Source organism: Streptomyces sp. NPDC003035, assembly GCF_042888285.1.
Taxonomy (GTDB): Bacteria; Actinomycetota; Actinomycetes; order Streptomycetales; family Streptomycetaceae; genus Streptomyces.
The window spans coordinates 340,614-452,841 of the sequence record NZ_JBIAPJ010000007.1 but is presented as its reverse complement, the minus strand read 5'-3'; the positions used below and the strand labels follow the sequence as shown (position 1 = coordinate 452,841).

104 protein-coding genes (2 of these 104 only partly in view) are annotated in these 112,228 nt (G+C 72.3%); 63 read left to right on the top strand and 41 right to left on the bottom strand.

Annotated features, from left to right (window positions below; genetic code table 11):
• Both ACFYV5_RS24600 and ACFYV5_RS24595 read right to left on the bottom strand, forming a co-directional pair.
• Window positions 1–920, bottom strand: partial view of an FAD-binding oxidoreductase gene (locus ACFYV5_RS24600; RefSeq protein WP_389171888.1) — the 5' portion only. The gene continues 469 nt to the left of window position 1, outside the view; 920 of the gene's 1,389 nt are visible here — the first part of the coding sequence; its start codon is at window positions 918–920; its stop codon lies beyond the left edge, outside the window.
• A 68-nt stretch (window positions 921–988) separates the two neighbouring features.
• Window positions 989–2,791 carry a glycoside hydrolase family 15 protein gene (locus tag ACFYV5_RS24595; protein WP_389171885.1) on the bottom strand — a complete coding sequence of 601 codons (1,803 nt, stop codon included), beginning with the start codon at window positions 2,789–2,791 and terminating at the stop codon, window positions 989–991.
• 451 nt (window positions 2,792–3,242) lie between these two features.
• Between ACFYV5_RS24595 and ACFYV5_RS24590 the strand changes: the two genes are divergently transcribed.
• From ACFYV5_RS24590 to ACFYV5_RS24525, 14 genes are all read left to right on the top strand, one after another.
• Entirely contained in the window at window positions 3,243–4,907 is a 1,665-nt protein-coding gene (locus ACFYV5_RS24590) for a CTP synthase (RefSeq protein WP_389171882.1), read from the top strand.
• A gap of 75 nt (window positions 4,908–4,982) precedes the next feature.
• Window positions 4,983–5,609 (top strand): NUDIX domain-containing protein, encoded by a 627-nt coding sequence (locus ACFYV5_RS24585; RefSeq protein WP_389171879.1) that lies wholly within the window; start codon window positions 4,983–4,985, stop codon window positions 5,607–5,609.
• 206 nt (window positions 5,610–5,815) lie between these two features.
• Entirely contained in the window at window positions 5,816–7,801 is a 1,986-nt protein-coding gene (locus ACFYV5_RS24580) for an NB-ARC domain-containing protein (protein WP_389171876.1), read from the top strand.
• Window positions 7,802–7,951: 150 nt separating this feature from the next.
• Window positions 7,952–9,067, top strand: coding sequence for an alanine dehydrogenase (ald, locus tag ACFYV5_RS24575; RefSeq protein WP_355115543.1), 1,116 nt, complete (start codon window positions 7,952–7,954; stop codon window positions 9,065–9,067).
• A gap of 440 nt (window positions 9,068–9,507) precedes the next feature.
• On the top strand, window positions 9,508–10,551 hold the full coding sequence (locus tag ACFYV5_RS24570) for a ParA family protein (protein ID WP_229818740.1): 1,044 nt from the start codon (window positions 9,508–9,510) through the stop codon (window positions 10,549–10,551).
• Window positions 10,536–11,021 carry a hypothetical protein gene (locus ACFYV5_RS24565; RefSeq protein WP_389171872.1) on the top strand — a complete coding sequence of 162 codons (486 nt, stop codon included), beginning with the start codon at window positions 10,536–10,538 and terminating at the stop codon, window positions 11,019–11,021. The genes ACFYV5_RS24570 and ACFYV5_RS24565 overlap by 16 nt, the downstream gene beginning before the upstream one ends.
• 45 nt (window positions 11,022–11,066) lie before the next feature.
• Window positions 11,067–12,479 (top strand): segregation/condensation protein A, encoded by a 1,413-nt coding sequence (locus tag ACFYV5_RS24560; RefSeq protein WP_389171869.1) that lies wholly within the window; start codon window positions 11,067–11,069, stop codon window positions 12,477–12,479.
• A gap of 32 nt (window positions 12,480–12,511) precedes the next feature.
• Window positions 12,512–13,090 carry an SMC-Scp complex subunit ScpB gene (gene scpB, locus ACFYV5_RS24555; protein WP_389171982.1) on the top strand — a complete coding sequence of 193 codons (579 nt, stop codon included), beginning with the start codon at window positions 12,512–12,514 and terminating at the stop codon, window positions 13,088–13,090.
• Window positions 13,090–14,385: a pseudouridine synthase gene (locus ACFYV5_RS24550; RefSeq protein WP_389171866.1), complete on the top strand. Its 1,296-nt coding sequence runs from the start codon at window positions 13,090–13,092 to the stop codon at window positions 14,383–14,385. Before scpB ends, ACFYV5_RS24550 begins: the two co-directional genes overlap by 1 nt.
• A gap of 133 nt (window positions 14,386–14,518) precedes the next feature.
• Window positions 14,519–15,163: a nicotinamide riboside transporter PnuC gene (gene pnuC / locus ACFYV5_RS24545; RefSeq protein WP_389171864.1), complete on the top strand. Its 645-nt coding sequence runs from the start codon at window positions 14,519–14,521 to the stop codon at window positions 15,161–15,163.
• On the top strand, window positions 15,160–16,239 hold the full coding sequence (locus ACFYV5_RS24540; RefSeq protein WP_389171861.1) for an AAA family ATPase: 1,080 nt from the start codon (window positions 15,160–15,162) through the stop codon (window positions 16,237–16,239). Before pnuC ends, ACFYV5_RS24540 begins: the two co-directional genes overlap by 4 nt.
• The gene (locus ACFYV5_RS24535) at window positions 16,236–16,988 is read left to right on the top strand and encodes an NUDIX domain-containing protein (RefSeq protein WP_389171858.1); all 753 of its coding nucleotides are present in this window, start codon (window positions 16,236–16,238) and stop codon (window positions 16,986–16,988) included. Before ACFYV5_RS24540 ends, ACFYV5_RS24535 begins: the two co-directional genes overlap by 4 nt.
• Entirely contained in the window at window positions 16,985–17,998 is a 1,014-nt protein-coding gene (locus ACFYV5_RS24530; RefSeq protein WP_355115558.1) for an ADP-ribosylglycohydrolase family protein, read from the top strand. The genes ACFYV5_RS24535 and ACFYV5_RS24530 overlap by 4 nt, the downstream gene beginning before the upstream one ends.
• A 3-nt stretch (window positions 17,999–18,001) precedes the next feature.
• Window positions 18,002–18,784: a DNA polymerase beta superfamily protein gene (locus ACFYV5_RS24525; protein ID WP_389171854.1), complete on the top strand. Its 783-nt coding sequence runs from the start codon at window positions 18,002–18,004 to the stop codon at window positions 18,782–18,784.
• On the opposite strand, the gene ACFYV5_RS24520 is transcribed toward ACFYV5_RS24525, so the two are convergent.
• From ACFYV5_RS24520 to ACFYV5_RS24510, 3 genes are read right to left on the bottom strand one after another with little or no spacing between them, the layout of a single operon-like run.
• Entirely contained in the window at window positions 18,781–19,470 is a 690-nt protein-coding gene (locus tag ACFYV5_RS24520) for a DNA polymerase beta superfamily protein (protein ID WP_355115562.1), read from the bottom strand. The genes ACFYV5_RS24525 and ACFYV5_RS24520 overlap by 4 nt on opposite strands.
• Window positions 19,445–19,960, bottom strand: coding sequence for a Rieske (2Fe-2S) protein (locus ACFYV5_RS24515; protein ID WP_389171850.1), 516 nt, complete (start codon window positions 19,958–19,960; stop codon window positions 19,445–19,447). Before ACFYV5_RS24515 ends, ACFYV5_RS24520 begins: the two co-directional genes overlap by 26 nt.
• Before the next feature lie 45 nt (window positions 19,961–20,005).
• A complete protein-coding gene (locus ACFYV5_RS24510) occupies window positions 20,006–20,341 on the bottom strand; it encodes a DUF952 domain-containing protein (RefSeq protein ID WP_355115565.1) in 336 nt (111 codons plus the stop codon).
• A 67-nt stretch (window positions 20,342–20,408) separates the two neighbouring features.
• Here ACFYV5_RS24510 and ACFYV5_RS24505 point away from each other — a divergent pair, with 67 nt between their 5' ends.
• From ACFYV5_RS24505 to der, 5 genes are all read left to right on the top strand, one after another.
• Window positions 20,409–20,567, top strand: coding sequence for a YidB family protein (locus tag ACFYV5_RS24505; protein ID WP_389171846.1), 159 nt, complete (start codon window positions 20,409–20,411; stop codon window positions 20,565–20,567).
• Between the two features lie 176 nt (window positions 20,568–20,743).
• On the top strand, window positions 20,744–21,832 hold the full coding sequence (locus tag ACFYV5_RS24500) for a prephenate dehydrogenase (RefSeq protein ID WP_355115568.1): 1,089 nt from the start codon (window positions 20,744–20,746) through the stop codon (window positions 21,830–21,832).
• A gap of 159 nt (window positions 21,833–21,991) precedes the next feature.
• Complete coding sequence (gene cmk / locus ACFYV5_RS24495) at window positions 21,992–22,690, top strand: (d)CMP kinase (RefSeq protein WP_389171842.1); 699 nt, start codon at window positions 21,992–21,994, stop codon at window positions 22,688–22,690.
• Entirely contained in the window at window positions 22,633–23,331 is a 699-nt protein-coding gene (locus ACFYV5_RS24490) for a lysophospholipid acyltransferase family protein (RefSeq protein WP_389171839.1), read from the top strand. Before cmk ends, ACFYV5_RS24490 begins: the two co-directional genes overlap by 58 nt.
• A 60-nt stretch (window positions 23,332–23,391) precedes the next feature.
• Entirely contained in the window at window positions 23,392–24,840 is a 1,449-nt protein-coding gene (der, locus tag ACFYV5_RS24485) for a ribosome biogenesis GTPase Der (RefSeq protein WP_355115574.1), read from the top strand.
• Window positions 24,841–24,915: 75 nt separating this feature from the next.
• Here the strand turns inward: der and ACFYV5_RS24480 are convergent, their stop codons facing one another.
• Window positions 24,916–25,188: a hypothetical protein gene (locus ACFYV5_RS24480; RefSeq protein ID WP_389171835.1), complete on the bottom strand. Its 273-nt coding sequence runs from the start codon at window positions 25,186–25,188 to the stop codon at window positions 24,916–24,918.
• Between the two features lie 182 nt (window positions 25,189–25,370).
• The gene (locus tag ACFYV5_RS24475; protein WP_389171832.1) at window positions 25,371–26,153 is read right to left on the bottom strand and encodes a hypothetical protein; all 783 of its coding nucleotides are present in this window, start codon (window positions 26,151–26,153) and stop codon (window positions 25,371–25,373) included.
• A gap of 194 nt (window positions 26,154–26,347) precedes the next feature.
• On the opposite strand from ACFYV5_RS24475, the gene ACFYV5_RS24470 reads away from it, so the two are divergent.
• Window positions 26,348–26,935 (top strand): transglycosylase family protein, encoded by a 588-nt coding sequence (locus ACFYV5_RS24470; RefSeq protein ID WP_389171829.1) that lies wholly within the window; start codon window positions 26,348–26,350, stop codon window positions 26,933–26,935.
• Here ACFYV5_RS24470 and ACFYV5_RS24465 read toward each other — a convergent pair.
• The 3 genes from ACFYV5_RS24465 to ACFYV5_RS24455 are packed head-to-tail and all read right to left on the bottom strand — an operon-like array spanning window position 26,919 to window position 30,825.
• Window positions 26,919–27,578, bottom strand: a complete 660-nt coding sequence (locus tag ACFYV5_RS24465) for an ATP-binding cassette domain-containing protein (protein WP_389171826.1) — start codon at window positions 27,576–27,578, stop codon at window positions 26,919–26,921. The two genes, ACFYV5_RS24470 and ACFYV5_RS24465, sit on opposite strands and share 17 nt — an antisense overlap.
• Window positions 27,575–30,439, bottom strand: a complete 2,865-nt coding sequence (locus tag ACFYV5_RS24460; protein WP_389171823.1) for an ATP-binding cassette domain-containing protein — start codon at window positions 30,437–30,439, stop codon at window positions 27,575–27,577. Before ACFYV5_RS24460 ends, ACFYV5_RS24465 begins: the two co-directional genes overlap by 4 nt.
• A complete protein-coding gene (locus tag ACFYV5_RS24455; RefSeq protein ID WP_389171820.1) occupies window positions 30,427–30,825 on the bottom strand; it encodes a hypothetical protein in 399 nt (132 codons plus the stop codon). Before ACFYV5_RS24455 ends, ACFYV5_RS24460 begins: the two co-directional genes overlap by 13 nt.
• Window positions 30,826–30,927: 102 nt before the next feature.
• Here ACFYV5_RS24455 and ACFYV5_RS24450 point away from each other — a divergent pair, with 102 nt between their 5' ends.
• From ACFYV5_RS24450 to ACFYV5_RS24440, 3 genes are all read left to right on the top strand, one after another.
• A complete protein-coding gene (locus tag ACFYV5_RS24450; RefSeq protein ID WP_389171817.1) occupies window positions 30,928–31,512 on the top strand; it encodes a hypothetical protein in 585 nt (194 codons plus the stop codon).
• On the top strand, window positions 31,490–32,779 hold the full coding sequence (locus ACFYV5_RS24445; RefSeq protein WP_389171814.1) for an ABC transporter substrate-binding protein: 1,290 nt from the start codon (window positions 31,490–31,492) through the stop codon (window positions 32,777–32,779). Before ACFYV5_RS24450 ends, ACFYV5_RS24445 begins: the two co-directional genes overlap by 23 nt.
• A 118-nt stretch (window positions 32,780–32,897) precedes the next feature.
• Window positions 32,898–34,172, top strand: a complete 1,275-nt coding sequence (locus ACFYV5_RS24440) for a glycosyltransferase (RefSeq protein ID WP_389171811.1) — start codon at window positions 32,898–32,900, stop codon at window positions 34,170–34,172.
• 76 nt (window positions 34,173–34,248) lie between these two features.
• Here ACFYV5_RS24440 and ctaD read toward each other — a convergent pair whose 3' ends face one another.
• Entirely contained in the window at window positions 34,249–35,952 is a 1,704-nt protein-coding gene (gene ctaD / locus ACFYV5_RS24435; RefSeq protein WP_355115659.1) for a cytochrome c oxidase subunit I, read from the bottom strand.
• A 331-nt stretch (window positions 35,953–36,283) separates the two neighbouring features.
• Here ctaD and ACFYV5_RS24430 point away from each other — a divergent pair, with 331 nt between their 5' ends.
• Entirely contained in the window at window positions 36,284–36,487 is a 204-nt protein-coding gene (locus ACFYV5_RS24430) for an I78 family peptidase inhibitor (RefSeq protein WP_355115590.1), read from the top strand.
• A 95-nt stretch (window positions 36,488–36,582) separates the two neighbouring features.
• Here ACFYV5_RS24430 and ACFYV5_RS24425 read toward each other — a convergent pair whose 3' ends face one another.
• On the bottom strand, window positions 36,583–37,599 hold the full coding sequence (locus tag ACFYV5_RS24425; protein WP_355115592.1) for a phosphatase PAP2 family protein: 1,017 nt from the start codon (window positions 37,597–37,599) through the stop codon (window positions 36,583–36,585).
• Window positions 37,600–38,004: 405 nt separating this feature from the next.
• Here ACFYV5_RS24425 and ACFYV5_RS24420 point away from each other — a divergent pair, with 405 nt between their 5' ends.
• A complete protein-coding gene (locus tag ACFYV5_RS24420) occupies window positions 38,005–39,705 on the top strand; it encodes an MFS transporter (protein WP_355115593.1) in 1,701 nt (566 codons plus the stop codon).
• A 29-nt stretch (window positions 39,706–39,734) separates the two neighbouring features.
• On the opposite strand, the gene ACFYV5_RS24415 is transcribed toward ACFYV5_RS24420, so the two are convergent.
• Window positions 39,735–40,169, bottom strand: a complete 435-nt coding sequence (locus ACFYV5_RS24415) for a cell division protein SepF (RefSeq protein WP_355115594.1) — start codon at window positions 40,167–40,169, stop codon at window positions 39,735–39,737.
• A 321-nt stretch (window positions 40,170–40,490) separates the two neighbouring features.
• Here ACFYV5_RS24415 and ACFYV5_RS24410 point away from each other — a divergent pair, with 321 nt between their 5' ends.
• From ACFYV5_RS24410 to ACFYV5_RS24390, 5 genes are all read left to right on the top strand, one after another.
• A complete protein-coding gene (locus ACFYV5_RS24410; RefSeq protein WP_389171806.1) occupies window positions 40,491–41,750 on the top strand; it encodes a DUF5685 family protein in 1,260 nt (419 codons plus the stop codon).
• Between the two features lie 99 nt (window positions 41,751–41,849).
• Window positions 41,850–42,650, top strand: a complete 801-nt coding sequence (locus ACFYV5_RS24405) for a DUF1684 domain-containing protein (RefSeq protein WP_355115598.1) — start codon at window positions 41,850–41,852, stop codon at window positions 42,648–42,650.
• Window positions 42,651–42,847: 197 nt separating this feature from the next.
• Entirely contained in the window at window positions 42,848–43,702 is an 855-nt protein-coding gene (locus ACFYV5_RS24400) for a S1 family peptidase (RefSeq protein ID WP_355115600.1), read from the top strand.
• Between the two features lie 173 nt (window positions 43,703–43,875).
• Window positions 43,876–44,766: a S1 family peptidase gene (locus tag ACFYV5_RS24395; RefSeq protein ID WP_355115602.1), complete on the top strand. Its 891-nt coding sequence runs from the start codon at window positions 43,876–43,878 to the stop codon at window positions 44,764–44,766.
• Window positions 44,767–44,865: 99 nt separating this feature from the next.
• Window positions 44,866–45,573 carry a hypothetical protein gene (locus ACFYV5_RS24390; protein WP_389171801.1) on the top strand — a complete coding sequence of 236 codons (708 nt, stop codon included), beginning with the start codon at window positions 44,866–44,868 and terminating at the stop codon, window positions 45,571–45,573.
• A gap of 105 nt (window positions 45,574–45,678) precedes the next feature.
• Here ACFYV5_RS24390 and ACFYV5_RS24385 read toward each other — a convergent pair whose 3' ends face one another.
• Window positions 45,679–46,650 carry a GNAT family N-acetyltransferase gene (locus tag ACFYV5_RS24385; protein WP_389171798.1) on the bottom strand — a complete coding sequence of 324 codons (972 nt, stop codon included), beginning with the start codon at window positions 46,648–46,650 and terminating at the stop codon, window positions 45,679–45,681.
• An 82-nt stretch (window positions 46,651–46,732) separates the two neighbouring features.
• Window positions 46,733–47,770: a DUF3533 domain-containing protein gene (locus tag ACFYV5_RS24380; protein WP_389171795.1), complete on the bottom strand. Its 1,038-nt coding sequence runs from the start codon at window positions 47,768–47,770 to the stop codon at window positions 46,733–46,735.
• Window positions 47,771–47,919: 149 nt separating this feature from the next.
• Between ACFYV5_RS24380 and ACFYV5_RS24375 the strand changes: the two genes are divergently transcribed.
• From ACFYV5_RS24375 to ACFYV5_RS24365, 3 genes are all read left to right on the top strand, one after another.
• Window positions 47,920–51,423, top strand: a complete 3,504-nt coding sequence (locus tag ACFYV5_RS24375) for a DNA polymerase III subunit alpha (protein ID WP_389171792.1) — start codon at window positions 47,920–47,922, stop codon at window positions 51,421–51,423.
• Entirely contained in the window at window positions 51,420–52,379 is a 960-nt protein-coding gene (locus ACFYV5_RS24370) for a hypothetical protein (protein WP_389171789.1), read from the top strand. Before ACFYV5_RS24375 ends, ACFYV5_RS24370 begins: the two co-directional genes overlap by 4 nt.
• 247 nt (window positions 52,380–52,626) lie before the next feature.
• A complete protein-coding gene (locus tag ACFYV5_RS24365) occupies window positions 52,627–53,487 on the top strand; it encodes an esterase/lipase family protein (RefSeq protein ID WP_389171786.1) in 861 nt (286 codons plus the stop codon).
• A gap of 15 nt (window positions 53,488–53,502) precedes the next feature.
• Here the strand turns inward: ACFYV5_RS24365 and ACFYV5_RS24360 are convergent, their stop codons facing one another.
• The gene (locus ACFYV5_RS24360) at window positions 53,503–54,534 is read right to left on the bottom strand and encodes a lytic polysaccharide monooxygenase (protein WP_389171783.1); all 1,032 of its coding nucleotides are present in this window, start codon (window positions 54,532–54,534) and stop codon (window positions 53,503–53,505) included.
• Between the two features lie 1,060 nt (window positions 54,535–55,594).
• On the opposite strand from ACFYV5_RS24360, the gene ACFYV5_RS24355 reads away from it, so the two are divergent.
• The 3 genes from ACFYV5_RS24355 (at window position 55,595) to ACFYV5_RS24345 (ending at window position 58,524) form a co-directional block, all read left to right on the top strand.
• Window positions 55,595–57,331, top strand: coding sequence for a hypothetical protein (locus ACFYV5_RS24355; protein WP_355115614.1), 1,737 nt, complete (start codon window positions 55,595–55,597; stop codon window positions 57,329–57,331).
• Window positions 57,328–57,870 (top strand): hypothetical protein, encoded by a 543-nt coding sequence (locus ACFYV5_RS24350; protein WP_389171780.1) that lies wholly within the window; start codon window positions 57,328–57,330, stop codon window positions 57,868–57,870. The genes ACFYV5_RS24355 and ACFYV5_RS24350 overlap by 4 nt, the downstream gene beginning before the upstream one ends.
• 165 nt (window positions 57,871–58,035) lie before the next feature.
• Window positions 58,036–58,524 carry a tyrosine-type recombinase/integrase gene (locus ACFYV5_RS24345; RefSeq protein ID WP_389171778.1) on the top strand — a complete coding sequence of 163 codons (489 nt, stop codon included), beginning with the start codon at window positions 58,036–58,038 and terminating at the stop codon, window positions 58,522–58,524.
• A 244-nt stretch (window positions 58,525–58,768) separates the two neighbouring features.
• On the opposite strand, the gene ACFYV5_RS24340 is transcribed toward ACFYV5_RS24345, so the two are convergent.
• Window positions 58,769–60,718, bottom strand: a complete 1,950-nt coding sequence (locus tag ACFYV5_RS24340) for a protein kinase (protein WP_389171775.1) — start codon at window positions 60,716–60,718, stop codon at window positions 58,769–58,771.
• Window positions 60,719–60,781: 63 nt separating this feature from the next.
• Here ACFYV5_RS24340 and ACFYV5_RS24335 point away from each other — a divergent pair, with 63 nt between their 5' ends.
• The gene (locus ACFYV5_RS24335; RefSeq protein WP_389171772.1) at window positions 60,782–61,375 is read left to right on the top strand and encodes a TetR/AcrR family transcriptional regulator; all 594 of its coding nucleotides are present in this window, start codon (window positions 60,782–60,784) and stop codon (window positions 61,373–61,375) included.
• A 23-nt stretch (window positions 61,376–61,398) separates the two neighbouring features.
• Here the strand turns inward: ACFYV5_RS24335 and ACFYV5_RS24330 are convergent, their stop codons facing one another.
• Complete coding sequence (locus ACFYV5_RS24330) at window positions 61,399–62,067, bottom strand: response regulator (protein WP_389171769.1); 669 nt, start codon at window positions 62,065–62,067, stop codon at window positions 61,399–61,401.
• Between the two features lie 122 nt (window positions 62,068–62,189).
• On the opposite strand from ACFYV5_RS24330, the gene ACFYV5_RS24325 reads away from it, so the two are divergent.
• The 5 genes from ACFYV5_RS24325 (at window position 62,190) to ACFYV5_RS24305 (ending at window position 66,153) form a co-directional block, all read left to right on the top strand.
• Window positions 62,190–63,173 carry a Bug family tripartite tricarboxylate transporter substrate binding protein gene (locus tag ACFYV5_RS24325; RefSeq protein ID WP_389171766.1) on the top strand — a complete coding sequence of 328 codons (984 nt, stop codon included), beginning with the start codon at window positions 62,190–62,192 and terminating at the stop codon, window positions 63,171–63,173.
• Window positions 63,170–63,685: a tripartite tricarboxylate transporter TctB family protein gene (locus tag ACFYV5_RS24320; protein ID WP_355115626.1), complete on the top strand. Its 516-nt coding sequence runs from the start codon at window positions 63,170–63,172 to the stop codon at window positions 63,683–63,685. Before ACFYV5_RS24325 ends, ACFYV5_RS24320 begins: the two co-directional genes overlap by 4 nt.
• A gap of 3 nt (window positions 63,686–63,688) precedes the next feature.
• Entirely contained in the window at window positions 63,689–65,185 is a 1,497-nt protein-coding gene (locus tag ACFYV5_RS24315) for a tripartite tricarboxylate transporter permease (protein ID WP_355115627.1), read from the top strand.
• Window positions 65,182–65,646: a GNAT family N-acetyltransferase gene (locus ACFYV5_RS24310; protein WP_355115629.1), complete on the top strand. Its 465-nt coding sequence runs from the start codon at window positions 65,182–65,184 to the stop codon at window positions 65,644–65,646. Before ACFYV5_RS24315 ends, ACFYV5_RS24310 begins: the two co-directional genes overlap by 4 nt.
• A 78-nt stretch (window positions 65,647–65,724) precedes the next feature.
• Window positions 65,725–66,153, top strand: coding sequence for a DUF6299 family protein (locus tag ACFYV5_RS24305; protein WP_355115631.1), 429 nt, complete (start codon window positions 65,725–65,727; stop codon window positions 66,151–66,153).
• Here the strand turns inward: ACFYV5_RS24305 and ACFYV5_RS24300 are convergent.
• On the bottom strand, window positions 66,140–66,625 hold the full coding sequence (locus ACFYV5_RS24300; protein WP_355115632.1) for a DUF402 domain-containing protein: 486 nt from the start codon (window positions 66,623–66,625) through the stop codon (window positions 66,140–66,142). The genes ACFYV5_RS24305 and ACFYV5_RS24300 overlap by 14 nt on opposite strands.
• A complete protein-coding gene (locus tag ACFYV5_RS24295; RefSeq protein WP_389171760.1) occupies window positions 66,606–67,526 on the bottom strand; it encodes a GNAT family N-acetyltransferase in 921 nt (306 codons plus the stop codon). Before ACFYV5_RS24295 ends, ACFYV5_RS24300 begins: the two co-directional genes overlap by 20 nt.
• A gap of 73 nt (window positions 67,527–67,599) precedes the next feature.
• Between ACFYV5_RS24295 and ACFYV5_RS24290 the strand changes: the two genes are divergently transcribed.
• Window positions 67,600–67,974 carry a GntR family transcriptional regulator gene (locus ACFYV5_RS24290; protein ID WP_355115636.1) on the top strand — a complete coding sequence of 125 codons (375 nt, stop codon included), beginning with the start codon at window positions 67,600–67,602 and terminating at the stop codon, window positions 67,972–67,974.
• Between the two features lie 265 nt (window positions 67,975–68,239).
• Here the strand turns inward: ACFYV5_RS24290 and ACFYV5_RS24285 are convergent, their stop codons facing one another.
• On the bottom strand, window positions 68,240–69,358 hold the full coding sequence (locus tag ACFYV5_RS24285; RefSeq protein ID WP_355115638.1) for a DUF5925 domain-containing protein: 1,119 nt from the start codon (window positions 69,356–69,358) through the stop codon (window positions 68,240–68,242).
• Window positions 69,359–69,586: 228 nt separating this feature from the next.
• Between ACFYV5_RS24285 and ACFYV5_RS24280 the strand changes: the two genes are divergently transcribed.
• Window positions 69,587–70,393, top strand: coding sequence for an SGNH/GDSL hydrolase family protein (locus tag ACFYV5_RS24280; protein ID WP_389171755.1), 807 nt, complete (start codon window positions 69,587–69,589; stop codon window positions 70,391–70,393).
• On the opposite strand, the gene ACFYV5_RS24275 is transcribed toward ACFYV5_RS24280, so the two are convergent.
• Window positions 70,377–71,975 (bottom strand): serine/threonine-protein kinase, encoded by a 1,599-nt coding sequence (locus tag ACFYV5_RS24275; RefSeq protein WP_355115640.1) that lies wholly within the window; start codon window positions 71,973–71,975, stop codon window positions 70,377–70,379. The genes ACFYV5_RS24280 and ACFYV5_RS24275 overlap by 17 nt on opposite strands.
• A 334-nt stretch (window positions 71,976–72,309) precedes the next feature.
• Between ACFYV5_RS24275 and ACFYV5_RS24270 the strand changes: the two genes are divergently transcribed.
• Window positions 72,310–72,573 carry a hypothetical protein gene (locus tag ACFYV5_RS24270; protein WP_355115642.1) on the top strand — a complete coding sequence of 88 codons (264 nt, stop codon included), beginning with the start codon at window positions 72,310–72,312 and terminating at the stop codon, window positions 72,571–72,573.
• 58 nt (window positions 72,574–72,631) lie between these two features.
• Here the strand turns inward: ACFYV5_RS24270 and ACFYV5_RS24265 are convergent, their stop codons facing one another.
• Genes ACFYV5_RS24265 through ACFYV5_RS24255 form a run of 3 tightly spaced genes read right to left on the bottom strand, consistent with a single transcriptional unit; the run spans window position 72,632 to window position 75,589 of the window.
• A complete protein-coding gene (locus tag ACFYV5_RS24265) occupies window positions 72,632–73,828 on the bottom strand; it encodes a CaiB/BaiF CoA transferase family protein (protein WP_389171750.1) in 1,197 nt (398 codons plus the stop codon).
• 49 nt (window positions 73,829–73,877) lie between these two features.
• A complete protein-coding gene (locus tag ACFYV5_RS24260; protein WP_389171747.1) occupies window positions 73,878–74,654 on the bottom strand; it encodes an ABC transporter permease in 777 nt (258 codons plus the stop codon).
• Window positions 74,651–75,589, bottom strand: a complete 939-nt coding sequence (locus ACFYV5_RS24255; protein WP_389171744.1) for an ATP-binding cassette domain-containing protein — start codon at window positions 75,587–75,589, stop codon at window positions 74,651–74,653. The genes ACFYV5_RS24260 and ACFYV5_RS24255 overlap by 4 nt, the downstream gene beginning before the upstream one ends.
• A gap of 62 nt (window positions 75,590–75,651) precedes the next feature.
• On the opposite strand from ACFYV5_RS24255, the gene ACFYV5_RS24250 reads away from it, so the two are divergent.
• Window positions 75,652–76,368, top strand: a complete 717-nt coding sequence (locus ACFYV5_RS24250; RefSeq protein ID WP_389171741.1) for a TetR/AcrR family transcriptional regulator — start codon at window positions 75,652–75,654, stop codon at window positions 76,366–76,368.
• Here the strand turns inward: ACFYV5_RS24250 and ACFYV5_RS24245 are convergent.
• The 3 genes from ACFYV5_RS24245 to hmgA all read right to left on the bottom strand — a co-directional run bounded on the left by ACFYV5_RS24245 (window position 76,365) and on the right by hmgA (window position 79,877).
• Window positions 76,365–77,606: a type ISP restriction/modification enzyme gene (locus ACFYV5_RS24245; protein ID WP_389171977.1), complete on the bottom strand. Its 1,242-nt coding sequence runs from the start codon at window positions 77,604–77,606 to the stop codon at window positions 76,365–76,367. The two genes, ACFYV5_RS24250 and ACFYV5_RS24245, sit on opposite strands and share 4 nt — an antisense overlap.
• Window positions 77,607–77,692: 86 nt before the next feature.
• Window positions 77,693–78,442 carry a GntR family transcriptional regulator gene (locus ACFYV5_RS24240; protein WP_355116263.1) on the bottom strand — a complete coding sequence of 250 codons (750 nt, stop codon included), beginning with the start codon at window positions 78,440–78,442 and terminating at the stop codon, window positions 77,693–77,695.
• Window positions 78,443–78,527: 85 nt separating this feature from the next.
• On the bottom strand, window positions 78,528–79,877 hold the full coding sequence (gene hmgA, locus ACFYV5_RS24235; RefSeq protein WP_389171736.1) for a homogentisate 1,2-dioxygenase: 1,350 nt from the start codon (window positions 79,875–79,877) through the stop codon (window positions 78,528–78,530).
• Window positions 79,878–80,020: 143 nt separating this feature from the next.
• On the opposite strand from hmgA, the gene ACFYV5_RS24230 reads away from it, so the two are divergent.
• The 11 genes from ACFYV5_RS24230 (at window position 80,021) to ACFYV5_RS24180 (ending at window position 93,422) form a co-directional block, all read left to right on the top strand.
• Window positions 80,021–82,081: a right-handed parallel beta-helix repeat-containing protein gene (locus ACFYV5_RS24230; RefSeq protein ID WP_389171733.1), complete on the top strand. Its 2,061-nt coding sequence runs from the start codon at window positions 80,021–80,023 to the stop codon at window positions 82,079–82,081.
• Between the two features lie 98 nt (window positions 82,082–82,179).
• Entirely contained in the window at window positions 82,180–82,905 is a 726-nt protein-coding gene (locus tag ACFYV5_RS24225; protein ID WP_389171730.1) for a hypothetical protein, read from the top strand.
• The gene (locus ACFYV5_RS24220; protein WP_389171727.1) at window positions 82,902–84,179 is read left to right on the top strand and encodes a hypothetical protein; all 1,278 of its coding nucleotides are present in this window, start codon (window positions 82,902–82,904) and stop codon (window positions 84,177–84,179) included. The genes ACFYV5_RS24225 and ACFYV5_RS24220 overlap by 4 nt, the downstream gene beginning before the upstream one ends.
• A gap of 73 nt (window positions 84,180–84,252) precedes the next feature.
• Window positions 84,253–84,873: a TetR/AcrR family transcriptional regulator gene (locus ACFYV5_RS24215; protein WP_355116255.1), complete on the top strand. Its 621-nt coding sequence runs from the start codon at window positions 84,253–84,255 to the stop codon at window positions 84,871–84,873.
• A 79-nt stretch (window positions 84,874–84,952) separates the two neighbouring features.
• Window positions 84,953–87,148, top strand: a complete 2,196-nt coding sequence (locus ACFYV5_RS24210) for a molybdopterin-dependent oxidoreductase (RefSeq protein ID WP_389171724.1) — start codon at window positions 84,953–84,955, stop codon at window positions 87,146–87,148.
• Between the two features lie 135 nt (window positions 87,149–87,283).
• Entirely contained in the window at window positions 87,284–88,693 is a 1,410-nt protein-coding gene (locus ACFYV5_RS24205) for a CitMHS family transporter (protein ID WP_389171721.1), read from the top strand.
• A 155-nt stretch (window positions 88,694–88,848) separates the two neighbouring features.
• Window positions 88,849–89,499 carry a hypothetical protein gene (locus ACFYV5_RS24200; RefSeq protein WP_389171719.1) on the top strand — a complete coding sequence of 217 codons (651 nt, stop codon included), beginning with the start codon at window positions 88,849–88,851 and terminating at the stop codon, window positions 89,497–89,499.
• The gene (locus tag ACFYV5_RS24195) at window positions 89,486–90,265 is read left to right on the top strand and encodes a class F sortase (RefSeq protein WP_389171716.1); all 780 of its coding nucleotides are present in this window, start codon (window positions 89,486–89,488) and stop codon (window positions 90,263–90,265) included. The genes ACFYV5_RS24200 and ACFYV5_RS24195 overlap by 14 nt, the downstream gene beginning before the upstream one ends.
• A gap of 86 nt (window positions 90,266–90,351) precedes the next feature.
• On the top strand, window positions 90,352–90,837 hold the full coding sequence (locus ACFYV5_RS24190; protein ID WP_389171712.1) for a DUF3574 domain-containing protein: 486 nt from the start codon (window positions 90,352–90,354) through the stop codon (window positions 90,835–90,837).
• 93 nt (window positions 90,838–90,930) lie between these two features.
• Window positions 90,931–92,322, top strand: a complete 1,392-nt coding sequence (locus tag ACFYV5_RS24185) for an aldehyde dehydrogenase family protein (protein ID WP_389171709.1) — start codon at window positions 90,931–90,933, stop codon at window positions 92,320–92,322.
• A gap of 20 nt (window positions 92,323–92,342) precedes the next feature.
• Window positions 92,343–93,422 (top strand): Zn-dependent alcohol dehydrogenase, encoded by a 1,080-nt coding sequence (locus tag ACFYV5_RS24180; protein WP_389171974.1) that lies wholly within the window; start codon window positions 92,343–92,345, stop codon window positions 93,420–93,422.
• A 10-nt stretch (window positions 93,423–93,432) separates the two neighbouring features.
• Here the strand turns inward: ACFYV5_RS24180 and ACFYV5_RS24175 are convergent, their stop codons facing one another.
• Genes ACFYV5_RS24175 through ACFYV5_RS24160 form a run of 4 tightly spaced genes read right to left on the bottom strand, consistent with a single transcriptional unit; the run spans window position 93,433 to window position 97,120 of the window.
• Window positions 93,433–94,359 carry a DMT family transporter gene (locus ACFYV5_RS24175; RefSeq protein ID WP_355116244.1) on the bottom strand — a complete coding sequence of 309 codons (927 nt, stop codon included), beginning with the start codon at window positions 94,357–94,359 and terminating at the stop codon, window positions 93,433–93,435.
• A 32-nt stretch (window positions 94,360–94,391) separates the two neighbouring features.
• Window positions 94,392–95,087 (bottom strand): ArsR/SmtB family transcription factor, encoded by a 696-nt coding sequence (locus ACFYV5_RS24170; protein WP_389171705.1) that lies wholly within the window; start codon window positions 95,085–95,087, stop codon window positions 94,392–94,394.
• Window positions 95,088–95,105: 18 nt separating this feature from the next.
• On the bottom strand, window positions 95,106–96,476 hold the full coding sequence (locus ACFYV5_RS24165) for a HEAT repeat domain-containing protein (RefSeq protein ID WP_389171702.1): 1,371 nt from the start codon (window positions 96,474–96,476) through the stop codon (window positions 95,106–95,108).
• Window positions 96,443–97,120 (bottom strand): TetR/AcrR family transcriptional regulator, encoded by a 678-nt coding sequence (locus tag ACFYV5_RS24160; protein WP_355116239.1) that lies wholly within the window; start codon window positions 97,118–97,120, stop codon window positions 96,443–96,445. Before ACFYV5_RS24160 ends, ACFYV5_RS24165 begins: the two co-directional genes overlap by 34 nt.
• Window positions 97,121–97,193: 73 nt before the next feature.
• Here ACFYV5_RS24160 and ACFYV5_RS24155 point away from each other — a divergent pair, with 73 nt between their 5' ends.
• Together ACFYV5_RS24155 and ACFYV5_RS24150 are read left to right on the top strand one after the other, a co-directional pair.
• Window positions 97,194–98,345, top strand: a complete 1,152-nt coding sequence (locus ACFYV5_RS24155) for an acyl-CoA dehydrogenase family protein (RefSeq protein WP_355116265.1) — start codon at window positions 97,194–97,196, stop codon at window positions 98,343–98,345.
• 123 nt (window positions 98,346–98,468) lie between these two features.
• The gene (locus tag ACFYV5_RS24150) at window positions 98,469–99,104 is read left to right on the top strand and encodes a TetR/AcrR family transcriptional regulator (protein WP_355116237.1); all 636 of its coding nucleotides are present in this window, start codon (window positions 98,469–98,471) and stop codon (window positions 99,102–99,104) included.
• On the opposite strand, the gene ACFYV5_RS24145 is transcribed toward ACFYV5_RS24150, so the two are convergent.
• Window positions 99,095–99,556: a MaoC family dehydratase gene (locus tag ACFYV5_RS24145; protein WP_355116235.1), complete on the bottom strand. Its 462-nt coding sequence runs from the start codon at window positions 99,554–99,556 to the stop codon at window positions 99,095–99,097. The genes ACFYV5_RS24150 and ACFYV5_RS24145 overlap by 10 nt on opposite strands.
• A gap of 109 nt (window positions 99,557–99,665) precedes the next feature.
• Between ACFYV5_RS24145 and soxR the strand changes: the two genes are divergently transcribed.
• Entirely contained in the window at window positions 99,666–100,133 is a 468-nt protein-coding gene (soxR, locus tag ACFYV5_RS24140; protein WP_355116233.1) for a redox-sensitive transcriptional activator SoxR, read from the top strand.
• Between the two features lie 70 nt (window positions 100,134–100,203).
• Here soxR and ACFYV5_RS24135 read toward each other — a convergent pair whose 3' ends face one another.
• From ACFYV5_RS24135 to ACFYV5_RS24110, 6 genes are all read right to left on the bottom strand, one after another.
• Window positions 100,204–101,274 (bottom strand): RNA ligase (ATP), encoded by a 1,071-nt coding sequence (locus ACFYV5_RS24135; protein ID WP_389171696.1) that lies wholly within the window; start codon window positions 101,272–101,274, stop codon window positions 100,204–100,206.
• 104 nt (window positions 101,275–101,378) lie between these two features.
• Window positions 101,379–102,095 (bottom strand): 3-keto-5-aminohexanoate cleavage protein, encoded by a 717-nt coding sequence (locus ACFYV5_RS24130; RefSeq protein ID WP_389171693.1) that lies wholly within the window; start codon window positions 102,093–102,095, stop codon window positions 101,379–101,381.
• Complete coding sequence (locus tag ACFYV5_RS24125) at window positions 102,092–102,709, bottom strand: hypothetical protein (protein ID WP_355116229.1); 618 nt, start codon at window positions 102,707–102,709, stop codon at window positions 102,092–102,094. Before ACFYV5_RS24125 ends, ACFYV5_RS24130 begins: the two co-directional genes overlap by 4 nt.
• A gap of 210 nt (window positions 102,710–102,919) precedes the next feature.
• Window positions 102,920–104,176, bottom strand: coding sequence for an alpha/beta hydrolase (locus ACFYV5_RS24120; protein WP_389171689.1), 1,257 nt, complete (start codon window positions 104,174–104,176; stop codon window positions 102,920–102,922).
• An 88-nt stretch (window positions 104,177–104,264) separates the two neighbouring features.
• Window positions 104,265–105,587: an erythromycin esterase family protein gene (locus tag ACFYV5_RS24115; protein ID WP_355116225.1), complete on the bottom strand. Its 1,323-nt coding sequence runs from the start codon at window positions 105,585–105,587 to the stop codon at window positions 104,265–104,267.
• Window positions 105,588–105,695: 108 nt separating this feature from the next.
• Complete coding sequence (locus tag ACFYV5_RS24110) at window positions 105,696–106,946, bottom strand: DUF1343 domain-containing protein (RefSeq protein WP_355116223.1); 1,251 nt, start codon at window positions 106,944–106,946, stop codon at window positions 105,696–105,698.
• 175 nt (window positions 106,947–107,121) lie between these two features.
• Between ACFYV5_RS24110 and ACFYV5_RS24105 the strand changes: the two genes are divergently transcribed.
• The 3 genes from ACFYV5_RS24105 to ACFYV5_RS24095 are packed head-to-tail and all read left to right on the top strand — an operon-like array spanning window position 107,122 to window position 110,197.
• Window positions 107,122–107,886 (top strand): SDR family oxidoreductase, encoded by a 765-nt coding sequence (locus ACFYV5_RS24105; protein ID WP_355116222.1) that lies wholly within the window; start codon window positions 107,122–107,124, stop codon window positions 107,884–107,886.
• Window positions 107,883–109,577, top strand: a complete 1,695-nt coding sequence (locus ACFYV5_RS24100; RefSeq protein WP_389171685.1) for an AMP-binding protein — start codon at window positions 107,883–107,885, stop codon at window positions 109,575–109,577. The genes ACFYV5_RS24105 and ACFYV5_RS24100 overlap by 4 nt, the downstream gene beginning before the upstream one ends.
• Before the next feature lie 26 nt (window positions 109,578–109,603).
• Window positions 109,604–110,197: a TetR/AcrR family transcriptional regulator gene (locus ACFYV5_RS24095; RefSeq protein ID WP_355116219.1), complete on the top strand. Its 594-nt coding sequence runs from the start codon at window positions 109,604–109,606 to the stop codon at window positions 110,195–110,197.
• Window positions 110,198–110,203: 6 nt separating this feature from the next.
• Here the strand turns inward: ACFYV5_RS24095 and ACFYV5_RS24090 are convergent, their stop codons facing one another.
• Together ACFYV5_RS24090 and ACFYV5_RS24085 are read right to left on the bottom strand one after the other, a co-directional pair.
• Window positions 110,204–110,944 carry a class I SAM-dependent methyltransferase gene (locus tag ACFYV5_RS24090; RefSeq protein WP_389171682.1) on the bottom strand — a complete coding sequence of 247 codons (741 nt, stop codon included), beginning with the start codon at window positions 110,942–110,944 and terminating at the stop codon, window positions 110,204–110,206.
• Between the two features lie 221 nt (window positions 110,945–111,165).
• On the bottom strand, window positions 111,166–112,228 hold the 3' portion of the coding sequence (locus tag ACFYV5_RS24085; RefSeq protein WP_389171679.1) for an acyl-CoA dehydrogenase family protein. It continues 152 nt past the right edge of the window; 1,063 of the gene's 1,215 nt are visible here — the last part of the coding sequence; its start codon lies off the right edge, out of view; the stop codon is at window positions 111,166–111,168.

Here is a 112,228-nt window from a genome sequence, read left to right as displayed (position 1 = left end):
TCCGCGTACGGAACGTCCGTGACGATCTGGACCTCGGGCTTCAGTGCCAGCAGCGGCGCCGCGAACTCGTGGACCCCGTCGACCGGGCCCGCGTACGTGACCATCACGCCGCAGACCAGCTCGCCGACGAGATGCTCGGGGACGAAGGGTTCGGGCGGCGCGGGGAAGTAGATGACGCCGCCGCCCACCTCGTCCGGGGCGGTCGCGCCGAGGTCGCGGAAGGTGCGCATCACCTCGGGCGCGGACTCGGGGAGGAAGAGGAGCAACGCGAAGCTCATGACCGGCAGTTCGTGCACCCGCAGGGTGAGCGAGGTCGCCACCCCGAAGTTGCCTCCGCCGCCGTGCAGCGCCCAGAACAGCTCCGGGTGCTCCTCCGCGTCCGTGTGGACGTGTTTCCCCTCCGCCGTGATCAGGTCGGCGGCGAGCAGGTTGTCGCAGGCCAGCCCGAACTTCCGCTCCAGCCAGCCCGATCCGCCGCCCAGGGTGAAGCCGCCCACGCCCGTGGTGGACACCCGCCCACCGGTGGTCGCCACATGGAAGGGCCCGCAGGCGCGGTCCAGATGGCTCATGGCCGCGCCGCCCTCGACCCGTACGGTCATGCCCTCCGGATCGACGACCACCGCGTGCATCCGGCGCAGGTCGACGACGAGACCGCCCTCGACGACCGAGGTCCCCGCGACGCTGTGACCGCCGCCGCGCACCGCGATCGGCAGCTCCGTCTCCCGGGCGAAGAGGACCGCGTTGGAGACGTCCGCCTGGGTGGCGCACTGGGCGATCACCGCGGGCCGGCGGTCGATCATGCCGTTGTGGACGATCCGGGCCTCGTCGTAGCCCGGATCACCGGGTACGTACACCTCACCGGCCAGATCCTCGCGCAGTCCGGTGAGCGCGGCTTCCGGGACGCCGTACTGGGGAGCCATCGGACGCCCCCCTTTCCTCGGGGGGACAGGACCCTCTCAGCGTATTCCGGCGCGCCGCGCCCCGCGCCTCAGCCTCCGTACGCCCCGCTCGCCGTCAGCCGCAGCGCCGTGTCGATCAGCGGGACGTGGCTGAACGCCTGCGGGAAGTTGCCCACCTGCCGCTGCAGCCGCGGGTCCCACTCCTCCGCGAGGAGCCCGAGGTCGTTGCGGAGCGCGAGCAGCCTCTCGAAGAGCTTGCGGGCCTCGTCCACCCGCCCGATCATCGCCAGGTCGTCGGCGAGCCAGAACGAGCAGGCCAGGAAGGCGCCCTCGTCGCCCTCCAGGCCGTCCACCCCGGCCTCCTCGCCCGCGGTCGGATAGCGCAGCACGAAGCCGTCCTCCGTGGACAGCTCCCGCTGGATCGCCTCGATCGTGCCGATGACCCGCTTGTCGTCCGGCGGCAGGAAGCCCATCTGCGGAATCAGCAGCAGCGAGGCGTCCAGCTCCTTGGAGCCGTACGACTGCGTGAAGGTGTTCCGCTCCTGGTCGTAGCCCTTCTCGCAGACGTCCCGGTGGATCTCGTCGCGCAGCTCGCGCCAGCGCTCCAGCGGGCCGTCGGCGTCCCCGGACTCGATGAGCTTGATCGTGCGGTCGACCGCCACCCAGGCCATGACCTTGGAGTGCACGAAGTGCCGGCGCGGGCCGCGCACCTCCCAGATGCCCTCGTCGGGCTGGTCCCAGTGCGTCTCCAGGTACCGGATGAGCTTCAGCTGGAGGAGGGAGGCGTAGTCGTTGCGGGACAGGCCCGTCATGTGCGCCAGGTGCAGCGCCTCGGTGACCTCGCCGTAGACGTCCAGCTGGAGCTGGTTGGCGGCCCCGTTGCCCACCCGGACCGGCCCGGAGTTCTCGTACCCGGGCAGCCAGTCCAGTTCGGCCTCGCCGAGCTCGCGCTCGCCCGCGATCCCGTACATGATCTGCAGGTTCTCCGGGTCGCCCGCGACCGCGCGGAGCAGCCAGTCCCGCCAGGCACGGGCCTCCTCGCGGTAGCCGGTGCGCAGCATCGAGGACAGGGTGATCGCCGCGTCGCGCAGCCAGGTGTAGCGGTAGTCCCAGTTCCGGACGCCGCCGATCTCCTCCGGCAGGGAGGTGGTCGGCGCGGCGACGATGCCGCCCGTGGGCGCGTACGTCAGCGCCTTCAACGTGATCAGGGAGCGGACCACGGCCTCCCGGTAGGGGCCGTGGTACGTGCAGTGCTCGACCCACTCGCGCCAGAAGTCGACCGTCGCCTCCAGCGAACCCTCCGGGTCCGGCAGGGCGGGCGGCTCCTTGTGCGAGGGCTGCCAGCTGATCGTGAAGGTGATCCGCTCCCCGGCCGTGACGGTGAAGTCGGAGTACGTGGTCAGATCCTTGCCGTGGGTCTCGATATCGGTGTCCAGCCACACCGAGTCGGGCCCCGCGACGGCGACCGTACGGTCCCCGACCTTGTGCACCCACGGCACCACACGTCCGTAGCTGAACCGCATCCGCAGCGCCGAGTGCATCGGCACGCGACCCGTGACGCCCTCCACGATCCGGATCAGCTGGGGCGCCCCGTCGCGCGGGGGCATGAAATCGGTCACCCTGACCGTGCCGCGCGGCGTGTCCCACTCGGATTCGAGGATGAGCGAGTCACCGCGGTAGCGGCGCCGGTCGGCGTGCGGCGGGGTGGCGCCGTCCGCCACGGCGGGGGCGACCCGCCAGAATCCGTGTTCCTCCGTGCCGAGAAGTCCGGCGAAGACGGCGTGGGAATCGAAGCGGGGCAGGCACAGCCAGTCGACGCTGCCGTCCCGGCAGACCAGTGCGGCGGTCTGCATGTCTCCGATGAGTGCGTAATCCTCGATGCGCCCGGCCACGTGCTATCTCCAGTCGAACGGCCAACGTCCGCCCCGCGGGGCGCTTCCTACAGATGGTGCCAGCAGTCAAGGGATCGTTGACGAGCTCTTGCTTCCGGTTGACTGGCGGGGGTGGTGCCGATGGCCGGTCCGGCTCGGCTAGGGAGTGTCCGAGCAGGATACGTCGCACCCTAGGCACGGGCAGCAACGTACTAGTAACGGCGCTGAGCCGAACGAGTGAGGCTCCTGTGACCTGTCCCGTGACCTGTGATGTCGCGGTGCGTGTGCACTCGACTGCCCCGTGTGGCCGGAAGCGGTCTCCCGTTGTCGCTGATACCCTGGTACCCCGTGGACCGGTGGGAAACGGCGACAGCCGAGCCCCCGCAACCGCAGCGACGGCACCCCCCGATTCTTCCGGAGGGCACGCCGGAACGCACCTCCAGAACGCGACCACGGGAGCCCCCTCTTGGCGATGCCGCCCAAAACCACGACGACCAAGCACATCTTCGTCACCGGGGGTGTCGCCTCCTCCCTCGGCAAGGGCCTGACCGCCTCCAGCCTGGGTGCGCTCCTCAAGGCACGGGGCCTGCGGGTCACGATGCAGAAGCTCGACCCGTACCTGAACGTCGACCCCGGCACGATGAACCCCTTCCAGCACGGTGAGGTGTTCGTCACCAACGACGGCGCCGAGACCGACCTGGACATCGGCCACTACGAGCGTTTCCTCGACGTCGACCTCGACGGCTCGGCCAACGTCACCACCGGCCAGGTCTACTCGCAGGTCATCGCCAAGGAGCGGCGCGGCGAGTACCTCGGCGACACCGTCCAGGTCATCCCGCACATCACCAACGAGATCAAGTCCCGGATCCGCCGCATGGCGACCGACGACGTCGACGTGGTCATCACCGAGGTCGGCGGCACGGTCGGCGACATCGAGTCGCTGCCCTTCCTGGAGACCGTCCGCCAGGTCCGCCACGAGGTCGGCCGCGACAACGTCTTCGTCGTCCACATCTCGCTGCTGCCCTACATCGGCCCCTCCGGCGAGCTGAAGACCAAGCCGACCCAGCACTCGGTCGCCGCGCTGCGCAACATCGGTATCCAGCCGGACGCGATCGTCCTGCGCGCCGACCGTGACGTCCCCACCGCCATCAAGCGCAAGATCTCGCTGATGTGCGACGTGGACGAGGCCGCCGTCGTCGCCGCCATCGACGCCAAGTCGATCTACGACATCCCGAAGGTGCTGCACACCGAGGGCCTGGACGCCTACGTCGTGCGCAAGCTCGACCTGCCGTTCCGCGACGTGGACTGGTCGACCTGGGACGACCTGCTCGACCGGGTCCACAACCCGGAGCACGAGGTCACCGTCGCCCTCGTCGGCAAGTACATCGACCTGCCCGACGCGTACCTCTCGATCACCGAGGCCATGCGCGCCGGCGGCTTCGCCAACAAGGCGCGGGTCACGGTCAAGTGGGTCACCTCCGACGACTGCAAGACGCAGGCCGGCGCCCAGAAGCAGCTCGGTGACGTCGACGCGATCCTGATCCCCGGCGGCTTCGGCGACCGCGGTGTCAACGGCAAGATCGGCGCGATCCAGTACGCCCGTGAGAACAAGGTGCCGCTGCTCGGCATCTGCCTGGGCCTGCAGTGCATCGTGATCGAGGCCGCCCGGAACCTGGCCGACATCCCCGAGGCGAACTCCACCGAGTTCGACGCCGCGACCGCGCACCCCGTTGTCTCGACGATGGAGGAGCAGCTCGCGTTCGTCGAGGGCGCCGGCGACCTGGGCGGAACGATGCGCCTGGGCCTGTATCCGGCGAAGCTCGCCGAGGGCTCGATCGTGCGCGAGGTCTACGACGACCAGCCGTACGTCGAGGAGCGCCACCGCCACCGCTACGAGGTGAACAACGCCTACCGCGGCGAGCTGGAGAAGAAGGCCGGCCTGGTCTTCTCGGGCACCTCGCCCGACAACAAGCTCGTCGAGTACGTCGAGTACCCGCGCGAGGTGCACCCCTACCTGGTCGCCACGCAGGCCCACCCGGAGCTGCGCTCGCGTCCGACGCGTCCGCACCCGCTCTTCGCCGGTCTGGTGAAGGCAGCCGTCGAACGACAGCAGGATGCGCGGAAGACCGGCAAGTAGTACCTGGCGTTACCGTTGCCGGGGTACGGGTCCTTCGTGACGCGTACCCCGGTTTTCGCATGTGGGAGGCTTCAGATGCAGGTGCAGGACACCCCGGAGGAGTGGCAGGTCGTCGCCACGACGACCCCCTTCAAGGGAGCGAAGACGAGTGTCCGTACGGACGACGTGGTCATGCCCGACGGCACGGTCGCGCGCCGCGACTACCAGGTCCACCCCGGCTCGGTGGCGGTCCTCGCCCTCGACGACCAGGACCAGGTGCTGCTGCTCAAGCAGTACCGGCACCCCGTGCGGCAGAAGCTGTGGGAGATCCCGGCCGGGCTCCTCGACGTGCCGGGGGAGAACCCGCTGCACGCGGCGCAGCGCGAGCTGTACGAGGAAGCGCACGTCAAGGCCGAAGACTGGCGGGTCCTCGCCGACGTGTACACGACGCCCGGCGGCTGCGACGAAGCGGTACGGATCTTCCTGGCGCGGGATCTGTCGGACATGGAGGGCGAGCGCTTCGAGGTCGCGGACGAAGAGGCCGACATGGAGCTGGCCCGGGTTCCGCTGGCGGAACTGGCGCGGGGCGTCCTGGCGGGTGAGCTGCACAACAACTGCCTGGTCGTGGGCGTCCTTTCGGTGCTGGCCGCCCGCGCGGGCGACGGCCTCGACGCCCTCCGCCCCGCCGAGGCCCCTTGGCCGGCCCGCCCCTTCGAGGCGTAGCCCCCCCCACCGGTTGTGGGCACCCGGGTCCGGCCGGTGCGCCCACAACGGAGCGGAGAGGCGGTCTGAAGATCTGCTGATCCGATCGGGGGATCTGTCCGCCCTGCTCCGCCGGGTCCGGCACATGCCCTGAACTACGCTCGGGATCGCCCGTGCGGAGCCCCCCGCGGGATCGGCTCGTGCGCAGGTGGACGGGAGCGTGGCCCGTGACGGATCAGGCGGTGGCAGCGGGCGCAGTACGGAACTTCTTCGGGCGGCAGCGGGAGCTGAAAGCCCTGCGCGCCGACATCGAACGGACCGGACTCGACACCCTCGCCGGCCGCAAGGCCCCCCGCGCCCGCGTCCTGCTGATCGCGGGCCGTCCCGGCTCGGGGCGGACCGCGCTCGCCGAGGAACTCGTCGCCGGGCTCGCGGCCACCTATCCCGACGGGGTCTTCCGCGCCCGGCTGACCGAGCCGGGCGGCGACCCCGTTCCCACCGGCCGCGTCGCACAGGGTCTGCTCCAGGACCTGGGCGTCGCCGAACCCCCCGGCGCCGCCGAGGACGAGCTGACCGAGCTGGTTCGCGAGGCCCTCGCCGTACGCCGTACCGTCCTCGTCCTCGACGACGCCGTCGACGCCGAGCAGGTCGACCCGGTCATCCCCGACAACCCCGACGCGCTCGTCGTCGCCGTGGCCAGGGGCCCCCTGACCGGGATCCCCGACGTCCGCCCGTGCACCCTCGGCGGCCTCGACCCCAAGTCCTCGATCGAGCTGCTCACCACCTATACCGGTTCCGTGCGGGTGACCGTCGACCCGCAGGCCGCCGAGACCCTCGCCGAGGAGTGCGGCGGCCAGCCCGCCGCCCTCGTCCTCGCCGGCGGCTGGCTCGCCGCCCGCCCCAAAGCCTCCGTCGCCGACCTGGCCAAGCGGCTGCGCGCCCTCTCCGGCGACCCGCTCTCCCGGGCGTTCCAGCTGGTCCACGACTCGCTGGCCCAGCCGGCCGCCCGGATACTGCGATTCCTCTCCCTCGCCCCCCTCGGCCGCGCCGACGCGCACACCGCCTCCGCCCTGGCCGGCTGCTCCGTCTCGGCGGCCGGGAACACCCTGGCCGGCTTGGTCGCGCTGGGTCTCGTCACGGACCGCGGGGACGGGCAGTACGAGGTCCCGGGCCATCTCGTCCCCCTTCTCCGCACGCAGATGGAGGAGCGCGACCGGCCCGCCGAGGTGCAGCTCGCCCGGGCCCGGATGCTGGAACGGACCGTACGGCTCCTCCAGTCCTGCCGGGCGGTCACCGAGCCCGAGGGGTCCTCCGCCCGCAAGAAGCTCGCCGGGCTGCCCCGCGCCCTCCGCTTCCCGAACGTGCCCGCCGCCGCCGAGTGGCTGACCGGCCGGCGGCCGGTGCTGCTCGCCTCGGCCCGGCTCGCCGTCGCCGACGGCGAGCTCGACACCCTGGCCCGCCGGCTCGTCGCCGCCCTGGTCAGGGCCGAGACGGCGCACCGGGGCGCGGAGGCGGCGGCGCCGGATCTGTACGGACTGCACCGGCTGGTCCTGGACGTGGCCGAGCGGCGCGGGCTGCACCGGGAACGGGCCGCCGCCCTGCTGAACCTCGCCGATCTCGACGCCCGCACCGGCCGCACCCAGGACGCCCTCGCCCGCTACCGGACCGCTCTCGACGCCGGACGGGCCGCGAACGACCCGTACGCGATCGGCCGGGCGATGGAATCCGTAGGCGGTTCCTACCAGGAGCTGGGGGACTGGCAGCGGGCCGGTGACTGGTACGGCCGGGCCCTCGCCCAGCGCCTCGCCCGCGACGAGCGGGCCGACCAGGCCCGGCTGTACGCACGGCTCGGCGCGGTGCAGACCTACGCGGGCCGTTACGGCGAGGCCCTGCGGAACTGGCGCGCCGCCGCCGCGGGCTACCGGCGGCTCGGTGATCTCCCGGGCTACGCACGGGCGTTGAGCGAGTCGGCCCGGGTCCAGGAGTACGCCGGCCGGCCCGAGGAATCCCTGCGGACCTGCGAGGAGGCGGTGGAGTGGGCCCGGCGGGCCCAGGACGTACGGCTCCAGGCGGCGCTCCAGCTCAGGCTGGCCGACACGCTCGACCGGCTCGGCGACCCCGCCGCGGCCCGTTTGCATCGGTCCGCGGCCGAAAGACTTCTGGGAACCGAAGCTTCCGCCTACGAAATCCGCAGTGCTTCTCTGGAAGATTAATGCTTTGCAAGGCTAGACAGGGAGAACTCCTTCATTAGACTGGGTGCGCCGCGTTCGATCGCGGTCTGTCCCGGTGCGTCGCAGCGCATGCGGGTATGTATCGCATTGCCCCCAGTTATCCCCCCCCTGATTCAAGGACCGTGATCGACGATGAAGGTCGGCATCCCCCGCGAGGTCAAGAACAACGAGTTCCGCGTGGCCATCACCCCCGCCGGTGTCCACGAGCTCGTCCGCAACGGCCACCAGGTCTTCGTCGAGCAGAACGCCGGTGTGGGCTCCTCGATCACGGACGAGGAGTACGTCTCCGCCGGTGCCGAGATCCTGGCCACCGCCGACGAGGTCTGGGCCACCGCCGACCTCCTGCTGAAGGTCAAGGAGCCCATCGCGGAGGAGTACCACCGCCTTCGCAAGGACCAGACGCTCTTCACCTACCTGCACCTCGCCGCCTCCCGCGAGTGCACGGACGCCCTGCTGGAGTCCGGCACCACCGCCATCGCGTACGAGACCGTCGAGACCGCGAACCGCGCGCTGCCGCTGCTCGCCCCGATGTCCGAGGTCGCGGGCCGCCTGGCCCCGCAGGTCGGCGCCTACCACCTGATGCGCTCGGTCGGCGGCCGCGGCGTGCTCCCCGGCGGCGTCCCCGGCACCCACGCCGGCGAGTGCGTCGTCATCGGCGGCGGCGTCTCCGGCTGGAACGCCACCCAGATCGCCGTCGGCATGGGCTTCCACGTGACCCTGCTCGACCGTGACATCAACAAGCTGCGCGAGGCCGACAAGATCTTCGGCACCAAGGTGAAGACGATCGTCTCCAACGCCTTCGAGCTGGAGAAGGCCGTCATCGAGGCAGACCTCGTCATCGGCGCCGTCCTCATCCCGGGCGCCAAGGCCCCGAAGCTGGTCACCAACGAGCTCGTCGCCAAGATGAAGCCCGGAAGTGTCCTTGTCGACATTGCGATCGACCAGGGCGGCTGCTTCGAGGACTCGCACCCGACCACCCACGCCGAGCCGACCTTCCAGGTCCACAACTCGGTCTTCTACTGCGTCGCCAACATGCCGGGCGCGGTGCCGAACACCTCCACGTACGCCCTCACCAACGCCACGCTGCCCTACATCGTGTCGCTGGCGAACAACGGCTGGGTCGAGGCGCTGCGCCGCGACTCCGCGCTCGCCCTGGGCCTCAACACCCATGACGGCAAGGTCGTTTACAAGGAGGTCGCCGAGGCGCACGGCCTCGAGCACGTCGAGCTGAACAGCCTCCTGGGCTGACCCTCTTGGACGGCGCGTCAACGCGCGCCGTCAACCTCACACATCCGGCCGGACCTTGTGCACCAAGGTCCGGCCGGATGTGCTTCCGGCCACGTGGAGCGCCTTGTTCAACTCGCCTCGAACGTAACCCTTTAACCGTTTCGCACACCCCTGAAACGTACGGATGCGTGGCTGCGCACCCTTGACAGAGGGGTGTTCGGTTGCCGACACATCGGGCCGGGTCCGGCGGATTGTGTTGCTGCGGACCGGTGACACGCCATAGAGTCGCCAACCGTCGGCATGGTGCCACGCTGACCTATCGATAAATGTTCCTGGTGACATCCAAGGAGGTAAGACGACTTGTGAATGAGTCGACATTTACTCCCGGGGGCGGACAGCCAGGAATCCCTGTCGGCTCCGTCGCTGTCCGCACCTTCGCGACCCACGCGACGCCTCAGCCCATGACGACAGCCCACACGATGAAGATGATGGACGGCCTACACGTGAACGCCACGGCCGGCAACGAGAGTGGCCGAGAGTCCACCCACTTCGCCGCCTACGACGAGGTGCCCGAGGGGCACTTCTACGACCCCGATGCCGAGTACGAGCCCGACCCGGAGTACGCGGCCACCCTCGCACCCGACGCTGCCCGGCAGCGCCGCGAGCGGATCGGCCCCACCGGACGGCCCCTGCCGTACTTCCCGATCCCGGGCCCGCTGACCGATCACGGACCCGCGAAGATCATCGCGATGTGCAACCAGAAGGGCGGCGTCGGCAAGACCACGTCGACCATCAACCTGGGTGCCGCGCTCGCGGAGTACGGGCGACGGGTGCTGCTCGTCGACTTCGACCCGCAGGGAGCCCTGTCGGTCGGTCTCGGCGTGAACCCGATGGAGCTCGACCTCACCGTCTACAACCTGCTCATGGAGCGGGGCATGTCGGCGGACGAGGTACTGCTCAAGACCGCCGTGCCCAACATGGACCTGCTGCCCAGCAATATCGATTTGTCAGCGGCCGAGGTGCAGTTGGTCAGCGAGGTCGCGCGCGAGTCCACGCTCCAGCGCGCCCTGAAGCCGCTGATGAACGACTACGACTACATCGTGATCGACTGTCAGCCCTCGCTGGGCCTACTGACCGTGAACGCCCTGACGGCGGCTCACAAGGTCATCGTGCCGCTGGAGTGCGAGTTCTTCGCGCTGCGCGGTGTGGCTCTGCTGACCGAGACGATCGAGAAGGTCCAGGAGCGGCTCAACCCCGAGCTGGAGCTCGACGGCATCCTCGCCACGATGTACGACTCGCGGACGGTGCACAGCCGTGAGGTGCTCGCGCGGGTGGTCGAGGCCTTCGACGATCACGTCTACCACACGGTGATCGGCCGGACCGTGCGCTTCCCGGAGACCACGGTCGCCGGCGAGCCCATCACGACGTACGCCTCCAACTCCGTGGGCGCCGCCGCCTACCGCCAGCTCGCCAGGGAGGTGCTCGCCCGGTGTCACGCCGAGTGAGTCTGCCCGGCGCCGACGAACTGTTCCGTACGACCGGGGGGATGGCGCTGCAGTCCTCCTCGCCCCGCAGGGGCGAGGCGCCCGCCGCCCGCGTCCCGGCTCCGGCGGGCGAGAGCGACACGGAGGCGGCGGAGGGATCCGGCTCGGCCTCCGCGGAGCACTCGGCGGCGGAGCCCGCGGAGCAGGGCGAGCCCCGGGCCCGCACGGCGGAGCCCGCGCCGCAGCGCCGACGCGGCAGGTCCCCGAACCGGCGCCCGAGCGGACGTGAGCGGCACGACGAGAAGATCACGGTCTACGTCTCCGCCGAGGAGCTGATGGACCTGGAGCACGCGCGCCTCGTGCTCCGTGGCGAGCACGGGCTCGCCGTGGACCGCGGGCGGATCGTCCGCGAGGCGGTCGCGGTGGTTCTCGCGGACCTGGAGTCCCGCGGCGACGCGAGCATCCTCGTGCGCCGCCTGCGCGGCCGCTGACGATAGCCTGCGGGCTGCCGCGTCCCCGCTCTTCCCTGGACCCCGATGCCCCCGCCCCCCGACGAAACGTCCCGCCCGGCCCGCCGCCGCGCCCTGGGCCGCGGCCCGGGCACGTCCCACCCGGCACCCCCGCCCGGGAACCCCGGGGCCACTGACGGCGCGACGACTCCGCAGCCCCCGCCCACCGCGCCGGCCTCGCCCGGCGGCCCGGCGGAAGAGGCCCTGGGGCCGGCTCCGGAGACTCCGTTCACGTCGGACGTCGGCCTTGTGCCCGGGCTCGACCCCGTCGGCGGCGAGGCAGGGGAGGCCCCCGGACCGGCCCCGCTGACTCCGTTCACGTCGGACGTCGACCATGTGCCCGGGCTCAATCCCGTCGCCGGCGAGGCAGGGGAAGCCCCCGGACCGGGCCCCGCGACTCGGCGCGGCCGGGAGCCGGCCCCGGAGACCCCGTCCGTGCCGGACGGGACACAGCCGGGCGGCGGCCGCCATGCCGCTCCGTCGGGCGGTGACGCCGCCGCTGACGTACCCCTGCCCGCCGGAAGCGGGCCGGAGGCGCACGCGGGCCCCGAGCGGGCCGTCGGTTCGGCCGGTGACCCGCCCGGCCGCGAGGGTGCCCCCAGGCCGGGTATCGCCGATGCGGTCGTCACGGCCCCCGCCGGGCCCGGTGGGGACGACGGGCGGTTCACCGTGCGGCTGGCGAACTTCGAGGGGCCCTTCGACCTGCTGCTGCAGCTCATCTCGAAGCACAAGCTCGACGTCACCGAGGTCGCCCTCTCCAAGGTCACCGACGAGTTCATGGCGCACATCCGCGCCATGGGGCCCGACTGGGACCTCGACCAGACCACCGAGTTCCTCGTCGTCGCCGCCACGCTGCTCGACCTCAAGGCCGCCCGGCTGCTGCCCGCCGCCGAGGTGGAGGACGAGGCCGATCTCGCGCTCCTGGAGGCCCGCGACCTGCTCTTCGCGCGGCTCCTGCAGTACCGCGCGTACAAACAGATCGCCGAGATCCTCGCCGAGCGGTGGGACACCGAGGGGCGGCGGTACCCCCGGACCGTCGGCCTCGAGGCCCACCACGCCGAGCTGCTCCCCGAGGTCGTCATCAGCATCGGCGCCGAAGGCTTCGCCAAGCTCGCCGTCAAGGCCATGCAGCCCAAGGCCAAGCCGCAGGTGTACGTCGACCACATCCACGCCCCCCTCGTCAGCGTCCGGGAACAGGCCCTGCTCGTCGTCGCCCTGCTCAAGGAGCGGGGGACCGTCAGCTTCCGTGAGCTCGCGGAGGACGCCCCCGACACCCTGACCGTCGTCGCCCGCTTCCTCGCCCTCCTGGAGCTGTACCGCGAGAAGGCCGTCGCCCTCGACCAGGAGGACGCCCTGGGCGACCTCACCGTCACTTGGTCCGGCGCCGCCGACGTCCACGTCACCGACGAGTTCGATCAAGAAACGGAGGCCCCGGCGTGAGCGACCTGAAGCCCGCCCTCGAAGCCGTCCTCATGGTCGTCGACGAGCCGGCCACCGAGGCCCATCTCGCCAAGGTCCTGGAGCGGACCCCGCGCGAGGTCGGCGACGCCCTGCGCGAGCTCGCCGACGAGTACACCGCCCAGGGCCGCGGTTTCGAGCTGCGGCTCGTGGCCGGTGGCTGGCGTTTCTACAGCCGCGCGGAGTTCGCCCCGGCCGTCGAGGCGTTCGTCCTCGACGGGCAGCAGGCCCGCCTCACCCAGGCGGCCCTGGAGACCCTCGCCGTCGTCGCGTACCGCCAGCCGGTCAGCCGGTCCAGGGTCTCCGCGGTCCGCGGAGTGAACTGCGACGGGGTCATGCGCACCCTCCTCCAGCGGGGTCTCGTGGAGGAGGCGGGCGCGGAACCCGAAACAGGTGCGATCCTGTACAGGACGACGAACTACTTCCTGGAGCGAATGGGCCTGCGCGGCCTGGACGAGCTCCCGGAGCTCGCGCCCTTCCTCCCCGAGGCGGACGCGATCGAGGCGGAGACGCTGGAAGGGGTCCCGTCGTTCGACCCGGACGCACCAGATGCGCCGGGTTCCGAGGACGCAGACGACAAGACGGAACTTTGATGCGAAGCAGCAGCGGCAGGAACAGCAGCGGAAACAACGGCGGGAGCCGTGGTGGCAACAGCGGCGGCCGCGGAAGCGGCAGCAGCAGCGGCGGCCGCGGTGGCAGCGCGGGCGGTGGTGGCTACCGGGGCTCCGGTGGCAGCAGCGGTGGCGGTGGTGGCTACCGCGGCTCCGGTGGCGGCAGCGCGGGCGGTGGTGGCTACCGCGGCTCCGGTGGCAGCAGCGGTGGTGGCGGCGGCTACCGCGGCTCCGGTGGCAGCGGCGGTGGCGGTGGCCGTGACGACAGGCAGGGTGGCGGCGACCGGCCGCGCAACCCGCGCCCGGAGGAGCGTCGCTACGACGTCGGCGGCACGCCCGAGGCCCCGAAGAAGGGCCGCGGCGCCGCGGCCCGCGGTGGCGCCAAGGGCGGCCCCAAGGCGCCCCAGGGCATGCCGCCCCGTCGTGGCCCGCACGGGCAGCGGCAGGCCCCGGCCCGGTCGCGCGAGCTCGACGCCAAGATCGAGCAGCGCAACCGCGACCGGTACGCGGACCGGCCGGAGATCAAGACCCCCAAGACCTTCCCCGGCGCCGAGCAGGAGGGCGAGCGGCTCCAGAAGGTGCTCGCCCGCGCCGGCATGGGCTCGCGCCGCGCGTGCGAGGAGCTGATCGAGCAGGCCCGTGTCGAGGTCAACGGCGAGATCGTCCTGGAGCAGGGCAAGCGCGTCGACCCGGAGAAGGACGAGATCAAGGTCGACGGCCTGACCGTCGCGACCCAGTCGTACCTCTTCTTCGCGCTGAACAAGCCGGCCGGCGTCGTCTCCACGATGGAGGACCCCGACGGCCGCCAGTGCCTCGGTGACTACGTCACCAACCGCGAGACCCGGCTCTTCCACGTCGGCCGCCTCGACACCGAGACCGAGGGCATCATCCTCCTCACCAACCACGGTGAGCTGGCCCATCGCCTCACGCACCCGAAGTACGGCGTGAAGAAGACCTACCTGGCCGCCATCACCGGCCCGCTGCCGCGCGAGGTCGGGAAGCTGCTCAAGGAGGGCATCCAGCTGGAGGACGGCTACGCCCGCGCCGACCACTTCCGGGTCGTCGAGCAGGTCGGCAAGAACTACCTGGTCGAGGTCACGCTGCACGAGGGCCGCAAGCACATCGTGCGCCGGATGCTCTCCGAGGCGGGTTTCCCGGTCGAGAAGCTGGTCCGCACCGCCTTCGGCCCGATCGGGCTCGGCGACCAGAAGTCGGGCTGGCTGCGCCGGCTGACCAACACCGAGGTCGGCATGCTGATGAAGGAAGTCGGCATGTAGACCCGCCGGGTTCGTACGACGAAGAGGCCCGTGACCGCCCGACAGCGGTCATGGGCCTCTTCGCGTGCGGGTTCGTACTTGTGGCCGAAGCCCGCCGCACTTTATAGTCATCATGACTCTTAAGGAGGCGGGCGTGAGCCTCGCGAACATCCTCGAACCCCTGCAGCGGCCGCTCTTCACGATCCTGGACACCCCGGTCAGCTGGACCGAGGTGCTCGGATTCGGCAGCGGAGCGCTCTGCGTCTGGCTCGTCGCCCGCCAGCACCTCGCCAACTGGCCGATCGGTATCGCGAACAACCTCTTCTTCATCCTGCTGTTCACGCAGGCGGGGCTGTACGCCGACGCCGGACTCCAGATCGTCTTCATCACCCTCGCCGTGTACGGCTGGTGGACCTGGACCCACGGGGGTGGACCAGGCTCCGACACCCTCCCGGTGCGCCGCACCTCGCGCACCGAGTGGACATGGCTGCTCACGGCGGGGGTGGTGGGGACCCTCGGGCTCACCCTGCTGCTCGACCGCGCCACCGACTCGACCGTCCCCTTCTGGGACGCCCTGACGACCGCGCTCTCCCTGATGGCGACCTACGGCCAGTGCCGGAAGCGGCTGGAGTCCTGGTGGCTCTGGATCGCCGCCGATGTCGTGTACGTGCCCCTGTACGCGTACAAGGAGCTGTACCTGACCTCCCTGCTGTACATCGGCTTCATGACGCTCTGCGTCCTCGGCCTGCGTAACTGGAACCTCTCCGTACGACAGCGCCCGGTGGAGGCGACGGCATGAAGCGCTACGGACACGGCCTGGTCCTCGGCAAGTTCTATCCGCCGCACGCCGGCCACCACCACCTCGTGCGCACGGCCCGCGACCGCTGCGAGCGCCTCACCGTGCTCGTCTGCGCCTCCTCCGTGGAATCGCTGTCCCTGGAGGACCGCGTCGACTGGATGCGCGAGATCCACCCCGACGTCCTCGTCGTCGGCGCCGTCGACGACATCCCCGTCGATCTCCACGACCCCGATGTGTGGGCCGCCCACATGGCCGTCTTCCGGGCCGCGGTCCCCGAACGCGTCGACGCCGTCTTCACATCGGAGCCGTACGGCGAGGAGCTCGGCCGCCGCTTCGGCGCCGAGTCCGTGTGCGTCGACCCGGACCGTACGCTCTTCCCCGTCTCCGGCACCGCCGTCCGCAAGGACCCCGTCGGCTGCTGGGACTTCCTGGAGCCGCCGGTACGGGCCGCGCTCACCCGGCGCGTGGTCGTCCTCGGCGCCGAGTCCACCGGCACCACCACCATGGCCCGCGCCCTGGCCGACCACTACCGGAACCGGGGCGGCGTCTGGGCCCGCACCCGCTGCGTACCGGAGTACGGGCGGGAGTTCAGCGAACTCAAGCTCGCCGAACTCCGCGCCGAGCGCCCCGGTGCCTCCTGGGAGGACGTCACCTTCCGCTCGGAGGACTTCCCGCTCATCGCCCTGCGCCAGGCCGAGCTGGAGGAGGAGGCCGCGCGCGCCGGCTCGCCCGTGCTCTTCTGCGACACCGACGCCTTCGCCACCACCATCTGGCACGAGCGGTACATGGGCACCACCAGCCCCGCCACCGGAGAGGTCGCCGCCCGCGGCCGGCAGCATCTGTGGCTGCTCACCGACCACCACGGCGTCCCGTTCGAGGACGACGGGCTGCGCGACGGGGAGCACCTGCGGCCCTGGATGACGGCCCGCTTCGTCGCCCAGCTCTCCCACAGCGGGCGGCGCACCGCCGTCCTCACCGGCCCGCACGAGGAGCGGCTCGCGGCCGCCGTCGCCGCCGTGGACGCGCTGCTCGCCGAGGGCTGGGACCTCGCCGACCCCCTCCCGGAGCGCCGATGACCTCTCCCCGCGCCCCCGAGGGCTACGACCCCCACGCCTTCGAGCCGTTCGCCGTCACCGTCGACCTCGCCGTCTTCACCCTCCGCGCGGAGCGGCTGCACGTCCTGCTCGTCGAGCGCGGCCACGAGCCGTACGCGGGGGCGTGGGCGCTGCCCGGCGGCTTCGTGCTGCCCCGGGAGTCCGGCGAACGGGCCGCCCGCCGCGAACTGGCCGAGGAGACCGGCCTGTCCGAGGACACCGTCTCCGGACTGCATCTCGAACAGCTGCGGACGTACAGCGAACCGGACCGCGACCCGAGGATGCGGGTCGTCTCGATCGCGTACACCGCCCTCGTCCCCGACCCTCCCGAACCGCGCGTCGGCGGCGACGCGGCGCGGGCACGGTGGATGCCGTACGGGAGCCAGGAGACGGGGACGTACGGGCCCCTGGCCTTCGACCACGACCGGATCCTCGCCGACGCGCACGAACGGGTCGGCGCCAAACTCGAGTACACCTGTCTCGCCACCGCCTTCTGCCCGCCCGAGTTCACGCTGGGCGAGCTGCGGCAGGTGTACGAGACGGTCTGGGGCGTCGAGCTCGACCGCCCCAATTTCCGGCGCAAGGTCCTCGCCACACCCGGCTTCGTCCGGCCCGTGGAAGGACCGCCGCGCCTCACCGGCGGACGGGGGAAACCGGCCGCTCTCTACCGGGCGGGGGAGGCCACGGCCCTCCACCCGCCGCTGCTGCGACCGGAAGGACGATCCACATGACGAAGCAGGCTGCCACGGGGGCGATGGTCGGGCTCGCGCTCGGTGACGCGCTGGGCTTCCCGACCGAGTTCAACGACGTGCCGTCGATCCTGGCGAAGTGCGGCCCGTGGCGGGGGATGGAGCTGCCGGGGAAGGGCGGCATCGCGCACATCACGGACGACACGCAGATGACGCTGGCCCTCGCGAGGGGCATCAGGACCGCCATGGACCGGGGCGTGCTCGCTCCGCTGCGGCTGGCGCGGCCGGTCCGGGAGGAGTACGTCGACTGGTACCACTCCCCGGAGAACAACCGGGCGCCGGGCAACACGTGTCTGCGCGCGTGCATGCTCCTCGACAGCGAGCGCGCCTGGCAGGACGCCAGCCAGATCGGCTCCAAGGGCTGCGGCGCCAACATGCGTGTCGCGCCGCTCGGGCTCGTGCCCGGCCTGAGCGAGGAGCAGCGGTCCGGCGCGGCGCAGTTGCAGTCGGCCCTCACCCACGGGCACCCGACGGCGCTGGCCGCCTCCGACCTGACGGCCCGCGCCGTGTACCTGCTCGCCCAGGGCGTCGACCCGACGGGGCTGGTGGGCCACCTGCGCTCGTACGCGTACGAGAACCGCTCCGTCTACCGCGACGACTGGCTCGGCGACCTCTGGACCCGCTCCCAGGACCCCTCGGCCCGGCACTTCATCGAGCGCGGGTGGGACGAGTGCCTGGCCGTGCTCGAGCGCCTGGACGCCGTCCAGCGCACCGCCGATCCCGAGCTGGACCCGTGCGAGTACACCGGCGACGGCTGGATCGCCGAAGAGGCCCTGGCCACCGGCCTCCTCAGCTTCCTGCTCTTCCCCGAGGACCCCCTCACCGCCCTCCGCCGCGCCGCCTGCACCCGCGGCGACTCGGACTCGATCGCCTGCCTGGCGGGCGCCTTCGCGGGGGCACATCTGGGCGCCGGCGCCTGGCCGAAGGAGTGGGTCGAGCGGATCGAGCACCGCGACGAGCTGTTGGCGTTCGGGGCGCTCTGGGACGCTTGATCCATGACCGTCGCTCTCGTACCCGAAGTCGACCTCTCCGCCGTGGTGGCGGAACAGCCCGATCCCCTGGTCTTCGCCACCGTCTCCGGGGCGCACCTGTACGGATTCCCGTCCCGAGACTCGGACGTGGACCTGCGCGGGGTGCACCTCCTGCCGGTGGAGGGGCTGATCGGGCTGCGCGAGCCCGAGGAGACCCGGTCCCGGATGTGGGACCGGGACGGCGTGGAGATGGACCTCGTCACGCACGATCTGCGGAAGTTCGTCCGGCTGATGCTGCGCCGCAACGGATACGTACTGGAGCAGCTGCTGTCCCCGTTGGTGGCGCACACCTCCGAAGCCCATGCCGGGCTGGTCTCGTTGGCGCCGCATGTGCTCACCGCCCACCACGCGCATCACTACCGTGGGTTCGCCGCGACGCAGTGGCGGCTGTTCGAGAAGTCCGAGGAGCTGAAGCCGCTGCTCTACACCTTCCGCGCGCTGCTCACCGGGATCCACCTGATGCGCGCGGGTGAGGTCCAGGCGCATCTGCCCACCCTGGTGGGGGAGGTGGCCGAGGCGCCCGCGTACGTGCCGGAGCTGATCGCCGCGAAGGAGACGGCCGAGCACGGGCCCGCGGAGGTCGACCTCGCGCGCGTCCGCCGTGATGTGGAGGCGCTGCACGGCGTGCTGGACGCGGCGCAGGCCGCCTCGGGGCTCGGCGACGCCCCGGGGGCCCACGACGCCCTGCACGACTTCGTCGTACGGACCCGGCTGGAGAGGACGCCCAGGACGGCCAGGACGTCCTAGAGCGCGCGCAGGGCCGAGGCGCGGCGGGCGCGGAGCAGGAAGTCCTCGACGCGGGCGTGGTCCGGGGTCGCGGGCAGGGGGCTCGTGGTGGAGGCGTGGTCGGCCTCCTCCGTGAGGCGGGTCATCCAGGACTCGACCTCCGGCCACGGCACCTCGCCGCGCTTCACGGCGAGCAGGCGGTCGCGCTCGTCGCCCACGTGGATGGTCAGTTCGCCGGTGCGCAGCAGGTCGCGGCAGCTCATCAGCAGGCGCAGCAGGTGCATGGCGTGCTTCCAGCGGGGCTCCCCGTACTGGCGTACGTCCGCGTCGAGCTTCCTGCGCTGGCCGCCCGCGTAGCGGACGAAGGTCTGGTGCGCCTGCCGGGAGAGGAACGCCTCGCGCAGCGCGACGAGTTCGCGGCCGGTGTCGTCGATGTGCTCGACCTCGGGGGAGTGCAGACACTCCAGGACGTTGGGGTTGGCACGCAGGGCCAGCTCGCAGAAGCGTTCCAGCTCCCAGCTGAACTGCTCCTCGCCCGGCCCCTCGACCTGCGCGGGCGGCTTGTCGAAGCGCCAGAAGAGCGGGGTCGGGGCGAGGAAGACGCCCCGTCGGTCGGTGTCGCTGCTCTCGGTGGCCAGACCGAAAGCGCGCGACCCCATGACGCAGGAGTAGATCGTGTGGTCACGCACCAGGTCCTTCGGAGTCATGCGCGACAGGGTACGCGAGGGTGATGGTGTCTCCGGACACGGTGATCTGCTCGGCCGGGAGCGGCCGCGCGGCCGGGCCTCGGGCCACCGAGCCGTTGGCGATACGGAACTTGGAGCCGTGGCAGAGACAGTCGATGGTGCCGTTCTCGACCTTGGCGACCGTGCAGCCCTGGTGGGTGCAGATCGCGGAGAACGCCTTGAACTCGCCGGCCGTGGGCTGGGTGACGACGACCTTCTCCTCCTTGAAGATCGTGCCCCCGCCGACCGGGATCACCGAGGTCTTGGCGAGAGCCTTCCCGGCGGGCGCGGAGGAGGCCGGCCCGGACGTCGGCCCGGACGTCGGCCCGGTCGTCGGGCTGGACGTCGGATCGGGCGTCGGAGAGGTCGAGCCGCCGTCGTCGCCGTCCGATCCGCAGCCGGTGGCCAGGGCGGCGGCGGAACCCGCACCGGCCAGCAGCACGGTACGACGGGGCGTGGCTTCAGGTGTCATGCCGTACAGCTTGCTGGCGCACCCCGCCAGGGGTCCGCAACACGCCTAGACCCAGGGGGTCAGCTCCCTCGCACGGCCGTCGGCGTCCCGGCGCACCTCCAGGAGAGCCGTGACGGCCGCCCGCTCGATCGGCCCGTACACATGCGGGAACAGCGTGTCCTCCGACCCTTCCCAGCGGACCTCGGCGCTCAGCCGGGTCTCGTCCAGGACGAGGACCAGGAGCGGTCCGTGGACGCCCCGGTAGTGCGCGTCGGCGACGGTGAGCGCGGACGTCTCGTCCGGTGAGCAGTGGACGAAGCCCTCGGAGGTCAACGACGGTGGCGCGTAGGGGAGTTCGGGATCGGCGGACCATTCGTCCAGCGGTACGACGTGCAGCAGCATGCCGACAGTTGTACCGCGACCGCAGCGCACGCCGGGTGACCGTGAGTGGCGGCATGGTCGGGTTCAGGTGACATTGTCCCTGCAGAAGGTCGCGGCCGACACCGGCCTCAGCCGCGAAGAGGTCGCCACCGAGGTCGCCCGGTCCCTGCCGCAGCTGACGCCGGACGGCTCGCTGCCGCAGGGCGACACGTCGCTGGAGGAGCTCATCCGCCGACAACGCCTCTGACGCCGGCTCGGTGCACCGGCGGCCGCCCCTCCCGTCTCGGAGGGCGGTCGCCGCGGTGGCGTGTCCGTGCGGCTGACTAGGCTGGTCGGAGCAGAGGTCGGGTCAGGCAGGGAGCACCACGTGGTGGTACGGGACGAGGTCGGTCACATGCACGAGCAGGTCAAGGAGTCCGCCCGATGAGAACCGCGCTCGTCATCGGCACCGGCCTCATCGGCACCTCGGCGGCGCTCGCCCTCGCGGGACGGGGCATCGCCGTCCACCTCCGCGACCACGACCCCGCCCGCGCCCGTACGGCGGCGGCGCTCGGCGCCGGTACGGACGAGGCTCCCGAGGGGCCCGTCGACCTCGCGATCATCGCCGTACCCCCGGCCCACGTGGCGACCACGCTCGCCGCGGCGATGCGCGACGGGCTCGCGCGCGGCTACCTCGACGTGGCGAGCGTCAAGGGCGGCCCGAAGCGCGAGCTGGAGGAGCTGGGGCTCGACCTCACCGCGTACATCGGCACCCACCCCATGTCGGGCAAGGAGCGCTCCGGCCCGCTGGCGGCGACGGCGGACCTCTTCGAGGGGCGGCCGTGGGTGCTCACGCCCGGCCGCGACACCGACACCGAGGTCCTGAACCTGGCCCTGGAACTGGTCGCGCTCTGCCGCGCCGTCCCGGTCGTCATGGACGCGGACGCCCACGACCGCGCGGTCGCGCTCGTCTCGCACACCCCGCAGTTGGTGTCGTCCATGGTCGCCGCGCGCCTGGAGGAGGCGGACGAGACGGCCGTACGGCTGTGTGGACAGGGCATCCGCGACGTCACCCGGATCGCGGCCTCCGACCCCCGCATGTGGGTCGAGATCCTCACGGCGAACCCCGGGCCGGTCGCGGACGTCCTCGCCGGCGTCGCCGCCGACCTCGACGAGACCGTCCGGGCCCTGCGCTCCCTGCAGTCCACGGACGAGGAGAAGCGGCGGGAGGGCACGAGCGGCGTCGAGGACGTCCTGCGCCGCGGCAACGCGGGGCGCGCCCGGGTTCCGGGCAAGCACGGCGCGGCACCGGCGCAGTACGAGACCGTCGCCGTCCTCATCAGCGACCAGCCCGGCGAGCTCGCCCGCATCTTCGCGGACACGGGCCGCGCGGGGGTCAACATCGAGGACGTCCGCATCGAGCACGCGACGGGCCAGCAGGCGGGTCTGGTCCAGCTGATGGTGGAGCCCTCGGCCGCCCCGGGGCTGGCGGCGGCGTTGAAGGAACGGGGCTGGGCGCTCAGGGCGGGGTGAGCGGGCGGCTCCGCCGAGCCGTGGGAACGGGTGGGCACGCGTCGCGAGGGCGTGCCGTTCGGGAGCGGTGAGCCCCGCTCGGCCAGATGGGTGGCCGGGACTCGGTAACCTTGTGTAGGCCGCGCACGTCCGCGAGGCCGCACCGCTCACCCCAGGAAGGTGTTCCCCACCGTGGAAACCGTGATCGTCGCCATCGACGGGCCCTCCGGCACGGGCAAGTCGAGCACCTCGAAGGCGGTTGCCGCCAAGCTGGGGCTGAGCTACCTGGACACCGGCGCGCAGTACCGGGCGATCACCTGGTGGATGATCAGCAACGGCGTGGACGTCGACGACGCCGAGGCCGTCGCCAACGCGGCCGCCAAGCCCGTCCTCGTCTCCGGCACCGACCCGGCCCGCCCGACGATCACCGTCGACGGGGCGGACGCCGCCGGGCCCATCCGTACCGAAGAGGTCACCTCCAAGGTCAGCGCCGTCAGCGCCGTCCCCGAGGTGCGGACCCTGATCACCGAGCTCCAGCGGACCATCGCCAAGAGCGCCGAGGGCGGCATCGTCGTCGAGGGGCGCGACATCGGCACCACGGTCCTGCCGGACGCCGACCTCAAGATCTTCCTCACCGCGTCCCCCGAGGCCCGCGCCGCCCGCCGCTCGGGCGAGCTCAAGGGCGCCGACGTGGCCGCCACCCAGCAGGCCCTGATCAAGCGGGACGCGGCCGACTCCAGCCGTAAGACGTCCCCGCTCGCCAAGGCCGACGACGCCGTCGAGGTCGACACCACGGACCTCACCCTTGACCAGGTCATCGAGTGCGTCGTGACCCTGGTCGAGGAGCTGCGGACCACGAAGAGGGCGGCCGCCCAGTGACCCAGCCCTCCGCGAAGGGCGCCGCCGTCGGGCGTGGCATCGGCATCGGGCTGATGTACGGCCTGTGGAAGCCGCGCGTCCTCGGCGCCTGGCGGGTGCCGGCCGCCGGCCCCGTCATCCTCGCCGTCAACCACGCGCACAACATCGACGGCCCCATGCTCATGGGCACCGCACCCCGCCCCGTGCACTTCCTGATCAAGAAGGAAGCCTTCGTCGGGCCCCTCGGGCCCTTCCTGGAGGGCATCGGGCAGGTCAAGGTGGACCGTGACAGCACGGACCGGAACGCCATAGGCAACGCCCTCGCGGTCCTGGAGCACGGCGGCGTCCTCGGGATCTTCCCCGAGGGCACGCGGGGCGAGGGCGACTTCGCCTCCCTGCGTGCCGGCCTCGCCTACTTCGCCGTCCGCAGCGGGGCGCCGATCGTGCCTGTGGCGGTTCTGGGAAGTTCCGAGCGTCCTGGACGGTTGATCAAGGCACTGCCCCCGCTGCGCAGCCGCGTCGACGTCGTCTTCGGCGACGCCTTCGACGCCGGCGACGGCAGCGGCCGGCGCACCCGCAAGGCGCTCGACGACGCCACCGTACGGATTCAGGAGCGGCTCACCGCCCACCTGAAGAACGCCAGGCGCCTCACCGGGCGCTGAGTGAGACTCTGAGTAGTGGGTTCGCACCCACCGACCACGAATGATCAAGGAACGGACTTCATGAACGACCAGCACGACCACGGGGCACTTGGCGACGCCGAGTACGCGGAGTTCATGGAGCTCGCCGCGGAAGAGGGCTTCGACGTCGAGGAGGTCGAGGGCGCGATCGAGGAGGCCGGGCACGGCCCGCTCCCCGTCCTCGCTGTCGTCGGCCGCCCGAACGTCGGCAAGTCGACCCTGGTGAACCGGATCATCGGCCGTCGCGAGGCCGTCGTCGAGGACAAGCCCGGCGTCACCCGCGACCGCGTCACGTACGAGGCCGAATGGGCCGGCCGCCGCTTCAAGGTCGTCGACACCGGCGGCTGGGAGCAGGACGTCCTCGGCATCGACGCCTCCGTCGCCGCCCAGGCCGAGTACGCCATCGAGGCCGCCGACGCCTGTGTCTTCGTCGTGGACGCCACCGTCGGCGCCACCGACACCGACGAGGCCGTCGTCAAGCTGCTGCGCCGCGCCGGCAAGCCCGTCGTGCTCTGCGCCAACAAGGTCGACGGCCCCTCCGGCGAGGCCGACGCCACCGCCCTGTGGTCGCTCGGCCTCGGCGAGCCCTACCCCGTCTCCTCGCTGCACGGCCGCGGTACGGGCGACATGCTCGACGCCGTCCTGGAGGCCCTGCCCGAGGCCCCCGCGCAGACCTTCGGCAACGCGATCGGCGGCCCCCGCCGCATCGCCCTCATCGGCCGCCCGAACGTCGGCAAGTCCTCGCTCCTGAACAAGGTCGCCAACGAGGACCGCGTGGTCGTCAACGAGATGGCCGGCACCACCCGCGACCCGGTCGACGAGCTGATCGAGCTCGGGGGCAAGGTCTGGAAGTTCGTGGACACCGCCGGTATCCGCAAGAAGGTCCACCTCCAGGAGGGCGCGGACTACTACGCCTCCCTGCGCACCGCCGCCGCGGTCGAGAAGGCCGAGGTCGCGGTCGTCCTGATCGACACCACCGACAACATCTCGGTCCAGGACCAGCGCATCATCACCATGGCGGTCGAGTCGGGCCGCGCGCTCGTCATCGCGTACAACAAGTGGGACGAGCTCGACGAGGAGCGGCGCTACTACCTCGAGCGCGAGATCGAGACCGAGATGCAGCAGGTCGCCTGGGCGCCCCGGGTCAACGTCTCCGCCAAGACCGGCCGCCACATGGACAAGCTCGTCCCGGCCATCGAGACCGCGCTCGCCGGCTGGGAGACCCGCGTCCCCACCGGCCGTCTGAACGCCTTCCTCGGCGAGCTGGTCGCCGCCCACCCGCACCCGATCCGCGGCGGCAAGCAGCCCCGCATCCTCTTCGGTACGCAGGCGGGCACCAAGCCGCCGCGCTTCGTGCTCTTCGCCTCCGGCTTCCTGGAGGCCGGCTACCGTCGCTTCGTCGAGCGCCGGCTGCGCGAGGAGTTCGGCTTCGAGGGCACCCCGATCCACATCTCGGTCCGTGTCCGCGAGAAGCGCGGCCGCAAGAAGTAGTCGCGGGACGAGAACGGCGGTACGGCGGAGGGCCGGGGCGATGTGCCCCGGCCCTCCGCCGTACCTGCGCCAGTCCTACAGCCCTCTGCGGGGCCCCGGCGGCAGCGCCGCCTGGGTGTGGTGCTGCGCCGACCACGCCGTCGGATACGTTCCGTACCGGCTGCCCTGCCCGGACCCCGAGCCGTAGAGCCCGGAGCCCACCGGCGTACCGAAGGACCGGAAGCCCAGATCGTCCTCGCCGCTGCGGTCACCCGGCAGCGCCCGGAACGACCGGCGGAACTCCGAGTACAGGGCGTCGTAGATCGGCGTGGCCGACTGGCCCGACGTGACGTCCTGCGCGGGGCGCATGGAAGGGATCTGACTCGGATACTGCTGGCGGAGTGGGTCGTAAGTGTGCACGTATGTGCCAACGACCTCGTGGTCCGTCGGATGCGGGCGGCTCTCGGAAACCGGCGCCCGCCGGGGGCGGGGAACGGTCGGCACCCAGGGACCGGCCCCGTACGGCCCTAAGCCGGTGCGCCCGTGTTCCGTCACGTGCCGGCCAGCGGCATCGCGGCGGCGACGAGCCGGCCGTTGGCCGCCGCCTTCTCCAGGGCGTCGCGCAGCAGGTCCTCGCGCGGCTGCTGACCGATCGAGCCGACCGGGGCGGCGAAGACCAGGACCGTGTGCGACCTGTTGGCCGCGGCACGCCAGCCCTCGGTGACCTGGAGCGGCTGGTGCGCCTGCCACCAGGCGACCTGGCCGCTGCCGCCCGTACCCGGCTGGAGCACGGAGTGCAGCTGGCCCATGGCGACGAGCACGGACCAGCCGGGCAGGATGCCCGGCTTCTGGTTCAGATCGGCCACGGTCCTGAAGCCCTGCTCGATCAGGAGCGGCAGGAACTCGTCGCTCAGCCCGTCCGAGCCCGGGCGGGCGACCGGCGCGGTCGGTTCGACGACCAGGGCCGGGTGCAGCTCGCCCTCGATCAGTACGAGTCCGCTGGTCACCCCGAGGACGGCCTGCTCGGGGTGGGCGGCACCGAGCGCGTCCGCCGCGTCCGTCGCGGCGATGGAACGGACGGCGCCCTGGAGCTGCTCCTCGGCGACCTGGACCACCTGGGAGGGAATGCAGCTGGCGTGGGCGAACGCCAGGACGGCGGTCTCCTCGCCGACGAACAGGACGGTGCTCGTCCGCTCCTGCTCGGAGTCGCCCGGCGTGCGGCAGGAGGTGCAGTCGTAGCTGCCCGGTGCATTGTCGCCGGCCAGCAGCCGGTCCGCTTCTTCGTCGCCGATCTCGGCGCGTACGTCCTCGCTGACGTCGAGCATGCGCGGCACGGGGGGCTCCCTGGACTCGGTACGTGCGACGCCGGGCGGTTCCCGGCTCGTCTCATGACGAGTTCAACGGGGAAGGATCGGCCGGGGTCACGCGTCCCGGTGCGGCAACTTGTGTGACTCCGACCGGGTGGGGGATGGGGGCCGCCCCGCGCGGCACGGCGCCGGAGCGCGGGTGCCGCGCCTAGCCTGCCGCGATGTCGAAGATCAGATTGTGGACAGCCGGGGCGTCCGCCGCCGCGCTGATGGCCCTCGTCCCGTCACCGGCCCAGGCCGAGCCGGTGGCGCGGGCTCAGTCGGCGGCGCAGGCGTCGCATACGTCCGCCGCTTCCGCTTCCGCTCCCGCCTACGCCTGCGCGAAGGACCAGTGGCCGTGGGGCTGCGTCGCCGAGTGCGAGAGCAGCGGCCGCTGGCACATCAACACCGGCAACGGCTTCTACGGCGGACTCCAGTTCTGGCAGCCGACCTGGGAGGAGCACGGCGGCCTGCGCTACGCCCGGCGCGCCGACCTGGCGACCCGTCAGCAGCAGATCACCATCGCGGAGGAGGTCCTGCGCACCCAGGGGTGGGCGGCCTGGCCGGCCTGCTCGAAGCGGTACGGGCTGAGCGGGCGGGCCCATGTGGTGCAGCCGGGCGACACGCTCAGCTCGGTCGCCCGGCGCTTCGGGATCGCCGGCGGCTGGCAGGCGCTGTACGCGGCGAACCGCGCCCTGGTCGGGCCGGACCCGAACCGGCTCATGACCGGGACGATGCTGCGCATCTCGCCCCTCACCGTCCTGCGGTGAACTCGGCGGCCTCCCCGCTGAACGCGAGGGAGCCGCGCCGCAGTCCGTGCAGCAGCGTGCCGGGCGGCAGCCCGGGCGGGGGCCGCTGCTCCGCGAGCACCACGGCGGCCCCGCCCGGTCGGGCGAGGGCGGCGAGCAGCCGGTACGTACGGGAGGAGACCGCGGGCGACATGCCGAGGGACGGCTCGTCCACCAGGACCACCCGGGCGGGCGTCAGCAGGGCCCGGGAGAGGGCGAGCATCCGGCGCTCGCCGCCGGACAGGGTGCCGGCGGGGCGGGCGAGGAGGGGCGCGAGCTCGGGGTACGCCGCGAGTGCCCGGGCCGGGTCGCCGGGGGAGAGGTCCAGGTTCTCGGCGACGGTGAGCGTCGCGTACGCCGCACGCAGATCCGGTACGAAGCACAGGCCGCGCCGGGCCCGGTCGTGGGCGTGGAGACGGGTGACGTCCGCGCCGCGCCAGAGGACGGTGCCGGATGTCAGGGGCACGGTCCCGGCGAGCGCGCGCAGGGCGGTGGTGCGGCCGGAGCCGTTGCGGCCGACGAGGACGGTGACCGTGGCGGCCGGGACGGGCAGGTCGAGGCCGTGCAGGGCCTCCAAGGGGCCGTAGCGGACGTGGGCGGACCGCAGGGCGATCTCGACGCTCATGACACGATCCGGCCTCCCTCCATGGTGTGCACGGTGTGGGCGAGGCCGGCGACGAGCTCCGGGTCGTGCTCGACGACGAGGAGGGTGAGGCCGTCGGCGGCGAGGGCGGCGAGGACCCGGGCGAGGGCGGCGGTCTCCGCGGCGTCCAGACCGGCGGTGGGCTCGTCCAGGAGGAGGGTGTGCGGGCCCCCGGCGAGCGCGCGGGCCAGCTCGACCCGGCGCAGGGTCCCGGTGGGGAGGCCGGCGGCCGGGCGGTGTCGGACGGCGCCGGAGAGGCCGAGGAGGCGGAGCGCCTGTTCGGTGCCGGCGGGGGAGCGGTGGTGGCCCTGCTCGGCGCCGAGGCGGACGTTGTCCTCGACGGTGAGGGAGGGGAAGACGGCGAGCTGCTGGAAGGAGCGGGCGACGCCGAGCCGGGTGCGGGCGTGGGCGGGGCGGGCCGTGATGTCGGTGCCGTCGAGGGTGACGCGGCCGTGGGTGGGGCGGAGGGTGCCGGCGAGACAGTCGAAGAGGGTGCTCTTGCCGGCGCCGTTGGGGCCGACAAGGGCGGTGACGCGGCCGGGGACGAGGTCGATGCTGACGTCGGCGAGGGCGGTGAGGCCGCCGGGGTAGGTGAGGCTGAGATGACGGGCGCGGAGCCGCGCGGGGGGAGGTGGGGGCCGGCGGGGGTGGCGGTGTTCCCCACCCCGCCCGTCCGCGCGACCGGCAGAGGCGTCCCCGGGCCCACCCGCGGCCGGAGCAGTCCCGCGGCCGTCGGCCGGGGCCGGTGTCGGGGCCCCGGCTGGCATCGGGCGCGGCGCCGCGGGTTCACCCGCGGCAGGCACAGTCCCGTCGGCGGCTGCCGCGTCGCGGCTGTCGGCCGGGACCCCGGCTGTCATGGGGCCCGGCCCAGCGGGTCCGCCTGCGGCTGGCACAGTGCCGTCGGCGGCCGGGCCGCGGCCGTCGGCCGGGGCGGGTGTCGGGGCCCCGGCTGGCATCGGGCGCGGCGCCGGGGGTCCGCCTGTGAGCGGCACCGTGCCGTCGGCGGTGGGCAGGAGGCGCGAGGGTGTCGGCTCCTCGGCCGGCCGGGGCGCGGCGCTCGGTCCCTTCGCGGTCGGCCGGCTGCGCGTCGGCAGCCAGGACGTCAGCGGGGGCAGCCGGCCCACCAGCGCCGCGAGGACGCCCACCGCGGCCGCCGCCACGCCGCCCCGCGTGCCCGCGTCCAGGCCGACCAGGAGCGCCGCGGCGGCCAGCGGGGAGAGGAGGCTGTCGGCGCCCAGGACGATGATCGCGGCGAACCAGAGGAGGCCGCGGACCGGATCGTACGCCTCCGGGTCGAAGGCCCGCAGGCCCATGCCCAGCAGGCCGCCGCCCAGGGCGGCCAGGGCCGCGCCCAGGACGAAGGCCAGGAGCTTGAGGACGCTCACCCGGACCCCGGCCGCCTCCGCGCCCGCCTCGTGGTCGCGCAGGGCGGCGAGCGCCCTGCCCGTGCGGCCCCGGCGCAGCGCCGCGACCAGGAGGAGACAGCCGGCCAGGACCACGAGTTCGAGAGCGTAGTAGCGGCGGTCGTCGGAGAAGCCCGCCGGGCGGCCGAGCTCCAGGCCGGCCGTCGCGTACGGCTGCGCGAAGACGAACCGGCTCACCGCCACCCCGACCGCCAGCGTCGCCAGCGCCAGCGCCAGCCCGTGGCGGCGGATCGCCGGCCACCCGGTGACCAGGCCCAGCGGGGCCACGAGCAGCACCGCGAGCCCCAGTGCCACCAGCTCCGGCAGGCCCCCCGCCGCCAGGAGCGCCGTGAACAGCGCGCCCAGACCCGCGTACGCCGCCTGCCCCAGCGCGATCTGCCCGCCCCGCCCCGTCACCACGACCAGCGACAGCAGCACGATCGCGAGCGCCGGTACCTGGACCGAGGTGTGCAGGTCCGAGCCCGCGAAGCCCAGGGGGAGCAGGAAGAGCACACCGGCCGTGAGCCACGCCCCGGCCGGGACCCGGGGCAGCCCCGCGGGCGGCGGGGGCAGCGCGTCCCGCCCGCGGCCCCCGACCCCCGGCAGGACGAGCGCCGCCACCAGCAGCGCCACCACGAACAGGTTCGCCCCGACCGCCTGCACCAGCGGCCCCGCGAAGCCCTCCGGGTGAAGGCGGGTCAGCTGCGCCTGGGCCACGCCGATCGCGAGCGCGGTCACGATCGCGACCGGCAGGCTCCGCATCCGCGCCACCACCGCGACCGCGATCACCTCGACGACGAGGAGCGGCATCCCGTACGGATCGAGGCGTACGTGAGGCGCGAGCAGCACCCCCGTCAGGCCCGCGGTGAACGCGCCGAAGGCCCACCCCACGGCCGACACCCGGTCCGCGTCGATCCCGGCAAGCATCGCCAGCAGCCGGTTGTCGACGACGGCCCGCAGCTCCCGCCCGAACCGGGTCCACCGCGTCACGGCCCCCACCGCCACGGCCAGCAGCACGACCACCGCGAGCTGGACCCACGGATCGTCGCCGAGCAGTACCGGCGCGTCCGCCCGCGCTCCGCCGCCCCACACCAGCGCCGCCCCGCCCACGAGCAGCACGAAGACCCCGATGGAGGCCACCAGGGTCTGCGCGGGCCCGGAGCCGAGGAGCGCCAGCGGCCGGAAGACGGCCCGGTCGAGGACCAGACCGATCCCGGGAGCGACCACCAGCAGGGTCAGGAGGGCGCCGAGCGGCAGCGGCCAGCCCCACTCCACCACCAGCTGCCGCACGAAGTACGCGCAGACCATGGCGATCGCGCCGTGCGCCAGGTTGAGCACGCCGGTCGCGCGGTACGTGACGATCAGCCCGATGCCGGTGAGTGCGGCCGCGCTGCCGACCGCCAGACCGGCGAGCGTGAGGTCGTACGTCAGCGAGGCCACGGCTCACACACCGGACAGGGGTCGAGCTCCGCGTCCCCGGCCGGTCCGGCATCCTCCCGGCCGGCCACCAGCGGGCAGTCCGGCCGGTGCGCGAGCGTCCCGCCCGGCACCCGTACCGGAGGCTCGTCCGAGGAGGGCGGAGGCGTGTCCTCCGGTGCCTCGGCGGGAGGCACGGGCCCGCGCACCGGAGTCCGGCCCGCCGCCCCGATCAGGACCGCCCCGGCCACGATCAGCGCGGCCCCCGGCGCCGTGCACGAGGCGAGATAGGGCAGCTGCCGCTCCGCGAAACGTTCACCGGAGATGCCGTACCACCCGAGGACGCAGAGCACGGCGCCCCCGGCGGCCGTCGCGAGGCCGCTCCACAGCAGTACCCGGGACGTCGGCACGGGACCTCCCTCGGCTCTGTCCCCGATGCCCTCTTCCTTGCACTATGCCCGGAACCGGCACACCCTGGAATCATCAGGCCGTCCGGCCTCGACGGACACCCGGTGGTGAGCCAGATGGTTCTCGAGAGACACGGTGGACGCCCTCGCCCACATCCTCGTGCCCGCCCACGCTCGCGTCTCGCGGCTCTGGCGGCCGCGTCGGTGCTGGTGCTCGGGCCCGTACTCGCCGGCTGCGGGGACGACGGCAACGGCTCCCCGTCGAGCGAGACGACCCCCGTCGTACCGCCCGCGCCGACACAGACGACACCGACCGAGCCGGCGGGTGACCAGCCGTCCGACCCGGCCGCCGCCAAGGCGGAGATCACCAAGAACTGGACGGCGTTCTTCGACCCGAAGACGCCCGTGGCCGAGAAGGAGAAGCTGCTCGAGAACGGCGAGGAGATGCGGCCCGTCCTCGGCGCCTTCGCGGGCGACAAGAACGCGGCGATGTCCTCCGCGAAGGTCAAGGGCATCGCGTTCACCTCGCCGAACGACGCGGACGTGACCTGGGACCTGCTGGTCGGCGGTTCGCCCGCCCTGCCCGACTCCAAGGGCACGGCCGTCCTCCAGGACGACACCTGGAAGGTGTCCGTGAAGACCCTCTGCGGCCTGGTCCAGCTCAGCGGTGCGAACGTTCCGGGCTGCTGAGGCCGGCACGGCGCTGCTCCTCGCCGCACTGCTCGCCCTCGCCACTGCCTGCGGCAGCCGGCTCCCGGAGCGCGCGTTCGAGACGCGGCCCACCGTCACTGTCCCCTCCGGCGGTGAGCCGCTCCGGGTCGGTGTCATCACCAGCGCCACCAGCCCCGTCGGCGGCGACACCTTCACCGGTCCTCGCGACGGGGCCCGCGCCTGGTTCGACGCCCTCAACGCCCGCGGGGGCCTGAACGGGCGCCGGGTCGAGGTCGTCACCTGCGACGACGGCGGCAGCGGCGTCGGCAACAACGCGTGCGTGCACCGGCTGCTCGACGAACGGAAGGTGTTCGCCCTGGTCGCCACCACCGCACTCGACTACGCCGGAGCCCCGCTTGTCGCCAAGGCCGGCGTCCCCGACATCGGGGGCCAGCCGCTCACCCCCGCGTACGACACCTATCCGCATCTGTACGGGATCTACGGCAGCTCCGCCCCGCGCACCGGCGAGGCGCCCGGCTGGGACGGGGTGCTGTACGGCGGCACCGAGGTCTACCGCTGGTTCAAGCGCGAGCACGGCGCCCGTACCGCCGCGGTCGTCGCCTACAACCAGGCCGCCTCGACGTCCTACGCCCGGCTGATCTCCGAGGGACTGCGGGCCGAGGGGTACCGGGTCGTCGACGAACAGGTCGACTTCGCCCTGCCCAACTTCCGCGCCGTGGCGGCGGATCTGCGGGCGCAGGGCGCCGACCTCGTCTTCGACGCCCTGGACACGCACGGCAACGCCCGGCTCTGCGAGGCGATGGACGCACTGGGCGTCCGCGTCACCGCCAAGGTGACCAATGTGCAGAACTGGTCCTCGACCGTCCCCCGTGACTACGCCGCGTCCCCCGCCTGCCGCGAGGCGCTCTTCGTGACCGGCGCCAGCCGCAACTACGAGGACACCGGCCATCCCGCGGTACGGGAGTTCCGGGCCGCGATGGGGGACCGGCCGCTCTCCCAGTGGCAACTGGAGGGCTGGGCCGCCGCCATGTGGTTCACGGACGCGGCGCTGTCCTGCGGGGACCGGCTCACCCGCGGCTGCGTCGAGGAGTTCGTCAACCGGCCGGAGCCGTACACCGCCCGCGGTCTGCTGCTCCCCGTCCGCTTCGAGAAGCTCGCCGAACCGCCGAAGAACCGTCACACCTGCCTGTCCGTGGCCCGTTGGCAGGACGGGCGGGGCTGGATCACGCAGGGAGACATGTCCACGAACTGCGCCACCGTCCCCCAACTCGGCTACCGACCGTGAGGCGGCGCCGGAGCGGGCGCCGGGGCGGGCGGTGCGGCGGGCAGTGCGGGCGGCGGTACCGGGAGAGCAGTACAGTCGCCACCGACCGACCACTTGACCGGGGGGAACCGGCAGCCCGATGCGCATCTCATTTCTGCTCCACAACGCCTACCACATCGGCGGAACCATCCGGACGACGTTCACCCTCGCCCAGGTCCTCGCGGAGCGCCACGAGGTGGAGATCGTCTCCGTCTTCCGCCACCGCGACGAGCCGATCCTGGGCGTCCCCCCGGGGGTGACCCTGCGTCACCTCGTCGACCTGCGGAAGGACAACCCCGGCTACGACGGCGAGCACCCCGACTTCTCCCGGCCGGCCAAGGTCTTCCCGCGCGGCGACGGCCGGTGGAAGCAGTACAGCGCGCTCACCGACGCCCGCATCGGCGCGCACCTGGCGGGCGTCGAGGCCGACGTGCTCGTCGCCACCCGCCCCGGACTCAACGTCCACCTCGCCGAGCAGGCCCGGCGCGGGCCGGTCCTGGTCGGCCAGGAGCATCTCGTCCTGACCGGTCACACCTTCCGGCTCCGCCGTGAGATCAGCCACCAGTACGCGCTCCTGGACGCCGTCACGACGGTCACCGAGGCCGACGCCCGGTCGTACCGCTCCCGGCTGAAGCTGCCGGGCGTACGGATCGACGCGGTGCCCAACAGCGTGCCCGCGCCGAGCGTGCCGCCCGCCGATCCCGCCGCGAAGATCGTCGTCGCGGCCGGCCGGCTGACCCGGATCAAGCGGTACGACGTGCTGATCGACGCGTTCGCCGAGGTGGCCGCGGCCCGCCCGGACTGGAAGCTGCGGATCTACGGCACCGGGGACGCGGTCGACAACATGAAGCCCGCGCTCGCCCGGCGCATCAAGGACCGCGGCCTGGAGGAGAACGTCTCCCTCATGGGCTGGGCCAACCCGATGGAGCCGGAGTGGGTGAAGGGGTCGATCGCCGCCGTGACCTCTCTGCGCGAGTCCTTCGGCATGACCATCGTCGAGGCGATGCGGTGCGGCCTCCCGGTCGTCTCCACCGACTGCCACGGGCCTCGCGAGATCATCGAGGACGGGGTCGACGGCCGCCTGGTGCCGGTCGACGACGTGGCCGCCGTCGCGCGGGCCCTGCTCGAACTCATCGAGGACGACGAACGGCGCGCCAAGGCCGCGCGCGCCGCGCTGACGGCGTCCGAACGCTTCGACCCGGTGCGCATCGCCGCCCGCCACGAGGAGATCTGGACGGAGCTCGTCGCCCGGGGCGCGAGCCGCCGCACCCATGGCGGTGTCGGCGACGGCGTCCACCGGGCCGTCGGCGCTGCGATCGACGCCGTGTACGAGCTGAAGCGCCGGGTCGGGGTCCTCGTCCGCCGGTTCCGCTGAGCGGCCGCCGGGTCACCAGGCCGCTAGGCCGCCGGGTGCCCGGCCGTCAGGTCGCGGTCGCCGGGGCACCGTACGGTCAGGGACCGGTTTTCCCGGGCCCTGGAGCGCTCGGCTCGCTGAGTTCCCTGAGCTGTTGCTCCTCGATGGCCGCGAACTCCGGGTGATGCAGGTCGAAGGCCGGGGACTCGGAGCGGATCTTGGGGACGGCCTCGAAGTTGTGGCGGGGCGGCGGGCAGGACGTCGCCCACTCCAGCGAGCGGCTGTACCCCCAGGGGTCGTCCACCTCGACCTTCGTCCCGTACCGGGCGGTCCGCCAGACGTTGTAGAGGAACGGCAGCGTGGAGATGCCGAGCAGGAACGCGCCGATGGAGGAGGCGGTGTTCAGCGCGGTGAAGCCGTCGGCGTCCAGATAGTCGGAGTACCGCCGGGGCATGCCCTCCGCGCCGAGCCAGTGCTGCACCAGGAACGTCAGGTGGAAGCCCATGAAGAGGGTCCAGAAGTGAACCTTGCCCAGGCGCTCGTCGAGCATCCTGCCGGTGAACTTGGGCCACCAGAAGTAGAAGCCGGCGAACATGGCGAAGACGACCGTGCCGAAGACCGTGTAGTGGAAATGGGCCACGACGAAGTACGTGTCGGTGACGTGGAAGTCCATCGGCGGCGAGGCGAGGACGATGCCGGTGAGACCGCCGAAGAGGAACGACACGAGGAAGCCCACCGACCACAGCATCGGGGTCTCGAAGGACAGTGAGCCCTTGAGCATCGTGCCCGTCCAGTTGAAGAACTTCACGCCGGTCGGCACGGCGATGAGGAACGACAGCATGGAGAAGAAGGGCAGGAGCACCGCACCGGTGACGAACATGTGGTGGGCCCACACCACCACCGAGAGACCGGTGATCGACATCGTCGCGGCGATCAGCGTCGTGTAGCCGAAGAGCGGCTTGCGGGCGAAGACGGGGATGATCTCGCTGATGATGCCGAAGAACGGCAGGGCGATGATGTAGACCTCGGGATGGCCGAAGAACCAGAAGAGGTGCTGCCACAGCAGCGTCCCGCCGCTCTCGGGCTGGAAGACCATCGAGCCGAACCGCCGGTCCGCCTCCAGGACGAGCAGGGCGGCGGCGAGCACGGGGAAGGCCATCAGCACCAGGACCGCGGTGAAGAGGATGTTCCAGGTGAAGATCGGCATCCGGAACATGGTCATGCCCGGCGCCCGCATCCCGATGATCGTCGTGAGGAAGTTCACCGAGGTGAGGATCGTGCCGAAGCCGGAGAGCGCGAGCCCCGTGATCCACAGGTCGGCGCCGATGCCGGGCATCCGCTCCAGGCTGTTGAGCGGGGCGTAGGCGGTCCAGCCGAAGGCGGGCGGCCCGCTCGGTACGGCGAGGGAGGCGACCACCATCAGGCCGCCGAAGAGGAACAGCCAGTACGAGAACATGTTCAGCCGCGGGAAGGCGACGTCGGGGGCGCCGATCTGGAGCGGCACCAGCTCGTTGGCGAAGCCGGCGAAGGTCGGTGTCGCGAAGAGCAGCAGCATGATCGTGCCGTGCAGGGTGAACGCCTGGTTGAACTGCTGGTTGTCGATCAGCTGCAGTCCGGGACGCGCCAGCTCGGCCCGCATCAGCATCGCCATGAGCCCGGCGACCAGGAAGAAGAGGAACGAGGTGCCCAGGTAGAGGTGCCCGATCTTCTTGTGGTCCGTGGTGGTGAGCCAGTCGATCAGGACCCGTCCATGCCGTTTCGGCGCTGATTCGACGGCCGCGCGCGCGGTCTCGGTGCCCATCGCTGCCTTCCGGTGGTCCGGTCGTCCGGACATGATGCGCGCCCCCGGCGCGGGAGCGCGGGAGGCGGCAGGCGGCGCTGCTCCGGTCGGCGGAACGTGTGTGCGTCGTGCGGGGAAACCGTGAATGCCCGGCGGCCGTGCCGGATCACTCAATTCCCTTGTGCGGTGCGCGCGAAGGAATTCCGGAAGCTCTTGTGGGAAGGCCCGGAGAGGGCCTGCAATTGCTGGAGATTCGGCCGGAAACAGCCCTCGCGGGTGACGGCGCTCGTGTCAAACATATGTCGAGAAGCTGTGACACAAGCGTGACCGGTAAGGGACTAACGTGAGTTGCATGACATCGAAGCAGAGCTCTCCCGTACCGCCGGAAGACTATGTGGGGCTCGCCCGGGAGCAGGCCGAACGGCTCGCCCGGGACCACGGCTGGAGCGTGGTGCGGTCCCTGCCGCCCGGCTCGATCATCACCATGGAGTACCTGGAGGGGCGCATCAACTTCGAGGTGAAGGAAGGCACCGTCACCCGCTGCTGGGTGGGCTAGAGCCTGTCTCCTGCCCGATCCCCGGAGCGGGAACGGGGAAGGGCCCCGGCCGTGAGGCCGGGGCCCTTCCCCGTACGTACGGTCGTGACGGGGGCTCAGCCGCCGGTGAGCGGCCGCGAGTGCCCCGGGCGGCGGCTGCCGGCCGGGGAGACCGGTGTCCGCTCGGAGCGCACGACGTGCGCCGCGTGCGCGGTGTGCGCGCGGGAGGCGGTGAGCGGCGGGGCCAGCCGGCCGTCGCCACGAGCGGCGGGCCGCCCGCTCCTGGCGCCGACGGTCTCCCGTACCGGCTCCTCGGCCTCCACCGGACGCGGCGGAAACATCGCGGGGCGCGGTCCACCGGTCGCGACGGGCAGCGACGGCACCAGCCGACGGCGGGCCCGCAGCTGCTCGCGCAGCCGGTCGCGCAGGCTCAGGATCAGCGTCTCCGCCCGGCCGATCGGCGGCTCGCACCACGGCAGGGCCAGCAGGATGAGCAGACCCGCGGCCCAGCCGAGCAGGACATCGCTCAGCCAGTGCGTACCGATGTAGACGGTGGTGAGGCCGACGCCGAGCGCGACCACGGCCGAGAGAGCCGACAGATAACGCCGGGCCCGCGGAGTGGTGGCCAGATAGGCCAGGATGCCCCAGGTCACGACCGCGTTGGCGGTGTGTCCGGACGGAAATATATCGCCGCCCGCGAAGAGCTCGGCGGAGCCGATCTGCGTCGCGTAGTGGGGGCCGAGACGGCCGAGGCCGATCTTGACCGCGCCGACCGTGACGTTCAGCAGGAGCAGCGCGGCGCCGAGCGTCAGGAGCGGTCGCAGCGTGTGCTGGCGCCAGGAGCGCCAGCCCAGCCAGGCCGCCACCATCACGGCGGTCGGACCGCGCTGGCCGAGGACGACGTAGTAGTCGAGGAAGGCGTGCAGGTCCGGCCACTGCTGATAGGGCCGGAAGAGCATGATCTTCCAGTCGAGGGTCACCAGCCAGGTCGACAGGAGCACGGCCACGACGATGGCGAGATAGAACGCCAGCGTCCCGCCGAAGAGGGCGAGACGCGTGCGGGTCATCCGCGGGACCTCTATCTTCGGCGGTTCCGGCTCCCGGTCCAGCCGGGCAAAGATGTCGGTTCGCACCCAATCGACGTTACAGGGAGTGAGTAGCGACCTTGGTCGTTCCGGTCTCTTCGTGATGACGATGTGATGTGGAGTAGGTCTCGGCCGGTGCCTATTCCTGGCGTACGTCTGAGAATCCGATGACCTTCTGCCCTATTGCCGCCGGGTGACTTTCCGGAAGTCTGTTTGTACGCCGCGGAAATGCCTCAAACGCTTGTGCGCGTGGAATTCCATGCGACGCGCGGCGCGGGCGGAGTGGCGTACGCCACACTCCGCGGCCCACCGGGGTGAGAGCTGCACCACGCACCCAGGCCGTGAACTCGCGTACGCTGACGGCTCACTCGCCCGTCGATGCCGGGCCGCCCCGAGGCCCGCGCCCCGGTCAGGCGCCCACCGAGCGCGAGGGATCCACTGGGAGGTACGTACATGCAGCGGACGATCACGGCCGGAGCACGGCTCCGCGCCGCCGCCGGCGGAGCCAACCGCTGGGTCGTCCTCGTCGTCCTCTGCGTCAGCCTGCTGCTGGTCGCGCTGGACGCGACCGTGCTCCATGTCGCCGTCCCCTCCCTCACCGAGGACCTGCGCCCCAGCTCCACCGCGCTGCTGTGGATCGTCGACGCCTACCCGCTGATCTGTGCCTCGCTGCTGATCCTCTTCGGCACGCTCGGCGACCGGGTCGGACGGCGGCGGGTGCTGCTCCTCGGTTACGCGCTGTTCGGCCTCGCCTCCGCGGTCGCCGCCCTCGCCACCGCGCCGGAGGTCCTGATCGCTGCCCGCGCCCTGCTCGGCGTCGGCGGCGCGATGATCATGCCGGCCACCCTCTCGATCCTCCGGGCGGTCTTCCCCGACCGACGCGAGCGGGCCACCGCCATCGGCATCTGGACGGCGGTCGCCGCCGTCGGCGCCGCCACCGGGCCCGTGCTCGGCGGCTTCCTGGTCGAGCACTACTGGTGGGGCTCGGTCTTCCTGATCAACATCCCGCTGATGGCGCTGATCCTGCCGCTCGGCCGCTGGCTGCTCCCCGAGTCCAAGGGCCGGGCCGACGGACCCTGGGACGTGCTCGGCGCGCTGATGGCCGCGGCCGGCGTGCTCGGCATGGTCCTCGGGGTGAAGCGGGTCGGCGCCGGCGAGAACCTCTTCGCGTACCCGACGGCCGGGCCGCTGCTCATCGGGGCGGCTCTCCTGACCCTCTTCGTCCGGAGGCAGAGGCGCCGGGCGCACCCGCTGATCGACATGCGGCTCTTCTCCCGGGCCGCGTTCACCACCTCCGTCGGCTGCATCGTGCTCGCCATGCTGGCCCTGGTCGGTCTGGAGCTGATCGCCGTCCAGTACCTCCAGCTGGTCCTCGGGCTCAGCCCGCTGGAGACCGGACTCCGGCTGCTGCCGCTCACCTTCGCCGCCATGGCGGCCGGCGCCACCGGCTCGTACACCCTGCGCCGGATCGGACCGCGCCGGATGGTCGGCTGGGGCTTCGTGCTCACCGCCGCCGCCGTACTGCTCCTGGTCCTCATGGGTCAGCACGACCGGCCGCTCCTGCTGACCTGCGGCTTCGTTCTGCTCGGCTTCGGGCTCCAGACGACGCTCTTCTCCGCCTACGAATCGATGCTCAGCGAGGCCCCGCCGGAGAGCGCCGGCGGCGCCGCGGCCATCGGCGAGACCTCGTACCAGCTCGGCGCGGGCATGGGCATCGCGCTGCTCGGCAGCGTGATGAACGCGGCGTACGCCCCCGGGCTCTCCGCCGTCCCCGGTGTGCCGGACGCCGCGAGCCGGGCCGCGGCGAACTCGCTGGGGGAGGCGTACCAGGTGGCCGACCAGCTCGGCGGTGCGGCCGGCACGGCGCTGCACCACGCCGCCCGGCACGCCTTCGTGGACGGACTGCATGTGACGCTGTTCGTCAGCGCGGGCCTGTTGCTCCTCGGTGCGCTGATGGCACTGCGGCTGCCGCGGGTGATGGAGTGCCCGGTGGATCCGGAGGACTTGGTGGACGCGGTGGGTCCGGTGGAGTCGGAGGGCCCGGTGGCCCTGGTGAAGCCGGAGGGTCCGGTGGCCGTGGCTCCCGAGAAGGTGCGGGTGCCCGCCTCCCGTGAGCCGATCGAGCCGGCCGGTTCCGGACGCTCGGCGCACTGAGCCGCGCACACTGAGCCGGCGCCGCGGTTTCAGCTCTGGTTGAAGAAACCGTCCTGCGAGCGGCCCGCGGGCTCTCCGCTGATGATCTGGGTGTCGGCCGGGGTCAGCAGGAAGACCCGCGTCGCCACCCGCTCGATCGAGCCGCGCAGACCGAAGGCGAGACCGGCGGCGAAGTCCACCACGCGCTTGGCGTCGGAGGGCTCCATGGCGGTGAGGTTCACGATGACCGGGACGCCGTCCCGGAAGAGCTCGCCGATGCCCCGGGCGTCGCGGAACCCGTCCGGGGAGACGGTCGCGATCCGGCGGCCCTGCTCCTGCGCCGAGTCGGACGCGACCCGGACCCGGGGGTCCGTCACCCAGGCGTCGCCGCTCTCGGCACCCTCGGCGTACTCGTCGTCGTAGTAACGCTCGTCGCTGTCCTCGACGAGTCCCAGCCAGGCACTGGCCTTGCGCACCGATCCCATGGACGCCTCCTTTCAACGCGGTCACTTGTGGTTCCGCATGTCCCTATCGTCGTCCATGATGCGGATCGCGCGCCAAGTGGATAGTCGGCGCGCGCGGGTTTCGTGACGGTACTGGTGCAGAACGTGAGGCCGGTTTTCTGGCGATTCGTCAGGAAACTTGCGGTATACGGGGCCTGACGGAGGTTCCGCAGGGGGTGTGCAACTTAAAATATGAAAGTCGGGCCAGAAGGGTGACGGCCGGAGCGTCCGGGTGAACGGGTGGCTCGATACGATGCCTGACATTGCGCCGCAGCCCACGCGCGCGACTCACGGGGGAGTCTCTTGTTCGGAATCGTCAGGCCCTGCACGCACCGGCTCACGGACGGCCTCAAGGCCGAGTGGATGGCGCATCTCTGCGGCCTCTGTCTGGCACTTCGGGCCGATCACGGGCAGTTCGCCAGGGTGGTCACCAACTACGACGGCCTGATCGTCTCGGTCCTGACGGAGGCTCAGACGGGCGCGGTGTCCGGCGGGCGTCGTACCGCGGGCCCCTGCCCGCTGCGCCAGATGAAGAGCGCGCCGGTCGCGCAGGGCGAGGGCGCCCGCCTCGCGGCCGCCGTCTCCCTGGTCCTCGCCTCGGCGAAGGTGCGGGACCACGTGGCCGACGGGGACGGGCTGTTGGCCCGCAGGCCGGTCGCCGCGGCGGCCCGCCGGGTCGCCAGATCCTGGGACCGGGCGGGCGCGCGGACCGGGCGCGAGCTCGGCTTCGACACCGCGGTCCTGGTGGACGCCGTCGACCGGCAGACCGGGATCGAGGCGCTCGCGGGGCCCGGCACCCCGCTCCTGGTCGTGACCGAGCCGACGGAGACGGCGACGGCGGCGGCCTTCGCGCACACGGCGGTCCTGGCGGGCCGGCCGCGGAACGTGGAGCCGCTGGCCGAGGCGGGCCGGCTCTTCGGCCGCCTCGCGCACCTGCTGGACGCCGTCGAGGACCAGCGGGCCGACGCCGCGTCGGGCGCGTGGAACCCGCTCACCGCGACGGGCACCTCGCTGGAGGAGGCGCGCCGGCTCGCGGACGACGCGCTGCACGGGATCCGGCTGGCGCTGCGGGACGCGGAGTTCGTGAACGGCAGGCTGGCGCACGTGCTGCTCGCGCACGAACTGCGTCGGTCGGTGGACCGGGCGTTCGGGGCGACGAACTGCGCGCACGGGGCGGGCGCACCCGAAGGGGCGCACCAGCCGGGGCCGTACGGGCCGGGTCCGTACCAGCCCGGGCCGTACGCCCCCGGTCCGGTGCCGGGCAACCCGTACGCCCCCGGCCCGGGCGGACCCGGGGGTCCGGGCGGCCCGCTGCCGCCCGAGCCGCCGGACCGGCGCCGCGGCCTGATCGCCGGGTGCGCGGTCTGGGCGGGCCTGGCCTGTACGTGCCAGCTGTGCTGCGGCACGTACGAGGACCCGTGGAGCCGGGAGCGCCGCGAGGGCGCGTGCAGCAACTGCGACTGCAGCGGCTGCTGCGATTGCTGCAACTGCTGCAACTGCGGGGGCGGGGAAGGGGAGGGCGACGGGGGTTGCTGCGACTGCGGGTGTGACTGCGGCTGCTGAGCCGGGTCACCCGCTCGCGTGACGTCGTCGCACGCCGGAGGCCGACCGCCCGGCCTGCCCCGTACCGACAGCTCACGCCCTGTGGAAGGGTGGAACGCCATGAGCACGGATCCCCAGCAGGGCGCCCAGCAGGACTGGCAGCACTGGCACGAGCAGCGCACGGCGGCGGTCTCCTCGTCGTACGGTCCGCTCTCCCTCACCGGCACGTACTGGCTCTCCGACCACCCGGAGGGTCGAATTCCGGCCGTTCCCGGCCAGTGGCGCGAAGACAGCGACGAGGTGGTCCTGACGGCGGGCGCCGAGGACGCGATCACTGTCGACGGCAAGCCCCTGATCGGCAGCGTCCGGCTCACGGCGGACCACGCGCCGATCCACGAGTCCCGGGTCGAGTCCGCCGGGCGCCGTCTTGTCGTCATGCGCCGCGAAGGGCTGTGGGCGGTACGGGACTTCGACCCGGAGTCGTCGGCGCGCCGCGCCTTCCGGGGCATCGTGGCGACCCCGTACGACGAGCGCTGGGTGGTGCCCGGCACCTTCCGCCCGTACGAGAGGGCCCGCAGCGTCCGGGTGGAGAACGCGGACGGGAAGGAGCGCGGGCTCGGTCTCGCCGGTGAGCTCTCCTTCGCGCTGCAGGGCGCCGAGCACACCCTCCAGGTCGCGGTGGAGGACGACGGCACGCTGTGGGCGGTCTTCGCGGACGCCACCAGTGGCCGGGACAGCTACCGGTTCCGCTTCCTGCGCCCCGCCGCCCCCGCGGCGGACGGCTCGGTGACGGTCGACTTCAATCGCGCGCTGCTGCCGCCGTGCGCCTTCGTGGACCACTTCATCTGCCCGTTCCCGCCGCCGGGGAACACCCTCGACACGGCGGTGCCGGCGGGGGAGCGGCGGCTGGTCGAGGGCTGACCTGGGGTTCTTCCGGCAGGGGCGCGGACGGCCACGGAGCCGTGCGGTGCCCGTTCGGTGTGCGGTCTTGTGCGTCCGGCATCCGGGGGCCACTATCACAGGCGGTGCATGTCAGGGACACATCACCCTGACGGCGCCTCACGGGCCCGCCACCCACGGGCCCCTCCGCTCTTCCCCTGAGGAGACACGTGAGACAAGTGAGGATCAAGAGCACCCGACTGCTCGCCGTCGCGGCGGGCCTGGCGGCCGCCACCGCCCTCGCCCTGCCCGGTGCCCACGCGGCCCCCGTCCCCGGGCCCGCCGGAGCGGCCCAGCTCGCCCGCGCCGACGCCGCCGTGCTCAAGGCCGACGTCGGAGGAACGGCCTGGTACGTCGACCGGGCCGCCGGCCGCGTCGTCGTCACCGCCGACGCCACCGTCTCCGACGCCGAGATCGCCACGATCCGCAAGACCGCCGGGGCCGACGCCGGTGCGCTCACCGTCCAGCGCACCCCGGGCGTCTTCAAGCCCCTGCTCGGCCCCGGTGACGCCATCTACGGCAGCGGCTACCGCTGTTCGCTCGGCTTCAACGTGCGCAGCGGCAGCACGTACTACTTCCTCACCGCCGGCCACTGCGGCAACGTGGTGAAGACCTGGTACGCCAACTCCGCCCAGTCCACGCTGATCGGCGCCACCACCGGGTCCAGCTTCCCCGGCAACGACTACGCGCTCGTCCGCTACGACAACACCTCGCTCGCCCACCCCGGCGGCTTCACCGCAGCCGACGCCTACGTCGGCGAGCCCGTCAAGCGCTCCGGCTCCACCACCGGCACCCGCAGCGGCACCGTCACCGGCCTGAACGCCACGGTCCACTACTCCGGCGGCGGCACGGTGCGCGGCATGATCCAGACCAACGTCTGCGCCGAGCCCGGCGACTCCGGCGGCGCGCTCTACGACGGCACCAAGGCCCTCGGCCTCACCTCCGGCGGCAGCGGCAACTGCTCCACCGGCGGCACGACCTTCTACCAGCCGGTCCCCGAGGCCCTCGCCAAGTACCGGGTCAGCCTCTACTGAGTCGCATCAAAGCCCTTGAGCCGCCCGGTAGTTGACCGTCGTACGGCCGAAAGGCGCCCTTGCGGCACCGTCCCGGGCGGCCCGAGACTCCCCCACAGCGCCGGCCTCGGGCCGCGCCTCACGGGTCCGGCACCCCACTGCGGACCCCCGATTCCCCTCTGGAGGAACGACAAGTGAGGATCAAGCGCACCACCCCCACGAGAACCGTCCGTCTGCTCGCCGTCGCCACCGGCCTCGCGGCCGCGGCGGCGGTCGCGGTCCCCGCCGCGAGCGCCGACACGGCGCAGACCTTCAGCGCGTCGCAGCTCTCCGCCGCGGGCGACGCCGTGCTGGCCGCCGATGTGGCCGGTACCGCCTGGCACGTCGACCAGGCCACCAACACCCTGGTCGTGACCGCGGACTCCACCGTCTCCCAGGCCGAGATCGCCAAGATCAAGCGCCAGGCCGGTGCCAACGCCGGCGCGATCCGCGTCGAGCGCACCCCCGGCAGGTTCAACAAGCTGATCTCCGGCGGCGACGCGATCTACGCCACCAGCTGGCGCTGCTCCCTCGGCTTCAACGTCCGCGACAGCGCGGGCAACTACTACTTCCTGACCGCCGGTCACTGCACCGACGGCGCGGGCACCTGGTACGCCAACTCCGGCCGGACCACCGTGCTCGGCTCCACCTCGGGATCCAGCTTCCCGAACAACGACTACGGCATCGTCCGGTACACCAACAGCACCGTCACCAAGTCCGGCACGGTCGGCAGCGTCGACATCACCAGCGCCGCCAACGCCACCGTCGGCATGTCCGTGACGCGCCGCGGCTCCACGACCGGCACCCACAGCGGCTCGGTGACCGGCCTGAACGCCACGGTCAACTACGGCGGCGGCGACATCGTGTACGGCATGATCCGCACCAACGTGTGCGCCGAGCCCGGTGACTCCGGCGGCCCGCTCTACTCGGGCAGCCGCGCCATCGGTCTCACCTCCGGCGGCAGCGGCAACTGCTCCACCGGCGGCACGACCTTCTTCCAGCCGGTCACCGAGGCGCTGAACGCGTACGGGGTCAGCGTGTACTAGCCGGAGGCCGTATCTCCGTAGCACCATGACACCCAGCAGTGGATCAGGTCCCCCGGCCGCACGACGGCCGGGGGACCGACGCGTGGTGGGGGAGAGCACGTGACCGTACGGCCCAGTGGACCGATACCGCAGTCCGACGCGCAGCGACGGGTCCGGCGCAGCCCCTTGCTCTACACGGCGCCGATCGTCCTGCTCGCCCTGCTCACCGCCGTCCTCGGCTGGGAGATCGTCCGCGCCAACATGACGGAGGCCGCCAGGACGGACTGGCCCTGGCGGCTGCAGCTCCTGGACATGGAGCCGCTGGGCAGCCTGCTGGCGGTGGCCGCCGCCGCGGTCCTGGCGCGGGCGCAGTACGCCCGTACCGTACGGCCCTATCTGGGCTGGCGGAGCGACTGGACGACCGGGCACCTGCGGGGGAACGCCGTCGAGTGGCAGGTCGGCCTCTTCAACGGCGGCCAGCACACCGCCGTCGTGGAGAGCTACGAGTCCCGGGTCGTGCTGAAGGGCGATCCCGATCCCGCCGCCACCCCGTGGACGGACACCGCGGGCGCCGTGGCCGTCCTGACCGCCGCCGGCCTGACCGTCGGGGAGGACTTCCAGATCAGGACCATGGGCAACACCCCGCTGGTGGGCACCGGGACCTACGAGACGGTGATGGTCGGGGCGTTCTCGCGGCGCTTCGTCGAGGAGGTCGACGCCCTCTATCTGCGGGTGCGGGTCGTCGACACCGTCGGCGACAGCCACGAGCGGATCATGGACTGTCTCAAGGGGGCGCGGTCCGGCGGCTACGTGCCGCCGGTCCCTTGAGCCTCCCGGCTCCCTAGCCACTCCAGGACGCGGGGCAGGGCGTGCGACCCGCCGGCCGGGCCGTTCCATGGTGGGGAGCGGAGGGGCGAACCCTCCTCGGCGCGCCTACTCCGCCCGTAGCTCTCCGAGCGGGCGGGCGAACTCCAGCCGGTCGGCGATGTTCACGTACCCGGCCCGCTCGAAGGCCCTGGCCATCGCCACGTTGGCCGCGTCGCAGTCCCCGCGGATCTCCGTGGCCCCGGCGGCGGCCAGGACTCGGGTGCCCCGGATCACGACCGAGCCGGCGTACCCCTTGCCGCGGTGCGCCGGGACGACACCGACGAAACCGATCACCGGAACGCTGGGGTTCTCGGCGGGCAGGCTGATCACGGCGGCGGTGCCGTCCGCGTCGTACCCGAGCTCCCACCACTCCGGCTCGTGCTTCAGCTCGGCCGTCTCCTCGAAGAGCAGCTCGGCCGCGCGCCGCGGCCCGTGCCGGCGTACGTCGTCCGCGAGCCGGGCGTCGGCGGTGTCCGTGAGCAGCTCCGCCAGGACGGTGACGAACGGCTCGGGGCCGAGTTCGGCGAGCGAACGGAAGGTGAGGCGCGGATCGTCGGCGGGCAGGCCGTCGGTGGGCGGCTCCCCGGTCGTCGGCACGTCGAGACGGAACCGCCGCCCGTCGCGGACCACTCCGTATCCGGCCGTCCGCAGCAGCTCGCCCCGGCGCTCCGGGTCCCGCTGGAACTGCGGCGCCTGCGCGGGGGAGTCGACGACATGCCCCAGTTCGGTCGCGCCCAGCTTCCGGGCCATGGCGGCCGCCGCGTCGAGCAGCGCGATCCCGGTCTCCGGTGCGTCCGTCGGCGCCTCGAACAGCACGACGGCGAGCGGGACCTCGTGCCCCGGGATGGTCCACAGCACCACGCTGCCGCTGAGCCGCCCCTCGCCGTCCTCGGCGACCAGGCACCACTCGGGCCGGGTGCACCCGCTGTCGAGGAGCTGGCCGAGATAGGCACGGGTGGCGGCGTTGCGCTCGGGGTCGCCGGGGTGTTCGACCAGGGCGGGGAGTTCGTCGGGACGGGCGGGGCGAACGAATGTCACGGAGAGCCTTGTCGGTTCGGGGGCGGCCGGAACTGCCTCGCGAACGTAGCGGCCTCTCGGCCGGTGGGCCAGCGCTTTTCGCTCAGGGAGTCGCCGCGGTGACCTCCTCGGCGATCGGTTCCGACTCCGGCGTGCGCTTCAGCGAGGACATGACCAGCGTGATCACGCTGCCGACGACGGCCCAGGCGGAGAGGACCAGGAGCGAGCCGGTGATGTCGTTGCCCCTGAAGTACGCGATCGAGCGCGCCGCCCAGGTGCCGGCGCCCGGGGGCAGGGCCGGGCCGATCGCGTTCCAGAACGGTGGCAGCATCGGCAGCGGGAAGGCGCCGCCCGCGCTCGGATTGCCCGCGACCACGATCAGCAGGATCGCCAGGCCGATGCCGACGATGCCGAAGACCGACTGCAGGGCCAGGGTCGCCGCGCCGACCGCGAAGACGACCAGGGCGCCCAGACCCCACAGGGCCGCGACGCTGCCGGGCAGCGCGCCCAGGATCGGGCCGACGATGACCGCGCCGCCGAGGCCGCCGAGGACCGAGTAGAGGGCGAGCACCCCGAGCCGGATGATCGCGCGCTCGCGGTTCGCGGGCCGGGAGCCCGCGCTGATGGCGAGGATCGCGGCGCAGATGTAGCCGCCGACGCACCAGCCGACGACCAGGTAGAACGCCGAGAGACCGTCGAAGTCCTGTGTCGAGGCGGGGGCGATGTCGACCGTCCTGATCGTGCGCCCGTTGGCGCCCTCGACCCGGGTGAAGAGCGTCTCCAGCGCGGAGGAGAGCACCGTTCCGCCGCCGGAGGCGACGAGCAGGGTGTCGGTGGTCCCGCCGGGGTTCACCACCAGGGCGCCGTCGAGGTCCCGGTTCATGATCTGCTTCCGCGCCTCGGCCTCGTCCGTGACCGTCCGTGGGTCGAGCGGTTCGCCGGGGAGTCTCTCGAGCTGCCCGATGAGCTGGGCGAAGACCTGCTGCGGCGCGACGACGCCGAAGGGCACGTCCTTCGGCTTCGGGTTGTGCAGCGCCCCGACGTACGAGGCGATGAACAGCAGCTGGAGGGCGAACACGCCGACGACGAGCAGGGCTGCTCGCGGGGTGACGGCGCTTTTCAGTTCATCGACGAGACTCATGCCCCCACGCTCCGGGGCCGGGGGTGTTCGCGCAGGTGGGATGGGGCCGAACGGATGAGGCGCGCGGCGTATCGTACGCACGTTCGAAATGGGTTAGGGTGAGAAGGAGGGGGTGGGAACGTACGTACGAATCTATGCGGGAGGTGCACATGCCGGGGTTCGCGCATCTGCACACCGCATCGGGCTTCTCCCTGCGCTACGGCGCCTCGCACCCCGAGCGGCTGGCCCGGCGCGCCGCCGAGCGGGGCATGGACGCCCTCGCCCTCACCGACCGGGACACGGTCGCGGGCGTGGTCCGCTTCGCGAAGGCCTGCGCGGAGGAGGGGGTGCGCCCCCTGTTCGGCGTGAACCTCGCGGTCGAACCGGCCGGCTCGGGCCTCGGCCCCGACGCCGGCCCCGGCGGTCCGGGCCGGACCTCCGCGCGCCGCGTCCCCGTCCGTGGTGGCGCCTTCGTCGACGAGTCCGCGCCCCGCGTCGTCTATCTCGCCCGCTCCCGGGCCGGCTGGGCCGCGCTCTGCCGGATGATCAGCGCCGCCCACGCCCGGGACGAGAGCGCGGGGACGGCGAGAAGCAGCACGACCGACAGTCCCCTGTTGCCCTGGGACGCCCATCACGGCGACGACCTGACCGTGCTGCTCGGGCCCGCCTCCGACGTCGGCCAGGCCCTCGCCGCCGGCCGCCCCGACCGGGCCGCCCGGCTCCTCGTCCCCTGGCGCGAGCGGTACGGCGACGCCCTGCGCCTGGAGGCCGTCCATCACGGCCGCTCCGGGGCCGGCCCCGGCTCCCTCCGGCTCGCCGCCCGTACCGTCGGTTTCGCCGCCGAGCAGGGTGTCCGCCCGGTCCTCACCAACGCCGTCCGTTACGCGGACCCCGGCCAGGGCCCCGTCGCCGACGTCCTCGACTCCGCCCGCCGCCTCGTCCCCATCGACCCCCGCAAGGAGCTCGACAGTGGCGAGGCCTGGCTCAAGGACGCCGCTGACATGCTGGCCACCGCCGAGCGGATCGTCGAGGCGGCCGGCTTCCGCCGGGACACCGCGCACCGGCTGCTCGACCAGACCCTGGCGGCCGCCGCCGACTGCGTGGTCGACCCCCGGGACGACCTCGGCATGGGCTCCGCCCACTTCCCCGAGCCGTACCTCGTCGGCGCCGAGCACCGCACCGCCCAGCGCGTGCTGGCCTCCCGGGCCTCCGCCGGCATGGTGCTGCGCGGCCACGACCGCCGCCCCGAGCGGCGCGTGTACTGGGACCGGATGCACCGCGAGCTCGACATCATCGCCCACCACGGCTTCGCGACCTACTTCCTGACGGTCGCCCAGGTCGTCGACGACGTGCGGAGCATGGGGATCAGGGTCGCCGCGCGCGGCTCCGGCGCCGGCTCGCTCGTCAACCACCTCCTCGGCATCGCGCACGCCGACCCGGTCGAGCACGGACTCCTCATGGAGCGCTTCCTCTCCAAGAACCGCACCGCACTCCCCGACATCGACATCGACGTGGAGTCCGCCCGCCGCCTGGAGGTCTACCGCGCGATCATGGACCGCTTCGGCACCGAGCGGGTCGCCACCGTCGCCATGCCCGAGACCTACCGGGTCCGTCACGCGGTACGGGACGTGGGCGCCGCCCTCTCCATGGACCCGGCCGAGATCGACCGGATCGCCAAGGCGTTCCCGCACATCCGGGCCCGCGACGCCCTCGCCGCGCTCGAGGAGCTGCCCGAGCTGCGCGAACTGTCCAGGGAGAAGGAGAAGTACGGCAAGCTCTGGGAGCTGGTCGAGGCCCTCGACAAGCTGCCCCGCGGCATCGCCATGCACCCGTGCGGGGTGCTGCTCTCGGACGCCTCGCTGCTCACCCGTACCCCCGTCGTGCCCACCAGCGGCGAGGGATTCCCCATGTCCCAGTTCGACAAGGACGACGTGGAGGACCTCGGGCTGCTCAAGCTCGACGTGCTCGGAGTGCGGATGCAGTCCGCGATGGCCCACGCCGTCGCGGAGATCGAGCGGGCGAGCGGCGAGCGGGTGGACCTCGACGACCCGGCGCGGGTGGCGCCCGGTGACCCGGCGACGTACCAGCTCATCCGGTCCACCGAGACCCTCGGCTGCTTCCAGATCGAGTCGCCGGGCCAGCGCGATCTGGTCGGCCGGCTGCAGCCCGCCACCTTCCACGACCTCGTCGTCGACATCTCGCTCTTCCGGCCGGGGCCGGTCGCCGCCGACATGGTCCGCCCGTTCATCGAGGCCCGCCACGGCCGGGCCCCCGTCCGCTACCCGCACCCGGACCTGGAGGAGGCGCTGAAGGAGACGTACGGCGTCGTCGTCTTCCACGAGCAGATCATCGAGATCGTGCGGATCATGACCGGCTGCGGCCGGGGCGAGGCAGACCAGGCCCGGCGCGGGCTCTCGGACCCCGAGTCGGAGGGGCGGATCAAGGTCTGGTTCGCCCAGCGGGCGGAGCGGCGGGGGTACGACTACGAGACGATCGCCCGCACCTGGGAGATCGTGGAGGCCTTCGGCTCGTACGGCTTCTGCAAGGCGCACGCGGTGGCCTTCGCCGTGCCGACGTACCAGTCGGCCTGGCTCAAGGCGCACCACCCGGCGGCCTTCTATGCCGGGCTGCTCACCCACGACCCCGGGATGTATCCGAAGCGGCTGCTGCTCGCCGACGCGCGGCGGCGCGGGGTGCCCGTGCTGCCGCTGGACGTGAACCGGTCCGCGGTCGCTCATCGGATCGAACTGGTGTCCGGTCCACCGGAGCGGTGGGGGCTCCGGCTCGGCCTCACCGACGTCCACGGCATCAGCGAGGCGGAGAGCGCGCGCATCGAGGCCGGACAGCCCTACGCCTCACTGCTCGACTTCTGGGAGCGGGCCCGTCCGCGCAAGCCCGTCGCCGAACGGCTCGCGCAGGTCGGCGCGTTGGACGCCTTCGGCGCCAACCGCCGGGATCTGCTCCTGCACGTGACCGAACTCCACCGCGTCCAGCGCGGAGCCGCCTCCTACGGCGGCCAGCTCCCGCTCGCCCAGGGCCGCAAGACCGCCCCCATCGGTCTGCCCGACCTCGACGAGTCGGAGCGGCTCAGCGCCGAGCTGGGCGTGCTCGGCATGGACGCCTCGCGCCACCTCATGAGCGACCACCACGCCTTCCTGCGTGAACTCGGCGTGGTCTCCGCCAAGCGGCTGCGCGAGGCCCCGCACGGGCAGACCGTGCTGGTCGCGGGCGCCAAGGCGGCCACCCAGACCCCACCGATCCGCTCCGGCAGGCGGGTCATCTTCACCACGCTCGACGACGGTACGGGCCTGGTCGACCTCGCCTTCTTCGACGACTCCCACGAGGCCTGCGCCCACACCGTCTTCCACTCCTGGCTGCTCCTCGTCCGGGGCGTGGTGCAGCGGCGCGGACCGCGCAGCCTCAGCGTGGTCGGGTCCGCGGCCTGGAACCTCGCCGAGCTGGTCGACCTGCGGGCGACCGGAGGCCTTGAGGCGGTGGGGGAGCGGCTGGCCGTCCGGCCGGAGAGCGCCGGCGAGCGGACGGACAGCGGGCGGCGCGTCAGGATGTCGACCGGGTACGAGATGAACCCCTGGGCCGACCTCCAGCCGGCCGGCGAGGGCGCGGCGACCCCGCCGCGGAAGTTGTGGCACAGCAGTCCGGGGAGCGCGGGATGATCCTCTGCGTACGGTTCCGGCTGGAACCCATGGACGAAGCGGTGCTTCCGCGACTGGTCGGCCTGCTCGGCGAGTTCACCCCGGTCGTCGAGGCCGCCCCGCCCGACACCCTGCTCGCCGACGTGCGCGGCGCGCTGCGCTACTTCGGCTGGAGCTCGGCCGAACTGGCCTCGGTGGTACGGGTCAGGGCGCTCGCCCTGTACGGCGTCGACTGCGTCATCGGGGCGGGCCCGAACCCGATGCTGGCCCGGATGGCGGCCCGCGAGGCGCGCCCCGGCGCCACCCTGGTCGTCGAGGACCCGGCCGCCTTCCTGCGGGACCGCCCGGTCGCCGCGCTCGACGGGGTCGGCCGCGCCACCGCCCGTACCCTCTGCGCGTACGGACTCGACTCCATCGGCCGGGTCGCGGACGCGCCGCTCGCCGTGCTCCAGCGGCTCGTCGGCGCGAAGACCGGCCGCGAGCTGGCGGAGCGGGCCCGGGGGATCGACCGCACCGCCGTCGTGCCGAACGCGCTCTCCCGTTCGATGGCGGCCGAACGGTCCTTCCCCCAGGACGAGCTGGACCACTCGGCGCATCGCAGGGCGCTGCTCGCCCTCGCCGGGGAGCTGGGCGCCCGGATGCGTACGGAGAAGCAGGTGTGCCGTTCCCTGACGGTGACCGTGCGGTACGCGGACCGGTCCACCACCACCCGGACCCGTACGCTGCCCGAGCCGACCGCCCACTCGGCGGCGCTCACCGCCCTCGCGTACGCGATCCACGACTCGTTCGGGCTGCAGCGGGCCCGGGTGCGGGGGATCGCGCTGCGCGCGGAGGGGCTCGCGCCCGCGGAGGGAGCCGCGCATCAGCTCACCTTCGATCCGACGGACGAGAAGGCCCGGCGGCTCGAGGCGGTGGCGGACCGGGCGCGGGAGAAGTTCGGCCCGGGGGCGATCGTGCCGGGTTCGCTCGCGGCCTGACGGGGCGAGGCGCTGGGCGCGCTCACGGTCTGAACGCGACGATCGTGCCGGGCGTACTCGCGGCCTGACGTTCGGCTGTTACTCCTTATTGACGAGAAGTCAGTTTTTACCGACGCGTAACTTCCCTGTCGCGGCTACTCCTGCGTAGCTTGGCATGAGCAGAGCAATCCCCGCGTGTGGTCCGGGCCGCATGGCTATCTGCCGTCGTTCGTCACAGATTTCCCTTGAGCCGCAAGGAGATCGCACGATGCTGCCCTGGAAACCCGCCCTCAGAGCGTTCTCGGTCCTGCTGCTGACCGCCGCCGCCACCCTCGCCCCCACGGCCTCGGCCCAGGCCGACACCGGCCCCAGCCGGGGCTGGAACGACTTCTCCTGCAAGCCCTCCGCCGCCCATCCCCGCCCGGTCGTCCTCGTCCACGGCACCTTCGGCAACTCCGTCGACAACTGGCTGGTCCTCGCGCCGTACCTGGTCAACCGGGGCTACTGCGTCTTCTCGCTGGACTACGGCCAACTGCCGAACGTGCCCTTCTTCCACGGCCTCGGCCCGGTCGACAAGTCCGCCGAACAGCTCGACGCGTACGTGGACAGGGTCCTCGCCGCGACCGGGGCGGCCGAGGCCGATCTCGTCGGGCACTCGCAGGGCGGCATGATGCCGCGCTACTACCTGAAGTTCCTCGGCGGGGCCGAGAAGGTCAACGCGCTCGTCGGGATCGCCCCCGACAACCACGGCACGAACCTCCTCGGCCTCACCAAACTGCTGCCGTACTTCCCCGGCGTCGAGAAGTTCATCACCGAGAACACCCCGGGCCTCGCCGACCAGGTGGCCGGCTCACCGTTCCTCACCAAGCTCAACGAGGGTGGCGACACCGTCCCGGGCGTCACCTACACGGTCATCACGACCAAGTACGACGAGGTGGTCACCCCGTACCGCTCGGGCTTCCTCGACGGTCCGAACGTCACCAACGTCGTCATCCAGGACAAGTGCGCCCTGGACCTCGCGGAGCACGTGGCGATCGGGACGGTGGACCGGGTCACGTTCCACGAGGTGACCAACGCGCTCGACCCGGCCCACGCGACCCCGACCACCTGCGCGTCCGTGATCGGCTGACGTCAGGGGTACGGATCAGCGGCCGTGCCGGCCCGCGGGCGCCGACCTGCGGCGGACGGCCGCGAAGAGCAGGGACGCGCCGAGCGCCAGGACGGCGGCGCCGCCGACCGCGATGTACGGGGTCGCGGCGTCGCCCCCGGTCTCGGCGAGACTCTCACCCGGGCCGGAACCGGCGGCGGCGGGCTCGTTGGGCGCGGTGGGCGCGGCAGGCGTGGTGGGCGTGGCCGGCTCCGAGGATGCGGGCGCGGCGGAGGTCGTGGTCGTGGCGGCCGGCGCGGCGGCCGTCTCCTTCGCCCCGGTCTCGGCCTTGTCGTCGCCGTGCCCGCCGTGCTCCACGGAGGACTTGTCCTTTCCGTCCTCGATCTCCTCGTCGGTCGGCGCGGACGCCACCGGAGCCGTACCGGCGCTGTCCTTTCCGAAGACGACGTCGGAGCAGGTGTAGAACGCCTCGGGGGAGTCGGAGCGCTGCCAGATCGAGTAGATGAGGTGGCGGCCGGACTTGTTCGGCACGGTCCCGTCGAAGACGTAGTCACCGTTCTCCATCCGCGGGTCGGTCACCGTCGCGAACGGCTTCTCCTCCAGGTCCGACCACGTCAGAGGCTTGGTGGGGTCGTAGCCGTCCTTGGTGACGTACAGCTCGAAGGAGCCCCTGTGCGGAGCGGTCCCCTTGTAGCGGAAGGTGTGCGTGCCGGAGTTCAGCGGGCTGGCCGGCCAGTCGCCGCGCGCCAGGTCGAGCCCCCGGTACTTGTCGTTGCCGGCGCTGCACAGCTTGCCGTCCGGGATCAGCTCGCGGTGCTTCCCGGCGGCGTTGGCGATGTTCACCGCGTTCCAGTCGTAGAACGCCTGCGCCCCGCTCGCTGCCACCGCCGCCTTGCACGCCGCCGAATCCGGGCTCTCCGGCCCCTCCGCGTAACAGGCCGAGACGCGGCTCACCGGGTCCGTCATCGACCCGTGGGCGGAGGCGGGTGCGGCGGCCAGACCGGCGAGCGCGAGGGGCGCGATGCCGAGGGACAGAGCGGTGGCGGCCGTGCGGCGGCGAACGGACATGCTGAGCAACTCCTTCAGGAGGTGTGTGGGGTTGCTCAGCAAGCTAGCCGCCGGACGGCGCGAAAACGGCGGCCGGGGCGCCGGGACGGCGATCCTTATGGTCGTTTTAAGGAGCCTCTAAGCGGCGGCTCAGGAAGCAACTGCTGCTCTGCGTCGAGGTGCTGGTCGGGCTTGCTCTTCCAGTCCGCGGACGTCCACCTGCGTCCGCCAGATGTCGTATCCGTTGGCTCCCTGTGTGGCTCTCGCGGGGAGCCACACAGGGAGCGGTGCCTACTCGTGGGAGCGGACGGTTCGAAGGTTCTCCCTTGGGTAGCGCCGCCAACCGGTCACCGTTGGTCCACCGAGGAACAGACACACTCGACTGGCCAGGGGGTGCGCTCTGTGCGTCGCCCCCAAGGGTGATGAGGCGTGGACTCGCTCGATCTGCGAAAGCTGTCTGACCTTGACTTCGAGAGTCTACGAAGTGGTTCGCAAGAATATGAGGCTGTGGCTTAACGACGCCACGATCCTTGAGGCAATGATTTCAAAGAATGTGATTCAGAGATCATTGCATCTCGTTGATCACATCAAGCACACGCTGCGTACATATGCACCGAGCGACAATTTGCACGAGGTAGAGGCACTGACCTTGAGGCTCGCCTCAAAGTCGCTGCTGAAATCTGTGAGGCCAACTGTCCCAGCCGCTGAGGGTGTCTCCCACTTCATGACTGGAGGGCCTTTGGCGCGAAAGAGTGTTGCTGGTCGCACCAGCTTCCGGAAGAGTTCCACTGTTCAAGGTTGCAGGGGGGCGCAGTGGTCTCCAGTGGCTGTACCGCTGGGGCGGCTGGCGGCGAGTTCGGGGGAGCGGATGGCAGCGCGGGAGCAGCACGAGGACCGGGGGAGCCAGAGCGTGTTCGGTCCACCGCCGAGTGGGTTGTGGGCGGCAGGCAACGGCACACCCGTCCCGCCGGTGCCGTCCGGCATACCCGGCGGGACGCCGCAGTTCCCGCCGTTGCCACCGTATCCGCCCGGCCCGCCTGGCGGGGGCCGTGGTCCCCGCCTCCCGGCGGGCAGGCGTGCGGTGCTGCTTCTCACCGCGGTCGTGGGCGTCCTCGTCCTCGCGCTCGTCGCTGGACTCGTCCTCTTCGGCGGCGACGGCACCCGCGGTCCGGCGGTTGGCGGCAAGCGGGAGGCGAAGGCCGACATCCGGCTGCTCGCGCCTTACCGTCTCGCCCTCGTCGACCTCGTCACCTCTCCGGGACTGCGCTACAAGGACGCATTGCCGGGCGGTCTGATGAAGCGCGAGGTTACCGTCACCTCCGCCGGGAGCCGCTTCGGCAGTACCGGATTCGGCCGTGAGGAACTCGACCGTGAGTTCCTGAGCGTCGGAGGGAAGACGTTCACCCGGTGGCGTCTGGACCCTGCAGCGAAGGTCGGTGAGAAGAAGCCGAGCAGGTGGGACGCCGGGACGGGCCAGGACAACGGGCTCACTGACGAGCTGACCGAACACCGGCCGGCGCCCCCGGAGCTCGCTGCTTCGCTGCTGCAGGCCCTGGCCGACCTCGAGGCCGCCCCGAGCGGCGACGGATACGCCTCCCAGCGCAGGGACGTCGGTGGTGTTCCCGCCCAGGCGCTCGAGACCTCTGCCGGGCGCATGGTGATCACGGCCCACGAGCCCTACCGGCTACTGCGGTTGGAGCCGCCCGCGGCCGCGGCATCGGGGGCGACGCCGTCCGGCGGGCGAACGGCGGCGGACAGTGTCGCGCGGACCGTGGCCCACACCGTCACGGCCGACGGCGGCGCAATGACGGCGGGGGAGGGGCTGTTCGACGGCAAGGACACCCAGGCACTGGACCTTGAGCCGGTCGGTCCCGAAAAGGCCCCCGCGATGTACGAAACCCTGGAGAAGCAGACCAAGGAGCTGAGCCAGGCAGAAGACAGCGGCATTTCCCTGTCCCTACAGGGCGGAGGGTCGGTGCGGTGCAGTTCCGGCGGCTGCACCGCCACGGGAAGCTTCTCGGGACAGATCACCGCGAACGCCAAGTCGCGCCTGACGGGCGGTCAGGTCACTGCGGTGATGACCTCCAGTTTCACCATTGACGGACGCTCGGGCGGGAGCTGCACCAGCCCACCGGCGACGTTCCCGGTCACCGGCAGCGGCGTCTCCGGCAGCCTCACCTGCTCCAGCCCGGCGGCGGGCGCCACCTTCGCCTCGGTGGAGACGCAGAAAAAGGCCGAGGCCCGCGCCCGCTCGCGCGCCAACGGCGGCCGGCCCGTGCAGTACACGATCCCTCTCCAGGCCAACTCCGCAATCAACGCACGAGCCCTGGCCACGGTCGAGGTCAAGAGGCTCGTGGAGAAGGTCGGCAAGGAGCGCAAAGGTGTTGAGCCGTGCTCCGCCCCGCATGCATCGAGCTCCCGTTTCCTTGCGCCGGAGGCCTCCTCGCGCGGGGGCGTGCAGCAGATGCGTACAGACACCGGACTGCAAACCGAGCGTACGGCAGCACGCAAGAAGGATCCGCTGAACTTCGGCAGCGGTTACACTGGTCGGCTGGACCGATTTGAGATCGGCAGTACGTCGGATTTCGAAATCCATGTCTACAAGAACGGCAAGGAAATCGGAGTTTTCGGCAGCACCGGATGGTTCTCCAAGCACGGAAAGAGTGCCGACGTGACGGTGCCGCGCGAAACCTACAATCTCCTGAAGGGGCTGGCAGTGTCCCAGATGAGGGCCGATGGCCGCATTGGCCCCAAGGGTACGGGGAACCTCAAGGGCGACAACTGGAAGCGTCCCCGGATCACCGGCGGCTGCCGATGAAGTACGTCAACGTGCGACCACTGGCGGACGTGTACGGATTTCACCTGGATCCTCGGGAATACCTCCGCGTCCTCCCAGGGCTACTGCCCGACCTACCTACCGGTGCAGCAGAGTTCGCCTCGGATCCTGACCACTACGACTTCGGCAGTTCACGCTGCGTCAAGGACCTGACACTGCATCGAGTAAACCTTTTTGACGATCACGGACGCGTGTCGCTTGAGCTGTCGTTGGCCCCGAACGAATGGAAGCATGAAGGCGGTCTGTATGTCCGATATTCGGGCGTCCGGTCTTTCCGGGTGAACGTCGACAGTGCCGACAGTGCCGAACCCCCGGAAGCGGTCGGATTCGCGGAGGTGGCCGATGCCTCCCCATTCACCGAGCGCGCCGATGGACCGCCCCGGCTGGGAGATCTCCAACTAGACGAACTGCTCCCGCATCCGCAAGGCGTCTCGCACGAAATCACCTTTACAGAGGGGTCCCTTCTCGTGGTGAGCGCCGACCTCGTCGCGCGGTGGCACAGGCCTGGCCTCTCGCCCTGAGAGCGCGAAACGGCATACCGCAGTGGTGGCAGAGAACGGCCTCCTTCAACGTGCAGCCTGATCTGTCGGACCGCGCGCCCACACCGGGACCCGGGAGCTGAGGAAGGAGTTGGAAGCAGGGGTCAAGACCTCTGCCAGCTACACGGTTGAGCAGGCCGTATCGGAATGGCTGAAGCAGGGACTCAAGGGATTCGGACCGAAGAAGTGAGGCCACTCAAGTGGAGGCACGTGAAGCTGGACGTACCTGCCGACACGGTGCCCCACGTGGAGGTCTGGCGCTCGGTACGGCGCAGAGGGGAAACAAAAACGCTGAAGAGCCGGCGGACCTTGGCCATGCCGCACCAGCTTGTTGTGGTCCTTCGAGCCTTGAGGAGCGCGCAGCAGTCGCAGAGGGCAGCCCTGGGGCTCTCCTGGAGCGACGAAGATTTCGTGTTCGGCACGGACAGTGGCGAGCAGCGCAGCGCCCACGACGTTCGGCGAGCGTTTCGGGTCCTGCTCGGAGAGGCGGGGTTCGAGAATCCCGAGGCCTGGACGCCAAGGGAACTCAGGACGAGCTTTGTGTCGGTCCTGTCGGATCACGGGATTCCCATCGAGGTGATCGCCCGAGTGGCGGGACATAGCACCACTGAGATCACGGAACGCGTCTACCGCTAGCAGATTCGCCCTGTCATCACTCAAGGGGCTGAGGCCATGGACGCGATCTTCCCTGAAGATGTGGACCCGCATCCGTAGACCCCTGCTCCATTCCGGTGGCTCGCTCTATGGCTCCCCGCAGCGAGCGCTGCGGGGAGAGGAAGGGCGCAGAACACTGTGTGACCAGCGCTTTCGACCGGGGGGCTCCGAAGGTCCTCACTTACGGAGCCTCTAAGCGGCACCACAGACACCGTGTCCCGTCGGCCTATGTGAGCCGCGTCCAGCGCTGGGACGCCTCGCCGGCACACGTCGACGTCACCAGACCGCTGGCCATGGCCAGGTCGAGGCAACCACCGTTGGAGACGCTCCGCAGGCTGCCGTTCGCGCCCGAGCTCCACACGGCGGCGTTCTGGGCGCAGTCGCCCACGAAGACGGCCTGGCCGAGCATGTTGGCGTAAAGACACCCGCCCGTCTGCTTGTTGACCAGCGTGAAGCCGCCGCCCGACGCGCTGCGTACGGTCCACCGGGCGGTCGAGTCGGAGCAACTGCCGTGGTCCGAGGAGCCGTACACCTGGACGATGCACGCGCCGTTGTCGCCGTTGCGGTAGCGGTAGGGGCCCGTACCGGAGGCGGGGGGAGCGGTGGTCGGGGGTGGCGCCCCGCCGCCGGACGTGCTGGATCCGCCGGAGGTACTGGATCCGCCGGAGGTACTGGAGCCACCGGTACTGGTTCCGCCCGACGTGGTCGAGCCGCCGGAGGTGCTGGGACCCGAGCCTCCGGAGGTGCTGGGACCCGAGCCTCCGGAGGCGGAGCTTCCGCCCGCGCCGTTCTGTGAGCCGGTCGCGGCGCCACCGGCGACCGCGCCCGCGGGCCCGCCCGTCGCCCCCGGTCCCTGGGTCTTGCCCGGGGGCGTCGGCTGTGACGTCGTGCCCGACGGGCTTCCGGCCGTCGTCGGCGCCGTCGGGTCGACCGGCGCAGAGACCGAGGTGGACGGGGCGGCCCCGGCGTCGGTGCCCGGCGAGGACGTGTGCGGCAGGTACTGGAGGGCGAGGGTCGTACCGCCGGTGACCACCACGACGGGGAGGACGGCGAGGGCGATGCGGGTACGACGGCGCTCCGACTTCTCCCGCTTTTCCGCCTTCTCCGTCTTCTCCGGCTTCTCGGGGCCGAGCGCGGCTTCGGGCTTCGGCTCAGGCTCCGTCACCGGTTCCGGCGCCCTCGCCGTCTTCCCTTCCGCTTCCGCTCCCGCTTCCGGCTCTCCGCCGACGAGCGGGATCGTGGGTACGTCGATCCGCTGGACGTCCGCGGCGAAGGCGGCCCGCTCGGACAGCCGCTCGGCGATGCCCGCCGGCCACAGCGTCCCGCCGACCGTCGGGCAGCGCTCCTCGGCGCGTTCGAGGAGTTCCGTGGCGGTCGGGCGGCCCTCCGGGTCCTTGTCGAGGCAGGTGGCGACGACGTCGGCGAGGTCCGGGTCCAGAGCCCGCAAGGGCGCCAGGTCCGGTTGCTCGTGGACGATGCGGTACAGCACGCCATGCCCCGACTCGTCACCGAAGGGCGGCCGGCCGCACGCCGCGTACGCGAGGACCGAGCCCAGCGCGAACACATCGGTGGCGCCGCTCAACCCCCGTGTGCCCGAGGCCTGTTCGGGCGCCATGTAGGCGGGCGTGCCCACGACCATGCCGGTCCTGGTCAGCTGGCTCTGCTCGGCCGCCCGCGCGACGCCGAAGTCGATGAGGGTGAGTCCGTCGACGGTCAGCATGACGTTGGACGGCTTCAGGTCCCGGTGCACCATGTCCAGCGCGTGCACCGCCGCCAGCCCCGCTGCCGCCTCCCGCAACAGCAGCCACAACGCCTCCGCGGGGAGGGCGCGGCCGTGCAGGTCCACCGCCTCCCGCAGGGTGAGCCCGGGTACGTACGCGGTGGCGAACCACGGCGGCCGTGCCGTGCGGTCGCTCGCCAGCAGCGGCGTGGTCGCCCCGGCGGGCAGCCGGGCCAGGTTGTCCAGCTCGTGCCCGAACCGGCGCAGGAAGTCCGCGTCCTCGCCGACGACGGAGGCCAGCAGCTGCTTGACGGCGACGTACCGGCCCTCGTGGACGCCGAGGTACACCCGCCCCATGCCTCCGACCCCGAGCCGGCCCGCCAACGGAATCGGCCCGATCCTGAGCGGATCCTCCGCTTCCAGCGGCTGGGCCCCGCTCCCCCTCAGCTCCACCACGCGAACCCCGTTAGAATTGGAATCATTTTCTAGAAACCTACTCTAGTTCGAGAGAAGAACACCATGAGCCCCAAGCAGCAACGCGGCGAGCAGACAGCCGACTTGCTCCTTGACGCCGCGCTGCGTCTGTACGCCGCCGAGGGGGAACGGGGCATCACGGTCAGCGCGGTCACCCGGGAGAGCGGCGTCAGTCTGGGCAGCCTCTACCACCACTTCGGCAGCGTCGACGGTCTCGTCGCCGCGCTGACGTACCGCTGGCTCAGCCGCCTGTTGACCGAGCTCGCGACGTCCTTGCAGAGCGCCCGTACCGCTCGTACCGGCATCCGCGCCCTCGTCCGGACCTATCTGACGTTCATCCAGGAACACCGGGACGCCGCCCTGCTCCTGCACTCCTCCACGGCCGACCGCATCGGCATGGCGCAGGGCAGGGAACTGCGCGACGCCCAGGAGGCCAGGCTCTCGGCCTTCGCCCAGTGGATCCAGCCCCGCGTCGCATCCGGCGAGATCGCCCCTCTTCCGCTGCCGTTGATCGAGTCCCTGGTCCTCGGGCCGGTCGTCGCCGTGGTCCGCCGCTGGCTCTCGGGCATCGACGACGTCGATCTCGACGCGGCCGCGCGGATCCTGCCGGACCGGATCTGGCGTTCACTGGCCCCCTGAGCGCGAAGCCCAGCCCGCTGAGGTCAGCCGAGCCGCCGGTAGCGCCGCTCCGGGCGGCCCGTTCCCCCGTACCGCAGCGTGATCTCCGCCCGGCCCGTCTCGGCGAAGTACTCCAGATAGCGCCGGGCGCTGACCCGGGACAAGGAGCCCGCCTCCGCGCACTCCGTCGCCGACAGGCCCTCCGGATGCGCCCGCAGGATGCCGTCCACCAGCTCCGCCGTGGGCGCGGCAAGGCCCTTCGGGAGTTCGCGCGAGCCCGGCGGGCGGGTGCCGAAGATCTGGTCCACGTCCTCCTGGCGGGCCTCGTCCAGCGCGTCCAGGCGCGTGCGCAGCGAGGCCACGTGCCGCAGCTGCTCCTGCAGGGCGGCCTGGTTGAACGGCTTGATCAGATAGTGCAGCGCCCCCGCCCGCAGCGCCGAGCGGATCATGCCCGCGTCCCGCGCCGCGGTGATGAACAGGGCGTCGACGGCGAGACCGGTCCCGCGCAGCTCGCGCAGCACACTGATCCCGTCCATGTCGGGCAGGAAGATGTCGAGGAGCACCAGGTCGGGGCGCAGCCGGTCGGCAAGGCGCAGCGCGTCCGCGCCGCTGTGCGCGACCCCCACGACGGAGAAACCGTCGACAGCCGACACATAACGGCTGTGCAGCTTCGCGACCATGAAGTCGTCGTCCACCACCAGCACCTTTGTCACGCCGACACGCTAGGTCGCGACCACAAGGACCACAACGTCCGTTGATTGCGGAAGAGAGACAGCTTCTTAACGCGCAGGCAACATGTGGGCCACTTCACAGTCCCTATCGAGAGGCGGCACACGTGCGTCTGCGCACCCCCCTCGCCCTGCTCGGGGCCGCGCTGCTGGTGTTGGTGGGGCCGCCCCTGCTCTCCACCGGCAGCGGCTCCGACACCGGCACACAGATTCCCGGCCTGCGGTTCATGGTCCCCAACACGCCCGGCGGCGGGTACGACATCACCGCCCGCACCGCGGCCAAGAACGCCGAGGACGCGGGTCTCACCACCGACATCGAGGTCTTCAACCTGCCCGGCGCCGGCGGCACCGTCGGCCTGACCCGGCTGGTCGGCGAGCACGGCAACGGCCGGCTCGCGATGTCCATGGGCCTCGGCGTCGTCGGGGCGGTCCACACCAACAAGACCCCGAAGACCCTCGCCGACACCACTCCGATCGCCCGGCTCACCATGGAGCAGGACATCGTCGTGGTCGGCAAGAACTCCCCGTACAAGACCATCCAGGACCTGCTCGCCGCCTGGAAGAAGGACCCCGGCAAGCTGCCCGTCGGCGGCGGCTCCTCGCCCGGCGGACCGGACCACCTCGCCCCCATGCTGATGGCCCAGGCCGCCGGCATCGCGCCGAAGAGCGTCAACTACATCCCCTTCGACGGCGGCGGCGAGCTCCTCGCCTCCATCCTCGGCAACAAGGTCGCCTTCGGCGTCTCGGGCGTCGGTGAGTACCTCGACCAGATCAGGTCCGGCGAGCTGCGGCTCCTCGCCGTCACCGGCGCCGAGCGGGTCCCCGGCCTGGACGCCCCCACCCTGCGCGAGGCCGGACTCGACACGGAGTTCATCAACTGGCGCGGGATCGTCGCCCCGCCCGGACTCTCCGACGCCGAACGCGAGAAGCTCGTCGGCCTCGTGACGAAGCTGCATGACTCCCCGCAGTGGCGCGAGTCGCTGAAGAAGAACAACTGGAACGACGCGTTCCTGCCCGGCGAGGAGTTCGGCACCTTCCTCGCCGAACAGGACCGGCGCGTCGCCTCGGTGCTGAAGGAGCTCGGTCTGTGAGCAGCACGACAACAGCGAAGAAGTCCTGGCTGCGCGAGCACAGCGAGCTCGGCGTCAGCCTCCTTCTCCTCGTCATCGGCGTCCTCGTCCTCACCGACGCCCTCACCATGAGCGTCGACATCACCCAGCGCGGACCCGTCGGCCCCAAGACCGTCCCGGTCGTCGTCGGCGCCGGTCTGCTCGTCGTCGCCGTCCTCCTCGCCATCGACGTCCTGCGCGGCGGCCGCGGCGAGGCCGAGGGCGGCGAGGACATCGACCTCTCGGAACCCAGCGACTGGCGTACGGTCCTGCTCCTCGCCGGAGTGTTCCTCGCCTTCGCGGTCCTCATCGGACCGGTCGGCTTCCCCGTCGCCGGAGCCCTGCTCTTCTGGGGCGCGGCCTACGCCCTCGGCAGCCGCCACCTCCATCGCGACCCGCTGATCGCCGCCGGACTCTCCCTCTTCACCTACGTCGTCTTCAACAACCTGCTCGGAGTTCCGCTGCCCGGCGGCCCGCTGATGGGAGTGCTCTGACCCATGGACTCACTGAACTCCCTGATAGACGGGTTCGGTACCGCCCTGACCCCGATGAACCTGCTCTGGGCCGCCATCGGCGTGCTCCTCGGCACCGCCATCGGCGTCCTGCCCGGCATCGGCCCGGCGATGGCGGTCGCGCTGCTGCTCCCGGTGACGTACGGACTCGAACCGACCGGCGCCTTCATCATGTTCGCCGGCATCTACTACGGAGCCATGTTCGGCGGCTCCACCACCTCGATCCTGCTCAACACCCCGGGTGAGAGCGCGGCCGTCGTCGCCGCCATGGAGGGCAACCCCATGGCCAAGGCGGGCCGCGGCGCACAGGCGCTCGCGGCCGCCGCCATCGGCCACTTCACCGGCGGCATGATCGGCACGCTGCTGCTCGTCGCCCTCGCCCCGACCGTCGCCGCCCTCGCCGTCGACATCGGCGCACCCGACTACTTCGCCATCATGGTCCTCGCGTTCATCGCCGTGACCTCCGTCCTCGGCTCCTCCCGCATCCGCGGGCTCGCCTCGCTCCTCATCGGCCTCACCCTCGGCCTGGTCGGCCTCGACCAGATGACCGGCCAGCAGCGGCTCACCTTCGGCTCCCTCCAGCTGGCCGACGGCATCGACGTCGTCATCGTCGCGGTCGGCCTCTTCGCCATCGGCGAGGCCCTCTGGGTCGCCGCCCATCTGCGCCGCACGGCGGGCGAGGCCATACCGGTCGGACGTCCGTGGCTCGGCAAGGACGACGTCCGGCGCACCTGGAAGTCCTGGCTGCGCGGTCCCCTCATCGGCTTCCCCTTCGGCGCGATCCCGGCCGGCGGCGCGGAGATCCCCACCTTCCTCTCGTACGTCACCGAGAAGCGGCTCTCGAAGCACAAGGACCAGTTCGGCAAGGGCGCCATCGAGGGCGTGGCGGGACCCGAGTCCGCCGCCTCCGCCTCGGCGGCCGGCACGCTCGTCTCCATGCTGACCCTGGGCCTGCCGACGACGGCCGTCGCCGCCGTGATGCTCGCCGCCTTCCAGCAGTACGGCATCCAGCCCGGGCCGCTGCTCTTCGAGCGGGAACCCGACCTGGTCTGGGGCCTGATCGCCTCCCTCTTCGTCGGCATGGTCCTGCTCCTCGCGCTCAACCTGCCGCTCGCGCCTGTCTGGGCCAAGCTCCTGCGCATCCCGCGTCCGTACCTCTACGCCGGCATCCTCTTCTTCGCCGCCGTCGGCGCGTACGCGGTGGGCGGCGAGGCGCTCGACCTGGTCATCCTGCTGATCATCGGCCTGATCGGATTCGGCATGCGGCGTTACGGACTCCCGGTCCTGCCGGCCGTGATCGGTGTCATCCTCGGCCCGGCCGCCGAGCAGCAGCTGCGCCGCGCCCTGCAGATCAGCGACGGCTCGCTGACCGGCCTGGTCGACACCCCGTTCTCCGTCACCGTGTATGCCGTGATCGTGCTCCTGCTGGCCTGGCCCCTGCTGAGGAAGGTGATCATCCGCCGCCGTAACGTGTCGGCATGATCAAGGAGACACCACGCCCGGCCGTCGCCACCGACGTGCCCGCAGTGAAGGCCGTGACCGACGCGGCCTTCCACCACTACATCGAACGCATCGGTCTCGTACCGGCTCCGATGGAGTACGACCACGCGGCCAACGTGGCGGCGGGGAGGGTCTTCGTCGTCGGCGAACCGGTGGTCGGCCTGGTGGTGGTGATCCCCGAGGCCGACCATCTCTACCTGGACGAGATCGCCGTCCACCCCGATGCCCAGGGCACCGGGGTGGGCCGGCTGCTCCTCGACTGGGTGGAGACGCGGGCGCGCGCCCTCGGCCTGCCCGAGGTGCGGCTGCTCACCAACGCGCTGATGTGGGAGAACCAGAAGCTGTACGAGCGGTACGGCTACGAGCTCGTCGAGCGGCGCCTGGACGGACCGTACGACCGTATTCATTACCGGAAGGTGCTCAACGCGCCCCCGATAGGGTGAGTTTCGGACAGTCGGCGGCTTGATCCGATATCCCTGGCGGGCGACACCACCCCCCACACCCCCGAAGGGACATCCCTGATGCGACTCCGTCTCGCTCTCGCCGCCGGCTCCCTCCTGGCCGCCGCCACCGCTACCGCGACCGCCGCGCCCGTCGCCCACGCGGGCGTCGGCGACAAGGTCTCCGTCGACAGCTACGGAACCGTCGCCGCCGACGGCACGGTCACCGTCTCCGGCACCTACCGCTGTATGGACGACAGCGCCGGCCCCGTCTTCGTCAGCAGCACGCTCGTCCAGCAGGAGCACTCCGCCGGGATCGGCGGCACCCGGGCCGTCTGCGACGCCCGGGAGCGCACCTGGTCCAACTCGGGCGTCGTGAAGGAGCCCGTCTACCGCGCGGGCGCCGCCCGGGTGAAGGCCACCCTGATGCAGCTCACGACCAGCGGCCCGACGGGCCTGCCGCTGCCCGCCTTCCTCGTCGCGGAGGAGTCGGACGTCACCCTTCGCTGAGCAGGGTGAGCAGGCCCTCCCTGCCATAGGCCGCGAGCTCGTCGAGGGCCGCGACCGCGCAGGCCGCCGCCTCCGGATCGGAGGCGGCCAGGCCGCTCGCCTCGAACTCGTCCTCGTCGAGCCGCAGCACCTCGCTGCCGTCCGCCGACACCCACAGATCCAGATCCAGGTCCTCGACCACGACCTCAGCGCCGCCGATCACGGCCGGCCGGGTGACATCGCAGTACCAGCCCTTGAGGGTCCCGTCGGTGGAACGGACCTCCTTCACCGCGTACCAGCGGTCGCGCCAGTAGTGCTCCACGAAGACGTCGCCGGGCTCGAACCGTACGAAACCGAAGTCCCGCACCCCCTCGGCCGCCCACGGAGCGCGGACCGAGAGCCGGGTGCCGTCGTCGGCGACGACCTCGGCCGCGTAGCGGATCTTCGTGCGCCCCGCCTTCACGAGCACGACCTCAACCGAGCGTGCGGACATGACGCACCTCCGTCGCGCAGATCTCGTAGCCGAACCACTTGTTGATCGCCAGCATCGGCTCGTTGCCGGCGTCGTTCCCGGTGAACGCCTCCGTGCAGCCGGCCGCGCGGGCCCGGTGCAGGGAGTGGTTCTTCGCGAGCTTGGCCAGCCCGCGCCCGCGGAAGGCCGGGTCGGTGCCGGTCATTCCGGTGCTGTAGCGGCCCCGCCCGTCGGTCTGGGCGGCGCTGAAGGCGACGGGGCGTCCGTCGACGACCGCGACGGCGGTCAGCTCCCGGTCGAACAGCGGGTGGTTCCAGGTGGTCTCCAGCCAGTGCTCGTAGTCCGTCAGCTCGGTACCGACGTCGCCGGGCTCGTCGGCCGTGGTCAGCGCGTCCAGCACGAACAGCGGCCGGGGGTCGGCGGCGAACTCGGCGGCCGTGCGCAGCTCGACACCGGCCGGCGGCTCCTGGAGCGGCGGCAGGCCGGCGGAGGCGAGGTCGAGGCGGAGGAAGTGCGCGGAACGGCGGGCGGTGTACCCGTGGCGCTCGGCGAACGCACGGAACTCCGGCTCGTCGAGCACCCAGCTGTAGAGCGTGGTCGCCCCGCACCGCGCGAGGTGCTCCTCGGAGGCCCGCACCAGCAGCGTGCCGACGCCGAGGCCCCGCTTCTCCGGATGGACGTAGACGTTGACCGAGCCGACACCGGGCTCGGGCGCGTCGTGCGCGATACGGAGCTGGGATGTGCCGACGATCTCCCCGTCGATCTCGGCGACCAGCGGACGCGCGTGCGCGTCGGGATGGGAGTGGGCCCAGTCGAAGGTCGCCTGGGCGGCGCTCGCCAGCATGAACGGGAGAGCGGCGCGCCGGACACGGGCGTACTCCGCGGCGTCCTCCGGCAGTGCATCACGGACGATCACAGTCATGGTGCCGCACGCTACGTGCCGGTGTGGCGCGGCCGCCTCCCCTTTTTCCCGGGGGCGGGGGCAGAATCGGGCCGTGACATTGCGAATCACCGTGGACACGGACTCGTCGACCGCCCCGTACGAACAACTGCGCGCCCAGATCTCGGAGCGCGCCCGCTCCGGCGTCCTGCCGGTCGGCTACAAGCTGCCGACGGTACGCGGCCTGGCGGAGGAACTGGGCCTCGCGGCGAACACGGTCGCCAAGGCGTACAAGTCGCTGGAGGCGGACGGCGTGATCGAGACGCGGGGCCGCCACGGCACGTTCGTCGCGGCGGCGGGCGACGCGGCGACCCGCCTGGCGGCGAGCGCGGCGGCGACGTACGCGAACGAGGCGAGACGGCTGGGCCTGAGCCGCGAGGCGGCGGGAGCGGCGGTGACGGACGCCCTGCGGGCCGCGTACGGAGGGTGAGGGCCCGCCGGGCCGCCCCAGGGACGGAGCCCTCGCCCTGAAGGCGGGCGCCTGGCCCCCGGCCCGCGGCCCCCGGCCCGCGGCCCGCGGCCCCGGGCCGGGCCGCGGGGCCCGGTCCGGGAGGCGCGACCGCGAGTGCTGGGCCGGGCCATTGGCTTCCCACCCGGGGGCATGGCCGCGGGTGCCGGGCTGTCGGCCCCGCCCAGAAGGCGCGACCGCGGGGCCGGGCTTGTCGGCCCGTCAGGTCGGCGTGGCCCCGGTGCGCCTACAGGTACAGCCCCGCGTCCGGGGTCCTGGGCTCCGGGAGGCCGGGCGGCGGCGTGCCGCGGCGGAGGGCGTACAGCTCCGCCAGCGTCGCGCCGTCACGGCCCACCCCCTCCTCCGTGCCCAGCCACCCCACCGCCTCGTTCCGCGTCAGCCCGCCCACTTCGATCCGCGCCAGGCACCGGCCCGGGCGGACCACCGCCGGATGCAGCCGCTCCAGGTCCTCGTTGGTCGTGACGCCGACGAGGACGTTGCGGCCCTGGCCGAGCAGGCCGTCCGTCAGGTTCAGGAGCCGGGACAGCGCCTGGCCCGCCGTGTGCTTCGCCTCCCCACGGATCAGCTCGTCGCAGTCCTCCAGGAGGAGCAGCCGCCACCGCCCCTTCGCCGTGCCCTCGTCCTCGCCGATCGCGATGTCCATCAGATACCCGACGTCGTTGAAGAGCCGCTCCGGGTCCAGGACGCAGTCCACCTGGCACCAGTCACGCCACGACCGGGCGAGCGTGCGCAGCGCGGACGTCTTGCCCGTCCCCGGCGGGCCGTGGAGCAGCAGCAGCCGCCCCGCGATGTCGTCCGGAGTGACCTTCATCAGCCGGTCCATCGCGTCGGCGACCGGCGCCGTGTAGTTCGACCGGATCTCCTCCCACGTCCCCGCGCTGATCTGACGGGTCGTACGGTGCGGGCCGCGCCGCGGCGACACGTACCAGAAGCCCATCGTCACGTTCTCGGGCTGCGGCTCGGGCTCGTCCTTCGCCCCGTCCGTCGCCTCCTTGAGGATCTGCTCCGCCAGCTCCGCCCCGGTCGCCGTGACGGTGACGTCCGCGCCCCGGTTCCAGCGGGAGATCAACAAAGTCCAGCCCTCGCCCTCGGCGAGCACGGCGCTGCGGTCGTCGTCCTTGGCGGCGCGCAGCACCGTCGCGCCGGCCGGGAGGAGCGTCGCCGTGGGCTTCACCCGGTCCAGGGTGGTGCTGTGGGAGTGCGGCTGCTCGCCGGTCGCGAAGCGGCCGAGGAACAGCGCGTCGACGACGTCGGCGGGCGAGTCGCTGTCGTCGACGGTGAGCCGGATCGGCAGCGCCGACTGTGGTTCCGATGGCCCGGATGGCGTGGCAGACATGGCGACCATGATCCGGCAATCGGGCATTCCGTGCACGGTGTTTTGAACGGGACGATCCGCAGGCCGCATCCGGCGAAGTCCCTGCCGATCACATGATCCGTCAGGTGGCCTGATATCGCAGGTGGTTGACGGGCTGTCGGCGAGTTCTCGCCATCTTTTCTTGGCATGGACACTTCCAGCATGGCCGATGCGCTGCTACTACCTGGTAACGCAGAGGTTCTGCTCCAGGGAGGTTCCATGAAACTGTCCCGATTCGCAGCGTTCTCATCCTCACTCCTGCTCGGCGCCGTCCTCGCCCTCACCGGGGCGGGAGCCGCCCAGGCCGCCGAAACCGCCGCGCTCGACTACGTGGCGCTCGGCGACTCGTACTCCTCCGGTGTCGGTGCCGGGAGTTACGACAGCGCCAGCGGCAACTGCAAGCGCTCCACCAAGGCCTTCCCCGTCCTCTGGAAGAACGCCAACGCACCCTCGTCCTTCGCCTTCACGGCATGCTCGGGCGCTCGTACGGGTGATGTCACGAGCGGTCAGCTCGGACCCCTCTCCACCGCCACCGACCTGGTCTCCCTCACGGTCGGCGGCAACGACGCCGGCTTCGCCGACGTCATGACCACCTGCGTCCTCCAGTCGGAGGCCACCTGCATCAACCGCGTGAATCAGGCCAAGGCCTATGTCGACACCACGCTGCCCGGACAGCTCGACGCGGTGTACTCGGCCATCAGGAACAAGGCTCCGAACGCCCGTGTCGTCGTCCTCGGATACCCCCGCTTCTACCAGCTCAGCGGCAGCTGCGTCGCCGGACTGAGCGAGAACGAGCGTCGCGCCATCAACGGCGGCGCCGACCACCTCAACGCGGCCACCGCCAAGCGCGCGGCCGACCACGGCTACACCTTCGCGAGCGTCGTCCCCGCCTTCACCGGACACGAGATCTGCTCGGGGGCGTCCTGGCTGCACAGCGTCAACTGGCTCAACATCGGCGAGTCGTACCACCCCACCGCCGCCGGACAGTCCGGCGGCTACCTGCCCAGCTTCAGGGCCGTGGCGTAGTCGACCCGCTCGGGGAGGTGACCCCGTCCGACGGGGTCGCCTGCTCGCAGGTCACCGAGAACCCCACCCAGTTCGAGCGCGCCTCGACCGGGGCGCGTACCTCCAGCCGGATCCGGTCGCGACGCGTGTCGTCCGCCCGGTACGTCAGTTCGGTGTGCTCCACCCTCTTCTCCAGCGGGCCGTCCGCCGCGAACTCCAGCGTCCGCCAGTCCGCCGCCGAGCTCTCACCGCTCTCCGTCACCCAGCGGTACTCCACCGAGACGGGCGTACGCCCCACGGTGACCGCCGCGGCGAACGCGGGAGCCGAGGACTCCGGTGGCGGACAGGCCCCGCGGTAACCGCCGCGCAGAGCCCGCACATGCACCAGGACCCGTTGGGCCGGCGGCGGCGTGGTCCGCGTCGTCGACGGGCTGCTCGTGGTGGTCGTGGTGGCCGGGCTCGTCGACGGAGTGCCCGTCGCCGGTGGGCTCGTCGCCGGGGCGCTGCTCGTCGGTCCTCCGCCCGTGCCCGTACCGACGCCCTGGTTCCGCAGCAGCGCGTACGTCAGTCCGGCCAGCGCCAGCAGCAGCAGAACGATCCCGACGGCGAGCGCGGTCCCGGCGCGGCCCGGGCGGTCCGGGGAGCCCCGGTCCCGATCCCGGTCCTCGGGGCCCGGAGGGAGCGGCGGGGACGGCAGGGGCAGGGGCGGAGTCGGCCCGCCGGTCCCGTCCCGATCGCCCCGTCCGTACGGCTCCGGGCCCACGGGCACCGACCGCACCGGTCCCGAGCGAGGAGCCCCGCCCGCACCCACCAGGCGCAACTCGCGCTCCGCCTCATCCGCCCGGAGCCGATCCTGCGGCTCCTTGCGCAGCAGCCCTTCGAGTACGGGGGTCAGCGGGCCCGCTCGGCGGGGCGGCGGAAGCTCCTCGTCCACCACGGCGCGCAGGGTGCTCAGCGGAGTGTCCTGCCGGAAGGGCGAGTTGCCCTCCACCGCCGCGTACAGGAGCACGCCCAGTGACCACAGGTCCGAGGCCGGCCCCGGCGTGCGGCCCAGCGCCCGTTCGGGTGCGAGGAATTCCGGCGAGCCGATCAGCTCGCCGGTCATCGTGAGGTTGGACGTGCCCTCGACCGCCGCGATGCCGAAGTCGGTCAGGACGACCCGCCCGTCGTTGGCGAGCAGCACGTTGCCCGGCTTCACGTCCCGGTGCAGCACCCCCGCCTCGTGCGCGGCGCGCAGCGCGGCCAGCACCTCGGCCCCGACGAGCGCGGCGCGCCGCGGGGGCATCGGGCCCTCCGCCTCCAGGACCTCGGAGAGGGTGAGGCCGCGGATCAGCTCCATCACGATCCAGGGCCGGCCGTCCTCGGTGGCCACGTCGTACACCGTCACCACGTTGCGGTGCGAGATCCGGGCGGCCGCCCATGCCTCACGCTCCAGGCGGGCGTAGAGCCGGCGCTCGTCCGCGCCGGCGATCCCGGCCGGGGCGCGGACCTCCTTCACGGCGACCTCGCGGGCCAGGACCTCGTCCCTGGCCCGCCACACCGTGCCCATGCCGCCCTGCCCCAGGACGTCGAGGAGTCGGTACCGCCCCGCGATCACGGTCATGGCGTGTCCTGTTCGTCGTCCATCGGTGGAGCATGTCTGCCCCCGCTCCGGGTACTTCGAACACCGGGTCCCCCCGTCGGGGGTGATCTTGGTGGTGGAGATCACACTCCGTCAGATGACCGCGGGTGGCGGACTTGCGTGCAGGATGGTTCGTGACGGTTCGGCAGGTGTTCGAGTGCTGTCCAACTCACCCTGGAATCAGATGGATTCGGACAGTAACCGTCAACCCCCGTACGAGTGCGGTGAATCCTGCCGCCGGGATACACGAGTGTCACAGCGGGGCGATAGGGTTAACGTGCCCGGGTCGGGTGCCCTCGTCAGGGTGGGGAGTGACATGGAACAGATAGCAATGCGCAGCAGGCCGCGAGTGCCTGCCATCACGTGCGGGAGCACCGCGACCAGTTCGCGGCTCGACCGCCATCTCGCGGTGCTCGGCGGGCCTGTCGTGCCGCAGCGCGAGGCGGCCGAGGCGACGCTTCTGATGCGGGAGCTGACGTCGCGGGACGTCGCGCACAGCCGCCGCAGCAAGAGTGCGCGTGTCTCGCTCTTCGCCCCTCTGCGCCGTCTGCGCCGCTCCCTCTTCGGCAGTCACGGCTAGGTTGCCCCTTTCGGGGGTTCCCCCGGACGAAGTCCGGGGGAGGGCGGGCATGAACCCGTCACGCCACGACACCGTCCGCCCGTAGCGCTTCCAGCTCCGCCGATGTGACCCCCAGCTCCCCGAGCACCGCATCCGTGTCCTCTCCCAGCGAGGGAACGCGCCCCATGGCCGCCTCCGGCCCGTCCGGGAACGTCACGGGAGGCAGCAACGCCCGCAGCGCCCCCACCGGCGACCCCACCTCCCGCCACCGGTCCCGCGCCGCCAGCTGCGGGTGCTCCGCCAGGTCCGCGACCGTGTTCAGCCGCGCACACGCGACCCCTGCCGCGTCCAGCCGCGCCAGCGCCTCCGCCGCCGTCAGCGGAGCCAGCGCCTCGGCCACCACCGCGTCCGTCCTCGCCCGGCCGGCCACCCGCGCCGTGTTCGTGGCGAAGACCGGGTCGTCCGCCAGCTCCGGCCGGCCCAGGACCTGTTCGGCGAGCCGCCGCCACTCGCGGTCGTTCTGGACCGACAGCAGTACCAGGCTCCCGTCGGCCGTCGGATAGGCGTCGTACGGGGCGATGACGGCGTGCGCCAGACCCGTGCGCGCCGGTGCCGTGCCCCCGTGCATCCCGTGGTGCAGCGGATGCCCCATCCACTCGGCCAGCGAGTCGAGCAGGGACACCTCCACCGGCCCGCCCCGCCCGGTCGTCCCGCGCCGCACGAGCGCGGCGAGGACGCCCGCGTACGCGTACATCCCCGCCGCGATGTCGGCCGCCGGAATCCCCGACTTGACCGGCCGTTCCTCGGTCCCGGTCACCGAGACGAGCCCTGCCTCGCACTGCACGAGCATGTCGTAGGCGCGCTTGTGGGCGTACGGACCGCCGGGCCCGTACCCCGAGACGTCCACCGCGACCAGCCGTGGATGCGCGGCGCAGAGCGTGGCCGCGTCCAGGCCGAGCCGGGCCGCCGCGCCCTGCGCCAGGTTCTGTACGAAGACGTCGGCACCGGCCACCAGCCGGCGGACCAGGCCGAGCCCCCGCCCGTCCTTGAGGTCGACCGCCACCGACTCCTTGCCGCGGTTGCACCACACGAAGTGCGAGGCCAGACCCCGGGCCGCCGTGTCGTAGCCCCGGGCGAAGTCCCCGCCGTCCGGCCGTTCGATCTTGACGACGCGGGCGCCCAGGTCCGCGAGCTGACGGGTGGCGAAGGGGGCGGCGACGGCCTGCTCGACCGCCACGACCGTGATCCCCTCCAGGGGGAGTGGCTGAGTGCTCATGACTGCCCTGCCTACCCGCCCGGCACCCCCCTTGTCACTGCGGCCCTTCTCACCCGCGCGCGTACCGCCGCACCGCGAGCGGCGCGAAGACCGCGATCAGCCCGAACGACCACAGCAGCGCCCCCGCCTCCGGATGCGCCACCGGCCACGCCGCGTCCGCCGGTACGGCCACGTCGCCGAAGAGCTCGCGTACCGCCGTCGTGACCGCCGAGATCGGGTTCCACTCGGCGACCGTCCGCAGCCAGGGCGCCATGTTCTCGGTCGGGATGTACGCGTTGGAGAGCAGCGGCAGCATGAACGTGGCGCTGCCCAGCTGGCCGGCCGCCTCCTCGCTCCGCGAGGCGAGACCGAGCAGGATGCCCACCCAGGTCATGGCGAAGCGGAAGAGCAGCAGCAGGCCGAAGGCGCCCAGCGCCTCCAGAGCCGTGCCCTCGATCCGCCAGCCCATGGCGAGCCCGACCAGGATCATCGGGACCATGCCGACCGCGCTCGTCACCAGATCGGCGAGCGCCTGCCCCAGCGGAACGGCGGCCCGGCTCATCGGCATGGTCCGGAAGCGGTCCATCACGCCCCGGTGCGAGTCCTGGGCGGCCTGGAACATCCCCGTCATCAGCCCGCCCGCGGCCGTCGCCACCAGCAGACCGGGCACCAGATACGCCCGGTACTCGGCGCTCGGCATCGCGAGCGCGCTGCCGAAGACGTACCCGAAGAAGAGCAGGAAGACGATCGGCATCGTCTGCGTCATGACGAGGATCGCCGGGGCGCGCCGGATCTTCCGCAGATGACGGCCGAGGACCGCGGTTCCGTCGTGGGCGAGTGCGCTCATGCGGCGAGCTCCTTCCGGTCGGTGAGGCGCAGGAAGACCTCGTCGAGGGTGGGCGGACGCAGGGACGCGTCGACGATGTGGACCCCGGCCGCGTCGATCGCGCGGACGATCCGGGGAAGCGTGAGCGTGGTGTCCGTGGTCACCGCGCCGACCGTGCGCCGCTCGGCGTCCAGAGCCGGGGCGGAACCGGTCAGCTGGTCCAGTACGGCCGCCGCGGCGTCCAGCAGCGCCGCGTCGCCGACCACCACCTCCGCCCAGCTGCCGATCATCGCCTTGAGCTCCGACGGGGTGCCACGGTGCGCGGCCCGGCCCTCGTCGATCAGCACGATGTCGTCGGCGAGCTGGTCGGCCTCCTCCAGATACTGCGTGGTCAGCAGCACGGTCGTGCCCTGGGACGCCAACCCGCGTACGGCGTCCCAGATCCCGTTCCGGCTGTGCGGGTCGAGCCCCGTCGTCGGCTCGTCGAGGAAGAGGACCCGCGGCGGTACGAGCAGGCTCGCCGCGAGATCGAGCCGACGCCGCATGCCGCCCGAGTAGGTCCGGGCGGGCCGCCCGGCCGCCTCTGCGAGCCCGAACCGCTCCAGAAGCTCGTCGGCGCGGGAGCGCGGGGCGCGCAGCAGCTTCGCGAACAGCCGGAGGTTCTCGGCGCCGGTGAGATCCCCGTCGACCGAGGCGTACTGCCCGGTGACCGCGATCCGCTTGCGCACCCCCGCCGGGTCGCGCACCACGTCGTGGCCCGCGACCCGGGCGCTGCCGGCGTCCGGCGCGGCCAGCGTGGTGAGGACCCGGACGGCGGTCGTCTTGCCCGCGCCGTTGGGGCCGAGGATGCCGCAGACCGTGCCCTCAGGGACGGCCAGATCCAGCCCGCGCAGGGCGTGGACCTCACCGTACCGCTTCTGCAGACCCTCACTAAGTACAGCGTACGTAGTCGTCATGGCTCGACCATACTCCACTACGTACGCTGTACGTAACTAGGATGAGGGCGAGGTGATGATCCATGGCAGGCCGAGCGGCCGAACCGGAAGTGATCTGGGCGCGCCCCGAGCGCACGGGCCGCGGCCCGAAACCGGCGTACAGCAGGGCCGACATCGTGGCCGCCGCGGTGCGCCTGGCCGACGCCGACGGGATCGACGCGCTCTCGATGCGCCGGATCGCGGCCGAGATCGGCTGCGGCACGATGTCGCTCTACAACTACGTCCCCCGCAAGGAGGACCTGTACGAGCTGATGGTCGACGCCGTCAGCGGTGAGTACGACCTCCCCGATCCTCCGAGCGGGGACTGGCGCGCGGACATGTTCCAGGTCGCCCGCGAGGCCCGGGGGATCCTGCGCCGCCACCCCTGGGTGATCAGACTGATGACGACCGGGTACGCCTTCGGGCCCAACGCCCTGCGCTTCCTCGAAGGGTGTCTGGCCTGCCTGGAGGGGCTCGACCTACCCGGCGGCACCAAGATGGAGCTGATCGCGACGGTCAACGGCACCGTGATGACGATCGTCGCCAACGAACTCGCCATGGCCGAGCGCGCCCGCGGACTGCCCTGGTCCGAGGAGCAGGAACAGGCCGTCCGCGCGGCCTACCTGAGGGGGCAGCTGGCGCACGGCGCCTACCCCCGGCTCGCCGGGGTCTTGGGGGAGGCCGGTGTGGGGCGCCTCGATCCCGAAGAGATCTTCGAGCGGACACTGGGTCGGGTGCTCGACTCCTTCGCGCCCGGCTAGAGCAGCGCGAACTGCCCCTCCGGGCCCTCCTCTTGATGGTCCAGTACGGAGGCGGGGCGGCGGGCCGCGTCCGGTGGCGGCAGCACCCCCGCCTCCCGCAGCGCGGCCCGGGGCAGGAGCGGGCCGCCCGCCATGAGTGCCGCGCGCTCCCGGTCCCGTTCGGCGAGCAGCGCGAGAACCGTGATCAGCTCCAGGAGTTCCGAGGTCCACTCCTGCGGCCAGGCCGCCGGTCCGATCGCGTCGAGGCTGCCCGGCGCGGCGGGCGCGGTCCGGTGCGCGAACCACTGCTCGAGCATCCGTACGCCCCCGACGTGGAAGTCCCACGCCTCGACGGGCACGGGAGAGATCCTCCCCATGGACTCACCCGGGGCGCCCTCATCCTCGGAGAGGCTCAGGGTCTCCTCCGCGGGCTCGTACGAGAGCGTCGTCGGGCGGGCCGGGAGCGGCGCGCGCACATAGGGGCGCCGGCCGCCGGGCAGGCGGGGCCGCTCGCCGCCGTGGGCGCCCCGCAGCTGGATCTCCATGAGCCGCCGGCCGAGCTCCACGCCCGTGACCCAGACGTCCGCGTCCGCCGTGAGCGGGATGCGACAGCCGGCGGGGGAGGGCCGGGCGGCCGCCACGGCCCAGGCCAGGACCTCGGGTGCGGTGACCTGACGTCCGTACCGCTCGCTCAGTACCGGCAGCAGTCCGGGTGTCACGTTCGGCTCCTCGCCCCCGGGGCGGCGGAACAGCGGACGGATCCGTCCCGGGCGGCCCGCGGGGGAGCGGCCGGCGGGCAGCGCGGCGGTCACCAGGAGCGGGGGACCGGCCGCCCCCGGCACGTGTCCCTGCTCCACGACGAAGAGCTGCCGCTCGTCGGCGACGCGCCACAGCTCGGGCCGGGCGGTGTCGATGAGCCGGTGGTCGGGGAGCAGCCACTGCACGTCGAACGGGCCGTGGGCGAGCCGTACCGGCTCCGGGCACGGCCCGGACTCACGGGCGAACCGGACCGTCCCGGTCCGCTGTCCGGGCAGCGCGGCCACGGAACTCGACGGTGTGCGCGCCCGGCTGGGCCGGAACAGCTCCTCGCGCTCGGCCCCTTCCGCCGCGACCAGCCGGCTCCAGCGGGCGCGCAGCGTACGGACGTCGGGCGCGACGATCCAGGACCGGCCGAGCCGCAGGGGCGCGACGGACCACGGCATCAGCTCGTCCAGGAGGGGCGCGTCGTCCAGCGGTACGTCGTCGGTCACGCCCCGGATGCTAGCGAGCGGGCTCCGTGCGGCTCCACCGTTCAGCGACCCTCCACCGATCCGTACGCCTCCACCGATCCGTGCGCCTCCACCGGTTACTGCGCCTCCACCGTCACGGTGAAGGAGAACCGGTCGCCCCGGTAGCGGATCCGGGCCACGTCCACCACCCGGCCGTCCTCGTCGTAGGTCACGCCGGTGTAGTGGAGGATCGGCGAGAGCAGCGGCACCTCCAGGAGCGCCGCCGTCTCCGGATCGGCGAGGCGGGCCTCGACGGTGTCCGTGATCCGGCTGATGCGGACCCCCATCACATCCCGCAGCACCTTCGTCATCGGCCAGCGCTCCAGATCGGCCGGGTCGAGGCCGGCCGCGATCTCCGGCCGTACCGCGTTCTGCGCCCAGTTGGTCGGCTCGCCGCTCTCCCCGTCGCGCCGCAGCCGCCGGTACGCGACCACCTCCGTCACATCCGGGAAGTACTCGGCCAGCTCGCCCGGCACCGGCTCGGTGCCGTGGCCGAGGACGGTGGTCCGCTCGCCGGACTGCTGGGCCACGATCGCGTCGATCGAGCCGAGCAGCCGGCGCGGGGTGGAGCGCCGGGCGCCCGGCTCGATGAACGTGCCGCGCCGCCGGTGTCTGCTGATCAGGCCCTCCTCCTCCAGCTCCTTGAGGGCCTGGCGCATGGTCAGCACGCTCACGCCGTAGTGCGCGGCGAGCTGCTCCTCGGTGGGCAGTCGCAGCGAGGCGTCGGGCGTGCGGCCCAGTATGGAGGCGCGCAGCGACTGCGAGACCTGATACCAGAGCGGCAGCTTGCGGTTCAGGACCAGCGAGTCGGGGGCGAAGGCGGTCACGGCGTTCTCCGTACGACGACGACGAGGCTCGACGGCTACGAGTCCCGGGCGGCCACGAGGCCCGGGACTCGACGGCTTCGAGACCCTACGGCCGGAAGTGGCGCTCCAGACCCTGCCATACGTCGTCGTAACCCTTCTGCAGATGGTCGGCGCCGGCGGCCTGACCGGTGGCGGTGACCGGCCAGCGGGTCTCGAACATGAAGGCCAGACCGTCGTCGATCTTCTGCGGCTTCAGCTCGGCGGCGCTGGCCCGGTCGAAGGTCTCCCGGTCCGGGCCGTGCGCGGACATCATGTTGTGCAGCGAGCCGCCGCCGGGCACGAAGCCTTCGGCCTTCGCGTCGTACGCGCCCTCGATCAGGCCCATGTACTCGCTCATCACGTTGCGGTGGAAGTACGGCGGGCGGAAGGTGTCCTCGCCGACCAGCCAGCGCGGCGCGAAGACCACGAAGTCGACGCCCGCGAGGCCCGGGGTGTCGGACGGCGAGGTGAGGACCGTGAAGATCGACGGGTCCGGGTGGTCGTAGGAGATCGTCCCGATGACGTTGAAGCGGTGCAGGTCGTAGACGTACGGGGTGTGGTTGCCGTGCCAGGCGACGACATCGAGCGGGGAGTGGCCGTACGTGGCCGACCAGAGGTTTCCGCAGTACTTGTTGACGACCTCGACCGGACCCTCGACGTCCTCGTAGGCGGCGACGGGGGCGCGGAAGTCACGGGCGTTGGCCAGACCGTTGGCGCCGATCGGGCCGAGGTCGGGGAGCTGGAACGGGGCCCCGTAGTTCTCGCAGACGTATCCGCGGGCGCTCTCGTCCAGGAGCTCGACGCGGAAGCGGACGCCGCGCGGGATCAGGGCGACCTCGCCGGGGCGGGCGGCGAGCAGGCCCAGCTCGGTACGGAGCAGGAGTCCGCCGCGCTCGGGAACGATCAGCAGCTCGCCGTCGGCGTCGCTGAAGACCCGGTCCATGGACGCGTTCGCGTGGTACAGGTGCACGGCCATGCCGGTGCGCTGGGTGGTGTCGCCGTTGCCGCCGAGCGTCCACAGGCCGGCGAGCCAGTCCGTACCCGGGGCCGGGTCCGGCAGCGGGTTCCAGCGCAGCCGGTTGGGGTCGGGGACGGTCTCCGTGAAGGGCGCGGACCGCACGGCGCCGTTGTCGATCCGGGTGAACGGCGGGTGGGCGGCCGAGGGCCGGATCCGGTAGAGCCACGAGCGGCGGTTGTGCGCGCGCGGCTCGGTGAAGGCGCTGCCGCTGAGCTGCTCGGCATAGAGGCCCAGGGGAGCGCGCTGCGGCGAGTTGCGGCCGTGCGGCAGGGCGCCGGGCACGGCCTCCGAGCTGTGCTCGTTGCCGAAGCCGGTGGTGTACGTCAGCGCCTCGGCGGTCTTTCTCGCCTGCGCCGTCGTGTGGTCCGACGGCTGGCCCGTCGCCTGTTCCGTGGTCATCGCCCGCTCCTGTCCTGAGCCCGCAAGGGAATCCTATGGATGACCGTAGGATTCCGCGACCGCTCACGTCAACGGGGTCTCGATTCGACGTGTTCTGTGCCGAGGGGGTTCCAAAAGGTGAACATTGCTCTACTCTCACGCGCATGTCGCGGACCCGCAGGCTCCTTGTCGCGCTCTCGGTCGTTCTCACGGCGCTCGCCGCCGCCCTTGTCACCGCCCCAGGGGCCCGGGCCCACGAGGAACGGCCCGTCACCTTTCCCGACGGTTCCGGCAGCGTGCCGACGCTGCGCACCGGGGAACCCGATCTGCTGGTCTGCAAGACCGACCGGGCCGAGTTCACCCGCCGGATCTCCGGCTTCCCGGCCGAGGTGAAGGCCCGGAACCTGGCCCTCTTCGAGCGGTGCGCGCGCGGCGGCCACCGGCATCTCCAACAGGCCGTCGACGCCGTCGACAGACCCGGCATGACCATCGCCGTGCTGCCCGGACTGTACGAGGAGGAGCCCTCGCGGCCCGCGCCGACCGGAGCCTGCGCCGCGCTCAAGGCGCCCGAGTCCGCGCTCGGCTACCAGGTCCTGTCGTACGAACAGCAGAAGCAGTGCCCGCACAACCAGAACCTGGTCGCGATCCTCGGCAAGAAGAACCTCCAGATCGAGGGCACCGGCGCCTCACGCCTCGACGTCGTCTTCGACGCCGGATACACCAAGCTCAACGCGATACGGGCCGACGAGTCCGACGGCATCTACTTCCGCAACTTCACCGCCCAGCGCACCACCTTCAACTCGCTGTACGTGCTCGCCGGTGACGGCTTCGTCATCGACGACGTGCTGACCCGGTGGAACGACGAGTACGGCTTCCTCACCTTCGCCTCCGACCACGGCCTCTACAAGAACTGCGAGTCGTACGGCAACGGGGACTCCGGCATCTACCCCGGCTCGGCCTCCGACATCAACAACGGCCGCGGCTACGAGGTCCCCCGCTACTCCATCGAGATCACCGGCTGCCGCAGCCACCACAACATGGTCGGCTACTCCGGCACGGCGGGGGACTCCGTCCACGTCCACGACAACGAGTTCGACCACAACATGGGCGGAGCGTCGATGGACTCCGCCTTCCCCGGCCACCCCGGGCTGCCCCAGAACCACGCCCGCTTCGAGCGGAACCTCATCCACGACAACAACCAGAACTACTACCGGTACGTCGCCGACGGCACCTGCGCCAAGCCGCCCGTCGAGCGCGGCTACGAACAGGGCGTCGTCTGCCCGCAGATCTCCATGCCGCCCGGCACCGGCATCATCACGGCGGGCGGCAACTGGAACCTGTACGAGAACAACTGGGTGTACGGCCACCAGCGCGCCGCGTTCTTCCTGAGCGCCGTCCCCGCCTTCATCCGCGGCGAGTCGGCCTGGGGCAAGCAGACCGACACCTCCCACCACAACCGCTACGCCGGCAACCACCTGGGCGTCGACCGGTCCGGCGTGTCCCGTCCCAACCGTACGGACGTGTGGTGGGACGGCCAGGGGGGCGGCAACTGCTGGCAGGCCGACGCCGGGGCGTCCAGCCCGGGTGCCCTGCCCGCGTGCGGGGCGCGGTGGGGCGAGGTCTCCGGGAACACCGACCGGCTCGTCGGCGAACCGGCCAAGCTTGCGCACCTGCTGGTCTGCGCCGACTACAGCGTCCAGGCGCGGCGGCTGCCGGCCGGCTGCGACTGGTACGGGGCGCGGGGGATCCAGCGCGTCGAGACCCAGCTCGCCCTGGCGTTCGCGTTCATCCTCGCCCCGGTCGGCGGGGTCCTGTGGTGGCGCAGGCTCCGCGGCGTCCGGCTCGCGGGCGCGGCGACCCTCGTGGGTCTCGGGGGCCTGGCGCTGGACGTGGCGGGCTCGACCCTGGGCCTGTCCTCGGGCCCCGTGCCCGCCCTGGCGCTGCTCCTGGTCGGCGCCTGGTGGACGGCGCTCGGAGTGTCCCTTCGACCGGCCCGCCCCGCCTTCGCCTGGATGACCCTCGCCCTCGGCGCCCTCACCCTCCTCGACGCCTTCGACAAGGCGGTCCTGATGATCCCCTGGATCCCCCTCAGCCCGGCCTGGCTGCGCGGGCTGCTCGCGGTGGTGTGGATCCTGTGGGCGGTGGCGGCCGCGGGCCGCCGGGCGCCTGGCGAGCCGACCCCCTCGGCACCGACCACCGCGCCGAGCGCCGGAGCGACACCGTGAGCCGGCGGCCCGCCGCTTGGGCGACCGGGCCTGCCGCCCGCGGCGGGCGGGGTCCGGGGGGCGTTCGCCGTCCGTGGGGGGTCGTTGTCCTCGCCGTCGTGCTGCTCGCCGCCGGGTGCGGCGGGCGGCCCACGACGCACCACAAGCCGGGCACCAGCCACCAGGAGGTCACCGGCGGCAGCGGCACGCTGCTCGCGGCGCGGGACGAGAGCGGGCACCGGCTGCGGGAGGTGCCCGCCGAGGGCGCCCCCGCCGTGCGGATCGCGTCGCGGCCCGACACCGCGGGCGGCTGGAACATCCATTTGACCGTGGAGCGGTTCCGCTTCACCCCCGAGAGCGTCGGCGGTGCCGCGATCCCCGGCCGGGGCTACGCCCGGGTCCTCGTCGACGGCAAGGAGGCCGGCCGGGCCTACGGCCCCTGGCACCACATCCCGCCCGGCGCCCGCGCCGTGACCGTCCGCCTCCACGCCGACGACCACACCGTCTGGGCCGTGGCGGGCAAGCCGGTCGAGGCCGCCCTCCTTCTCGGCTCGACGCACGCCCCCGCCCCGACGCCGACCACCGGCCGGACCGTCGAGATCACCGTCACCGGAACCTCCGTACAACCACCTCCCTCCCGCGTCGAGCTGAAGAAGGGCGAGCACCTCACCCTCCACGTCACCGGCGACCGCGCCGACACCCTCCACGTCCACGGCTACGACCGCGAACTGCCCCTCGCCCCGGGCCGGCCCGCCACTCTCACCCTGACCGTCGACCGCACCGGACTCTTCGAGGTCGAGACCCATGGGTCCGGGCTCCTGCTGACCCAACTCGTCGTCCGGTGACCGCCCCCGCGTCCCTCCTCGCCCACGGCGTCGGCTCCCGGCACGACCTCCCCCTCTCGCCCTTCTACGCCTACGCCGGCGCGTTCGCCGCGCTCTTCGTCTCCTTTCTCGCCCTTGGCCTGCTCTGGTCCTCCTCCCGCTTCCGCGGCGACCGAGCGGGCCGCCCCCTGCCCGCCGCCCTCCAGCGCCTCGCCGACGCCCGGGCCACCCGCGCCGCTCTCCGCCTCGCCGGCAGCGCCGCCGCCCTCGCCGTCCTGCTCCACCTCCTCCTCGGCCCCGACGACCCCGACCGCAACCCCGCCGCCGGCGCCGTCTACGTCCTGCTCTGGGTCGGGCTCGTCCCCGCCTCCCTGCTCCTCGGTCTCGTCTGGCGCCTCCTCAACCCCCTGCGCGCCCTCCACGCCCTGCTTCCCGCACCCCGCAGACCCCGCCCCCTCCCGGCCCGCCTCGGCATCCGCCCCGCCGCCGCGGGACTCCTCCTCTTCGCCTGGCTGGAACTCGCCGCCCCCGACCCCGCGTCCTCCACCACCCTTCTCACCTTCCTCGCCGTCCTCACGGCGACCGGCCTCCTCGGCGCCGCCCGCCACGGCCCCGACTGGTTCGCCCACGCCGACCCCTTCGAGGTCTACTCCACCCTCCTCGCCCGGCTCTCCCCGCTCGGTCGCCGCGCCGATGGCCGGCTCGTGCTGCGCTCGCCCTTCGACGGCCTCGACTCCACCCCTCAGACCCCCGGACTCGTCGCCACCGTCTGCGTCCTCCTCGGCTCCACCGCCTACGACGGCGTCTCCGACAACCCGCGCTGGATCACCACCCTCCAGACCTCCCCGCTCGGCCCGACCGCCACCGCCACCCTCGGCCTGCTCACCGCCGTCGCCCTCGTCGCCGCCCTCTACGCCCTGTGCGCAGGCACCCTGCGCCTGATGTCCCGCACGCTCAGCCACCCCCTCACCGCCTTCGCCCACTCCCTTCTGCCGATCGCCGTCGGCTACCTCGTCGCCCACTACTTCACACTGTTCGTGACCGAAGGGCCACGTACCGTCATGATGGCAGTGGGCACTGACAACGCCCCCGCGCCCGCCCCGCCTCTGGCCCCCGGCGGCCTCGCCACCCTCCAGGTCGCCGCGATCGTCACCGGCCACGTCCTCGGCGTCGTCGCCGCCCACGACCGCTCCGTGCGCCTCTTCCCGCCCGCCCGCGCCGTGGCCGGCCAGCTCCCGCTGTTCGCGCTGATGATCGCGTACACCCTCGGCGGTATCGGCCTGCTCATCACCTGACCGCGCACCGCCGGAACCCCCGCACCGCCCGACCCCGCGCATCGCCGGTCCCTCGCGGCGACGGAGCGGCATCATGGACCCCGTGCCCCCGCCATCCCTCCGCCGCACCCCCGTCCAGCAGCGCAGCGCCGAACGCCTCGCCCGGATCCTCGACGCCTGCGCCGAACTCCTCGACGAGACCGGCTATGAGCAGCTGAGCACCCGCGCCGTCGCCCTCCGCGCGGGCGTCCCCATCGGCTCCGTCTACCGCTTCTTCGGCAACAAGCGCGCCCTGGCCGCCGCCCTCGCCCAGCGCAACCTCGACCGCTACGCCGAGCGGATCTCCGCCCGGCTCGCCGCCGCCGGACGCGTCGACGCGTACGGCGCGATCGACGCCGTCCTGGACGAGTACATCGCCATGAAGCGCACCGTCCCCGGCTTCGCGCTCGTCGACTTCGGCGTCCCCGCCGCCCCCAGCGACGAAGGGTCCGGCGAGGACGCCAACCACCTCGTCGCCGATCGCCTCTGCGGGCTCCTCGCCACCCATCTCGGCCGCACCGCCGACGACGTCCTGCACCGCAAGGTGCTGGTCGGCGTGGAGGCCGCCGACGCGCTGCTCCAGCTCGCCTTCCGTACGGACCCGTCCGGGGACCCGGGGCTCGTGGCCGAGACCCGCGAGCTCCTCTACGCCTATCTGGCGCCCTCGATGACATGACCCTCCCCACCGTGCGTACCGGTCGGTATGCTCGCTGGTGCCCGCGCGTCGCCGTCGCCTGCCGCCCCAGGGAGCCCCCATGCCCACCGCTCTGCGCATCTGCCCGCTCTGCGAAGCCACCTGCGGGCTGACCCTCACCCTCGACGGCAGCCGGGTCACCGCCGCCCGCGGAGACCGCGACGACGTCTTCAGCCGGGGCTTCATCTGCCCCAAGGGCGCCTCCTTCGGCGAGGTCGACGCCGACCCCGACCGGCTCACCCGGCCCCTCGTCCGCAAGGACGGCATCCTTCAGGAGGCCACCTGGACCGAGGCGTTCGACACCATCGCCGCCCGGATCCGGCCCCTCGTCGACGAGCACGGTCCGAACGCGGTGGGCATCGTCCTCGGCAACCCGAACGTCCACACCATGGCCGGCGCCCTCTACCCGCCCCTCCTGATCGGCGCCCTGCGCACGCGGAACCTCTTCACCGCCTCCACCCTCGACCAGATGCCCAAGCACGTCTCCAGCGGACTGCTCTTCGGCGACCCCTTCGCCATCCCCGTGCCGGACCTGGACCGCACCGCCCATCTGCTGATGCTCGGCGCCAACCCCCTGGAGTCCAACGGAAGTCTGTGCACCGCCCCCGACTTCCCCGGCAAGCTCAAGGCGCTGCGCAAGCGCGGCGGCACCCTCACCGTGGTCGACCCGCGTCGCACCCGCACGGCCCGGCTCGCCGACCGCCACGTCGCCATCCGCCCCGGCGCCGACGCCCTCTTCCTCGCCGCGCTCGTCCACACCCTCTTCGCGGAGGACCTCACCGACCTCGGCGCGCTCGCCGAGCACGTCGAGGGAGTCGAGGAGGTACGGGAAGCGGTACGGGACTTCACGCCCGAGGCCGTCGCCGCGGCCTGCGACGTGGACCCCGCCACCGTCCGCGCCGTCGCCCGCGAACTCGCCGCCGCCCCCTCGGCCGCCGTCTACGGCCGCATGGGCAGCTCCACCGTCGCGTACGGCACCCTCGCCAACTGGCTCGTCGACGTCCTCAACGTCCTCACCGGCAATCTCGACCGCCCCGGCGGCGCGCTCTTCCCGCTCTCCGCCACCGCCCCCGCGCCCCGCCCGGCCGGACCGGGCAAGGGCTTCGCGCTCGGCCGCTGGAGCAGCCGCGTCTCCGGCCACCCCGAGGCGAAGGGCGAGCTCCCGACGGCCGCTCTCGCCGAGGAGATCGAGACCGAGGGCGAGGGCCGCATCCGGGCCGTGATCACCATCGCCGCCAACCCCGTCCTGTCCGCACCCGACGGGAGGCGCCTCGACGCCGCCCTGGACGCCCTCGACTTCATGGTCGCCGTCGACCCGTACCTCAACGAGACCACCCGCCACGCCGACGTCGTGCTGCCCCCGCCGCCGCCGTCGCAGAGCGCCCACTTCGACTTCGCCTTCAACGGATTCGCCGTCCGCAATCAGGCCCGCTTCACGCCGGCCGCCGTCCCTCTGGAAGAGGGACGCATGGACGAGTGCGAGATCCACGCCCGGCTGATCCTCGCCGTCTCCGGGATGCACGGCGCCCCGCCCTCGGCCGTGGACGACCTCGCCGTCGACACCACCCTCGCCAAGGCCGTCGCCCAGGAGCACTCGCCCGTCCACGGCGCCGATCCGAAGGCCGTCGCCGCCACCCTCACAGGCGCCACCGGGCCCGAACGCCGCCTCGACATGATGCTCCGCCTCGGCCCGTACGACCTCACCCTCGACGACCTTCTCCGGGCGCCCCACGGCATCGACCTCGGCCCGCTGAAGCCCCGCGTCCCCACGCTCCTCAAGACCCGCAGCGGCCGCGTCGAACTGCTGCCCGCTCCCCTCGCCGCCGACCTGCCCCGGCTGCGCGCCGCCCTGGACGCGGCCCCGGACGGCCTCGTGCTCGTCGGCCGGCGGCATCTGCGCTCCAACAACAGCTGGCTGCACAACGCGCCGTCCCTCAACGGCGGCTCCAACCGGTGCACCCTCCAGATCCACCCGGACGACGCCGACCGCCTCGGCCTCGCCGACGGCAAGCCGGCCCGCGTCAGGGCGGAGGGCGGCGAGCTGGAGGTCGAGGTGGAGATCACCGACGCCGTACGGATCGGGGTGGTGAGCCTGCCGCACGGCTGGGGGCACGACCGTCCGGGCACCCGCCTCACCGTCGCCGCCGCCCGTCCCGGAGTCAACGTCAACCAGCTCCTCGACGGCTCCCGGCTCGACCCGCTCTCCGGCACCGCGGTGCTCAACGGCTTCCCCGTGGATGTATCGCCCCTCCTGTGACCTGGTGTTTTGCTCGTATTGCTCACGCGTCAACATCTTGTTAACGGCTGAAGAGGGCACCTAACGTCGTCGCGACCGCCGTTCTGGCGGGAGCCTCCCCGGTGGGAGTTCAAGGGTGAACGTGAGGTGTCCTCGATGCTGACCATCCTCGGCTTCGCCATGATCGCGACCTTCCTGGTCCTGATCATGACGAAGAAGATGTCGCCGATCGCGGCGCTCGTGCTGATACCGGCGCTCTTCTGCGTCTTCGTCGGACAAGGTGCCCAGCTGGGCGACTACGTCATCGAGGGCGTCGGCAAGCTCGCGCCCACCGCGGCGATGCTGATGTTCGCCATCGTGTACTTCGGCGTGATGATCGACGTCGGCCTCTTCGACCCGATCGTCCGGGCCATCCTGCGCTTCTGCAAGGCCGACCCGATGCGGGTCGTGGTGGGTACGGCCGTGCTCGCCGCGATCGTCTCGCTCGACGGCGACGGCTCGACCACCTTCATGATCACCGTCTCGGCGATGTACCCGCTCTACAAGAGGCTCGGGATGAGCCTGGTGGTCATGACCGGTGTCGCCGCCACCGCCAACGGCGTCATGAACACCCTGCCCTGGGGCGGCCCCACCGCCCGCGCCGCGACCGCGCTGAAGGTGGACGCGGCCGACATCTTCGTGCCGATGATCCCGGCGCTCGGCGTGGGGCTGCTCTTCGTCTTCGTCCTCGCGTACGTCCTCGGCCTCCGCGAGCGCAGGCGCGTCGGCTACCTCTCCCTGGACGAGATCCTGGAGCCGGAGGCCGAGACGGTCCTGGTCACGGCGGGTGGCGGCTCCGGCAGCTCCGGCGGCTCCGGCTCCGGCGGCCCCGGTGACGCCCCCTCCGGCGCCGCTCCCGCGCTGCCCGAGGGCGCCGACGAGGGCTTCCAGGGCCTCGACCCGAACCGTCCGACCCTGCGCCCCCGGCTCTACTGGTTCAACGCCGGCCTCACCGTCGCGCTGCTCACCGCGATGATCCTCGAACTGCTGCCGATCCCCGTGCTCTTCCTGCTCGGCGCCGCGCTCGCGCTCACCGTCAACTACCCCGACATGGCCGACCAGAAGGCCCGTATCGCCGCCCACGCCGACAACGTCCTCAACGTCGCCGGCATGGTCTTCGCCGCGGCCGTGTTCACCGGAGTCCTCACCGGTACGGGCATGGTCGAGCACATGGCCGACTGGCTCGTGGGCGCCATCCCCGACGGCATGGGCCCGCACATGGCCCTGGTCACGGGTGTCCTCAGCCTCCCGCTGACGTACTTCATGTCGAACGACGGCTTCTACTTCGGCGTGCTGCCGGTCCTCGCGGAGGCGGGCGCGGCGCACGGCGTGTCGCCCCTGGAGATCGCGCGCGCCTCGATCGCCGGCCAGGCCCTGCACATGTCGAGTCCGCTGGTTCCGGCCGTGTACGTCCTCGTCGGCATGGCGAAGGTGGAGTTCGGCGACCACACCAGGTTCACGGTGAAGTGGGCGGCGCTCACGTCGCTGGTGGTCCTCGCGGCGGGGATCCTCTTCGGCGTCATCTAGCGGGCGCCCTGGGGCGGGGTGAGTGGGCGCCTCGGCCGGGAGAGTGAATACGGAGGGTGTCGCGGCGCGGCTGCCACCCTCCGTATCCATGCCATGACAGATAGTCAGATTATCGGCTGATAGTCCGACGTCTTCATGACTGGAGGAACCCCCGCATGACCGCTTTGGCAGTCCGCCCCCTGCTGTCCACCGCCGTGGCGACCCTCGCCCTCGGCGGTGTCGCCCTCGCGGGCGCCCCCGCGGCGTTCGCAGCCCCCGGCGACAACGGCGACATCAAGATCCACCGGGCTGGTACCCAGGAACCCGATCAGAGCACCCACACCAAGGTCTGCCAGTTCTACATCGCGGCCTTCAACTTCGACGGGCTCGACCAGGTCCGCTACGACATCTTCCACCAGCCGGGCGGCGGCACCCCGGTGGAGAGTGGAACCGTCACGCTCGACATCAACGGCGACGGCAGGGCTCCCGAGCTGACCAACCTGAAGCTGAACGACGGCATGTACAAGGTCGAGTGGACCTGGCAGGGCCAGTTGGGCGCCAAGAAGAGCAAGGTCTTCCGGGTCGACTGCCCGGACCCGAACGGCAACAACGGCGGGAACGGAAACGGCGGAAACGGAGACAACGGCAAGCCGCCCCACCACAAGCCCCCGCACGGCCCGGTCGGCGCCGGCGGTGGCGGTAGTGCCGAACTCGCGTCCGACAGCTCCACCTTCGGGATCGGAACGGCCATCGCCGCCGGCGTCGCCGGCACGGCGGGTCTGATCCTCGTCCGCCGGTCGCGCCGCCGCACCGATGGCGCCGCGTAGGTCCCGCACCACGCGCCGACAGCGGCGCCTCCTCCGGCTCGCCCGGACGGTGGTGGTGACCCTGTCGCTGGTCGTCGGCGGCGTCTGGTGGGCCGAGGACGAGGAACCGTCCGGCCCGCCGGTCGCCGCCGCTCCGGCCGCGCCCGGGGCGGCCCCGGACTCCGGTGCCGCCCCGGGTGGACCGGGGCGGCACCCCGACCAGAAGCCCCAGGCTCAGCCCCGGCCCGCGGCACCGGTCCAGCCCCAGACGCAGCCCCCGCCCGCGGCACCGGTCCGGCCCAAGCCGCCGCCCGCGCCCCTGGGGCGCTCGCGCGCCACCAACCTCGCCATCCCGGCGATCACGATCGAGGCCCCGGTCATCGGCCTGGGGCTCGACCGTGCCGGGCAGCTCGGCACCCCACCGGCCGACAATCCCCGGATCGTCGGCTGGTACAAGGACGGCCCCAGTCCGGGCGAGCGCGGTACGGCGATCGTCGTCGGCCACCGCGACACCCGCACGGGTCCGGCCATCTTCCTCAACCTCAACTCGCTCAGCCCAGGGAACACCGTCCGGGTCGCGCGGGCCGACGGCCGGGTCGCCGTCTTCACCGTCGACAAGGTCCGCACCTACACGAAGGCGGAGTTCCCCGACCAGGAGGTGTACGGCTCCACGAACCGCCCCGAACTGAGGCTGCTCACCTGCGGCGGCTCGTTCGACCCCAAGACGGGGTACGAGTCGAACGTCGTCGTCTTCGCCCACCTCACCGACATCGCCCGGCAGATCTGACCCGGGCGCCGAGGGCGGGGCACCGCCACGGGGAGGCGGGTGCCCCGCTCCCGCCGTTCCCGGCCCCGAACCACAAGGACGCGCACATGCCCCTCCGTCTTCCGGTCACCCGTACCCACACCCGTACCCGTGTCGCCGTCGCCGCCGCCGGGCTGCTGCTCGCGGCCGGCGCCCCCGCCGCGTACGCCACCCTCGGTGAGGACACGGCCTCGCCGACCGCGCCCATGGCGCAGACGCGCGGCAAGGCCTACGTCGAGACGCGGCTGTTCTTCGGGACGGAGCGCCCCGACGGCGGCCCGGACGTCAGCGACGAGCAGTTCATGGCCTTCGTCGACAGGGAGGTCACCCCCGCCTTTCCGGCCGGCCTGACCGTCCAGAACGGGCGTGGACAGTGGCGTGACCGGACCGGCACCATCGAGCGGGAACGTTCGTACGAACTGATCCTGCTGTACCCGGCGGCCCAGGCGCCGCTGCACGACCCGCGGATCGAGCGGATCAGGGAGGCGTACCAGCAGGCATTCGGGCAGGAGTCCGTGGCCCGGCTGGAGGAGCCGACCCTGGCCGACTTCTGAGGCAGCGGAAAGCGGCTCTGGCGCCACAAAACTATCAGCGCTAGTTTGGTCTGCGGACGACGAACCGGCCGGTAGGCGCAGAGGAGACAGCGGATGAAGAGCCACGACGCGATGTACATCGGCGGGGAGTGGCGCCCCGCCTCCTCCGACGACACGATCGCGGTGATCAACCCGGCGGACGAGCAGGTCATCGGCCATGTCCCGGCCGGCACCGCCGAGGACGTCGACGCCGCCGTGCGCGCCGCGCGCGCCGCGTTCCCCGGCTGGGCCGCCACCCCGCCCGCCGAACGCGCCGCCCTGATCGGCGCCCTGCGTGACGCCCTCGCGGCCCGCGCGGAGGAGATCGCCGCCACCGTCACCGCCGAGCTCGGCGCTCCGCCCCAGCTCGCCGCGGCCGTCCACACCGGCCTGCCGATCGCCGTCGCCGGTTCGTACGCGGAACTCGCCGCCACGCACCCCTTCGAGGAGAAGGTCGGCAACTCCACCGTCTACTCCGAGCCCGTCGGCGTCGTCGGCGCGATCACCCCGTGGAACTACCCGCTCCACCAGATCGTCGCCAAGGTCGCCCCCGCGCTCGCCGCCGGCTGCACCGTCGTTCTCAAGCCCGCCGAGGACACCCCGCTGACCGCCCAGCTCTTCGCCGAGGCCGTCCACGCGGCGGGCATCCCGGCCGGTGTCTTCAACCTCGTCACCGGCCTCGGCCCGGTCGCCGGGCAGGCGCTCGCCGAGCACGAGGACGTCGACCTCGTCTCCTTCACCGGCTCGACCGCCGTCGGCCGGCAGATCGGCGCCACCGCCGGCGGAGCCGTCAAGCGGGTCGCCCTGGAACTCGGCGGCAAGTCCGCCAACGTCATCCTGCCGAGCGCCGACCTCGGCAAGGCCGTCGCCGTCGGCATCGCCAACGTCATGGCCAACTCCGGCCAGACGTGCAGCGCCTGGACCCGGATGCTCGTCCCCGCCGACCGGTACGACGAGGCGGTGGCGCTGGCCGCCGAGGCCGTCGCGAAGTACGTCCCCGGCGAGCGCGTCGGCCCCCTCGTCAACGCCAAGCAGCAGCAGCGCGTGCGCGGTTACATCGAGAAGGGGGTGGCCGAGGGCGCCCGGATCGTCGCCGGCGGCCCGGAGACCCCGCGGGAGACCGGCTACTACGTCTCCCCGACCGTCTTCGCCGACGTCACGCCGGACATGACGATCGCCCAGGAGGAGATCTTCGGCCCGGTCGTCTCGATCCTGCGGTACGAGGACGAGGAGGAGGCCCTCGCCATCGCCAACGGGACCGTGTACGGCCTCGCCGGCGCCGTCTGGGGCGAGCAGGAGGCGGCCGTCGCCTTCGCCCGCCGGATGGAGACGGGTCAGGTCGACATCAACGGCGGCCGCTTCAACCCGCTGGCCCCGTTCGGCGGCTACAAGCAGTCGGGCGTGGGGCGCGAACTCGGGGCGCACGGCCTCGCCGAGTACCTCCAGACCAAGTCCCTGCAGTTCTGAGCGCCCGAGGAGTTGTGAGCGTGATCCGCGCCGCGATACTGCCCGCCGTCGGCTCCCCCCTGGAGATCGCCGGCATCGAACTGCCCGAGCCCGGCCCCGGCCAGGTCCGCATCCGCCTCGCCGCCGCCGGGGTCTGCCACTCCGACCTGTCCCTCTCCAACGGGACCATGCGCTTGCCCATGCCCGCCGTCCTCGGCCACGAGGGCGCCGGGACGGTCCTCTCCGTCGGCGAGGGCGTCACCCATGTCGCTCCCGGCGACGCGGTCGTCCTCAACTGGGCGCCGTCCTGCGGCACCTGCCATCCCTGCTCGATCGGCGAGATCTGGCTCTGCGCCGACGCCCTCACGGGCGCGGCGAACGTGCACGCCGTGACCGAGGACGGCACCGAGCTCCACCCCGGCCTGAACGTCGGCGCCTTCGCGGAGGAGACCGTCGTCGCGGCCGGCTGCGTGCTGCCCGTACCGGACGGAGTGCCGCTCACCGACGCCGCCCTGCTGGGCTGCGCCGTCCTGACCGGCTGGGGCGCGATCCACCACGCGGCGCGGGTACGCCAAGGGGAGTCGGTGGCCGTCTTCGGCGTCGGGGGCGTCGGCCTCGCCACGCTCCAGGCCGCCCGGATCGCCGGCGCCTCGACGATCGTCGCGGTCGACGTGTCGCCCGAGAAGGAGGCCCTGGCCCGGGCCGCCGGAGCCACCGAGTACGTCGTCGCCTCCGAGACCACTGCCAGGGAGATCCGGAAACTCACCGGCGGTCAGGGGGCCGACGTGGCCGTCGAGTGCGTGGGCCGCGCCGTCACCATCCGTACCGCCTGGGACTCCACCCGGCGCGGCGGCCGCACCACGGTCGTCGGCATCGGCGGCAAGGACCAGCAGGTCACCTTCAACGCCCTGGAGCTCTTCCACTGGGGCCGGACCCTGTCCGGCTGTGTGTACGGGAACTCCGACCCGGCGAAGGACCTGCCCGTCCTCGCCGAGCACATCCGGGCCGGCCGCCTCGACCTCAGCACACTGGTCACCGAACGGATCACCCTGGACGGCATCCCCGGCGCCTTCGACAACATGCTCGCGGGCAAGGGCGGCCGGGCGCTGGTCGTCTTCTAGAGCCGGGCTCCTAGACCGTTTCCGGCGCCGTCTCGGCGCTCTCGGCCGTCTTCTCCACGGACTTCGGCCGAGAGCGCGAGACCGCGACACCGGCCAGGCACAGCACGCCACCGGCCAGCGTCAGCAGCCCCGGCAGCTCGCCCAGGAACGCCCAGGCCATGACGACCACCAGCGCCGGCACGGCGTACGTCGTCGCGCCCATCCGGCCCGCGGTCGTCCGGGCCAGGGCGTAGGCCCAGGTCGTGAACGCGAGGGCGGTCGGGAACACCCCGAGGTAGACCATGTTCAGGGTCGCGGAGAGCGGGGCGCGACCCGCCTCGTCGATCAGCTGCCCCGCGAACGGCAGGCAGGCCACCGTGCCGACCAGGCACCCGAAGGTCGTGACCTGAAGGGCGCTTCCGTGGGCGAGCGCCGGCTTCTGGGCGACGACACCGCCCGCGTACGCGACGGCGGCGAGCAGGCAGAGCACCACACCGAGGACCGAGGCGTGGCCCTCGCCCGACATGGACAGGCCCACGGCCACGGCCCCCGCGAACGACACGCCCATCCCCGCGATCAGCCGCGGCGGCAGCCTCTCGCCGAGGAACCGGGCACCGAGCAGCGCGATCAGGATCGGCCCGATGTTCACGACCATCGCGGCAGTACCCGCGTCGACCTCCTGCTCACCCCAGTTGAGCACCACCATGTAGGCGCCGAACCACAGCAGTCCGGACACCGCGATCCCCGGCCAGGCCGCCCGCGACGGCAGCCCCTCCCGCCGTATCAGCAGGACCGCTCCGAGGACGAGAGCCCCCGCGAGGAGCCGGCCGAGGGCGAGCGCGCCGGGGGAGTAGGCGGCTCCGGCGCTGCGGATCGAGACGAAGGCGGAGGCCCACAGGACGACGGTGACACCGGCCGCGGCGAGAGCCAGGCGCGAGGTGGCGGGGGAGTTGGTCATGGGGTGACCGTAGGCCCTGGACCCTTCGGCGCTCACCGCATTATCGACGGGTCGATGCCGAGGACCCGGTGGAGGGCGTCCTCCCCCTCCGGAGTCACCTTCACGGCGCGCTCGGACCCGATCCGTACGCACCAGCCGCTGTCCAGCGCATGCGCGCAGAGCGCCGCGCCGGCGATCCCCGCGAGATGCGGCTTGCGCTCGGTCCGGTCGAGGCAGCCGCGCGCGACCGGCCGCCGCCCCGAGGCGGTCAGAGGGATGCCGCGCTCTCCGAACCACGCGACACCCCGGTCGGTGAGCGCGAACCCGGTGTCCTGGCGCAGCAGCCCGCGCCCGGTCATCGCCTCGGTGATCGCGATCCCCAGGCGCCCGGCGAGATGGTCGTAACAGGTACGTCCCCGGGCCATCGCCTGCCCCACGCTCGCTCCCCGCAGACCGCGGGGCGGGTGCCGCACGGCGGGTTCGGCGCGGGTCGCGAGGTCCTCGACGAGGTGCGCGATCCCGGGGTCGGCGAGGCGCACGTACCGGTGCCGCCCCTGCCGCTCCTCCGCGAGCACCCCGCCCGCCACGAGCTTCCCGAGGTGCTCACTGGCGGTGGACGGCGCCACGCGCGCGTGCCGCGCCAGCTCCCCTGCGGTCCAGGCCCGCCCGTCGAGCAGGGCGAGCAGGAACGCGGCGCGGGTCTCGTCCGCGAAGAGCGCCGCGAGGGCGGCGAGGTCTCTGGGTGCCATGGGACCAGGATGGCGCGCTCACGTTGCGGTGGCGGCCGAACGGTCGTCCCGGCGCCACCGGTGGTGGATCAGCGCGTCGACCCGGTGATCGTGCTCGAACTCAGGGCCCGTGAGCGGTCCCACCCGCTCGTACGCCTCTTCGGTGCGCGGATCGTCCCGTCGCGCGAGCCCGTGGGCGCCTTCGAGGCGCAGCTGCTGATCCTCCTCGCCGCGCAGCGCCCACAAGGCGGCCGACGCCTCCGGGGAGCGGTCCTCGGACAGGGCGAGCGCCTCAGCGCCCCGCCGCCGCACCCCGGGATCGGGGTCCCGGGTCAGATCGAGCAGGGCACGGCCGACCTCGGGGCTCAGGTCGTGCCACTGGCCGAGGACGCTCCCGGCCGCCGAGCGCACGCCGGGGTCGGGATCACGGGCGAGGGCGAGCAGCGCCGTACGGGCCGCGGGCGTCAGCGGCGCGCCCTCGGAGCCCAGCGCGTACGGCACCTCCGCGCGCACCGGTGCGTCGGGATGGTCCGCGTACCGCAGGCCGATCGCCTCCTGCTCCGGATGACCGCGTCCGAGGAAGAAGTCGAGCAGGTCCCGAAGAAGCTCCGGGTCGGTCTCCTCGGCCGCCCAGGCGGCGAGCAGATCGGTCTCCTCGCGCTCGTACGGGCATGGGTACACGAAGCGGACGACATCGGCGTAGCGCAGCACCCGGAGCACGAACCCCCTGCGGTCGCGGTCCGGGTGCCGGCGGTCTGCCACCACCGACGACCAGGTCTCCCTGTCGCGCCGCTCGCTCAGCGCGAACGCGGCCGCCCACCGCTCCACATGGCCCGGGTCCGTCCCTGCGAAGGCCCGCGCCATCAGCTCCTCCCGGGGCGTCAGGATGCCAAGGTACGACTCCAGCAAGGTGACGATCGCCCTGTGTCCGGCCCGGACGCTCCGCCCGCCGAGCGACACCAGGTCCACGGTGCCGTGACCGAACGCGCCGTCCTCGACCGTGACGGACTCCGCCGGCCCCGACGCCTCCGTCCTGCGTCGCAGTTCGGCCTCGGTCCCCGTCTCGACCCAGCCACGGGCGAGGGCGAGCAGCCGTTGCCGCTCCGCCTCCGGGAGCAGGCGGAGGTCACGGCCCAGGGCGGAGGTGAAGACGGCGGGGGAGCCGCCGTCGACCGCGCGCCACAGCGGGGTCGTCCCGTCCGGGAGAAGGCGGTCCGGGTCCGACCCGTTCTCCACCAGGGCCCGCACCACCTCGTCCTCGTACGCCGCGATCGCCGCGCACAGCACTGGGAGGCCGTCCTCCCCGGTGGCGTCCGGACTCGCGCCGGACGACAGCAGGTCACGGACGGCCCACGCGTCCCCCGCCCGTACCGCCGCTACGAGTCGCTCGTCGCGTCCTGCCTCGTCCATGTCCCCCGCACTCCCGCCTCGTACTGCACCGCCAGGCCGTCGAGCAGCGCCCGTAGTCCCGTCTCGAACGCGCCCTCGTCGACCTTCTGCCGGTGTTCCGCCAGGAGGTGCGCCTGGCCGAGGTGAGGGTAGTCCGCCGGGTCGTAGGCCGTCTCGTCGTCGACGAAGCCGCGGGCGAAGGAGCCCAGCGCCGAACCGGTGACGAAGTACCGCATCAGCGCGCCGATGTACGTGGCCTGGGCGGGCGGCCAGCCCGCGCGGACCATCGCGCCGAAGACCGCGTCGGCGACCTTCAGACCCGCCGGGCGGCGGCCGGGGCCCTGCGCCAGGACCGGGACGATGTTCGGGTGGTCGGCGAGGGCGGCGCGGTAGGAGGCGGCCCAGTCGCCCAGCGCCGTACGCCAGTCGCGGCCGTCGCCCTCCTCGAACATCGACAGGTCGACCTTCGCGCTGACCGCGTCGGCGACGGCGTCGAGGATCTCGTCCTTGGTGCGGAAGTGGTTGTAGAGCGACGGCCCGCTCACCCCCAGCTCGGCCGCGAGCCGCCGCGTGGAGACGGCGGCGAGACCCTCCGCGTCCACGAGCGCGCTCGCCGTCTCGACGATCCGGTCTCGGCTGAGGAGGGGCTTGCGCGGTCGGGCCATGGCGCACATAGTAGGCCCTGCGCACTCTAAACTAGCAGTGCTAATTTAACTCGTCCCGAAGGTCGGTGTGGCAGTGAACCTGGAGCTCAGCGAGGAACAGGAAGCCGTACGGCGGCTCGCCGAGGATTTCGTCGCGCGCGAGGTCGCTCCGCATGTCGTCGCATGGGACCGGGCCGAGAACGTCGACAAGTCGATCGTCAAGAAGCTCGGCGCCGTCGGCTTCCTCGGCCTCACGATCCCGGAGGAGTACGGCGGCTCGGGCGGCGACCACCTCTCCTACTGCCTCGTCACCGAGGAGCTCGGGCGCGGTGACTCCTCCGTGCGCGGCATCGTCTCCGTCTCGCTCGGCCTCGTCGCCAAGACCATCGCCTCCTGGGGTACCGAGGAGCAGAAGCGCGCCTGGTTGCCCCGGCTCAGCTCCGGCGACGCCGTCGGCTGCTTCGGGCTCACCGAACCGGGCACGGGGTCCGACGCCGGAAGCCTCGCCACCAAGGCCGTCCTCGACGGGGACACGTACGTGATCAACGGCTCGAAGATGTTCATCACCAACGGCACCTGGGCCGATGTCGTCCTGCTCTTCGCCCGCACCGGCGACGCGCCCGGTCACCGGGGCGTCTCCGCCTTCCTCGTCCCCACGGACACCCCGGGCCTCACCCGCCGCACCATCCACGGCAAGCTCGGGCTGCGCGGCCAGGCGACCGCCGAGCTGGTCCTGGAGGACCTCCGCGTCCCCGCCTCCGCGATGCTCGGCCCCGAAGGCAAGGGCTTCTCCCTCGCCATGTCCGCCCTGGCCAAGGGGCGGATGTCGGTCGCGGCCGGCTGTGTCGGCATCGCGCAGGCCGCGCTCGACGCGGCCGTGCGCTACGCGGGGGAGCGCGAGCAGTTCGGCAAGCCCATCGCCTCGTACCAGCTGGTGCAGGAGCTGATCAGCGACATCGCCGTCGACGTGGACGCGTCACGGCTGCTGACCTGGCGCGTCGCCGATCTGATCGATCGGGGCCAGGAGTTCGCCACCGCCGCGTCGAAGGCCAAGCTGTACGCCTCCGAGGCCGCCGTCCGCGCCGCGAACAACGCCCTCCAGGTCTTCGGCGGCTACGGCTACATCGACGAGTACCCGGTCGGGAAGCTGCTGCGCGACGCCCGGGTGATGACGCTGTACGAGGGCACCAGTCAGATCCAGAAGCTGATCATCGGACGCGCCCTGACGGGCGTCTCGGCCTTCTGAGGGCGCAGCGGCGCGAGGCCGGGTGTCCCGGCCAGGGCCCGTCCGGGGAGGCTCCGTGCTCTAAGCGCTTGCTCAGCTTCGTTGTATGGTGTTCGTCCTGACGGCTGGAGTAAGGGGCGAACGATGAGCGCGGCGGACGCGGCGGAGGAGACGCCCGGCGGCGAGGACGTGCCGTGGGGCGAGGTCACGCCCGAGGCGGCCAGGCGGCTGCTCGTCGCGGCCGTCGAGGCGTTCGCCGAGCGCGGCTACCACGCCACCACGACCCGGGACATCGCGGGCCGGGCCGGCATGAGCCCGGCCGCGCTCTACATCCACTACAAGACCAAGGAAGAGCTGCTCCACCGGATCAGCCGCATCGGCCACGACAGGGCCCTGGAGATCCTCCGGGCCTCGGCCGACGGCGAGGGCACGGCGGGCGAGCGGCTCGCCGACGCCGTACGGTCCTTCGTGCGCTGGCACGCCGAGCGGCACACCACCGCGCGGGTCGTGCAGTACGAGCTCGACGCGCTCGGCCCCGAGCACCGCGCCGAGATCGTCGAGCTGCGCCGCGAGTCCGACGCGGCCGTGCGCCGGATCATCAACGAGGGTGTGGCGGCGGGGGAGTTCGACGTGCCGGACGTGCCGGGCACCACCGTCGCGGTGCTCTCCCTCTGCATCGACGTGTCGCGCTGGTTCACCACGCAGGGCCGCCGGACGCCGGACGAGGTCGGCGCGCTCTACGCCGACCTCGTGCTGCGGATGGTGGGCGCTCAGAAGTAGTAGCGCGAGACCGACTCGGCGACGCAGACCGGCTTGTCGCCGCCCTCGCGCTCCACCGTCACGGTCGCGGTGACCTGCACGCCGCCGCCGGCCTCCGTCACCTCGGTCAGCACGGCGCTCGCGCGCAGCCGTGAGCCGACGGGTACGGGGGAGGGGAAACGGACCTTGTTGGTGCCGTAGTTGATGCCCATCTTCATGCCCTCGACGCGCATGATCTGCGGGACCAGGGTCGGCAGCAGGGACAGCGTCAGATAGCCGTGCGCGATCGTCTTCCCGAACGGCCCGGTGGCCGCCCGCTCGGGGTCCACGTGGATCCACTGGTGATCACCGGTCGCGTCGGCGAACAGGTCGATCCGCTTCTGCTCGATCTCCAGCCAGTCGCTGTGGCCCAGCTGCTCGCCGACTCCGGCGCGCAGCTCCTCGGCGGAGGTGAAGATCCTCGGCTCAGCCATGTTTCCTCGTCCCTTCTGTACCTGTGAGCACCTGTCTCAGCACTGTCTAAGCGCTTGCTCAGCATGTGGGGTGAGGGGCCCACTGTCAACGGACAGTAGGGTTCGAGGGGTGCCGCAGATTCCAGAGAAGATCCACGAACTCACCGTCGGCCAGCTGTCCGCGCGCAGCGGCGCCGCCGTGTCCGCCCTGCACTTCTACGAGGCCAAGGGCCTGATCAGCAGCCGCCGCACCAGCGGCAACCAGCGCCGCTACGGCCGCGACATCCTGCGCAGGGTCGCCTTCATCCGGGCCGCGCAGCGCGTCGGCATCCCGCTCGCGACCGTCCGCGAGGCGCTCGCCGAACTCCCCGAGGAGCGCACGCCCACCAATGAGGACTGGGCGCGGCTCTCGGCGGCCTGGCGCACGGAGCTGGACGAGCGGATCAAGCAGCTCGGACGGCTGCGCGACCACCTGACCGACTGCATCGGCTGCGGCTGCCTGTCGCTGCAGAACTGTGTGCTGTCCAACCCCGACGACGTGTTCGGCGAGCGGATGACGGGCTCGCGCCTGCTGGCGGAGAGCCGGGACGCCTCCTAGGTCGTGTCCGTACGGAGAGGGGCCCGCCACCCCCGTGGACGGGCCCCTCGGTTCCGGTCGGCCGGACAGATCACTCGTACTCCGTGCCGCCCTTGCGGGTCAGATAGGCCGGGCTGACGGCCTTGGCGATGGCGCGGCCCCCGACGACCGGGCTGTACCGCTCCGTCACCGGGCGGATCACGACGCCCTCCCGCAGATGCAGCTCGCGCCCGGACACGGTCTCCCGGCCGCTCGCCAGCTCCAGCACCCGATCCGGGTCGTACGGCCCGGTGTACAGCCGCGGTACGAGCGGCAGTTCACCGGCCTCCAGGACCTCGGCCGGGTCCAGCCACCGCACCTGGCCGTCGATCTCGGCCGACACGTCGAAGACGGCGTAACCGATGTCCTCGGCGCGGGCGTTCGCGCCGTAGCCGAGGTCCTGCACCCCGGCCCCGTACACCTCACCGAACAGCCCGACCCGGCGGGCGCCCAGCCGCTCGGCGAGCCGCGCCGCGACGGCCGGCACGCCGTGCCCGTGGATCGCGCGCCAGTACAGATTGCGCGGGTCCTCCCGGAGCGCGAGCCCCTTCGCGCCGAACCCCTTCGAGGAGACGCGCAGCCGGCCGTCCTCGGCGACGTACGTCGCCAGGCAGGCCGAACCGTGCAGCTTCTCCGTCAGGACCACCGGCTCGCCGGGCTCGAACATGTCCGGATACCGCTGCAGGTTCTCGATGTCGACCCACGGCAGCAGATCCGGCGCGGACTCCACGTCCCCGCTCATCGTCGGCGGGATCGGCGGCACCCACTTGGTGATGCCCAGGAGCCCGGCGAAGTCGGTCCCCTCGGCGGCCGCGGCGGCCAGATCGACCTCCGCCAGCGCCTTGGGCCGGCACACGATCCCCTGCGACAACTCCCCGCGCAACCGCACCGCCTTGACCCGGTCCGACGCCCTCCCGGCCAGCCGCCCGGTCAGCCCGAGCTCGTCGACGAGCGAGGCGGGCAGCACGGCCTGCTCCGGGATGTACACGGCGACATCACCGGTGCGGTACGCGCCCTTGGCGACGACGGCTCGATAGAGGCCCACCTGGGCCAGCTCGAGCGCGTCGGCGTTGGGGTGCTCATGGACGGTCAGTGGCTCGGCGGTGACGCGCAAGGTCGACATGTCGGTGCTCCGGTGGCTCGGGTCTCGGTCTCATCGGCGGACACTGTGCCGGTGCGAAAACCCCGTGAGCCAGCGGATTTTATGCTGCTAGCCTCGCTGTCCCCCTACTCGGGGACGGTCACCGGGACCGCGGCCGAGACGAGCTGAGCGTTCGACCTCGCCGGGGTCCCGTCCGGCAGGAGGAGGGTGTCCTCCAGGCCGATCCGGGTGGACAGGCCCAGGCGACGAGCCAGGCGGAGGACCGGCCAGGTGCCGGCGTTCTCGCCGTGGAGGAGGATCGGGCGGCCGTGGGCGGTGCCCAGGTCGGTCAGGAGAGCGCGGGCCGTGGACGCGGCGGTCCTCGGATCCGGGTCGGTGACCTCCGCGAGGATCCGCAGCACCCGGGGCGCCAAGGGCGAGCGGAGGAAGCGCTCGGGGCCGTCCGTGCCCGACCAGAGGCCCGCCTCCACGCCGACGCCCCGGTCAAGGAGCGCCGCCGCCAGCTCCTCGGCGCCCGGCTCGTGCCAGTTCACGGAGGCGTGGTCGGGAAGGACCGTCCAGGCGCGGACGCGCTCCACTCTCCGCACCGGATCGGGCTCCGCCCAGGCGCCCGTCGTCACACCGACCGGAACGTCCACGGCCTCCCGTAGCGCCGTCAGGGTCTCCGCCAGCACGCGGGGCGACAGCGTGTCGCCCCCGCACGGAGTCTTGGGGTGCACATGCACGTCCGAGGCCCCGGCCGCGACCGCCTCCGCCGCGGCTTCCGCCATGGCGGCCGGAGACATCGGCACGGCCGCCGAATCCCCCGGCCCGCGGCCCCCGTTCAGACAGACCTGGATCATGCCACCGACGCCAGCCGCGGAACCGACTCTCCGCGCGCCCGGGCCCGCGCCAGGGCCCCCGCCGTCAGCACCGCCCGAGGCACCACCACCCCGCAGTCCCCGCACACCGGACCGAACCACGGCTCGTCGTCCAGATCCGGCCGCCACTCGATCCGGGGCCCCGCGCACACCGGGCAGTGCTCCCCGGGATCGGACTCCAGGGCCGCGATCAGCCGCCGCAGCACCTCGGCGAGCGGCTCCGACGGATGCACCGCCGGATCGTCGCACCGTGCCACGCCGTTGCCGCCCCAGGTCCGCCGGTGCCAGTCGTCCAGCGCGCCGGGCCGGCGCAGCCCGAGGTGCTTCTCGTGCCGCCGCCGCGCCGCGAACTCCTTCTCGTACGCGAGCCACACCGCCCGCGCCTCCTCCAACTCCTCCAGAGCGGCCACCAGCCGCCCCGGATCCAGGTCCCGGTCCTCGGGCCCGAACCTGTGCCTGCGGCACAGATGGTCCCAGGTCGCGCGGTGCCCGTACGGGGCGAACCGCTCCAGGCACTTGCGCAGCGAATACCTCCGCAGCGCCGTGTCGCACCCCGGATCGCGCACCTGTCTCGCAAGACTCCGGAAACCCGCCATCGCTCCGCACCTCCGTCGGTGGTACTTCGGCGTCAAGGACGTTATGGGATGGACGAACGACTGCCCCGTCGTGTTCCATCGAAAATCCGATGGGGCCCATCAGAGGCGTGAATTCGACGGGCCCGACAGAGGCGTGCGGGAGCGAGCTGGGGCGAGACGTACCGGCCGGGACTCGCCCCAGGGGGTGTCTTGCCGATCATGCCGGGCTCGCTAGCGCCTCCCGATCCGGCCCGCCGACGCCACCACCCGTGCCAGTTCCGCGTGGCAGATGTCGCTGTGCTCCCCGACCACCTCCGCCGCGTCGACGCTCACGCACCCCGTCGGCGGGATTCCGTCGCGCAGCGCCGCCGCCAGGGTCAGCACGGGCGTGCCGGGGACCGCCTGGACGCCGTCGTGGCCGATCGCGCCCCACCGCTTGTCGCCGGCGAGCAGTGACTCGGCGTCCCGGGCCAGGCGCGAGGCCAGCGGATAGATCACGCGCAGGGCGGTGTCGTGCCGCGAGTAGCAGGCGACCACCGGACCGTCGACCCGCCGCTGGAGATCGCGCAGCGAACCGCCCCGGCCCGGTTCGTGCGGCAGCCGGGCCGCGAACGCGTAGTGCGAGAAGGCCCCTTGGAGCAACGTCACCGACGCCACGTTCCGTGCCCCGGCGGGCAGCCCGCGCAGGGCGTACGAGACGAGCCGGGCGCCCATGCTGTGCCCGACGAGATGGATCCGCAGCCCGGGGGAGGAGCGGGCGAGTTCGCCGAGCAGCGGACCGAGTCCCCGCTCGCCGACCGTGCCGGACCGGCGCTTCATCGTGTAGTACGTGGCCTGCCGCAGGGCCTCCCGCGCGCCCTTCCAGTACCGCGTCAGCCTGCCCCCGAACGCCTCGCGCGGCGTGGGCACGCTCCCCGGCCCCGCCGCCTCCTCCAGCGCGTCGGCGAACATCGCGCAGACGGCCACCGGGTCCCCCAGCAGAAAGTCCGGCACGTCCGGGCCCTCCTGCGCGAAGGCGCGCGAGCCGTTCGTGTCCGTCAACTCCCGCAACAGCTCGCCGAATTCGGCGAGGGCCGCCTCGTCGTCCGGCTGCTCCCGCAGCAGCATGGCCAGCCGCCCCACCACCGCCTCCTTGCCCGGGTGCACGGCCGCCACCGCCTCCATGTCGGCGACCGGCTCGTCCGGAACCACCCCGGCCACGGACTCGAAGTCGGGGATCGGCTCGTCCGAGAACATCATCGACGGCCACACCACCCCCGCGTACCCCACCCGCACATCCGGCCTCAGGGCCTCCGGAAACGGGGCGAAGAACGCCCCGTACAGACGGGTGGCCACGGAGCGGGAGTTGTTCCACCCGTGGGCGAACATCACCAGATCCGTGACCCCCTGACGGGCCAGCCCCGCGAGCGCCTCGTGCTGCCCGGCCGCCCCGTCGCCGTCCTTGTCGAAGGTGATCTCCCGGTACGGCTCCACACTGATCCCGGCCATGGTCTGTCCGTCCCTCCGCGTCGGGGAAGCGCTTGAGGAGTCGCTTCCCGCGCCAGCATCCTGCGCACACGGAGGGACGGCCAGGCTTTCAGCGCAGACGCGCCGCGGAGATCTCCGGGAAGTGGACGAGCAGGTCGTACGAGGTGGAGAGCCGGACCGGCGCCTGGCTGCCCTCCCACGGGTAGGCGGTACCGATCAGCCAGGCCGGGCGGTGCACGGCCAGCCAGTCCCGGGCGGCGGGCGTCGTCGCGCGCAGGTCGAGGTAGAAGGGGCGCGCCGACACCCGGTCCAGCGTCTCGGCGCCGCTGCCCTCGCCCGGCAGGCCGACCGTGAAGCTCCGGATCGGTTCGCCCGGCGTCCCGGTGTCATGGGCGTTGAACGAGCCCCGCCCGAAGGAGGCGCCCATGCTGACGTAGTCCCGGCCGAGCGCGTCGCGCAGGAAGGCGCCCTGGAGCCGCGGGTACTGGTCCGGCTTGGTCGTCTCGTAGCCGACGTGACCGTTGTGCGCCGACAGCACGATCCGGTCACCGGTCCGCCGCTGCCACCACACGGTGTTCTCGGCCATGATCCGGTCGCGGTAGAGCATCGCGTCGGCGACGCCCGTGCCCGTCATGTCGTGCGCGTACTCCGTGCCGACCTGGGCGATCACCCGTGCGTGCTGGACCGTCCAGGCGTGCTCCTCGCGGTCCCGGCCGGGCTTCTGGCGCTCCAGCAGGGCGAGCGCGCGGTTCACGTCCGCCGCCATCCGCCGGCGTTCCTCGTGCGGCTTGACGAGGTACGCGTTCATCCAGGCGTCGACCTCACCGACCGGCCGCGAGGCCCGGTACAGCTGCTGGAAGCGCGGCAGCAGCCGCGGGTGGGTGCGGGCCACATAGCCGGTGACCGTGTCGAAGAGGTTCGGCCCCGCGTAGCCCAGGTCGTTGCCCATGAACCGCACCTGATGATCCGGGTGGCGCAGATTGTGCCGCCGCATCCAGGTGATCAGGTCGAGGTACTCCTCGGTGTTCCAGAAGCGGTACGCATTCTGGAACTCGTCGCGCAGGATCTGCCGGGGGTCGCCCTTGCCGAAGCGTACGTAGTCGTCGATCAGCAGGCCCGTGGACCAGTTGGCCTCCAGGGCGAAGGTGGTGAAGCCCTTCTCCTCCACCAGGTGCTCGAAGATCCGGTGCTTGGTCTCGAAGAACTCGGCCGAACTGTGGGTCGCCTCCCCGATGCCGACGACCTTGGCCGAGCCGATCATCCGGTCCAGGGGCTCCAGGTCGTCCAGGGGTCGTGCGGTGCGGGCCAGTTCACGGGCGGGGTCCGGCGTGGCCGGTGCGTCCGCCCGGGCTGCGGCGGGGGCGAGGGCGGCGAGGCAGAGGGCCACGACCGCCCCCACCAGCGGTAACCGATGTCGTGTGAGCGTGTTCATGGACCAAGCCTGCCGACGGACGGGCCGCCGCGACCACCATGCCAACACCCCTGATCATGCGGGGGTTTGCCCCCGGCGCCCTCCCGATTCCTTCCCGGGGGCCCACCGTCACCGGTAGAGCAGGTACCCCTCCCGTACGGCACGGAACGCGGCCAGGTCGGCGCTCCACGCACCCACCACCTCGTCCGTGTCCGCGCCCGCGTCGATCAGGGTCCGTACCCGCGTCGAGCCCGTCAGCTTGTCGATCCAGCGGTCCTGGCGCCAGGCGAAGCCGCTCCACGAGCGCCTGGCGCTGATCAGCAGGCCGATCCCGGTGCGTACGGGGTCGAAGGCCGCCCGGTCGTGCACCTGCACCTGCACGCCGCCGATCGTCTTCCCCTGGAACTTGGAGAAGGTCGGGGCGAAGTACGCCTCGCGGAACCGCACCCCGGGCAGCTCCAGGGCGTTCGCCGCCTCCGCCCACCCCCGGTCGATCCCCTCCGCGCCGAGCAGCTCGAAGGGGCGGGTGGTGCCGCGCCCCTCGGAGAGGTTGGTGCCCTCGAAGAGACACGTGCCGGAGTAGACGAGCGCGGTCTCGGGCGTGGGCATGTTGGGGCTCGGCGGCACCCACGGCAGCCCGGTGGCGTCGAAGAAGTCCCGCCGCTTCCACCCCGACATCTGTACGGTCTCCAGCTCCACCGGCCGCGCCAGGAACTCCCCGTTGAACAGCCGGGCCAGCTCCGACACCGTCATCCCGTGCGCCTGCGCGATCGGCTCGCGCCCCACGAAGGTCGCGAAGGCACGGTCGAGGACCGGGCCGAGCGCCGCCCGCCCGGTGACCGGATTCGGCCGGTCCAGGACGACGAACCGTTTCCCCGCCAGCGCGGCCGCCGCCATGCAGTCGTAGAGCGTCCAGATGTACGTGTAGAAGCGCGCGCCCACGTCCTGGATGTCGAAGACGACGGTGTCCACGCCCGAGGCGGTGAAGACGTCCGCGAGCGGCTGCCCGCTCTTGAGGTACGTGTCGTAGACGGGGAGCCCGGTCGCGGGGTCGTCGTAGCGGCCCTCGGAGCCGCCCGCCTGCGCCGTGCCCCGGAAGCCGTGCTCGGGGCCGAAGACGGCCACCAGGTCGACCCGGTCGTCGGCGTGCATGACGTCGACGATGTGGCGGACGTCGGAGGCGATCCCGGTGGGGTTGGTGACGACGCCGACCCGCTGTCCGGCGAGCGGGGCGTACCCGCCGGCGGCCAGCCGCTCGAAGCCGGTGCGGACCCGGCGGCCGCCGTCGTGCGCCACGGCCACGGGCGCCGCCGCGGCCCCCAGGCCGACCGCGCCGCCCGCGGCGAGCAGGCTGCGTCGGGACAGTCCGGACAGGCTCATACGGAAACCTCCTTGATCGCCTTCCCTGACATGGGCACGCACGCTAGCGCTCCTGACGGCCCCAGGGAACGAGGCGTGCGCGGACGCCGGGGCGGAGGTCGTTCCAGAGGTCTTCCGCTGTCACATACCGACTGGTTAGTCTGCTGGGACTGTCGTAACGGAGAGGCGGGTCCCGATGAGTACGGTGCAGGGTGCTGGAGTGGTCGTCACGGGGGCGGGGGGCGGAATCGGAGCCGCGCTGGCCCGTCGGTTCGCCGCCGAGGGCGCCCGGGTCGTCGTCAACGACCTCGACCCCGCCCGCACCAAGGCGGTCGCCGAGGAGATCGGCGCCACCGCCGTGGCCGGAGACGCCTCCGCGATCGTCGAGGAGGCCCGCGAGGCCCTCGGCGGCACCGTTGACGTCTGGTGCGCCAACGCCGGACTCGCCTCGCCCGGCGACGCCTTCGCCGACGAGGCCGTCTGGGCCGCCGCCTGGGACGTCAACGTCATGGCCCACGTCCGCGCGGCCCGCGCCCTGCTGCCGGACTGGCTGGAGCGCGGCACCGGCCGCTTCGTCTCAACGGTCTCCGCCGCAGGACTCCTCACCATGGTCGGCGCCGCTCCCTACAGCGTCTCCAAGCACGGCGCGTACGCCTTCGCCGAATGGCTCTCCCTCACCTACCGCCACCGCGGGGTCAAGGTCCACGCGATCTGCCCGCAGGGCGTGCGTACGGACATGCTCACCGCCGCCGGATCGGCCGGCGACCTGGTCCTCGCCCCCACCGCCATCGAGCCCGAGGATGTCGCCGACTCCCTCTTCGACGCCATCGAGGCCGACCGCTTCCTGGTCCTGCCGCACCCCGAGGTCGCCGCGTACTACCAGGCGCGGGCGACCGACCCCGAGCGCTGGCTCGGCAACATGAACCACATCCAGCGGAAGTGGGAAGGAGCCGGCGCATGACCCCGACCGAGTCGGTCTACGCGGCCAAGCCCTGGCTCGCCCAGCTCACCGAGACCCAGCGGGGGCCCATCACCCCGCCCGCCACCGTGCTGCACGCCTTCCGGGCCGCCGCCGCCCGGGCACCCGAGCACCCGGCCCTCGCCTACTTCGACGGCCGCCTGACCTACCGCGAGACCGACGCCCTCTCCGACTCGGTCGCCGGACACCTCGCCGCGCGCGGGCTGCGCCGGGGCGACCGGGTAGCGATCATGCTCCAGAACAGCCCGCACTTCGTCCTCGCCCTGCTGGGCGCCTGGAAGGCGGGCGCGACCGTCGTCCCGCTCAACCCGATGTACAAGTCGGGCGAGGTCGGGCACGCCCTGCGGGACTCCGGCGCCGCCGCGCTGATCTGCTCCGACCGGGCCTGGGAGGCGTACCTGCGCGACACCGCCGCCGACTCGGGCGTACGGATCGCGATCACGGCCTGCGAACGCGACCTGCAGACCCGCGACGACCCCCGGGTGCTCGGCGAGCGAAGCGAGATGGGGGTCCCCCCGGCCGAAGGCTGGGGGAGCGTCGAGACCGAGACCGACGACCTGCTCACGGTCGCCCGCGCCGGGCACCCCGTCCCCGCCGACCGTACGCCCGCCGCCGACGACGTCGCCCTGATCAGCTACACCTCCGGCACCAGCGGCACCCCCAAGGGCGCCCTCAACCTCCACCGGGGCATCAGCTACAACGCCGAGCGCCAGCGCACCGGGCACCCCGTCCCCGAGGGAGCCGGCTACTTCGCGCTCGCCCCGCTCTTCCACATCACCGGCCTGGTCTGCGAGCTCGCCGCCTGCTTCGGCAACGCCGGCACCCTCGTCCTCGCCTACCGCTTCGACGCCGGCGTCGTCCTCGACGCCTTCCTCGAACACCGCCCCGCGTACACGGTCGGCCCCTCCACCGCCTTCATGGCGCTCGCCGCCCACCCGGGGGCGACCCGTGACCACTTCTCCTCGTTCCTGGTCATCTCCTCGGGCGGCGCGCCGGTGCCCCCCGCCCTGGTGGAGAAGTTCCGTGCCGGCTTCGGCCCGTACATCCGCAACGGCTACGGCCTCACCGAGTGCACCGCCCCCTGCGCCGCGGTGCCGCCCGAGAAGGAGGCGCCGGTGGATCCCGCCTCGGGCACCCTCTCGGTCGGTGTCCCCGGACCCGACACGCTCGTCCGCATCCTCGACGAGACCGGCGCCGAGGTGCCCTTCGGCGAGCCGGGCGAGATCGCGGTGCGCGGCCCGCAGGTCGTCCCCGGCTACTGGCGGCTCCCGGAGGCCACCGAGCAGACGTTCCCCGACGGAGAGCTGCGCACCGGCGACATCGGTTTCATGGACGCGGACGGCTGGCTCTACGTCGTCGACCGCAAGAAGGACATGATCAACGCCTCCGGCTTCAAGGTCTGGCCGCGCGAGGTCGAGGACGTGCTCTACACCCACCCGGCCGTCCGCGAGGCCGCCGTCGTCGGCGTCCCGGACTCCTACCGGGGAGAGACGGTCAAGGCGTACGTCAGCCTGCGCCCGGGCGCCGTCGTCGAGCCCGTCGAGCTCTCCGCGTACTGCGAGCAGCGGCTCGCCGCGTACAAGTACCCGCGCGAGGTCGAGATCCTGGCGGAGCTGCCCAAGACGACTAGTGGGAAGATCCTGAGGCGGGAACTGCGTTCCCCCCGGCAATGACGATCACGAGTGAAAGGCGGCGGCGCATGGCCAGGACGACGGACGGGAGCGGTACACCCGTCCCCCAGAGGCTGCTGGCCGCCGCCACCCGGCTCTTCGCGGAGCGTGGCTACGACCGCACCTCCGTCCAGGAGATCGTGGAGGCGGCGGGCGTCACCAAGGGTGCGCTCTACCACTACTTCGGCTCCAAGGAGGACCTCCTCCAGGAGGTCTACTCCCGGGTGCTGCGGCTTCAGCAGGAGCGGCTCGACGCCTTCGCGGACGCCGACGCCCCGGTCGAGCGGCGGCTGCGCGACGCCGCCGCCGACGTCGTGGTCACCACGATCGAGAACCTCGACGACGCCTCGATCTTCTTCCGCTCGATGCACCACCTCAGCCCGGAGAAGAACAAGCAGGTCCGCGCCGAGCGGCGGCGCTACCACGAGCGGTTCCGGGCGCTGATCGAGGAGGGCCAGCAGGCCGGGGTGTTCTCCGCGGCGACCCCCGCCGACCTGGTCGTGGACTACCACTTCGGCTCGGTCCACCACCTGTCCACCTGGTACCGCCCGGACGGCCCGCTCACCCCGCAGCAGGTCGCCGACCAACTCGCCGACCTGCTGCTCAGGGCGCTGCGGCCCTAGGGGGTGTCAGGCGCGGCAGCGCAGCATCTCCAGCGGAGGGTTGGCCCGGAAGTCCGCCCAGAAGTCCGCGCCGAACGTGTCCACACCGGCCTCCGACACCGTCAGCGGGACCCAGGTCAGGTCCCGGAAGCCGGCCGCCCGCAGACAGTTCTCGTACACCTCGCGGCGCGGCCGGTTGGCGACGAACGAGACCGGCGGGTCGAGCAGCGCCGTGATCCGGACCTGCGGTCCGGTCTCGGCCTCCTCGCCGGTGAGCTCGCTCCGGAAGCCGTACCTCTCCGGGGTCGGCCCGTCGAAGCGGAAGTCGGGCGACTGGTTGAGCACGAAGAACTCGGCGCCGGGCTTCAGGCTCCGGCGCGCGTTGCGGCACATCCGCTCCGTGGTGGCGACGTCCGGCGCGTAGCCGAGCAGCTGGACCGCCAAGCCGATGTCGAACTGCTGCTCCAGCGGCCGCAGTTCGGACACATCGCCCACCTCGTAGCGCACCCCCAGCGGATGGTTCTTCTCCAGCTGCTGTGCGACGGCGACCATCTCACCGGAGATGTCGATCCCGAGCACCTCCGTGGCGCCGCGCCGCTTGAACTCCCTGCTGTAGAAGCCGGTGCCGGAGGCCAGGTCGAGGATCGACTTGCCGCGTACGTCCCCGACCAGGGCCAGGAAGCTGGGCACCACCGCGTACTGCTCCAACGGCAGAGCCTTGAACCCCTCGTACGCCTCACCGATCTCGTCGTACTGCTGCACGCTCATCGCGTCGTCCTCCCCTGTACTCGGTCGTGGCCGCAGCCCCCTCCGTCCCCAAGGGGGCCGCGGCTTCTCTTCGGCAGTCTCTACGGACTCCGACGGACCGTCGTATGGGTCGAAGCCACGAAGATGCGGACAGCGTCTTGGTCTCGTGTACGGGCGGGCGTACGGATGCGCGGCCGGCCCCTGGTCGGGGCCGGCCGCGCATCCAGGGGCCTGGCGCTCGGCTACAGGTACTTCTTCAGCTCCCGCCGGGCCAGCGACCGCTGGTGCACCTCGTCCGGGCCGTCCGCCAGCTTCAGCGTCCGCGCGGCGGCCCACAGTTCGGCCAACGGGAAGTCCTGCGACACCCCGCCCGCGCCGTGCACCTGGACCGCCTTGTCGATGATGTCGACCACCGCGCGCGGCGTCGCGATCTTGATGGCCTGGATCTCCGTGTGCGCGCCCCGGTTGCCGGCCGTGTCCATCAGCCAGGCGGTCTTGAGGACCAGCAGCCGCAGCTGCTCCACCGTCACCCGGGCGTCGGCGATCCAGTTCTGCACCACGCCCTGCTGCGCGATCGCCTTGCCGAAGGCGGTACGGGACACGGCGCGGCGGCACATCAGCTCGATCGCCCGCTCGGCCATGCCGATCAGCCGCATGCAGTGGTGGATCCGGCCCGGTCCCAGGCGGGCCTGAGCGATGGCGAAGCCGCCGCCCTCCTCGCCGATCAGATTCGAGGCCGGGACGCGGACGTCGTGGAAGAGCACCTCGGCGTGGCCGCCGTGGGAGTGGTCCTCGTACCCGTACACCTGCATCGCTCGCCGCACCTCGACACCGGGGGTGTCGCGCGGGACGAGGATCATCGACTGCTGGCGGCGCACGTCGGCGCCGTCCGGGTCGGTCTTGCCCATCACGATGAAGATCGCGCAGTCGGGGTTCATCGCCCCGGAGATGTACCACTTGCGGCCGTTGATGACGTACTCGTCGCCGTCGCGCGCGATCCGGGTCTCGATGTTCGTGGCGTCGGAGGAGGCCACCTCGGGCTCGGTCATCGCGAACGCCGAGCGGATCTCGCCGGCGAGCAGCGGCTCCAGCCACTGCTTCTTCTGCGCCTCGTCGCCGAACTGGGCGAGCACCTCCATGTTCCCGGTGTCGGGGGCCGCGCAGTTGAGGGCCGTGGGGGCCAACTGCGGGCTGCGGCCGGTGATCTCGGCCAGCGGCGCGTACTGGAGGTTGGTCAGCCCCGCGCCGTGCTCGGCGTCGGGCAGGAAGAGATTCCAGAGCCCCTGGCGGCGGGCCTCCGCCTTG

What these genes read in the sequence shown, in the direction of transcription:
- ACFYV5_RS24520 (WP_355115562.1), bottom strand. Translation starts at nt 19,470, where the DNA reads ATGACTCCGAAGGACCTGGTGCGTGACCACACGATCTACTCCTGCGTC.
- ACFYV5_RS24190 (WP_389171712.1), top strand. Translation starts at nt 90,352, where the DNA reads ATGCCCCTCCGTCTTCCGGTCACCCGTACCCACACCCGTACCCGTGTC.
- ACFYV5_RS24310 (WP_355115629.1), top strand. Translation starts at nt 65,182, where the DNA reads ATGATCAAGGAGACACCACGCCCGGCCGTCGCCACCGACGTGCCCGCA.
- ACFYV5_RS24535 (WP_389171858.1), top strand. Translation starts at nt 16,236, where the DNA reads ATGACCTCTCCCCGCGCCCCCGAGGGCTACGACCCCCACGCCTTCGAG.
- ACFYV5_RS24335 (WP_389171772.1), top strand. Translation starts at nt 60,782, where the DNA reads ATGAGCCCCAAGCAGCAACGCGGCGAGCAGACAGCCGACTTGCTCCTT.
- ACFYV5_RS24175 (WP_355116244.1), bottom strand. Translation starts at nt 94,359, where the DNA reads ATGACCAACTCCCCCGCCACCTCGCGCCTGGCTCTCGCCGCGGCCGGT.
- ACFYV5_RS24280 (WP_389171755.1), top strand. Translation starts at nt 69,587, where the DNA reads ATGAAACTGTCCCGATTCGCAGCGTTCTCATCCTCACTCCTGCTCGGC.
- ACFYV5_RS24105 (WP_355116222.1), top strand. Translation starts at nt 107,122, where the DNA reads ATGAGTACGGTGCAGGGTGCTGGAGTGGTCGTCACGGGGGCGGGGGGC.
- ACFYV5_RS24150 (WP_355116237.1), top strand. Translation starts at nt 98,469, where the DNA reads ATGAGCGCGGCGGACGCGGCGGAGGAGACGCCCGGCGGCGAGGACGTG.
- ACFYV5_RS24515 (WP_389171850.1), bottom strand. Translation starts at nt 19,960, where the DNA reads ATGACACCTGAAGCCACGCCCCGTCGTACCGTGCTGCTGGCCGGTGCG.
- hmgA (WP_389171736.1), bottom strand. Translation starts at nt 79,877, where the DNA reads ATGACCACGGAACAGGCGACGGGCCAGCCGTCGGACCACACGACGGCG.
- ACFYV5_RS24090 (WP_389171682.1), bottom strand. Translation starts at nt 110,944, where the DNA reads ATGAGCGTGCAGCAGTACGACGAGATCGGTGAGGCGTACGAGGGGTTC.
- ACFYV5_RS24100 (WP_389171685.1), top strand. Translation starts at nt 107,883, where the DNA reads ATGACCCCGACCGAGTCGGTCTACGCGGCCAAGCCCTGGCTCGCCCAG.
- ACFYV5_RS24215 (WP_355116255.1), top strand. Translation starts at nt 84,253, where the DNA reads ATGGACCCCGTGCCCCCGCCATCCCTCCGCCGCACCCCCGTCCAGCAG.
- ACFYV5_RS24560 (WP_389171869.1), top strand. Translation starts at nt 11,067, where the DNA reads ATGCCCCCGCCCCCCGACGAAACGTCCCGCCCGGCCCGCCGCCGCGCC.
- der (WP_355115574.1), top strand. Translation starts at nt 23,392, where the DNA reads ATGAACGACCAGCACGACCACGGGGCACTTGGCGACGCCGAGTACGCG.
- ACFYV5_RS24260 (WP_389171747.1), bottom strand. Translation starts at nt 74,654, where the DNA reads ATGAGCGCACTCGCCCACGACGGAACCGCGGTCCTCGGCCGTCATCTG.
- ACFYV5_RS24305 (WP_355115631.1), top strand. Translation starts at nt 65,725, where the DNA reads ATGCGACTCCGTCTCGCTCTCGCCGCCGGCTCCCTCCTGGCCGCCGCC.
- ACFYV5_RS24510 (WP_355115565.1), bottom strand. Translation starts at nt 20,341, where the DNA reads ATGCTGCTGCACGTCGTACCGCTGGACGAATGGTCCGCCGATCCCGAA.
- ACFYV5_RS24135 (WP_389171696.1), bottom strand. Translation starts at nt 101,274, where the DNA reads ATGTCGACCTTGCGCGTCACCGCCGAGCCACTGACCGTCCATGAGCAC.
- ACFYV5_RS24440 (WP_389171811.1), top strand. Translation starts at nt 32,898, where the DNA reads ATGCGCATCTCATTTCTGCTCCACAACGCCTACCACATCGGCGGAACC.
- ACFYV5_RS24480 (WP_389171835.1), bottom strand. Translation starts at nt 25,188, where the DNA reads ATGCGCCCCGCGCAGGACGTCACGTCGGGCCAGTCGGCCACGCCGATC.
- ACFYV5_RS24420 (WP_355115593.1), top strand. Translation starts at nt 38,005, where the DNA reads ATGCAGCGGACGATCACGGCCGGAGCACGGCTCCGCGCCGCCGCCGGC.
- ACFYV5_RS24205 (WP_389171721.1), top strand. Translation starts at nt 87,284, where the DNA reads ATGCTGACCATCCTCGGCTTCGCCATGATCGCGACCTTCCTGGTCCTG.
- ACFYV5_RS24115 (WP_355116225.1), bottom strand. Translation starts at nt 105,587, where the DNA reads ATGAACACGCTCACACGACATCGGTTACCGCTGGTGGGGGCGGTCGTG.
- ACFYV5_RS24345 (WP_389171778.1), top strand. Translation starts at nt 58,036, where the DNA reads ATGGCTGAAGCAGGGACTCAAGGGATTCGGACCGAAGAAGTGAGGCCA.
- ald (WP_355115543.1), top strand. Translation starts at nt 7,952, where the DNA reads ATGAAGGTCGGCATCCCCCGCGAGGTCAAGAACAACGAGTTCCGCGTG.
- ACFYV5_RS24415 (WP_355115594.1), bottom strand. Translation starts at nt 40,169, where the DNA reads ATGGGATCGGTGCGCAAGGCCAGTGCCTGGCTGGGACTCGTCGAGGAC.
- ACFYV5_RS24270 (WP_355115642.1), top strand. Translation starts at nt 72,310, where the DNA reads ATGGAACAGATAGCAATGCGCAGCAGGCCGCGAGTGCCTGCCATCACG.
- ACFYV5_RS24195 (WP_389171716.1), top strand. Translation starts at nt 89,486, where the DNA reads ATGGCGCCGCGTAGGTCCCGCACCACGCGCCGACAGCGGCGCCTCCTC.
- ACFYV5_RS24275 (WP_355115640.1), bottom strand. Translation starts at nt 71,975, where the DNA reads ATGACCGTGATCGCGGGGCGGTACCGACTCCTCGACGTCCTGGGGCAG.
- ACFYV5_RS24255 (WP_389171744.1), bottom strand. Translation starts at nt 75,589, where the DNA reads ATGACGACTACGTACGCTGTACTTAGTGAGGGTCTGCAGAAGCGGTAC.
- ACFYV5_RS24250 (WP_389171741.1), top strand. Translation starts at nt 75,652, where the DNA reads ATGGCAGGCCGAGCGGCCGAACCGGAAGTGATCTGGGCGCGCCCCGAG.
- ACFYV5_RS24265 (WP_389171750.1), bottom strand. Translation starts at nt 73,828, where the DNA reads ATGAGCACTCAGCCACTCCCCCTGGAGGGGATCACGGTCGTGGCGGTC.
- ACFYV5_RS24130 (WP_389171693.1), bottom strand. Translation starts at nt 102,095, where the DNA reads ATGATCCAGGTCTGTCTGAACGGGGGCCGCGGGCCGGGGGATTCGGCG.
- ACFYV5_RS24525 (WP_389171854.1), top strand. Translation starts at nt 18,002, where the DNA reads ATGACCGTCGCTCTCGTACCCGAAGTCGACCTCTCCGCCGTGGTGGCG.
- ACFYV5_RS24095 (WP_355116219.1), top strand. Translation starts at nt 109,604, where the DNA reads ATGGCCAGGACGACGGACGGGAGCGGTACACCCGTCCCCCAGAGGCTG.
- ACFYV5_RS24315 (WP_355115627.1), top strand. Translation starts at nt 63,689, where the DNA reads ATGGACTCACTGAACTCCCTGATAGACGGGTTCGGTACCGCCCTGACC.
- ACFYV5_RS24465 (WP_389171826.1), bottom strand. Translation starts at nt 27,578, where the DNA reads ATGAGCGTCGAGATCGCCCTGCGGTCCGCCCACGTCCGCTACGGCCCC.
- ACFYV5_RS24365 (WP_389171786.1), top strand. Translation starts at nt 52,627, where the DNA reads ATGCTGCCCTGGAAACCCGCCCTCAGAGCGTTCTCGGTCCTGCTGCTG.
- ACFYV5_RS24405 (WP_355115598.1), top strand. Translation starts at nt 41,850, where the DNA reads ATGAGCACGGATCCCCAGCAGGGCGCCCAGCAGGACTGGCAGCACTGG.
- ACFYV5_RS24540 (WP_389171861.1), top strand. Translation starts at nt 15,160, where the DNA reads ATGAAGCGCTACGGACACGGCCTGGTCCTCGGCAAGTTCTATCCGCCG.
- ACFYV5_RS24185 (WP_389171709.1), top strand. Translation starts at nt 90,931, where the DNA reads ATGAAGAGCCACGACGCGATGTACATCGGCGGGGAGTGGCGCCCCGCC.
- ACFYV5_RS24500 (WP_355115568.1), top strand. Translation starts at nt 20,744, where the DNA reads ATGAGAACCGCGCTCGTCATCGGCACCGGCCTCATCGGCACCTCGGCG.
- ACFYV5_RS24145 (WP_355116235.1), bottom strand. Translation starts at nt 99,556, where the DNA reads ATGGCTGAGCCGAGGATCTTCACCTCCGCCGAGGAGCTGCGCGCCGGA.
- ACFYV5_RS24200 (WP_389171719.1), top strand. Translation starts at nt 88,849, where the DNA reads ATGACCGCTTTGGCAGTCCGCCCCCTGCTGTCCACCGCCGTGGCGACC.
- ACFYV5_RS24530 (WP_355115558.1), top strand. Translation starts at nt 16,985, where the DNA reads ATGACGAAGCAGGCTGCCACGGGGGCGATGGTCGGGCTCGCGCTCGGT.
- ACFYV5_RS24570 (WP_229818740.1), top strand. Translation starts at nt 9,508, where the DNA reads ATGACGACAGCCCACACGATGAAGATGATGGACGGCCTACACGTGAAC.
- ACFYV5_RS24285 (WP_355115638.1), bottom strand. Translation starts at nt 69,358, where the DNA reads ATGGTCGCCATGTCTGCCACGCCATCCGGGCCATCGGAACCACAGTCG.
- ACFYV5_RS24350 (WP_389171780.1), top strand. Translation starts at nt 57,328, where the DNA reads ATGAAGTACGTCAACGTGCGACCACTGGCGGACGTGTACGGATTTCAC.
- ACFYV5_RS24120 (WP_389171689.1), bottom strand. Translation starts at nt 104,176, where the DNA reads ATGGCCGGGATCAGTGTGGAGCCGTACCGGGAGATCACCTTCGACAAG.
- ACFYV5_RS24110 (WP_355116223.1), bottom strand. Translation starts at nt 106,946, where the DNA reads ATGAGCCTGTCCGGACTGTCCCGACGCAGCCTGCTCGCCGCGGGCGGC.
- ACFYV5_RS24590 (WP_389171882.1), top strand. Translation starts at nt 3,243, where the DNA reads ATGCCGCCCAAAACCACGACGACCAAGCACATCTTCGTCACCGGGGGT.
- ACFYV5_RS24170 (WP_389171705.1), bottom strand. Translation starts at nt 95,087, where the DNA reads ATGGCACCCAGAGACCTCGCCGCCCTCGCGGCGCTCTTCGCGGACGAG.
- ACFYV5_RS24380 (WP_389171795.1), bottom strand. Translation starts at nt 47,770, where the DNA reads ATGAGTCTCGTCGATGAACTGAAAAGCGCCGTCACCCCGCGAGCAGCC.
- ACFYV5_RS24360 (WP_389171783.1), bottom strand. Translation starts at nt 54,534, where the DNA reads ATGTCCGTTCGCCGCCGCACGGCCGCCACCGCTCTGTCCCTCGGCATC.
- ACFYV5_RS24125 (WP_355116229.1), bottom strand. Translation starts at nt 102,709, where the DNA reads ATGGCGGGTTTCCGGAGTCTTGCGAGACAGGTGCGCGATCCGGGGTGC.
- scpB (WP_389171982.1), top strand. Translation starts at nt 12,512, where the DNA reads ATGGTCGTCGACGAGCCGGCCACCGAGGCCCATCTCGCCAAGGTCCTG.
- ACFYV5_RS24165 (WP_389171702.1), bottom strand. Translation starts at nt 96,476, where the DNA reads ATGGACGAGGCAGGACGCGACGAGCGACTCGTAGCGGCGGTACGGGCG.
- ACFYV5_RS24585 (WP_389171879.1), top strand. Translation starts at nt 4,983, where the DNA reads ATGCAGGTGCAGGACACCCCGGAGGAGTGGCAGGTCGTCGCCACGACG.
- ACFYV5_RS24550 (WP_389171866.1), top strand. Translation starts at nt 13,090, where the DNA reads ATGCGAAGCAGCAGCGGCAGGAACAGCAGCGGAAACAACGGCGGGAGC.
- ACFYV5_RS24210 (WP_389171724.1), top strand. Translation starts at nt 84,953, where the DNA reads ATGCCCACCGCTCTGCGCATCTGCCCGCTCTGCGAAGCCACCTGCGGG.
- ACFYV5_RS24300 (WP_355115632.1), bottom strand. Translation starts at nt 66,625, where the DNA reads ATGTCCGCACGCTCGGTTGAGGTCGTGCTCGTGAAGGCGGGGCGCACG.
- ACFYV5_RS24470 (WP_389171829.1), top strand. Translation starts at nt 26,348, where the DNA reads ATGTCGAAGATCAGATTGTGGACAGCCGGGGCGTCCGCCGCCGCGCTG.
- ctaD (WP_355115659.1), bottom strand. Translation starts at nt 35,952, where the DNA reads ATGGGCACCGAGACCGCGCGCGCGGCCGTCGAATCAGCGCCGAAACGG.
- ACFYV5_RS24370 (WP_389171789.1), top strand. Translation starts at nt 51,420, where the DNA reads ATGATCCTCTGCGTACGGTTCCGGCTGGAACCCATGGACGAAGCGGTG.
- ACFYV5_RS24375 (WP_389171792.1), top strand. Translation starts at nt 47,920, where the DNA reads ATGCCGGGGTTCGCGCATCTGCACACCGCATCGGGCTTCTCCCTGCGC.
- ACFYV5_RS24430 (WP_355115590.1), top strand. Translation starts at nt 36,284, where the DNA reads ATGACATCGAAGCAGAGCTCTCCCGTACCGCCGGAAGACTATGTGGGG.
- ACFYV5_RS24160 (WP_355116239.1), bottom strand. Translation starts at nt 97,120, where the DNA reads ATGGCCCGACCGCGCAAGCCCCTCCTCAGCCGAGACCGGATCGTCGAG.
- ACFYV5_RS24230 (WP_389171733.1), top strand. Translation starts at nt 80,021, where the DNA reads ATGTCGCGGACCCGCAGGCTCCTTGTCGCGCTCTCGGTCGTTCTCACG.
- ACFYV5_RS24295 (WP_389171760.1), bottom strand. Translation starts at nt 67,526, where the DNA reads ATGACTGTGATCGTCCGTGATGCACTGCCGGAGGACGCCGCGGAGTAC.